Consider the following 114,510-nt stretch of genomic DNA (forward strand, 5'->3'; position numbering starts at 1 on the left):
GCTTTCCTTCAGGAGCCGCTCGTGCCAGTCCGGGGCCCGACGGCGGACCTTCAGCCCGCCGGGCAGCAGCCCCTCACGCTTGAGGGACGTTTCCACGCAGCCTTCCATCACCGCATAGATGTGCAGCAGGCCCGCCCGGATCTCCTCCTCCGTCCGGGACGCGCGTTCGTTCACGAACATGATCTCCCCGATGGACAGGCCCTTGGACTGGCAGTGTCCGAGCAGTTCGGCGGCCGTGCGGAACGGCAGCGGCAGTTCCTTCTTGGACTCATCGAGTTCCTTCAGCGCCGCGTCCTCCTCGCCTTCGCGGACGATGAAGCCGCCGCCCACGGAGAAGAACGTCGCCGCATGCAGGACCTCCCCGGCCGCGTCGGAGACCGTGAACGTCATGCCGTTGGTATGCCGCGGCAGGATGGTCAGCGGCCGCAGCACGATATCCTGCACCCCGTACGGGAGCTGCACGGACCCGGCCAGCTGCAGTTTCCCGGACCCGGCGATGGCGGCCAGCCGCTCCTCCACCTCATCGGGCAGGATCAGTTCCGGGTGGAAGCCCTCCAGTCCCAACAGGATCGCCGTCATGGTGCCGTGGCCGTGCCCGGTCGCGGCCAGGGAACCATACAAATCCACCCGCAGGGACGCCACCTTCTCGAGGGTGCCGGAGCCCTTAAGCTCCTCGGCGAACACCGCGGCAGCCCGCATCGGACCCACCGTATGTGAACTGGACGGTCCTATTCCGATGGAAAAAAGATCAAAGACACCAACAGCCATGATCGGTTCCTAACTAGTCAGTGAAGGTGGGGTGAACAACGGGCTCCAGCAAAGGAGTTTTTGTCCAGATACGAGGACTTGAAGGACGTTTTGGTCCCGTTATCTGGACAAAAACTCCAATGGCTAGGACAGGTTGGCGACCGAGGGGTAGAGCGGGTGGGCGTCGGCGAGGGCTTCGACCCGGGAGCGCAGGCCGGAGAGGTCCGCGCCGGCCTCGGCGGTCAGGGCCTCGGCGATGATGTCCGCGACCTCGGTAAAGGCCGCCGCGCCGAACCCGCGGGTCGCCAGCGCTGGGGTGCCGATCCGCAGCCCGGAGGTGACCATCGGCGGGCGCGGATCGAACGGCACCGCGTTGCGGTTGACCGTGATGTCGATCGCGGCGAGCCGGTCCTCGGCCTGCTGCCCATCCAGCTCGCAGTTGCGCAGGTCCACCAGGACCAGGTGCACGTCGGTGCCGCCGGAGATCACGTTGATCCCCTTGGCCGTGACGTCCGGCTGGACCAGCCGCTCGGCCAGGATCCGGGCACCGGCCAGCACACGTTCCTGGCGTTCCCTGAACTCCGCGGACGCGGCGATCTTGAACGCCACGGCCTTGCCCGCGATAACGTGCTCCAGTGGCCCGCCCTGCTGGCCCGGGAACACCGCGGAGTTGATCTTCTTCGCGATCGCGGCGTCGTTGGTCAGGATGATCCCGCCGCGCGGACCGGCCAGGGTCTTGTGCGTCGTGGACGTCGTGACGTGCGCGTAAGGGACCGGGGACGGGTGCAGCCCGGCTGCCACCAGGCCGGCGAAGTGCGCCATGTCCACCATCAGGTAGGCGCCCACCGAATCGGCGATCCGGCGGAACTCCGCGAAGTCCAGCTGCCGGGCGTACGCCGACCAGCCGGCCACGATCAGCTGCGGCTTGTGCTCCAGGGCCAGGCGCTCCACCTCGGCCATGTCGATCCGGTGGTCCTCTTCGCGGACCTGGTACGGGATCACGTTGTACAGCCGGCCGGAGAAGTTGATCCGCATCCCGTGGGTCAGGTGCCCGCCGTGGGCCAGGTTCAGGCCCATGATCGTATCGCCGGGCTTGATCAGCGCGTGCATCACCGAAGCGTTCGCCTGCGCGCCGGAGTGCGGCTGCACGTTCGCGAACCCGGCGCCGAACAGGGCCTTCACCCGGTCGATGGCCAGCTGCTCGATCACGTCAACGTGCTCGCAGCCGCCGTAGTAGCGCTTGCCCGGGTAGCCCTCGGCGTACTTGTTCGTCAACACCGAACCCTGCGCCTGCATGACAGCCTTGGCGGTGTGGTTCTCCGACGCGATCATTTCCAGGCCGGTGCGCTGGCGGGCCAGCTCGTCGTCGATCTTCGCCGCGATCTCCGGGTCCAGTGCGGACAGGTCCGCATCCAGGGACGGGGAGACTACCTGCTCGAACGCCGCCGTAGCGGTGCCTGCGGCACCAGCCCGGGCGTTCACAGTTCGCCGCCGTTCTTGGAAGCGTATTCCTCGGCCGACATGAGCGGCCCCTCGGATTCAGCAGCCACCTTGAACAGCCAGCCGGCGCCGTACGGGTCACTGTTGATCAGGGCCGGATCGTCGACGACGGCGGGGTTGATCTCCGTGACCTCGCCGGTCACCGGGGAGTACAGGTCCGAGACGGACTTGGTGGACTCCACCTCGCCGCAGGTCTCCCCCGCGGTCACCGCGGCACCAACCTCGGGCAGGTCCACATACACGATATCGCCCAAGGCATCCGCAGCAACCGCGGAGATCCCGATCCCCACAGTCCCAGCCCCATCCGAGGCAACCCACTCATGCTCAGCCGAATACTTCAGTTCGGCAACTACTTTGCTCATCTTTTCAATCCTTAGAGTTTGTGTTTGGTTTCGACAGGCTCAAGAACCGGCAGGCGGCTCACCCTCCAGCACCTTTGGGTCTCGAAGAGCGCAGGCCCCGGGCGGACCCGACGGGCTTAAGGCGAGACGGCGCCGCGCTTGTAGAAAGGCAGTGCGACGACTTCAAAGGGTTCCGGCTTCCCGCGCAGGTCGACGTCGACGATTGTGCCAATTTCGGCGTACTCAACGTCGACATAAGCCAGGGCGACCGGGTACCCCAGCGTCGGACTCGGCTGGCCCGAGGTCACTTCGCCGATGAGCATGCCGTCCTTCAGTACGGGGTAGTGTGCCCGTGCGGCCCGCCGGCCCGTGCCTTTGAGCCCGACCAGCTTTTGGCCGATGGTGGTTCCGACGCCGGCAGCCTTGATGGCCGTCAGAGCCTCCCTGCCGACGAAGCTGCTTTCCTTGGCGAGCGAGACAACCGGGCCCAGACCTGCGGCGTAGGCGTTGACGTAGCGGGAGAGCTCGTTACCGTAGAGCGGCATGCCGGCCTCCAGGCGAAGGGAGTCGCGGGCGGCGAGGCCGGCGGGGATCAGTCCGTGGCTCGAGCCGACTTCCAGCAGCGCTTCCCAGAGTCCTGCCGCATCCACGTTCGGGATGTAGATCTCGAAGCCGTCCTCGCCGGTGTAGCCGGTGCGGGCCAGGAGCAGGTCCTGCACAGTGCCGTTGAAGCTGATGCCTACCTCAACGGCGGCGTAGTACTTCAGGTCAGTGACCAGTGCGTGCTGCCCGGCCGGGACGAGGGGCAACAGGATAGCCTCCGCGTTGGGTCCCTGCACAGCGATCAACGAGGTCTCGGCGGAGGCGTCCTCAACGACGACGTCGAATCCGCCGTCTTGGGCAGAACCAGCCCGCTCGGTCAGTGCCGCCGCCACAACCTTGGCGTTGCCCGCATTGGGGACCACAAGGAACTTGTCCTCAGCGCGGCGGTACGAAATGAGGTCGTCGATGATGCCGCCGTCGGCATTGCAGATCAGCGAGTACTTGGCCTTGCCAACGGCCATCGCCGACATCTTGCCGACCAGTGCGTAGTCAAGGAAAGCTGCAGCGTCCGGACCGCTGACCCAGACCTCGCCCATGTGGGAGAGATCGAACAGGCCAGCAGCGGTGCGGACGGCGTGGTGCTCGGCCAGTTCCGATTCGTACTTCAGGGGCATCTGCCAGCCACCGAAATCCGTGAAGGAGGCGCCGGCCTTCTTGTGCTGCTCGTAGAGAGCGGTGTAATTCTCAGACATAGGAGGCTTCCTTAGTTTTCGAAGTCTGCTGTGTTGTCCTCGAACGCTTCGAGGGGAGGGCAGGAGCACACGAGGTTGCGGTCGCCGGCTGCGCCGTCGATGCGGCCCACGGGCGGGAAGTACTTGTCCTGCTTGAGGTGGTGGACCGGGAAGGCGGCCTGCTCACGCGGGTACGCGCGGTCCCAATCAGGACTCACGACGGCGGCAGCCGTGTGAGGCGCGTTGCGCAGCGGGGAGTTCTCCACGGTGAAGTCGCCATTAGCCACCTGATCGATTTCCTGGCGGATGGTGATCATGGCCTCGACGAACCGGTCGATCTCCGCCAGGTCCTCGGACTCGGTGGGCTCCACCATCAGGGTGCCGGCCACCGGGAAGGCCAGGGTGGGGGCGTGGAAGCCGTAGTCGATCAGGCGCTTGGCCACGTCCTCGGCGGTGACGCCCGTGCGAGCCGTCAGTGCACGCAGGTCCAGGATGCACTCATGCGCCACGAGTCCGCCTTCGCCGGTGTACAGGACGGGGAAGTGCTCATCCAACTGTGAGGCTACATAATTGGCTGCGAGCAGCGCGGACTTGGTGGCTTCGGTCAGTCCCTGGCCGCCCATCAACTTCACGTAGGCCCACGAAATCGGCAGCACACCCGCAGAACCGTAGCGCGACGCGGAGATGGCAACACCCGTCCCCGTCGAAGAAACGCTGTTGGCATCACCGGGCATGAACGGAGCCAGGTGCGCCTTGGCCGCGACCGGGCCCACGCCCGGGCCGCCGCCGCCGTGCGGGATGCAGAAGGTCTTGTGCAGGTTCAGGTGGGACACGTCGCCGCCGAACTTGCCCGGCTGCGCCAGGCCCACCAGGGCGTTCAGGTTGGCGCCATCCACATACACCTGTCCGCCGGCCTCGTGGATGGCGTCGCAGACTTCGCGGACGTCGGCGTCGTACACACCGTGGGTGGACGGGTAGGTGATCATGATGGCGGACAGTGCGTCCTTGTGCAGCTCGATCTTGGCGTTCAGGTCCGCGTGGTCGATGGTGCCGTCGGCGGCCGTGGCCACCACAACAACCTTCATGCCGGCCAGGACGGCGGACGCGGCGTTGGTGCCGTGGGCCGACGCCGGGATCAGGCAGACGTCGCGATGGGAGTCGCCGCGGGACAGGTGGTAGCCGCGGATGGCCAGCAGGCCGGCAAGTTCGCCCTGGGAGCCGGCGTTTGGCTGGATGGAAACCTGGTCGTAGCCGGTGATCTCGGTCAGGTCAGCTTCCAGGCCTTCAATCAATTCGCGCCAGCCCGCTGTTTGGGACTCCGGCGCGAACGGGTGGATCGAGGCGAACTCCGGCCAGGAGATGGCTTCCATCTCCGCCGTGGCGTTCAGCTTCATGGTGCACGAGCCCAGCGGGATCATGGTCCGGTCCAGCGCAAGGTCACGGTCGGACAGCTTGCGGATGTAGCGCAACAGCTGCGTCTCGGAACGGTGCGTATTGAAGACCGGGTGCTGGAGGAAATCGGTCGTGCGGACAACGGCGGCAGGCAGTTCGAACCCGGACGCGGCGCCAACCGGACCGGCGCCGAAGGCGACAGCAACCGCGGAGAGGACCTCCGGCGTCGTCGTCTCATCAACGGAAACCCCGACGGTGTCGGCGTCGATGACGCGCAGGTTGATGCCGCGCGCTTCGGCGGCGGTGATGACCCTGCTGGCCTTGCCGGGGACGCGGACGGTGAGGGTGTCGAAGAAGGACTCGGAAACGAGCTCGCGGCCGGCCGTCTTGAGCGTGGTGGCGAGGGTACGGGCGTGGTCATGAACCGTTTCGGCGATAGCCTTCAGGCCTTCCGGGCCGTGGTAGACCGCGTACATCGAGGAGACAATGGCCAGCAGCGCCTGTGCCGTGCAGATGTTGGACGTAGCCTTCTCGCGGCGGATGTGCTGCTCACGGGTCTGCAGCGCCAGACGGTAGGCGGGCACTCCCGCGTTGTCCTTGGAGACGCCGACGATGCGGCCGGGAAGCGTGCGCTCCATGCCTTCCCGGACAGCCATGTAGGCGGCGTGCGGGCCGCCGAAGAACAGCGGCACGCCCAGGCGCTGCGCTGTTCCGACGGCGATATCGGCACCCTGCTCCCCCGGAGGAGTGATGAGGGTCAGGGCCAGGAGATCGGCCGCGACGGTAATGAGCGCACCGCGGTCCTTGGCTTCTGCAATGACAGCAGACTGGTCCCAGACGCGGCCCGAGACGCCGGGCTGCTGCAGGACGATGCCGTTGATGACGCCGTCGGGCAGGCCCGTGGAAAGGTCGGCAACCTCAACCTCGAAGCCAAGTGCATCAGCGCGGCCCTTGACGATCGCGATGGTCTGCGGGAGGCAGTCGGCATCCAGGACGGTCTTGCCGTCGCGGGCTTCCTTGTTCTTGTTGGCGCGGCGCATCAGCAGCACGGCCTCTGCCACTGCCGTGGCTTCATCGAGCAGGGACGCGTTGGCCACGGGCAGGGCCGTCAGGTCCTGGACCATGGTCTGGAAGTTCAGCAGGGCTTCGAGCCGGCCCTGCGAAATCTCCGGCTGGTAAGGGGTGTAGGCCGTGTACCAGGCAGGGGCTTCGAGGATGTTGCGGCGGATGACCGGCGGCGTGAGGGTGTCGTAGTAGCCCTGGCCGATCATCTGCACTGCAGTCTTGTTCTTGGACGCGAGCCGGCGAAGCTCGGCCAGGACTTCGACCTCGCTGAGCGCCGCCGTGCCGCTCGGCAGCGTCAGGGCAGACTCCTGGCGGATGGAATCGGGGACAGCGACGTCCACCAGGCCGTCGACAGAGTCGTAGCCGATGGCCTTGAGCATGGTGTCAACGTCGGCCTGGCGCCGGGCGCCGATGTGCCGGTCCGCGAAGGCGGTGGGGGTTGATTGAACAGTCAAGAGGAACTCCATGATTCAGGCGCCCTGTGAGCGCCACGACGATGTGGGTTCCTCCCCGCTCTGTATTGGACCTGAGAGATTCCGCGGCATGATTGCCCGCTTGCACCGTCGGTGAGCCCGGTTGCCCGGACTGCTTTCCAGAGTTGCCTCGCCGCGGCGGTACATGGGCCTGAGAGATTCCTGGGGAGGAGTTGCTCCTACGGCGCCTGACTGGATGTACCGGCAGGACTCTCCCGCCGCAGATCAAAAGCGTGTGCGCCACTCGGAAGTGACGCGGTTCACAGAATAGCGGGTTCTCTCCGCCCGCGCAAGAAGGCCCCGTCTAGTTGTGCATGGCCTCATGGATTTGAAGCGCAAACCAAAGCTGGGCCAACGTGGACGTTTCGGTCATGTCCAGGCCCGTCAGCTCGCTGATTTTCCGGATGCGGTAAATGACGGTTTGCCGGTGCGCGAACAGTGCCGCCGCGGTCTTTTGCCACGATCTCTGGGTGTCCAGGTACGTCCTCAACGTCACGATGAGATCACCTTCCTGGCTCTGTTCGTACGCGAAGATCGGGCCCAGCAGCCGTTCCACCAACGCCGTCCCTTCCTCGAAGCTCGTGAGCCCCAGCCAGGAGGGACCTTCCGCGTACCGGGACAGCTTCAGGGCGTTGCCCTTGGCCGTGCCGAGTGCCCACAACGACTCCTGCAACGCACGCTGGATGCCGGGCGCAGAGGCCGGCGAGCTGATGCCGATCCGGACCCCGGGACCGGCACAGTGGACCAGAATATCGTCGGTCACCGCCGCGGACACCGCCACATGAAGAGTGTTGAAGCGCCGCAGGCAGGCAGCCGGAAAGCCGTGGCGCCACAGTTCGACGTGGACGTCAGCCAGCCGCTCGCCGTCGTCGGCCGCTATCGAAACCATCAGGAAATCGTTCGCCGGAACATCAAAGGCCGTGAGCCGGCTTTCCAGTTCCGCCGTTCCCAGGCGACCGTCGACCGCTTGCAACAGGAATTCGCTCGCCAGGCGGTGCAGGCCTTCCAGGGACAGGACTTTTCGTGAAAGTTCCAGACCCAGTACCGTTGCCGCATGCAGCAGCACGACGGCGTCCGGGTGCGGTTCGCCGTTGGGGAGCACCACCAGGAGCGCATTGGCGTGTGTGGGGATATCCATCATCAACACATGCCTGTCCCGAAGCCGATGCCACTGGAACTTCTTCCCGGCCAGGGATATTCGCCCGGTCAGCCGGGCCAATTCCGCCTGCAGGAAGTCCGGCAGCGGCTGGCCGTCCGGATGCCACGGATGAAGGCAGCGCCTGTCCACGACGAACAGCTCTGCATCGAGTTCAGCCGCGAGGCCCACAAGGAGGCCCTGCATGTGGTCTTCGGATGCTCCGGCAGTGCGGAGCAGATCGTAAATCCGGGCGGTCTGTCGCAGCCGCCGCGATTCCTCCAGCAGGGAGGATTCAGCCACCGTTCGCGCGATGGCGATGAACGGGAGCGGGTAGGGCACGTTGATCAGCGGCAGCGGCAGCCGCTCACAAGCGGCCAGGAACTCCGGCACCAGTTCCGGCGCGTGCATCTTCTCTCCGATGGCCAGGGCACTGGCGCCCGCCTCCACCAGCGCTTCGGCGAGCGCAACCTGCCCGGCAGCATCGGCCGGGATGGAGAGGCCGTTGGTCATCATCAGCTCGCCGCCGGTGACCCATTCCCACAGCCTCGGCAAGTCAGACGTGTGGGCCCAGGTGATCCGGTTGCCGCTGCCTGCGGATCCCGCCAGCAGCGTGAGTCCCAGCTGGGGTTCCGCCACGAGCTCGGCCACTGTAATAGCCATGGAATTGCGCTCCCAGATCCTTGGTTTCCGGCCCCGCTACAGGCTTATAGACATATGTATAAGAGCCTCGGCCATTTGTAGTCAATCTAACGCTATACGCCGTGACGCGCGTCACCAAGAATTGGATTACTTACTTCCCGCTCAACCTCCCGCTCAACGGCGAGCAACCCAACACCTCCCCCGAACCGCCGCCGGCGTCACCGCCCGGCTGCACAGCAACCGAAGGATCCAGGCATGACAACGCACAAGCCCATCGGCCCCGTCGACGCAACAAAAGTCCCCCGGTATGCAGGCCTCGGCACGTTCGCCAGGCTTCCCCAGATCGACCGCGTTCCGGACTACGACATTGCCATCGTCGGTGTACCGTTCGACGGCGGGACCTCCTTCCGGCCCGGCGCCCGTTTCGGTCCCGCCGCAGTCCGCGAAGCCTCCCGTCTCCTTCGCCCCGGCTACCACCCCGAACTCGACGTCGAGCCGGTCTACGAAGTCCAGGTTGTAGACGCCGGCGACATCGCCTGCACGCCCTACGACATCACACGGGCGGTCCGCGAAATCGAAGAACAGGCGCTGCCCCTCATCAGCGAAGACAAGAAGCTCATCTCCATCGGTGGCGACCACACCATTGCCCTCCCGATGCTGCGGGCATTGAACACGGTCCACGGACCGGTGGCTTTGCTGCACTTCGACGCCCACCTGGACACGTGGGACACCTATTTCGACCAGCCGGTCACCCACGGGACCATCTTCCGCCGGGCATTCGAGGAAGGACTCCTGGTGGAAGACATGTCCATGCACGTCGGCATCCGCGGGCCGGTCTACGACCGCAACGACTTCCTCCGCGACCACGAGTTCGGCTTCCAGATCATCCGCTGCTCGGACCTGGACGTCATCGGCGTCCCGGCAGCCATCCAACAGGTCAAGGAGAGACTCGGCGACACCCCCGTCTACGTCTCCATCGACATCGACGTCCTGGACCCGGCCTACGCACCGGGCACCGGCACCCCCGAGATGGGCGGGCTCCACTCCCGCGAACTCCTGGCCCTTCTCCGCGGGCTGAACGGCATCAACATCGTGGGCGCCGACGTCGTCGAGGTCGCTCCGGCCTACGACCATGCAGACATCACCACCGTCGCCGCGGCCACCCTCGTCTTCGACCTGCTCGCCCTTATGGTGAACCGCAGCAAGGCCGAATCGAACACCGTCCGTGAACTGCAAGCAGCATCCTGGAACGCATCATGAGCACTCGAACAACTCCCGTCGCCTCGGCCGAAGTACCCCGGCTCGAGGACAAGACCATCCAGCCCATCCCGGCGGACGAACGCCATGGGAAAGCCCGGGACCTCTTCACCATCTGGTTCGGTTCCAACATCATGATCATGACCATCGTGACCGGCGGCCTCGCCACCACGGTGTTCGGCCTCCACTTTGTGCCCGCGATCGTGGGAATCATCATTGGGAACGTCGTCGGTGGCATCTTCATGGCCCTCCATTCCGCCCAAGGCCCGCAACTGGGCGTGGCACAGATGATCCAGACCCGCGGCCAGTTCGGTTCGTACGGGGCACTCCTGATCGTTGTCATTGTGGTGATCATGTACGTCGGGTTTTTCGCGGCGAACCTCGTCTTTGGCGGCGAAGCAATGGCCGCAGTCAACCCGGGAATCAGTGTTGACGCAGGCATCATCATCATCGGCATCGTCAGCGTGATTGCCACGATTTTCGGCTACCGGCTCATTCACGCCTATGCACGCTTCCTGAGCGTCGTGGCCGGTGTGGCGCTGCTGCTGGCCTTCGCCTGGATCCTCTTCGTCCAGGGACTGCCGGCCAGCTTCCTGGACCAGGGAAACTTCAACTGGGTCGGCTTCATGGGCACGATCTCCGTATCAGCCCTGTGGCAGCTCGCCTACGCTCCTTACGTCTCGGACTACTCCCGCTACATGCCCCAAGGCACCGGCTCGGCCCCGGCCTTCTGGGCGTCCTACTCAGGCTGCGTCCTGGGCACCTTGTTCCCCATGGTCCTAGGCGCACTGGTGGGAACGCTCGCCGCGACGTTGAGCAACGACGCCGGCAACGTTGAAATCGTCGGCAGCCTGGGAGCGTTTCTCCAGCCATGGACCATGATTGTCATCGGAATCTTCTGCCTCGGGGTTGCGGCGTCGAACGCCATGAATCTTTACTGCGGCGTCCTGTGCAGCCTCACCATCGGCCAGACGTTCAAGCCGAACTGGTTGCCCCACGCCAAGACCCGAAGCGTTGCGGCCCTGATCCTCTTCACACTTGCCGTCCTGATCGCACTGTTCGCCCGCGACAACTTCATCCTCTTCTACACGAACTTCCTCTCCTTCCTGATGTACGTGTTGGTTCCCTGGACGGCCATCAACCTGGTGGACTACTACCTTCTCCGGCACGGCGACTACAGGGTGGAAGACTTCTTCAAGCGCGACGGCGGAGTGTACGGACGGTTCAATTGGGTCGCCATCGGCTCTTACCTGGCAGGCGCCCTGATTCAGGTGCCGTTCTCCGCAACGGCGATCTACACGGGCCCACTGGCCGCGGCAATGGGCGGCGTGGACATCTCCTGGATCGTCGGACTGGCAGTTGTTGCCCCGCTGTACTACTTCGCGGCCCGTCTGTTCCGAAAGAACTCGGATGCCGCCCCCTTTCAGACCCCCGCATTCGCAACTGAACTGATTTGACGCACCGCGGGCTAACTCCCCGCACCCCCACACACGGGCTTACCCCCGAACCCCACAAACACCCCCGGCGCCGCGACCGGCGCAGAAAGCAAAGGCGAAACACCATGACACTCACCCACACCGAACAGTTCGCTGTCCGACGCTCCCCCGCAGATCACGGCCCCGAGGATCACAGCCCTGCAGGCGTACTTCCGCTCCCTCTGCCGCCCGGCGGGCATTTCATTGGCGGATCGTTTGTCCCAGGGTCCTCCACCCAACTTATCGACGTCGTCGACCCGACCACTGAGCGGGTCATCGCGTCCGTACAGGCAGGCACAGCTGCCGATGTCGATGTTGCGGTTGACGCCGCCGTGGCGGCCCAGAAGTCCTGGGGCGCCACCACCCCGAAGGAACGCTCCGAGGTCCTGAACCTTATCGCCAACATCATCGAAGCCAACCGGGAAGCCTTCGAACTCATCGAGTCAGCCAACACCGGCAAACCGCGAACCGTCGCGGAGGACGACGTCTCGAGCACCATTGATACGTTCCGCTTCATGGCCGGAGCTTCGCGCACGCTGATGTCCATGGCCGGTGGTGACTACACAACCGGGCACACCTCGGTCATACTCCGGGAACCCGTGGGCGTCGTCGGCGTCATCACCCCCTGGAATTACCCGCTGCTGATGGCCGCCTGGAAGATCGCGCCCATCCTTGCTGCAGGGAACAGCATTGTCCTGAAGCCTTCCGAGCAGACACCGCTGTCCACCCTGAAGCTCGCAGAACTCCTGGCTGGACGCATTCCCGATGGAATTCTCAACGTCGTGACGGGGCAGGGCCGGACCGTCGGGCAGCGTCTCGCGGAGCATCCTGACGTTGCCCTCGTTGCCTTGACAGGCAGCGTCGTCAGCGGGCAGGCCGTTGCGGAGACCGCGGCCAGGTCGGTCAAACGCGTCCATCTGGAGCTCGGCGGCAAGGCTCCGGTTGTTGTCTTTCCTGATGCCGACCTCCGTGCGGCCGCGGCCGGGGTGCGCAATGCCGGGTTCTGGAATGCCGGCCAGGACTGCGGCGCGGCCTGCCGCGTGCTCGTGCACGAGTCAGTGGCCGAGGAGTTCACCGAGCACCTGGTGCGCGAAGTCAGCACGCTGGTGGTCGGAGCTCCGCAGGCGGGCGACGACGTGGAAATCGGTCCCATGATTTCGCGCCCGCACTTCGAACGCGTGCAGGAAGCCCTGGCCGCGGCCAAGGCCGCCGGACTGAACGTGGCCATCGGGGGTTCTGCCCTGGAAGGCCCCGGCTACTTCATCGAGCCCACGGTCATCAGCAATGTGCCGGCCGGGGCGCACATTGCCACCCACGAAATCTTCGGTCCCGTCGTCACGGTCGAGACCTTCAGTTCCACGGAAGAGGCCGTCACCCGGGCAAACGAGAGCCCCTACGGCCTGTCCGCCTCGGTGTGGACCCGGGACTCGAGCCTGTCGCTGAAGGTTCCAAAGCAGCTCGATTTCGGCACCGTCTGGGTCAATTCGCACCTGGTGCTGGCCTGCGAGGTACCGTGGGGCGGTTTCAAGGGATCCGGCTACGGCCGCGACCTCTCGCTCTACGCCTTGGACGACTACTCGCGCACCAAGCACGTCATGATCAACCACGGCGCGTAAGCGCGCAGACGAGCATCGGAGATCAGCTATGACCGCCACGAACCTTTCCCGCGATGCTTCCCCGGCACGCGCGGCCACTCCCTCCGCTCCCTTCGGGACGGAGGTCACCTGGACCAACTGGGGCGGGAACCAGAGCGCCACGCCCGCCTTCACCGTCCGGCCGCGGACTGAACAGGAAGCGCTCGACGCCGTTCGTTTCGCCATCCGCGAAGGCCTCCCCGTGCGGGCGGTCGGTTCAGGACATTCATCCTCCCCGCTGGTCCAGACGGGCGGCGTCCTGATGGACATGTCGGCCCTTTCGGCCATCACCGGAACTGACAAGGCCCGGCGTCGTGCCAGGGCCCTGGCGGGCACCACCATCAGCGCCTTCGGCGACCCACTGTGGGAGCAGGGGCTGGCACTGGGCAACCAGGGCGACATCGATAAGCAGCAGATTGCCGGGGCGCTGGCGACCAGCACCCATGGCTCCGGAAAGGAGCTGGGTAGCTTCTCCTCCAACCTGCGCTGGGTGAGGCTGATCAACGGCTACGGCGAAATCGTCGAAATCGGCGAGGGGCAGCTCCGCGAACTCAGGGCCGCCCAGGTCGCCCTGGGTACCCTCGGGATCTTCCTGGAAGTCGAACTGGCGGTCGAAGACAGTTACTACCTGCAGGAACGGATCACGTATCCCACGTGGGCGGAGACTGCAGCCAGTTGGCAGTCCGACCTCGACGCGAACCGTCATTACTCGTACCTCTGGTGCCCGGACGACGATTCCTGCGAACTTCTGGATCTTCCGGGTTCGCCGGGACAGGGCATGGCGGACCGCAGCTACACCAAGCGATACAACGTTGCGCAGATCCACGATGAGAGTGAAATTTCAGGTACGGAAGGCGCCCGGCTGGATCGTTCATATCGGATCTATCCCGGCGGCTTCACCACGCAGTTCCACGAACTCGAGTACTTCGTACGCAGCGAAGATGGCCTGGCCGCCGTGGAGGCCATCCAGGACCTGATCCGCACCAGGCACCCGGACCAGAAATACCCTGTCGAGGTCCGCTGGGTGAAGGCCGACGACGCCTACATGTCACAGTTCCAAGGGCGCGACAGTACCGTCATCACCCTGACTACCAAGCCCGGAACCGACTACTGGCCCTTCTTCCGTGAGGCTGATGCGCTGCTACAGGAATTTGAGCCACGTGCGCACTGGGGCAAGATCCACTTCATGACCAGGAACCGCCTGGAACGTCTCTACCCGGAACTTGACACTTTCATCCAAATACGCCGCGAGTTCGACCCCCGCGGAATCTTCCTCAACGACCACACCCGTGCCCTTGTAGGCTAAATCAGCACTCCCCGCGTATGCCCCCGAGCCGTGCTCGGGGGCATACTCACGGGCCGTCGATCTGACGTGGGACTGTGCACCCAGCCGCCGGCCGCCTTTGGCTCATCTCGTCTGCGGAACCTGTGTCCAGGGTGCGCCCGGGTCGGCTTCTTCGGCGGCAGCGGCGGTGATGGATTCGGCCAGGCTCGTGTCGTTGCGCGAGATGACGTAGTGCACCGTGGCCGCCCCGGTTGCTCCGATGAACCAGGAGAACGCCGAGAAGGCGCCGAATACGGGAACCAGGGCGAAGACCACCGCCGGGACGGCCGAGACGAGAAACGAGATGACCGCTTTCTGGTTCCAGCCTCCTGTATACGTGTAGTACCCCTGTTCCCTGAACAGGTCCCGAACCAGCACGCGCTGCTTCCGGAGCACGTAGTAGTCCACCATAATGATCCCGAACAGCGGCCCGAGCAGCGCTCCCAGTCCTCCAAGGAAAAGGTTGATCACGACGGGGCTGTTGAACAGGTTCCAGGGCGTAATGATCAGTGCGATCATCGCGGCGATCAGGCCGCCGCGCTTGAAATCGATCCGCGACGGCCAGGCGTTCGCGAGGTCGTAGGCCGGCGAGACGAAGTTTGCCACGACGTTGATTCCCAGCGTTGCGACAGCGAAGGTGACTGCGCCCAGCAGGAGCGCCCAGATATTGTCGATCCGCCCAACGATCTCTACCGGGTCGTAGATGTACTCCCCGTACACCTTGAAGGTTCCGGCGGTGACAACGACCGAGACCACGGAGAACGCGATGAAATTGACTGGAAGCCCCCATAGGTTCGCCGTGCGCACTGCTTTGCGGGATGGTGCGAATCGGGAAAAGTCGCAGAAGTTGAGCATCAGGGTGGAGAAGTACGTCACCGTCAGCGCCACGGCGGCGAAAAAGGCGTGCGTGACACCCCATTTGGCCTGCCCGCCGGGCAGGTCGAGGGAAATATTCCAACCCGCGTTGATCAGGATGTAAACGACCAACAGGCCCATCACTGCCCAGACGGCCGGACCGGCCCAGTCCTGGAACCTCCGGATGGTCTCCATACCGTTTCGAAGCAAAAGAAGCTGGAGCGACCACATCAACACGAACGCCAGCCAGCCCAGGGTGGACTCGCCGAGGAAATTGTTCTCAGTCAGGCCTCGAAGGTCAGGCCAGATCTTGAGGGCGATGATGATGACCGCACGGGAGGCCAGCCATGTCTGGATGCCATACCAGGCGATCGCGACGAGGGCACGAAGCAGGGCGGGCAGGTTGGCGCCGAAAGTTCCAAATGAAACCCGGGCCAGCACGGGGTAGGGAACTCCCGTCTTCTGGCCTGCATATCCGGAGAAGTTCATCAGGACAAAAACAATGAGGATCCCCGCCACCAGCGCAAGGAACACCTGCCAAGCACCGAGGCCCAACGCGAAGAGGCCGGCAGCGAAGGTATACCCGCCGAGCGAATGAATGTCCGACATCCACATCGCAAACAGCGAATAAAAACCCCACGTGCGGTGCTCGGCCGGTGCCAGGTCCTCGTTATACAGACGGGGGCTGGCCCCCTGCGGAATTGGGTGGGACATCTGATCCTCATTTCCCAAACGTTCACACGCTGAGCCTAAGCTGGAAGCTCCTGCCGGCATTGGTTCCGCAGGGCATCCATTGGTGCCAATATACTCAGCTTGGCGTTGGGGAAACAGACTACTCGGGCGTTGGCCGCTGTGGTGCAGCGCACGCTGGTCCTACAAAGTGGGGTGTCCGCTTAGATGGTGATCGCGATTTTCCCGCGCGCCTTTCCGGCGTCGAAATAGCGCATGGCGTCGGGCACCCGCTCCAGCGGGTAAGTGCGGTCGATGGCGGGCACAAGGGTTCCCTCCTCCAGGAGTCCGGCGAGGTGTTCGAGGTCAGCTGAACCTTCTGTGCCAAAGACCATGGTCAGCCGCTGACGGATGAACGGGGACAGTGCGAGCGCGCGCAACTGCCTGTCCATGCTGCCCGTCCAGGACCCGCCTTCCTCGCCGCCCGTGATGACGGCCGTGCCGGTGGGGGTGAGCGCCCGGCGGAGGCGTGACAGGGTGGGGTTGCCGGCGATGTCCAGGATCAGGTCGTAGTGCTCGGCCCCGTCGGCGAAGTCCTGCCTGGTGTAGTCGATGACGTGGTCGGCGCCAAGGGTGCGCACCAGGTCCATCTTGGCAGTACTGCAGACGCCGGTGACCACGGCCCCTGCCGCCTTCGCGAGCTGCACGGCGTAACTGCCGACCCCGCCTGAGGCGCCAAGGACCAGCACCTTTTGCCCTGGCGTTATTTGTCCGGCGGTGCGGAGGGCCTGCAGGGCGGTGCACGCGGACACCGGGACCACCGAGGCCTGTTCGAAACTGATGTTCGCCGGTTTGCGGGCGAGCTGGCTTTCGCGGGCACGGGCATACTCGGCGAAGGGGCCCTTCCCGACGCCGAAGACCTGGTCCCCGGCGCCGAACCGGGTGACGGCCGGCCCAACGGCCGTCACGGTGCCGGCCAAATCCAGCCCCGGAACAGGGCCTTTGGGGGCGCGGATGCCGTAGGCCAGACGCAGCGCGTAGGGCAGGCCCGTGGTGACATGCCAGGTCCCCCGGTCCAGTCCTGCCGCGTGGACCCGGACCAGCACTTCGTTATCTGCAATCGTCGGCTTGGGAATCCTGGCCATGTGCAGGACATCAGCCGAGCCATAGGCCTCCTGCACGATGGCCCGCATGAGCACCTCCGGCGCTTCCGGACCGCCCGAACGAGGAGTCTCCTGAGCTTGCTGACCAGAGGTCATGGCCGTTCCTTTCAAACATTTTGGAGTAGGCAGCACACGCATTCGTACGCTGTACCAAAAAGAGTATCGTACAATGTACTAAACCGCTATGGCCAAGGAGTTTCAGTGCCCGCCACTACGCCGCCAGTCCCCCAAAAGCGACTTCCACTCAGCCAGGAGAGAGTGCTCGAATGTGCCTTGGCCCTCGCCGATGAGTCGGGAATCGCCGCGCTCACCATCCGCTCGCTGGCCCAGCGAATGGGCACCAAGCCCATGTCGCTCTACTACTACGTGGCCAACAAGGACGAGATCCTGGACGGCATCGTGGACCTCGTTTTCGGCGAAATCGAACTGCCTTCCCCCGCGGGCGACTGGCGGGAGGAAATGACCCTTAGGGCGCACGGGATGCGCGAAGCGCTCAAACGCCACCCGTGGGCGGTCGGGCTGCTCGAAAGCCGCACCTCCCCCGGCGCGGCGACACTGCGCCATCACGACGCAACCCTGGGCACACTAAGGGCAGCGGGCTTTTCCGTTCAGTTGACAGCCCACGCCTACGCCCTGCTCGACAGCTACATCTACGGATTCGCCCTTCAGGAAGCCGCCCTGCCGTTTGACGGCCGTGACACCGCCGCCGAGATCACGACGCCGATCCTTGAGCGCTTTTCGACCGGCGAATACCCACACATGGTGGAGATTGCCATGGAACACGTGCTCAAGCCCGGCTATGATTTCGGGGATGAGTTCGGCTTCGGGCTCGAGCTCATTCTTGACGGTCTCAGCCGGTCGATTGAAGCCACTGGCTCAGACCCGACGGAATAGCAGCGCTGTTGGCGAACCGGTGGGGGTAGGGAATCCCCGCCATATCGTGCAACGCTGGTGGCATGGATCTGGAAGTCTCGCCTGCCCTCACGATTCCCGCGTCGGAACTCGGCTGGCGGTTCTCGCGTTCGTCCGGGCCTGGCGGTCAACACGTCAATACCTCGGACAGCCGCGTGGAGCTTTCGTGGAACGTTGGCGACTCCGCGGTGCTTTCGGACGGCCAGCGGCTGATGCTGCTCAGGCGTCTGGGACGGCGACTCATCGCCGGGGTAATCACCGTGACCGCCTCCGAGCAGCGCTCGCAGCTGCGCAATCGCGAAATCGCCCTGGCCAAGCTCGCCGTTCTCGTGGCGGAGGGTCTCGCTCCCGAAGCAGCTCCCCGCCGGCCAACGAAACCCACCCGGGGCTCGAACCGCCGTCGCCTGGCCGCAAAAGAACAGCGGGCCGCGACGAAACGGCAACGACAGCGGCCGTCCGCCGAGTAGAACCGTCCGGCGCGCACCGCCTGACTTTCGGCTCAGCTGGTTGGACCAGTAAATTAGAGGCGATGATTCACATAGCCCACGATGACCCCGCACGCAGGGACGTCCACCAACTCCTGAGCGAGCACCTGGCGGACATGTTTGCGACCACGCCGGCCGAAAGTGTGCACGCGCTGGACCATTCAGCGTTGTCCGGACCGTCGATCACTTTTTGGACCGCCCGAGAGGAAGGCGAGCTCCTGGGGTGTGGCGCGCTGAAAATCCCCAATTCTCCGCACAGCTCCGAGACGCACGGCGAAATCAAGTCCATGCGCACCACGGCAAATGCGCGGGGGCGCGGCGTCGCTACCCTCGTGCTCAGGCACATCCTGGACGAAGCCCGGAGCCGGAACTATGGGCGCATCTATCTTGAGACGGGAACCGGGGAGTATTTCGCTCCCGCACGGCGCCTGTATGCCCGCAACGGATTCACCGAATGCCCACCCTTTGCCGGCTACGCCCTCGATCCAAACAGCGTTTTCATGGAACTCCGTCTCGGCGCAAAAGACTGACTTAATAGTCAGCGTCCCGCTGCCGCCGTCCAGAACGGCGGTTAGCCGAGGGCCGACGTCAGTCCAGCAGCTTCACGCGCGAGCCTGGTGATCTGCTGCCAGTCCTCGTTTTCGATGGCCCCACGCGGTGTGAGCCAGCTGCCGCCCACGCAGGAGACGTTCGGCAACGCGAGATATGTGGCTGCTGAGCCAAGGCTGACGCCACCTGTCGGGCAGAACTGGACCTGCGGGATGGGTGCGCCGATCGCGGCGAGGTACTCCGGACCGCCCGCTGGTCCGGCAGGGAAGAACTTCATGGCGGTCAGCCCGCGCTCCAGGACCTGCATGACCTCGCCTACGGTGGCAACACCCGGCAGGAGGGGCACCCTGAGCGTCAGCATATGCTCCAACAGGGAAGGGGTGACGCCGGGGCTGACCAGGAACTGGGCTCCGGCGGCCACGGCGGCATCGGCCTGGGCCGGAGTGAGGACAGTACCGGCACCGACCAGGATGTCCGGCACCTCGTCCGCAATGAGTTTAAGCGAGGTGAGGGCCTTCTCCGTCCGCAGGGTGAGTTCGATGATGCCGACGCCGCCGTCGGCCAGTGCCCGGGCGACGGGAACAGCGTCGCGGGGGTCATCGATGGTCACGACCGGTATGACAGGTGAAACGCGCAGGAGGCCGGTGGCATCAGCCATGGTTGATCTCATTTCTCAGGCCGTCCAGCCCGTGGGTGTCGATGACGCGGTACCAGTGGATGAGGAGGTCGGCGAACCCCCGGTGTGCCGCTAGTCCGCCGTCGAAGATGCTGCGGCAGCCGAGGAGCGCCGGGACCACGGTTGCCGCTGTGCGCGTCGCCGGCAGGAGGTCGTTGAGATCCTGCGCCAGTGGATCGTTCAGCTCCGCTGCGGGGGTGGAGGCAACGCGGTGCATCCAGGCCGCCACAGCCAGGGCGGCCCACCGGGGCTCGCGGCCGGCGTCCAGGCTCCCGCGGACCGTGGTCAACAGCCGCAGCCCGATCTTCTGCGACCCGTCGCTTCCCACTTTGTCCGTGGTGTGTCCCAGCGCGGGATTTGCGAAACGGCTGAGCACCTGCGCGCAGTACGTTGCGCCGTCCATCCCGGCTGGAAGGCTGATCGTGGGGAGGGCGTCCTCCGCCATCATGCGGCTACACGCGGTACGGAACGCGTCCTCCCCCACGGCGTCGCTGATGGTGGCCTTTCCCGTTGCCAGCCCCAGGTACGCCAGCATGGAATGGCTGGCGTTGAGCAGGCGCAGTTTGGCCGCTTCCCAGGCGGCTACCTCGGAGCTGAAGAGCGCCCCGGCGTCTTCCCAGCGGGGGCGGCGCGAAGTGAAGTTGTCCTCGATCACCCACTGCAGGAACGGTTCGGCCACCACGGCAGCCTCGTCCCGGAAGCCCAGTTCGCGTTCGACGGCGTCAAGGTCACCCGCCGTGGTTGCCGGCACCATCCGGTCCACCATCGTGCTCGGGAAGGACACGTTCGCCGTGAGCCATGACAGCAGCGGATCGGCTTCCTTGGCAGGCAGGGCGGCAGCGAAGGCATGCACGAGATTCCGGGTGAGCTCACCGTTGCCTGGAAGGTTGTCGCACGAGACCACGGTGAGGGGTCCGGCGTCGGCACGGGCGCGCCGCTGGATGCCCCGGGCGATCTGTCCGATGGAGGTCTGCGGCGCCCGCCCGGCCAGGTCGGCCTGCACCTGGTCATCGGCGGTGTTGAGCGTCCCGGTGCGCGGATCGATCCGGTAGCCCTTCTCCGTGACGGTCAACGTGACCACCGACGTCGAAGGCGCGGCAATGCGTTCTGTCACCGTGTCAGGGTAGTCCCGCCCGGAAAGAGCCTCAACGATGCTCGACACGACTCTGACCGGCGCAGCGCCGCTTCCGCGTTCGGTGACTGTGAAGAGACCGTCCTGGGGCGCCAGCTGGCGCGCCACCGCGTCGGAACGCTGGGTTACACCGGTGATCCCCCATCCGAAATCACCGGAGGACCGCATGGCGTTTTCGGTCAGCACGGCCGTGTGGGCGCGGGCAAAGGCGCCCAGTCCAAGGTGCACGATTCCGGGACGCAGGTCATCGCGGGGAAACAGGGGCTGGTGGGTTCCGAGCGTCGCAAGTGTGGCGTTGCTTAGGCGTGCGATGTCAGTTCTCCTTCAGCGGCCCGGTGGGCGTGGGCATTGGTTTGTTCGAAGGTAGGGATCAGCCCCGTGCCGCCCTTGCCGCCGACCACCAGCGACGCGGCGGCCGCACCGTACCTGGCCGCTACGGGGAGGCTGTCGCCGAGGACCAGCCTGGCGGTCAGGGTGCCGACGAAGGCGTCGCCCGCTCCGGTCTGGTCCACCACCGAGGGCGCCGGAATGGCCTGGACCCAGGACGAGAGTTGATCGCCTTCGAGCTGGATTCCGTCTGCCCCGCAGGTCACGGCCACGTTCGCCGCCCCGAGGCCGCGGAGCTTGTCGGCCGCTTCCTTTGGCGTGGCGGAGTCCAACAGTGCGGAGGTTTCCCCGGGAAAGGACGGGGTGACCAGGAAGGCCCGCGGGGCCAGTTCAGCGAGCAGGGCAGCCGCCTCCTCTGCGCTCGCCAACCGCGGCCGGAAGTTGGGATCGAAAATGAAGCGGCGGGACAGTGCCGACGCCTTGAGGACCGCGGCCCGGGAAGAAGGTGAGATGGCGCAGGCAATCCCGCCGGCGATCACCGCCTTGGCTGTTGAGAAGACCGCGGCGTCAACGTCCTCCACGGAAAGAGTGGAGCCCACGCTTCCCGTGCGGGCGTAGGAGAACTCGCGCTGACCCTCCGGGTCGGAGTGCACCAGATATACCCCTTGCTGCCCCGTCCTGAACTTCAACAGGTCAGGGGAAATGCCGAGTTCCCGGATCCTGGCGGCGATCGCCTGGCCGAGTTCGTCGTCGGGCAGTACGGACAGCAGCCCAACACGCGCACCGGCCGCCGCGGCGGCAGCGGCGACGTTGAGAGCGTCGCCGGAGATCCCCAGCTGGGCCGGAACACCGTGGCCGAAGGGGAGGTCGGTGGCCACCTCCAGCAGGATTTCACCCATCACGACGACGTCGAACGGCTGGCTGTGGTTCCTTTGCGTTGCGTCGTTCACCAGTCGTGCACCGACCCGTCCAGGCGGCGGTTGATCGGCAGGTATTTGGGTTCGAACGGGAAGGCGGCGGCGGCCTCCTCGTTGAATTCCACGCCGAGCCCGGGAGCTTCCCCGGGGTGCATGTAACCGTCTTTGAAGGTGTAGGAAGCCTTGAAGACCTCGTTGGCGGGATCGCGGTGGCCCATGTACTCCTGGACGCCGAAATTGGGGATGCTCATGTCCACATGCAAGGCCGCGGCGAACGAGACCGGCGAGAGATCACCGGCACCGTGGGAACCGGAGCGGATTCCGTACAGGTCGGCCAGGGAGAAGATCCGCCGCAGGTGGGTGATGCCGCCGGCATGCGATACGGAGGTCCGGATATAGTCGATCAGCCGCTCGGTGATCAGCTGCTGGCAGTCCCAGATTGAGTTGAACACCTCGCCCACGGCGATGGGCGTGGTGGTGTGCTGGCGGATCAGGCGGAACGCGGACTGGTCCTCGGCAGGGGTGGGGTCCTCAATCCAGAACGGGCGGTACTGTTCCAGGGACGCGCCCAGCCGGCCGGCCTCGATCGGCGTCAAACGGTGGTGGACGTCGTGCAGGACGTGCACGCCGTAGCCGAACCGTTCGCGCACGTGCGCCATCATCTTGGGCGCGAAGTCCAGGTACGACGTGGTCTCCCACATGTCCTCCTGTGGCACGTTGCCGCTGGCAGGTTCATACGTTTTGCCGTCCACCGGTGCGATGCCGTAGGTCTTCTCCAGGCCGGGGACCGCTGCCTGGACCCGGATGGCCTTGTAACCGAGGTCCTGGTGGTGCTGGAAGTCGGCGCTGAGGTCCTCCAGGGTGGATCCGCTGGCGTGGCCGTAGACCATCACGCCCTCGCGGGCGGCACCGCCGAGGAGTTCGTAGACCGGCATGCCGGCGGCCTTGCCCTTGATGTCCCAGAGTGCGACGTCGATCGCGGCGATCGCCGTCATGGTCACCGGCCCGCGGCGCCAGTAGGCGCCCTTGTAGAAGTACTGCCACGCGTCCTCGATGCGCCGTGCGTCCCGGCCGATCAGCAGCGGGCAGAGGTGCTCGGAAAGGTAGGACGCGACCGCCAGTTCGCGGCCGTTGAGGGTGGCGTCGCCGATGCCGGTTATCCCGTCCTCGGTTTCGATTACGAGCGTGACGTAGTTCCGTCCTGGCGACGAAACCACTACCCGTGCGTCGGTGATCTTCACTGGCTGGTCCTTCTACTTTTGAGAGGTGTGGCTGTGGTTGGCATCGGCGACGGCCGCAACGCTGTCGTGGGCGTGCCATTCCGCGTATTCCTTGCCGCCGCGCTGTCCCGGCGCCGTTTCCGGCAGGAGCGCCAGGCACACAACGCTCACCAAAATCAGGGCTGAGACGTAGATTGCAACTCCCGTAATCGATCCTCCCCCAGCGACGAGCAACGCAGTAGCGACGACCGTGAACGGCCCGCTGGCGATCATGGCGCCGAACTGCCAGACGATCGAGACGCCGGTGTAACGGCCCCGGACCGGGAAGAGCTCCGGGTAGAAGGATGCCTGCGGAGCGTACGTTCCTGCGTGTCCCAGCGCCAGGCCGGCAACGAGGATGGCCACGATGGGAAGGGTGTCGCCGCTGGCGATGGCAGCGAAGGCCGGCCAGATGAGGACAAGGTTGAGGATTGCAGCGCCAAGGAAGACTTTCTTGCGGCCGATCTTGTCCGTCAGCCAGCCCCAGACCGGGATCATGACCAGCTCTACAAGGATGGCGATGATGATGGCCTGCAGCACGAAGGCGGAGTCATTTCCGAGGTGCTTGGAGTAGGCAACCAGGAAGACGGTGTAGAAGGGGAAAACGGCGGCTTCGACAAACTTGGAGCCCATCCCGAGGAAGACCTCGCGGCGGCTTTCCCGGAAGACAACCTTGACGGGTGCCTGCTGGGACTTTGCGTTCTCCTTCACTTCCTTGAACACTTCGGATTCATCAATCCGGAGCCGGATCCAGAGGCCGATGGCGACGACAACGATGCTCAACAGGAAGGGAATCCGCCACCCCCAGGCGAGGAACTGCTCTTCGGAGAGCTGTGTGGTCAGGAAAGCAAAGAGTGCGGAGGGCACAAGGTAGGCGGCCGGAGAACCCATCTGGACCAGGCTGGCGAAGAATCCGCGCCGGTTCGGCGGAGCAGCCTCCGCCGTCAACAGGACGGCACCACCCTGCTCGCCGCCGACTCCGAACCCCTGGAGGAGTCTGACGAAGACGAGGATGACCGCGGCCCACAAACCGATGGTTTCGTACGTCGGCATGAGTCCGATGGCGAAGGTCCCGAGCCCGGTGATGAGTAGCGTCCAGATGAGAGCCTTCTTGCGGCCGATCCTGTCCCCGATATGTCCCCAGACAATTCCGCCGAGTGGACGGGCGAAGAATCCCACGGCGTATGTCGAGAAGGCGGCGAGTGTACCGAGGAGGGGATCGATCTCCGGGAAGAAGATCTTGTTGAAGACGAGGGCTGAGGCTGTTCCGTAGATGAAGAAGTCGTAATACTCAGCCATTGTCCCGATGAAGGAGGCACCCGCAGTCTTGCGGACCTTCTTCAAATCGTATGTCGGCGCTGCGGTGCTGGCGCTCATCAGTTGCTCCTTTGCAGGCGACGAAAATGAAGGGAAAAGCTAGAACGGAAGATGCCGACCGGTGTTCGTTCGATATAACCGGCGGCCCGCTGACTACTACCATACAAGAACTACCATTCTAGTGTGTCAAGGGAATAGACTGAGGACATGGCCTCCGATAAACATGGCAAGGGACAGTCGCCACGGCTGTCCGTGCGTGACCAGACCTTGGAAACACTGCGGCGTCGCATCATTTCCCTGCAGCTCCCCCCGGGTGAACCGCTCTCGGAGAACGAGCTCGCGCAGGAACTGGGCGTCAGCCGCACCCCCGTGCGCGAGAGCCTGATCCTGCTCAGGGAAGAGGGACTCGTCCAGGTCTACCCGCAGATTGGTTCCTTCGTCTCGCTCGTGGACCTCGGACGGGTCTCAGAAGCGCAGTTCGTTCGCGAGGCCATCGAATGTGCGTCCCTGCGCGACCTCGCTGTCGACAGTGCCGGCATTGCGGGACTTCGCGTGATACTCCACGGCCAAACGGAAGCTGACGCCAACAGCGACGTTGAGGAGTTCTTCCGGCTGGACGAGGATTTCCACCGCGAACTCCTCCGGCTTGCAGGGCATGAATCCGCCTGGGCAGCCGTCAACTCCGCCAAAGCGCACCTCGACCGCGCACGGCGTCTGAGCCTGCTGGAAGCGAGGCCCATCGCAACGCTGATCCAGCAACACACCGCAGTGGTGGACGCCCTTGAAGCCAACAACCTGACGGACGCCGACAGCTCCCTCCGCCTGCACCTGCGAGGCGTTTTTGAGGATGTCCAACGGATCCAGCAGGCCACTCCGGGGCTCTTTTCCGACGGAGCAATCCTGCGGCCCACCCGCCGAAGCGTCGCCCGCTTGACCTGATCAGCGGCCACGTACTTCAGGCCTGGTCAGCCGAGGCTCCGGCTACTCTTCCTCAGTGTCCGCTCATCGCCAAGCAGCCGCCGTCCAGTATCGACCCTCCCGTGGAGATAGTGGCGGTGCCGTCCTGACTGACGACGCCGGTGAGGCATCCGCCATTCGCCGCGGCCCCGAAGCGGATGCCGATGCCGTCATCAACAGCTTGGACTTCTCGTTCATCGAGGCCGACTGACCCCAGGGCCTTCCTGACATCGGACACGGTGGCAGGCTGCTGCAGCGATTCGAGAGCCGTCCGTGCGGGTTCGACGTAGACATCGAGCAGCGCACGGGTCCGCGCGCTGATCGTACGCTGTTCGCGGTAGCGTTCGTTCTCCCTCATTGCGGCGTCAGGGTTGTAGGCGGCGCATTGTTGCGGATCAGGCATTTCGTCGACTCGCGGACACGCCGCGGTGGGACTCTGCGAGGGCGTGCCCGCGCCGGATAGGGGCCCTGTGTCCGGCGCGGCACATCCGGTCAGCGAGATGCCCACCATGGTCAATCCCACAAGCAACACTTTGGCAGCGGCACGGACGCAGACGCCAGGCCGGCTCCGTGCCATTGAAGCTGCAGTTTGTCCCTGCAGTGCTGAATGTGTGAGCATGCTTCGCTTCCTGATCTTGTCGGTCGGGACAGCGTGATACCGATCGCCGCTGCGGTGGCCCCCGTCCCTGGACTCAAGGAACAGGAGCTTTACTCCATCGATTATACAAACATCCCGGTCGGACGGCGCGGCCTCGCTCGGCCGACACTTTCGGCAGCCGCCGTGTTCGGCAGCGACACGGCACCCGGCCTGGCCGATTGCGCACTCGCACCGCCGGGTGCTAGCGTTTTAGCGATCGTGATCTATCCGCAGGAGGTGAGTCCCATGAACGCAGTATCCGCAATGGGTGCTCCCCCGCAGTCCACGATCGCGCGACTGAGCTAGTCGCCACCGGGAGCGCCTCACCAGGCAATTCGCGAAAGGCGACTCCCATGAACACAACACCTTCTTCACCTTTGCACTCCATTTCGACGACGGCCTCCGACCTGCCGGGGGTCGACAAGGATCAGCCGGAGGTCGACGCCACAAAGCCGTTACGCGCCGCGGGCGGGCGAGCGTTGGTCCTCGGTGGCGGCGGCTCGACAGGCAATGCGTGGCTGATCGGCGTCATCGCAGGACTCTTCGATGCCGGGCTGGACGTGACCACAGCCGATCTGACCATCGGGACGTCAGCCGGGTCGACGGCCGCTGCCCAGATAGCTGGAGCCACCACGACTCAGCTGCTTGCCGCCATCGTTGCCGCCGCCCCCCAGCAACTTACGGGTCCGGTCGGATCCGACCGCGGACGCGTTCCGATCAGGCCGGTGACGGACCATCTGGAGAGGATAACCAAAATCATCGCCTCCGCCGAGGATGCGGCTGACATGCGCCGCAGGATGGGCGCGGCGGCACTCGACATGGATGCGGCGTCGGACGGCTCCTGGCAAACACAGTGGCGCGCCACCGTCGCCTCGCGGCTGCCCAGTCAGGGCTGGCCACAACGAACAGTGCTCATCACGGCGGTCAATGCCCATACCGGTGAACCGGTTGTGTTCGACCGCCACAGCGGAATCGACCTGGCGGACGCCGTCGCCGCCAGCTGTGCCAGTGGCCTTCCCTACGCGATTGGGGACAAGCGATACATCGACGGCGGTTACCGGTCCAACGCCGAGAATGCCGATCTGGCAGCCGGATACGGGCGGGTGCTGGTGCTGTCACCCTTCGGCGGCAGATCACTGGCACCGGTGGACTGGGGCACGCATCTCGCAGCGCAGGTCGACGAGCTACGCGCGCGCGGCAGCAGAGTCGAGACGATCTTCCCGGACAGCAACTCCGAGCACCTGTTCGGCGTCAATGCGATGGATCTGTCGCTGCGTCCGCCCGCGGCCCGGGCCGGCTACGAGCAAGGCAGGGCCCTTGCCGGGCAGCTCACGGAGTTCTGGCGCTGACGCCCACGAAACCATTCAAGACCCTAATTCCCCAGCCGAAATTCACTGCCCGATTTCTGGAATTAGGCAATACCGATACCGGATTTGTCTTCCGCAATAAGTGATAACCTGTCGGGCATGGCAAAACGAGTAATAACCACGCTTGAGGATGATCTTGACGGTTCTGAAGCGATTGAAACAATCAATTTCTCTATCGACGGCACGGAATATGAGATTGATCTCAATGATGCCCACGCCAATGAACTGCGCGGGGCAATGAACAAGTACACCTCCGTCGCGCGCAAGACAGCCGGACGCGCCCGACCGGCACGGAACCCCGGCGCCGGCAGCGGCGGCAACGACACCAAGGCTGTCCGTGCCTGGGCGATTGAAAACGGCATAGCAATCAGCAGCCGTGGCCGCGTGCAGGCTGACGTGATGGCGCGCTACGAAGCAGCCCACTAGGGAAAACCTGCAACGACGCGCTCCTCGATAGGAATTGAACAAAGGAATCAGGACCGAATGCTAGTTTACCTCGGTCCTGATTCCTTAAAACCGAACTCCTAATCCATGGTCTAAGACGGGGACTTGCGCCGGCGGATCGTCCGGCTGGGATATCTATTCTTCCGGTGGATTTCCCGGCAAAAAAGGATCGCATAAGTGACAAAAATGGAGAATTCTGCCGCTTGCAGCCGGTCAGGTAATGGAGCGCCGTTCCGCGGGTTCAAGGCCGCCGCACCCCTCAATTGGCGAAGCTCCGGTCAAATAGCGGTTGACCGAAGCTTCGATCCATTATGCCCGGCTGAACCTTGGGGTTTGCTGGGAATGCTGCTTAAGTCCTGGCGCGCCCGCCCCTATTCATCCAGGCAGATCCCGTGTTATGCCGGGGTGGCCGGCCCAATTTGAAGTGTTTCCTGATAGTTCTCGTCGTATCTTTCTTCACGCGGTTCGTCGTATGGGAATCCGCCAGGAAGGCCTCCCTCAGCGAGGCCACGAATGACCAGATGGCGCAGCGTTGGCTGGCTAGCACCTGCTGCCGGGATGGCGGCTGAGGCCGTATTCGCCACTTTTGTATTTGCCATCTGGTCCATCCCGGCAGCGCTGGCCGCAGCCGAGAGAACAACCGCCGCGGCTGCAAGTGCACGAACGACGGTCTTTGTCCAAAGCCTCATGACCCGATCATGACGCCGCACCTTGAGAACAGGTCCATAAACCCCTGTGAGGCGACTATGGAAGGGCGGTGCCTAACGAACGTCGCTAGAAATCCTTCCGGTAGAGGCGGCATCCGTTTGTGCCTTCCTACTAGGCTGAATCCCACACCTAATGGACAGGGGGCTGAGGTGGCCGAAATGACGCGGACCGATACGGTGCTGACCGAGGTGATGGCCGAGCTGGCCGGGCTCGAGGACCCGAAGACACGCGACGTGAACGAGAAACACGGCGACGATCACGGTGTGAACCTCGGCAAGCTGCGTGCGCTGGCGAAGCGGCTGAAAACGCAGCAGGAACTCGCGCGCCAGCTCTGGGAAACGGACTACACCCCGGCGATGCTGCTGGCGCTCCTGATCTGCCGCCCGAAGGCGTTCGAGCGCGACGAGTTGGACGCCATGCTGCGCGCGGCGCGCACCCCCAAGGTGCACGACTGGCTCGTGAACTATGTGGTGAAAAAGACCCCGCACGCGGAAGAGCTGCGCCTGGCCTGGTCCGCCGATCCGGATCCAGTGGTCGCGAGTGCGGGCTGGGCGCTGACCACCGAACGTGTGGCGAAGAACCCGAAGGGCCTCGACCTCGCGGGACTGCTCGACGTCATCGAGGCGGAGATGAAGGATGCCCCTGATCGGCTGCAGTGGGCGATGAACCATTGTCTGGCCCAGATCGGGATCGAACATCACGAGCACCGCGCCCGCGCAATCGACGTCGGTGAGCGCCTGGAGGTGCTCAAGGACTACCCGACTCCCCCGAACTGCACGTCGCCGTTCGCGCCCATCTGGATCAACGAGATGGTGCGCCGACAGAACCTAAAGTAGGAATGTCCGCGCTCACGCTCGCGCCCGTACAGCCCACATCGCCGAGGCTCCCGCTCAAGCGAGTATGACCATGCCTTTGCGGACGTTTACAAGACGCGAGCACCGGCCAACAGCCGGCCGGTGCCCGCGTCTTGGTTATTCGGGGGCTAGGCAGGCTTAGCGTAGGCGGCCGCACTCATGACTTCGTAGCCAACGAACGTCTCATCACCTTCTACCCAGGCATCATGCCCGGCAGGAATTGCATAAGCGTCGCCGGCACGAACCGTGGCACGCGTTCCGTCTTCCATCTCCACTGTTAACGTTCCGCTGGTGCAGAACCCCAGGTGGTTATTCTGGCAGCTGTCGGTGTGAACCACGGTCTTGACGGTCTCAGACCACCGCCAGCCGGGTTCAAATGTGAACCGGCCCAGGGTGGTGTCCCCGACCGTGACCACGTCAACCTCAGTCTTCGGCGGTCGGCGCTTTTCGTCGGGTTCATTGAATGACTTCGACTCAAGGGTCTTGACAGTAACTGCGGGCATTTTTGCCCTCCTCAAGGTGGAGCGATAACAACTGTTCGTCCGGAGGCTCGATCAGATTTTCCGGGAAAGGAGTTCGGCAGGCACTGGCTGGTGTCCGTTCAGCGCCTGCCGGGACGCGCCTAGCGCTATCAGCGTGCTCGCGGCAGTAGGCCATGTCAAGATGCCGCGTTGACTCATCAAAGATGCCCGCGTAGCGGTATTCGAGGAATCATCTGAGGATGCCCGCGTAGCGGCGTGTCCGCCGGGGTGGTATCCGCCCCTTCGGCACTGCGAGCCATGGAGCTTTCGATGAGTGAACGCAGGGCCGTCACCAAGGCGATTGCCACCCGCTATGCCCGCTCGGACCGGGCGGCGAAGAAACTGGTTCTGGACGAGCTGTGCGCGACGACGGGCTGGCACCGGGACCATGCCCGGAAGGCGCTGCGGCTGGCGCTGGTGCTGAAGCCTGTCCGGTCCCGGGCGCCGCGGCCTCCGCTCTACGGGGAGCCGGTGATCGAGGCGTTACGGTTCTGCTGGGCGGTGCAGGGGACCCCGTGCGGGCGGCTGCTCGCGGCCGCCCTGCCGGACCTGGTGCCGCGCCTGCGCCGGCTCAGGGAGCTGCAGATCGAGGACACCACGGCGGCGCAGTTGCTGGCCATCGCGCCGGCGACCATTGACCGCCGGCTCAAGCCGGACCGGGCAAAACTCGATCCCCGGGGCCGGTCCCACACCAAGCCCGGGACACTGCTGAAAGACTCCATCCCGATGCGGACCTGGGCCGAGTGGGACGACGCGGTGCCCGGGTTCGTCGAGATCGATCTGGTCGGCCACGAGGGCGGCAACAGCAGGGGCGAGTTCTGTTTCACCTTGGATATCACTGACATTGCCACCGGCTGGACCGAAACGCGGTCGGTCAGGAACAAAGCCCGGAAATGGGTCTTTGCCGCCATCAAGGACGCGACCAGGGCGTTCCCGTTCCCGATCCTCGGCATCGATTCCGATAACGGCTCGGAGTTCATCAACTGGGAACTGCTGAGCTGGTGCGAGCAGGAGAACCTGACGTTCACCCGGTCCCGCTCCGGGAACAAGAACGACGGGGCGCATGTGGAACAGAAAAACTGGCACATCGTGCGCCAGACCGTCGGCTACCACCGGTACGACACCGCCGCCGAGCTGGAATTGTTGAACCGGATCTGGGCGCTCCAGCGGCTGCTGACGAATCATTTCGCGCCACAGCAGAAGCTCCTGGCGAAGGTCCGGACCGGAGCGAAGATCAGCAAGACCTACGACCGGCCCGCGACTCCGTTCCAACGCGTTCTGGCCGACACCCACACCGTCTCCCGGGACGTGAAGACGCGGCTACGGCGGGAAAACAAGCCCCTGAACCCGGCCGCCATCCAACGTCAGATCCAGGCACTCAGCGCCGAACTCCTGACGCTGACCACCGCGAAACAGGGCACCAAACCCCAACCCGCCATCCGGGCAAAACCAAATGATTCCACGATCCACCCTAGGCGGGCATCTTGACATGATTCCCCGGGGATGCCAGGTTCTGCGACGGCCACGCTGACCCCCTCAGCGCAGCCGTCCACCGGGTTGGGCTACAGGTTCGCTTCCGCGTAGACGCGCAGGGCGTCCCGGACGAAACCGGCCCCGGATTCGCCGCCATAGGTTGCGCTGAACCGCGGATCGGCGACGTACATTTCGCCGAGGCCGATCACGTAACCCTTCACGTCACCGCCCGGCGCCGCCGCCGCCGCCGGCGTCCCTGGGATCCCCCGGAGCCATTCGACCTGCCGTCGCGCAAGGTCCTGGGCCTCGGCGCTGTCTGCCGCGATGCCCGCGCCGGCTGCGGCGATCCAGTCGCTGCCGAGCTGTTGCGAGCGGTGCTTCCAGGCCGCCTTTTCCGCCGCGTCCATTCCCCGCCACCAGGCGTCGCTGCTGGCGTAAGCATCCTTGCCCCAGCGTTGCTCCACTTCGTCCTTGTACTGGGTGTGGTCAAAGCCGTCGAACATGTTCTCTGCCATGAGTTCTCCACCGCCTTTCACTGCCTCGATGGTGCGCTGGACCGACACGATCTGTCGGTTCAGCCTGTCCTGTTCCTGCCAAAGCCACTTCAGATGGCCGTCCAAGGCCTTGCCGGCGTCCGACTCGTTGCCAAGCACTTCGGCGATCACCGGCAGACCAAGTCCCAGCTCGCGCAGCAGCAGGATCCGCTGAAGCTGGACCAGTGCCTCCTGGTCGTAGTGCCGGTAGCCGTTATGGGCAATCCGGCTCGGCTTCAGCAGGCCGATGTCGTCATAGTGCCGCAGCGTCCGGCTTGTGGTGCCGGCGATCCTTGCGATCTGTTGAATCGACCAGTCCATACGTTCCTCCTCCCCGTTCCTCCGGCCTGACAAACCGACTCTAAAGGTTTACGCAACGGGAAGGTCAAGGCCCCGGCGGGCTCCAGGATGGTCGTGCGATCTGGAGGGGCGGGCGCCGTCTGAGTTGGCACAGCCTGAAAAGCGGAATGGTGCCCGAACGTGGCCAGTCAGAAGCTCAGGTATTGACTCACGTCGGGCCGCTGCCCGGCGGACCGCTGAGCACGGTGGGGACGTACTCCAGCAACTGGAGCCGACCATCGAAAGTCCTACTCTCGACCATCTCCAGTTTGACATCCGGATAGCCGTCGTAGATCCGCTCCCGCCCGGTACGGCCCGTGATCACCGGGAAGACGACCACCCGGAACCTGTCCACGAGCCCGGCGGCCAGCAGCGACCGGCAGAGGCTGAGGCTGCCCAGGGTGCTCAAGGGCCCGGTCCCCGTCCGTTTCATCTGCGTCACGGCCTCAACCGCGTCACCGGTGACCAGCTTCGAATTCGGCCACGTCAAGGGCGCCTGCAGGGTGGAGGAGAAGACGACCTTGGGGACGGCGGCAAGACCGGTCAGGCTGGCCCCTTCGTTATCGGAGAATCCCGAGTCTCCGGCCGCGGCCTCCTCGGACATGCTGGACATCAGCCGATACGTGTTCGCCCCGAAAAGGAATGTGTAGCCCTTCTCCCCCTCCTGCCCAAGCCAAGCCAGGTATTCCGGCCCCTCCAGACCCCACCAGCCGGGCCATCCCTCGGCCGAAGCATACCCGTCCAGGGAGATAATCAGGTCGACCATCAGGTCCGCTGATAACGCCGCTGCAGTTGTCTCGCTCATGGCCGTCTCCTCGATTTGATCGACGTCAGTGTCCGCTGGGCCCTTGGCAGGAGACTGCCGGTTACCGGCCGGGTCGGGCCAAGCTACCCCCGAGCCGCTGGCCGGCACCCCGCTGTTCCGGTGCGCCGCCGACGCCCGTGCCGGCAATGCTATCCCTGGAGCGTTCAGACGTTCAAGGGGCTGCGTTGCCCAGGGAAAAGTGCCGCCGAACGATAGTCGTTATCCGGTACCGATCAGGCTGCTGACAGTCGACGGCTGCGACACTATGAGCGACAGGGTGAACCCGCGGAAGCCGCTCGTGGGATCATCCGCGGCTCGCAACGCGCACGTGCGTGCCCAGTCCGAAGGCGGAGGCGTAGAAGGCGGTTGCGGCCGCGGGGTCAGGCGCTTCCAGGGTAACGGATTCGATGGAGGTCATGGCAGGTCCTGCGGTTGCGCGGCCCCTGGACGTGAGGCCATAAGGCGCTGTGAAGTCTCCTGAATCCCGGAGGTACTCAGAACGGCCGTCAGCGAACTGCGTTTACGAAGCCTCATCCGGCGAAGCCGCGGCATGCCTTCCATGCGGCGTTTCCCTGACAACGGGCAATGTTGCCGTGTCGAAGAACTGGTATTCGTCCGCGGCGGGGACGCGGATCGTACCGGCGGCTTCCGCTTTCTCGCGGATGAAATCGTGGTCGGCCCGTGAGAGTACAACCTGCCCGTGCGGGTCACTCGCAAGGTCGCCGTGTGCGTCCTTCTTGATTTTGGCCGACATGGCACTGGGCACGGTGAGGCATCCCGGATTCTCCAGAAGCCATGTCCGTGTCTCTGTGTCGAGTCGGTCCCACTCGTCCCTGAGGCTCACGCCCGCATGTACCGCCTTCCTGTTTCGGCTATTCCTAAACGTGAATTCCGTCCAGATTACGCCTGACGTCCCGCGGATCATAGGACCGGGGGCAGCCCGCGCCAGAGCCCGCGCCAATCGACGGATGACGGCGGAAAAGGAGAGCAAACGCACCCACCCGTTACCGCCGCGCGGTGGAGTTTCGGACGATGAGGCGCGGCGTGCTGCTTTCATCCACTGTGGGGGCGTCCGGGGAGGCCAGTCGATTGAGGGCAGCAGCGCCGGCGGCCCGGCCTAGTTCGCGAGCCTGCAGGTCCACCGAGGTCAGGTCGATGCCGTGGAGTTGGGAGATTCTGGAATTGTCGTAGCCAACGATGGAGAGATCCTCAGGCACGGAGAGACCTGCGGCGTAGGCTGCTTCGCGGACGCCGAGCGCCATTTCGTCATTGTGCGCAAATACCGCCGTGGGGCGGTCCTGCCTGTTCAGCAAAACGGCTGCCGCCCGCTCTGCCGCCTGCTGTGTGTAGTTGTCTGCGGTGACAACCTCGGGAGTAAGTCCGGCTTTGTGCATGGTGGCTCCATATGAACGGCGTCGCTCCTCGTGTCCCTCGTACGCCGTAGCCGTCACGTGGGCAATCCGTGCGTGCCCCAGACCAATCAGGTGATCCGTCGCCGCCGCTGCGCCTGCCCGGTCATCCGAATAGACGCTATCAACGCCGGCGACCCGCCGGGCGACATTAACCACGGGAACGGAGGCTGCCAGCTCCCGCACCCGGGCATCGGTGTCGAGGAAAGTCGCGGCGATGATGATGCCCACACGAGCCTCGATGAGGGAATTGACGGGTTCCCGATCTATCCCGCCGGTGGAGTGCGAAACGCTAAGGATGAGCCGGTTCCGGGCTTCACCGACCGCCTCCCGCACACCTTGGAATATGTCCGTGTAAACCTCGTTTCGGAGGTCGAGGAGGAAGAGCCCGATGGCCGACGCGCGCTTGCTTGCGAGGTCGGCGGCTACTGCATTGTGCCTATACCCAAGTTGTGTGGCGGCCTCAAGGATTGTCTGCCTCATTTCGGCGCTGACGCCAGGGGCGCCACGGAACGCGAACGAAACGAGCGTTCGGGAAACCCCCACAGCCCGGGCAACATCCTCCTGCGTCACCGGCCGGGCGCGGTGCGGAGGGGTTGCGTGATTCACCTTTCCATCCTTGCATGAACACAAAGTTTAGAAAGTTTGACAGTTTGACCTTACATTTAAATCTTTCGCGCGTTAGTATTGCTGAGACGCGGAACACATCGACCGCAAAAACCCTGACAAAGGAGTCCTGATGGCTACTGCAAGTGTGCACAGCGGAACGTCCAGACCGGCCCCGCTCCCGCCTTTGACTGACGGGCCTCACCGTAAGCGCCTTGGCATGGTTGCTCTGGTTGCCACTTTCGGTGGCCTGCTGTTCGGCTATGACACTGGTGTTATCAACGGCGCACTGCGACCGATGACCGCCGAACTCGGCCTGACCGCGCTCACGGAGGGAGTCGTTACAAGCTCCCTGCTCTTTGGCGCCGCAGCGGGCGCAGTGGGAAGCGGCCGCCTTTCCGACACCTGGGGGCGTCGAAAGACGATCATCCTCCTGGCAGTCCTGTTCCTCGTCGGCGCCCTGACCTGCGTGTTCGCACCGAACTTCGAGGTCATGGTCGTCGGCCGCGTCATCCTCGGCCTCGCCGTCGGCGGAGCGTCCTCGGTAGTCCCGGTGTACCTCGCCGAGCTCGCCCCCTACGAGATCCGCGGCTCGCTCGCTGGCCGCAACGAGCTCATGATCGTTATCGGCCAGCTCGCGGCGTTCGTCGTCAACGCGATCATTGGCAACATCTGGGGCGAACACCCCGGGGTCTGGCGCATCATGCTCGCCGTCGCCGCGCTGCCCGCCATTGCCTTGTTCGTCGGCATGCTTCGGATGCCTGAGTCCCCACGCTGGCTCATCTCCAAGCACCGCACCCAGGACGCCCTGGATGTTCTCTCCACAATCCGTTCGCCCGAGCGTGCCGCCGCGGAAATGGCCGACGTCAAGCACCTCACCGAAGAGGAAGAGCAGATGAACCTGTCCGGCTGGGGTGCGCTGAAGAACAAGTGGATCCTGCGCATCCTGCTCGTCGGGATCGGCCTGGGCGTTGCTCAGCAGCTCACCGGAATCAATTCGATCATGTACTACGGCCAGTCCGTACTCATCGAGGCGGGTTTCGACTCGGGCGCCGCGCTTATCGCCAACATCGCCCCGGGCGTCATCGCCGTCGTCGGCGGAGTGATCGGCCTCTCCCTGATGCAGCGCATCAACCGCCGAACCACCCTGATCACCGGCTTTATTCTGACCACGATCTGCCACTTCCTTATCGGCATTGCCTCGATCGCCCTGCCGGTCGGCGACCCCGCCCGGCCGTTCGTGATCCTGTTCCTGGTGGTTGCCTTCGTGGGCTCGATGCAGACGTTCCTCAACGTCGCCGTGTGGGTGATGCTCTCGGAGATCTTCCCGCTTCACATCCGCGGCTTCGCGATCGGTATCTCCATCTTCTGCCTGTGGATCGCCAATGCCCTCCTCGGCCTGTTCTTCCCGTCGCTGGTGGCGGCGGTCGGCATCACGGGGACCTCCTTCCTGTTCGGCATCGTCGGCATCCTGGCGCTGATATTCATCTACACCCAGGTCCCCGAAACCCGGGGCCGGACCCTCGAAGCGCTCGAAGAGGATGTCACGACCGGCGCCATTTACATCGTCCACAAGAAATAGGCCAGTACGCCACCGGCCCGAACAACCGAGCCGTTCACAGAATCCCGAAACTCCGAATTGCCGAGCCCCGCCTGACCGTCACACTGAGTCCGCCAGCGACCCCGTGGGGCGGTCGGGACCAGAGGATGCTGGAAGGTCAACCAGCTGGCACGGACGCTGTCTCCCCTGGACGCCTTCGCCCCTATTGACGCCCGATGTGACGCCCGCTACAGTTGATCCAGTTATACGAATAACCCACGAACGACTACAGGCCCGAGGAGGTGCCCATGGCTGGATCACGGCCAAAGTCAGGACCGACAATGCACGACGTCGCTGCTGCTGCCGGCGTTTCACAGGCCACCGTGTCTTTGGTGCTGAATTCGGCCTCCGGCTCTCGATTCTCCGAGGAAACCCGCAAGCGCGTTCGGGACGCTGTGAACCGACTCGGCTACCGCACCAACGCCCACGCCAAGGTTCTCCGCGAAGGCGTGGCCGGCATGATCGGGTTCATCGGCGATTCCGTCGCCACCTCTCCTTTTGCCGGTGCAATCATTGAAGGTGCGCAGCAGCGGGCATGGGAGGACGGGCTCCTCCTGCTTACGGTGAACACCGGCGGAGATAGGGAGCTCGAGGCCGCATCCCTGGACACCATGCTCTCCTACAAGGTCGCGGGCGTTGTCTACGCCGCCATGTATCACCGGCAGTTGGACGTTCCGGAGGCCCTGGAGGGTGTCCGGGCAGTGGTGCTGAACTCCCAGGACCGCGCCGGCCGCCTCCCAAGCGTTGCCCCCGACGAAGTGAAGGGCGGCTACACCGCTACCCGCCGGCTGCTGGATGCAGGGCACAGCCGGATAGGGCTGATTAACATCGAGACCCTGGAGAGCGGGCTGCCTGCAGCCGTCGGCCGATACCAGGGCTACACGGCGGCCCTTCAAGACGCGGGTCTGGAAGTGGACCCCGCCCTGGTCCGCTTCGGCGGGGGCGGCGAGGAGGATGGCTACAAGTATGCGATGGAGCTGCTGACTGCCACCACGCCACCAACCGCGATTTTCTGTGCGAACGACCGCGGTGCATGGGGTGCCTACCAAGCGGTGTCCGACCTGCGGCTATCAATCCCCGGGGACGTATCCATCGTGGGCTTCGACAACCAGGCAATCCTGGCGCCGCACCTTCGCCCCGGCCTGACCACCCTCGACTTGCCGTTCGTCGCCATGGGCCGGCGCGCGGTTGAACTGATCCTCCAGGACGCGGAACCCGATGGCCGGGTCGAGCTGATGGACTGCCCTCTCGTTGAACGCATGTCAGTGACCCATCCTAAGGAGATGCCATGAGCCGCACCATCCCGGCCCGACGCGGGCGTCCGTCGGCGGCACCGTTGCCGCAACGAAAAATTTCTCTTTCGCTCCGCCTGAAGAGGATTTCTCGGGCGTGGCAGTTATACGTATTACTAGCTCCAGCGATCGTCTACATTCTGGTCTTCAAATATTGGCCCATGTACGGCGTGCAGATCGCCTTCAAGAACTACAACCCGGTGGACGGGTTCACCGACAGCCCCTGGGTGGGCCTGACGCACTTCATCAGGTTTGTGAACTCCTACCAGTTCGGCCAGGTCGTCGGCAACACCCTGTGGATCGCGGTCCTGGGCCTGCTGGTGGCCTTCCCGATCCCGATCATCCTGGCATTGCTGGTCAATCAGCTCCAGAGCGAGAGGTTCAAGAAGTTCACTCAGACGGTGCTCTACTCCCCCGCTTTCATCTCCACCGTTGTGGTGGTCGGCATCATGTTCGTGGTCCTTTCCCCCAGATCGGGTCTGGTGAACAACGCGATCCAGCTGTCCGGGGGCGAGCCGATCTTTTTCATGGGCTCCGCGGAGTGGTTCCGTCCCATCTACGTGATCTCGGATGTCTGGCAGAACGCCGGCTTCTCCATGATCGTGTATCTGGCGGCCCTGGCCGGAATTGACCCGGCCCTGCACGACGCGGCCAAGGTGGACGGCGCCTCGAAGCTCCAGCGGATCCGGCACATCGATCTGCCAGGCATCATGCCGGTGGTGACGGTGCTGTTCATCCTGGCTATCGGCAACCTGCTCAATGTCGGGTTCGAGAAGGCGCTGCTCATGCAGACGCCGCTTAATCTTTCGTCCTCTGAGATCATCCAGACCTACGTCTACCACGCAGGCCTGCAGCAGGCGCAGTTCAGCTACTCGGCCGCCATCGGCCTGTTCAATTCCCTCCTCAACCTGGCGCTGCTGCTCTTCTTCAACACGGTGGCGCGCCGGGCCAACCAAGCGACCCTGTGGTGATGCCGAAATGTCATTGACAACCAACCCCCGCACTATCGACAACCCGAACCGGACCGTCAGCCGGGGAAGCCAGCCCCGGCCGAAACCGACGCTCAGGGACAGGTACGGTGATCGTGCCTTCAACTTCGCCGCAACCGCTGTCCTGCTGCTGTCCATCCTGGCCGTGGTGTACCCGCTGTACTTCATCGTGATCGCCTCGATCAGTGACCCCAACGCCGTCTACGAAGGCAAGGTCTGGCTGTTCCCCTCCGGAGTCACCACTGAAGGCTACGAGCGGATCTTCGCCGACAGCCGGATCTGGAACGGCCTGGGCAACACCGTCGTCTACACCGTCCTCGGCACCGCCATCAGCGTCAGCACCATCCTCTGCGGGGCTTACGCACTGTCACGCAAGGACATGCCCGGCCGCAAGATCCTGATGCTGCTGTTCGTGATCACCATGTTTTTCGACGGCGGACTGATCACCAAGTACCTGGTGGTCCGTGACCTGGGCATGCTGGACACCGTCTGGGCCGTGGTCCTGCCCGGTGCAGTGGGCGTCTGGAACCTGATCATCGCCCGGTCATTTTTCGAACACACCATCCCGAACGAACTGCGGGAAGCCGCCCAGATGGACGGCGCAACCGACTTCAAATTCTTCTTCAGGATGGTGCTTCCCCTCTCCAAGCCACTGATCATGCTCATGATCATGGTCCACGTCGTGGCGCACTGGAACTCGTTCTTCGACGCGCTGATCTTCCTCAACGACGACTCCAAGTACCCACTGCAGCTCGTCCTGCGCAACATCCTCATCCAATCAGACGTCTCCTCCACCGGAACCACCGGCGGAGACATCGAATCCTATGCCGCTGCGCAACGGATCGCAGAGCTCACCAAGTACGCCATGATCGTCGTCTCGAGCCTGCCGCTCATGATTGCCCTGCCATTCATGCAGAAGCACTTCACCAAGGGCGCCATGATCGGCGCCGTCAAATAGCTCCTCCCCCTTATCGACCGCCCGGGCAACCGCCATCGGACGGCAGCAACCCCACCTCAGAATAGGAATGACCATGGCATTCAGCCGTAAATACGCCGCCCTCGGCGCCGTCCTGGCCGGAACATTGACGTTCACCGCCTGCTCCGGCGGCGGCTCCGGCACCACCGAAATTAAGGACGCCTCCGCTGACTTCGGGTTCCAGGAAACAGGCTTCCCGATCGTCAGCAAACAACTCGACCTGACCTTCTCCGGAACTAAAGCGGCACTTGCCCCTGACTACAACACCATGTCCGTGGTCAAGGAATGGGAAAAGGCCACCAACGTCCACATCAACTGGGAGAACCTGCCCGAAACGGTCTTCCAGGAAAAGAAGAACCTCATCCTGGCCAGCGGTGACCTTCCCGACGCCTTCTTCAACACCGGCCTCACCGACGCCGAGATCGCCACCTACTCCGCCAGCGGCACCCTCATCCCCCTCGATGGACTCATTGAGAAGAACGCGCCCAACCTCTCCAAGCTGCTCTCCGCCCGTCCCGATGTCAAGGCAGCCATCACCTCCTCGGACGGGCACATCTACTCCCTGCCGTCCGTGGAAGAGCTCGGCCTGGTCCAGTTCCCCAACGAGCTGGCCATCAACACCGCCTGGCTGAAGAAGCTCAACATCCCGATGCCGAAAACCATCGGTGAGTTCCACGACGCCCTGCTCGCGTTCAAGACCCAGGACGCGTCCGGGACCGGCAAGACCATACCGCTGAGCTTCATGCCAGGTTCCTGGTGCGGGGACATCGTTGACCTGATCGCCGCCCTCGGCGGAGTGCCGGACAACATGGACCACCGGATCGTCCAGGACGACAATGTCATCTTCACCCCCACCCAGGACGGCTACAAGAAGGCCATCCAGACCCTGCACGAGTGGTACCAGGAGGGCCTGATCGATCCGGAATCGTTCTCCCAGGACGACAAGGCGTACCTGGCCAAGGGCAAGGCCGCCACGGAAAACCTCGGCTCCTTCGTCTGGTGGGAAGTCCCTGAAATGGTCGGCGCCGACCGCGCCAGCAACTACGACCTGGTCCCGGTCCTTGAGGGCACGGACGGCAAGCGGATCGCCAGCCAGTCCAACAACCAGGAAATCGCCCGCGGCGCCTTCGCCATCACCCGGAACAACAAATACCCGGCAGCGACCATGCGCTGGGCCGACAACCTCTACGACCCCATCCAGTCAGCCCAGGCCAACTGGGGGCCGATCGGCGAAACCCTGCAAAAGGACGCCAGCGGACTCCTGACCCAGATCCCCGCCCCGGCGGGAACCAGTGAAGGCGAACGCCGTCAGAAGGTCGCCCCCGGCGGCCCGAAGGCCAACACCGCCGAGAACTTCACCACCGTGGTCGCACCCGAACCACGCGCCGCTGAACGCCAAAAAACCGTCAACGAACTCTACAAACCCTTCGCCGGCAACGACGGCTACCCTCCGGTCGCACTGTCCAACGAAGAACTCCAGCAGATCAGCACCATCCAGACGGACACCACCTCACTGGTCAAGCAGAACGTCGCCAAGTGGATCGTCTCCGGTGGCATTGATCAGGAATGGGACGGCTACGTCACCCAGCTCAAGAACGTCGGGGTCGACAAAATGATCGAGGTCTACCAGCAGGCCTACGACCGCTACAAGAAGAACTCCTAGCTCCGACTGACCTACCGGGTGGGCCGGTCCGCGCCGGCCCACCCGGCCCCAAGCTTCCGCATACGCATCCCCCAGACCTGCACAGAAACGAGACTCCGCGTTCATGACTGCCGCGACCGCCACCACGGCCGACACCTTCCGTCCGGCCCTGCACTACGCCGCCCGGAACACCTGGCTCAATGACCCCAACGGCCTGATCTTCCACGACGGCGTCTACCACCTCTATTACCAGAACAACCCGCTGGACAACGTCTGGGGCAACATGTCCTGGGGACACGCCACCTCCCAGGACCTGCTCACCTGGACCGAACACGTCGTCGCCATCGCCTGCGACGACGAAGAAGACATCTTCTCCGGCAGCATCGTCTTCGACCGGGACAACACCAGCGGATTCGGCACCGACTCGGCTCCGCCCCTGGTCGCCGTCTACACCAGTGCGTTCAAACCCGGCTCCGGGCACCCAGGCATCCAGGCGCAGTCCCTGGCCTACAGCCTGGACGGAGGCTACACGTGGACCAAACACACCGCCAACCCCGTCCTGAACCGCGGGTCAGCGGAGTTCCGCGACCCCAAAGTCATCAGCTACGACGGCGACGCCGGCAGCTATTGGGTGATGGTCGCCGTCGAAGCCACAGACTTCCAGGTTGTGCTCTACAAGTCCCACGACCTTAAGAACTGGGAGCCGCTGAGCACCTTTGGCCCGGCCAACGCCACCGGAGGCGTCTGGGAATGCCCTGACCTGTTTTCCCTCCCCGTCGACGGCGACCCCAACAACCTTCAGTGGGTCCTCACCGTGAACCTCAACCCCGGTGGCCCGAACAACGGCTCTGCGGGGCAGTACTTCGTAGGCGATTTCGACGGGACCACTTTCAGCTCTGCCACCACCGTGACCGAAGGCCCCCAGGACCCGGAACGGTTGGGCGAATACCAGTGGCTGGACTGGGGCCGGGACTACTACGCCGCCGTCTCCTTCAGTGACGCACCCGACAACCGCCGTCTGATGATCGCCTGGATGAACAACTGGGAATACGCCAATCACATCCCCACCTCACCCTGGCGCAGCCCCATGACCCTGGCCCGCGAGATTTCCCTGCACACCATCGACGGCAAACCGCGACTTACCCAAAAGGCAGCCGGCAATTTCCCCTCACTTTCCGCCCCGGCCGAAACGTTCAGCCTTGAGGACACCGAAATATCCGACGGCATCCACATCCTGGAGGGTGCAGCGGGCGGCGTCCAGCGCATCGACGTCGCTTTGACGACCGGCAGCGCGAGGGAAGTCGGGCTCATAGTCCGCGGCGAGGGCGACCGCGGTACCCGTATCGGCATCAGGCCCGCTGAAGGGGCCCTCATTGTTGACCGCCGCGACTCCGGGCAGACCGACTTTCATGAAGCCTTCGCCTCCATCGACACCGCCCCGATCCGGACTGCGCACGGCTCCTATGAGCTGACCATCTACGTTGACCACTGCTCCGTGGAAGTCTTCGCCCAGGACGGTCTGGTCACCATGACGGAATTGATTTTCCCGGCACCCGGTAGTACCGATCTGGCTGTGTACGCCAGCGGTGGCACGGCAACGATCAACAGCTTGCACGTCACCCAATACGCCTAACGCTGACCGTCAGCCACCGGCCCTGCGGAGCCTCGGCGATCAGCGCGGCAGGATAACTCTGACCTGGTCCCTGATCTCACTGACGATGTCGTCGACGGTGGCGGCAGCATTAATCGTGGCCGCCATGCTGAGGAACATTATCGCGGAGATGACGTGCGCGAGCGCGGCTGCGTCGCCGGGCTCGACACGTGGGTCCCGTCGCAGCACGACGGTGATCGCTTCTTCGGTCTGAACAGTCAGGTCGAGGGCGTCGCGGTGGTGGGGTTCCTCGGGATCGCCGAAGACCATCTCCCGCAGGTACGTCCGACCGTTTTCGATCTGGCCGCGATTGCAGTCGACAACCGGGCGGACGATTGCCATGACCCCTTCGAGCGGGTCGGGTACCGTCTCCGCTGCAGCTTTGCCCCTAACGAGGGCGTCAGCGTAGCTGGAGTTCTGTACGAGCAGGAGCAATTCGCCTTTTGACTTGGCGTATAGGAACAGTGTGCCGGCACCAATATCGGCCTTGTCCGCGATCTGCTGAGTGGTGACCTCATCCACGCCGTGCATTGCGAAGAGCTCGCGGGCAGCGGCTGTTATGCGCTCGAGTTTGGCCTGTTTGTTCCGCTCACGTCGGCCGACCGGCTGAGGGGCGACTGGCATAACACGTCCTCCGGAATAGAATCTGACCTAACTCAGTTATGAGTGTAGTCACTACTGTGTGGGCCCGAATGTGCCTGCGTTCATCATCCCACGGCCGCCGGAAGCACCCAGCTCGCTCGTCGGCAGCGGTGACACTCAGGAAAATCTTCGACCTGCTGCACCGCCAGGTGCGGCGACCCAACAATGGAAAGACCGTGAATTCATCCTGGAGGTAGCCGACGCCCCAGGGGACGTGACAGTGTTGATCAACAATGCCGGCACGTCCGCGTCCAGCCTGGGCATCCTTACGCACTCCGACGAAGAAATCCGCGCCAACGTCGAGACGAACTTCCTCAAGGCGCGACTCAGCGCACCCATCGAGGCGGTTTTTCCCCAGCTGACGGGCACGAAAGCCTAAGCCGCTCTCGGATGGCGCCGTGATCCTGTCACACGCATGATCATGGCGCCATCAGCCGCTACGTCCGGTGAGGGTTAGTCGGTGAGGAACCTGACGGCCACGGGTGCGAACTCCTCGTGGAACTGGAAGATGCCACCGTGGCCAGCGTCAGAATAGATGATGAGCTCGGATCCGCTAATACGACGGTGCAGGTCCTTCGAAAGGATTGAGGGCACCATGCGGTCGTTGTCGCCGTTCGCGATCAAAGTGGGCTGGGTGACCCCGGACAGGTCTGCCGCCGCCCCGCGCCCCCACTTCTTGATGGCCTTCAGCTGGGTCTGGAATGCCTTGACCTTGATCGGGGCGTCACGATCGACGGTGCGCTCCTCGAGTCGCTTCACGAATGTTTCTGCGGCTCGCTTGCCGGTCGGGTTGCGGTTGAAGAAGAGGAACTCTTTCGGGTCCGATCGCGTAAGGGCCGCCCGCAGCATGTCGTAATAAGTGGTACCGGCGACCTTGTCCATATCCTTTCCGCCTCTCGGCCCCGTGCCCGTGAGGACGAGTCTGCGGACCAGGTCGGGATGTTTCATCACAAGCGCCTGAGCGACCATTCCGCCGAGCGAGAAACCGAAAATGTCGACCTTGCCGAAACCGAGCGCTTTGATGAAGGACACGGCATCGTCGGCCATTGCCTCGATGCTGTCGGGCACCCGTCCGGTAGATCCACCCACCCCGCGGTTGTCGAAGGCGATGACATGGCGGTTCTTGGCGATGGGGTCGATGATTCGGGGGTCCCAGTTGTCCAGGGTCGCAGCGAGGTGTACGAAGAAGATGACCGGGATGCCGTGCGTAGGCCCCAGCTCGCGATAGGCGAAGGTGACGCCGCCATCAGCCGTGACGGTGCGGGTACGTGCCTTCGCATAGGACGTGATGACAGGCCCGCTCGAAGTGTCGTGAGTGCCCATAATGGCGCTCCCCTCAATTGTTGTGGATTTATTGGGAATGGCTTGTGTTCTGCTCAGCGGTGGCTGATGACGGCTTTGCCGCGAATGCCGCCCTTTTCCAGTCCTTGGAGGGCCTGAGCGGTTTCATCGAAGGGGAAGACCCGTCCAACGACGGGTCGGAGGACTCCGTTGTCGATGAGAGCGGTGATCTGGCGTAACTGGTCGCCGCTGGCGCGCATGAAGAGGAACTCGTAGGTCACGCCGAGCTTCTTGGCCTGGCGCCGGATGCCGCTGCTCAGTCCTGCAATCACAAGACGCAGCACAGGGTTCAGGCCGGCTTCGCGCGCGAAGCTTGGATCCGGGGGCCCGGCGATTCCGATCGCTTTGCCGCCGGGCTTCAAGACGCGCAGTGACTTCTCGAGGTTCTTGCCGCCGAGGCCGTCCAGCACGAGATCATAGCTGTCCAGTAGCTGCTCGAAATCCTGCCCGCGGTAGTCGACGACGGTGTCAGCTCCGAGCTCGCGAACGAAGTCCGCGTTGGAATTACTCGTCGTGGTGGCGACGGTCGCACCGAGGTGCTTGGCGAGTTGGATCGCGATTGATCCCACTCCCCCGGCGCCGGAATGGATGAGAACCTTCTGGCCCGGCTGCAGGTTGCCGCGCTCCACCAGGGCCTGCCACGCGGTGAGCGCTACCAGCGGCAACGCTCCCGCCTCCTCCAGGCTGATCGATGCGGGCTTGAGGGCCAAGTCTGCTTCGGCGATGGCGATGCGCTCGGCGAACGTGCCGATGCGGTCCTTGCCTGGCCTGGCGTAGACCTCGTCACCCGGCTTGAACCCGAGCACCTTCGACCCGGTTCGAAGGACGGTGCCGGCGACGTCGTTGCCGAGAATTATCGGAAGCTTGTATGGCAGGATCTGCTTGAATTCGCCTTCCCGGATTTTTTCATCAAGCTGGTTTAGGCCTGCAGCCATCACCTGGACGAGCACATCGCGATCCCCCACGGATGGCTCCGGGACGTCCGCTTCCTGCAGCGGTCCCTTGTACTCACTGATAACGAACGCTCTCATGTCGGCTGGTTCCACTTTCTTGGCGCTTTCGGCAAAAAATCCGAGTCACCTCAATTATGAGCAGACTCAGTAACCGTGTCAAGGGAGGACACGTGCCAGGCGGCATATGTGATCCTTGGTCGCCTACGGGTCCCGGAAAGGCCTGTATTCCGGTTCGTGAAGCGCGGATACTCGGTGTTGTACACAAAGCGTTGATCGGCGGGGGCGGGCCTTCGTGTGGAATAGCGGGAAGCGGCGTCGGGGTGTTAAGGATTGCTGGGTGATGATGGTGGCACGTGTGGCCGTGGCCCTGGTGGTCGCCGCTACGCTCCTGCTGTGCGGGTGCGCTGACATGTCCGGACGGGTGCAGGGCCATTCGGGACTGGTCACGGGCTACGTCCTGACGGCACCGGTCTGTCCGGTCGAACGCGTTGGCCAGGAGTGTCCGCCGCGCCCCGTACCCAGCGCAACGGTCGTGGCCCTGGACATGGACGACGGCGTCCGGGGCTCCACGCTCACGGATACGACAGGTGCCTTCCGCCTGGCGCTGCCAGACGGCCGTTATATCATCAAGGCGACCAACGTCGGCGGCTATGCTTCAACAGCTTCCGAGGCCGTGCTCGTCTCGGACAACCCTGTTCGAATCACCCTGATTGTTGACAGTGGGATTCGCTGAGCCGTCGGGGCAGCGCCCAATGCCGGGCCGCCGTCCGGCGGCTGCATGGTGTGGCTATGCAGTGGACGGCGTGCCCGGCCCGAGCGCGGTACGCTGAACGCAGGCCAATTCAGGGGGACATATGGACGGCAAGGCCAAAGATGGCATCCGCGAATCAAACGCTATCCGCCGAAGGGGTTACGCGGCCGAAACAGGCGGCGAATAGCCATGCGGTCAATTCTTATCTGTGCCGCGTGTGGATCAGCCGTGGTTTTGGAAAGGTTGAAATACGAGGGGCCGGGCGCTAAAGGGCCGCAGGACGAAATCCCGTCGCACTGCAGTAACCGGAATTGTGCCAACAGCAGCAAGCTCACGAAGCCAACCACGGGGTGGTACCGCCGCACGTCACTGGGCCGAGAACGGCCCAACTGACAAAGACGCCCTGACATAACCCCGGCCTGATGGCCCACTGAACTAACGGGAGTGCCCGCCCAGGGTTTTCCCCGGGCGGGCACTCAGTTCGGCTCGGAGAGTCAGTTCGCGTCTGCGCCTACCGCTGCCCCGACGTCGGCTACACCTGCTGCCCCGGCGAGCCGGAGCCAGGTATCCACCACGGTGTCCGGGTTCAAGGAGACTGAATCGATGCCTTCCTCGACCAGCCACTGGGCAAAGTCCGCGTGGTCGCTGGGCCCCTGCCCGCAGATGCCGACATACTTACCGCGCGCCTTGCAGGCCTTGATGGCCATGCTTAGGAGCTTCTTGACGGCGGGGTCGCGTTCGTCGAAGCTGCCCGAGACAATCGCGGAATCCCGGTCCAGGCCCAGGGCCAGCTGGGTCATGTCATTGGAACCGATGGAGAATCCGTCGAAGTAGTCCAGGAATTCGTCGGCGAGCAGGGCGTTGGACGGGATCTCACACATCATGATCACCTCGAGGCCGTTCTCGCCGCGGGTGAGGCCGTTCTCGGCCAGCAGCTCGATGACGCCGCGGGCCTCATCCAGGGTCCGCACAAACGGGATCATCAGCTTGACGTTGGTGAGCCCCATCTCGTTGCGGACGAAGGACAGGGCCTCGCACTCGAGGTCGAAGCAATCGCGGAAGGACGGCTCCAAGTACCGGGAGGCGCCGCGGAAACCGATCATCGGGTTCTCTTCGTGCGGCTCGTAGGCCGGCCCGCCGATGAGGTTGGCGTACTCGTTCGACTTGAAGTCGGACATCCGCACAATCACCGGTTCAGGCGCGAAGGCCGCGGCGATGGTCGCCACGCCTTCGGCCAGGCGCTTGATGTAGTAGTCGCGCGGGCTGCCGTACGCGGCGATCCGTTCCCTGATTTCCGTGGCAACGTCGGCGGGCTGTCCGTCCAGGTTCAGCAGCGCCTTGGGGTGGATGCCGATCTGCCGGTTGATGATGAATTCCAGCCGGGCCAGGCCCACACCGTGGTTGGGAAGCTGCGCGAACGTGAACGCTTGCTCGGGCGTGCCGACGTTCATCATGACCTTGACCGGGGCCTCGGGCAGCTGCGTGATCTCGGTTTCCTCGACGCTGAACTCCAGGAGGCCCTCGTAGATGACGCCGGTCTCACCGTCGGCGCAGGAGACAGTCACCTCGAGTCCGTCGGAGAGCACGTCGGTGGCGGCGCCGGTGCCGACGACGGCGGGAATCCCCAATTCGCGGGCGATGATGGCCGCGTGGCAGGTGCGTCCGCCGCGGTTGGTCACAATGGCGGAGGCGCGCTTCATGATCGGTTCCCAGTCCGGGTCGGTCATGTCCGCGACGAGAACGTCGCCGGTCTTGAAGGCGGCCATCTGGTCAATGGAGGTGAGGATGCGGACGCTGCCGGCACCGATGCGCTGGCCGATGGCACGGCCCTCGACCAGGACCCGGCCGGACCCGTTGAGGCGGAAACGGCTCAGGCTTCCGGAGGCGCGCCGGGACTGCACCGTCTCCGGACGTGCCTGCAGGATGTACAGGCCGCCGTCGATCCCGTCCTTGCCCCACTCGATGTCCATGGGCCGCCCGTAGTGGTTCTCGATGGCGACGGCATGGCGGGCGAGCTGCTCGACGTCGTCGTCCGTGAGGCTGAAGCGGTTCCGCAGGGAAGCCTCCACCGGCACGAAGTCAATGGTGTGGCCGATTTCGCGGTTGCTCGTGTAGGTCATCTGGAGCGCCTTCTCGCCCAGTCCACGCTTGAGGATGGCCGGACGGCCGGCCTCAAGCGCGGGCTTGTAAACGTAGAACTCGTCCGGGTTGACGGCGCCCTGGACGACGGCCTCGCCGAGGCCATAGGAGGAGGTGACAAAGACGGCGTCCTGGAACCCGGATTCCGTATCCATGGTGAACATGACGCCGGAGGCGCCGACGTCGGAACGAACCATGCGCTGGACACCCGCCGAGAGCGCCACTTCAGCATGCTCGAACTTGTGATGCACCCGGTAGGCGATGGCCCGGTCGTTGTAGAGGGACGCGAAGACGTCTTTGATGGCCACCAGGATGTTCTCGATCCCGCGGACGTTCAGGAAGGTTTCCTGCTGCCCGGCGAAGGAGGCATCGGGCAGGTCTTCCGCCGTCGCGCTGGAACGGACGGCCCAGGAGAGGTCCTCGGAGCCCCCGTGCTTGTCCACCAGTTGCTGGTAGGAGTTCCGGATCTGCGCTTCGAAGTCCGGCAGGAAGGGCGTCTCGCGCATCAGGGCGCGGATCTCCTTGCCCGCGGCAGCCAGGGCCGTCACGTCGTCGGTGTCCAGGCCGACCAGCCGGTCGGCGATCTTCTGGTCCAGGCCGGAGTCTGCAAGGAAGGTCCGGTAGGCGTCCGCTGTCGTGGCAAAGCCGTCAGGGACCTGGACGCCGGCAGAGGTCAGGTTCTGCACCATCTCTCCGAGGGAGGCGTTCTTTCCGCCCACCCGGTCCAGGTCCTTGAGTCCGAGTTCTGAGAACCACAGGATGTCTGTCGTCATAGTTACTGCTCCTTTGCAGATGATGGCATGCAGATGTGCCGCCCCGCTCGCGGCGATGGCCGGTTGGTGGGCGCGAATCCTGTCCACACTGACAGGTCTGGACCGCTCTTTCCACATGATGTGCGCCACACCGGGTTTGTGAAAATTTTCCCTAATGCTTGAGGTTCATGCGCTGCAGGATAGTGGCCGCCATTTCCTCCACGGACACCGTGGCTGAATTCAGGTACGGAATCCGGTGGGAAACATACAGCTGCTCGGCGCTGCGGAGCTCAAAGCCGCACTGCCGCAGCGACGCGTAGGGCGAGCCGCGGCGCCTTTCGGTGCGAATTTGGCTTAGGCGCAGGGGGTTCGAGGAGAGGCCGAAACATTTCTCAACGAAAGGCCGCAGCGGCTTGGGCAGCCCCTCCCGCTCAAAGTCCTCGTCCACCAGCGGGAAGTTCGCGGCGAAGATTCCGTGTTGCAGCGCAAGATACATGGTTGTGGGTGTTTTTCCGCAGCGGGACGGCGCTACCAGGATGACCTGCGCCTTTTCCAGCGCGCGCAGGCTCTGGCCGTCGTCGTGTTCCATGGCGTACTCGACCGCGGCCATCCGCGACTGATAGCGTTCGGCGTTGCCCAGTCCATGGGCCCTGCCCGGTTCGCCGCTGGCAGTTGAGCCGAGGGCCTCTTCCAGCTGTCCGACGTGCGTCCCGATAAGATCCACGACGATCCCCTGGCACGTGGCCAGCGCCTGGCGGATCTCGCTGCTGACAGCGGTGGAAAAGACGATCGGCCGCGGGCCGGTGGCGGCCAGTTTGTCGATAGTGCCGACCACCGTCCTGGCCTGTTCGACGGTGGTGATGAAGGGGACGGTGATGCGGTCAAAGTTGTTAGCGGGGAACTGCGTCAACAAGGTGTTGCCGAGTGTTTCCGCTGTGATGCCGGTGCTGTCCGAAAGGAAGTAGACAGGCCGAAGATCGTCATTGGTCATGAACGCATTCTCCACCACGGGGATCCGGCAAGACTAACCTGCGCAGTGGAGCCCATACTTGACCCGCGGATCGAGGACGTGATGTCCGGGAGCGACGGGAACCGATGCCCAGATCGAAAATTTCTATGCGCCTCGTGTGGCCGCAAGCTGCGACTCCAGATAGCGGGCAGCGACGTAGCCGAGTCTGCTTATGGTCCCGTACAGCGCGCGGGGTTTGTTCCCCGGGCACGTGCCTCCGTCAGGAGCCGCGAGACGCTGGGGCGCGAGAGATGTTCAGCCGCCGCGATGTCGTTCTGCAGCAGGCCCACGACAAAGTAGCTGCGTGCCACCCGTTCCAGGAGCTCGTCGTGAAGGTCCTCCTCCGCCCTGCCCAACGCCTAGCCCACACCCATGGTCACGCCAGGCTGAGGTTTGCGATGGCCTGCCGCACAACGGCAAGGTCCAGGTCCCCCAGGCCTTGGTCCGTGAGTGTGCCGTACAGCCCGGCGCTGGCGGCTGCCATCGGCACGGCGGCCCCCACGGCGGCGGCGCTCTCCAGCACGAAGGAAAGGTCCTTGCCCATGAATTTCGCCGGACCGGTAGGGGCGTAGTTCCTGGCCGCCAGCCGTGGTCCGACGAACTCCAACACACGGCTGCCGGCCAGCCCGCCGGACAGCACCTCATACAGCGCCCCGACGTCCATGCCGGAGCGCTCGGCGAGCTCGGTCGCCTCCGCGAGGGCCGCCGTCGTGGTTCCCACGATCAGCTGGTTGCAGGCCTTGGCCAGGGACCCCGCCCCGAGTTCGCCCAGACGCCTGACGGTGGTGCCCATCACCTCGAGGACCGGCAGCAGCGGACCGAAGTGCTCCTCGGGTCCGCCGGCCATAATGGCAAGGGTTCCCCGCTGTGCGCCTTCAGTTCCCCCGCTGACCGGAGCATCCAGCACCACGGCGTTTCCGCCGCTGGCTTCGGCAACGGCACGGCCAAAGGACTGGACGGCCGCCGGGGAAACGCTGCTCATGACGACCAGCAGGGTCCCCGGCCGGGGCGGCGTCGTCCGCCACTCGGCCAGGAGCCCGGCGGCTGCGTCCTCGATGAAGGAGAGGTCCGGCAGCATAAAGATGATCACCGGCTCGTTCCGAAGGTCCGCGACGTTTAGGGCACGGGATCCACCCAGCGCCACAAAGTCGTCAGCCGCGTCACTCGACCGGTTCCATGCAGTGACCGACCACCCTGCTTTGAGCAGGTTGGCGGCCATGGGTGCACCCATCAGCCCCAGCCCGACGAAACCGGCCCTACGCGTTATGACCGGGCGATTCGTCGGACCGGGGGTCTGGGGTTTGTGATCGTTGTTCAATGTCAACCTTGGGTCGTGGGCGAATGCCCGGGTGTACGTAAGCGGGATCTTGCGGCCGGACTATTTGCCCCAGATTTTGCGGTACGCGTCCTGGTAGCCTTCCGGGTCCCAGGCTTCGGTGGCTGTCGTGTTTTCCTTGGTGGAGACGTGGACCTGCGGGATGTAGCCGCTGGCGGGCTGGTTGTTGAAGGCCCGGTTGAGCTCGTCCACGAGTTGCCATCCTTCCGATTTCAGCGGCGAAGGGACTGTAGCGGTCTGGTATTCGCCGGCCTTGATCCGCTGCAGTGCGGAGGAATCGCCGTCGCCGGCACCCACATTGAACGGAGCCCCGCCCGCTTTCACACCGCCTGCACGCAATGCTGCAGTCGCGTTTTCGTAGTAGACGTCGTTGATGGCCACGGAGTAGGTCCAGGCTTCGTTGTGCTTGCTGAGCAGCGAGGACACTTCCTGCGGCATTCTTGCGCTGACGTCGGACAGGGGAACGTTGTCGTAATCAAGGACCTTGACGCCGGAGCAGGTTTCCAGTTCCTTTTTGATCATCTGCGATTTGCCTTCGGCAAAAGGGATGGAGGAGTCGGTGAAGATGACGACGCCGGCCTTGCCGTTGGATTTGGCGATGACGAAGTCGGCGCTGATTTTCGCAACGTCCTCGACCTTGGTGGTGATGTTGGTGAACAGCAGCGGATCGGTGCTGGGACCGGGCGTGGAGAGCGCCTGCCACGCTACCAGCGGGATCTTGGCCGAGTTGGCCTCGGCAACCTGGGCGGCTGTGGTCTTGGGGTCGAAGCCGCCGATGACAATGCCGTCCGGTTTCGTGGTCAGCGCCTGGCTGAAGGCACTTTGGATGCCGGCGGGAGTTCCCAGGCCGTCGATGACTTTGACATTCCAGCCTATGGACGCCGCTGCCTCCTGAAGTCCCTTGGCCACTCCGGCGACACCGGGATTGGTCATGGACTGGGCCACGTAGACGAGGGTTTTCCCCGCTGCCGCCTTGGGTCCTGAGGCGGGCCCATCCCACGGACTGTCCGTTTTGGATGCGGCGTCAATGGCCTTTTGTGCGGTGGCGACGACGTCGGCGCAGCCGCTGTCCCCGCCAGCGGTTGCGCCGGCGGCGGCTGATTCAGCGGAACCGCTGGTGCAGGCCGTCAGTCCAAGCGCCATGATGGCGCCGGCAGCGAGCAGCAGTCTTGGGGCGGAGTTGTTCATCGTGAAGCCTTTCGGTCATGGAAAATTGCCTGATGTGGTGCCTGATGTGGGGGTCTAATCCTGGGTAGGGTGCACCCGGGGATGCTCCGGTGCTAGACGGAGGTGGTGGCCGGGGCGGCCGGTAGCCCCGCGCCCGTGGAAGGCCTTCCAGGAGTTGGAGGGCCGGTGTCGCCTGCGGCGGGGAGGTTGGGCGGCGCGGCCACCGCACCGGCACGCAGTTTGCGCCGGGCGGAGTAGCCGGCAAGACCGACGGCGATCAGCAGGGTAACGCCGTTGAAGAGCGGGGTGACCCAGAACTGGGCGCCCAACTGGGAGATGCCGGCCAGGCCGATGGCCAGAGTAATGACTGCAACCAGAGTTCCGATCACGTTCGCGCGTCCGGGCTTGATGGCTGTAGCCCCCAGGAGCGCCCCCACGAAGGCCGGCAGCAGGTAGTCCATGCCGACGCTGGGGTTTCCGATCTGCTGCTGGGAGGCAAGGAGCACTCCTGCGACCCCGGTGACCACTGCGGAGCAGGCGAAGGCGTAAATGGAGTACCTCTTGGTGGGGATGCCGATCAGCGCTGCGGCGCGGGGGTTTGAACCCAGCACGTAGAAGTAGCGTCCCAGCGGGAGCCGCTCGAACAGGACCCATAGGATTACGGCCACGACCAGGAGGTACACGGCAACGATCGGCACCCCGGCGATCTTGGAGTCGTAGAGGTCCTTGAAGGACACGGGCAGCCCGCCGTCTCCCGGTACCACGCGGGCACCGTTCGTGATGGCTCCTGTGATCGCGTACAGCACGGTTCCGGTGCCCAGCGTTGCTACGAAGGAGTCGATCTGGCCGAATTCGACCAGCAGGCCGTTGATCACGCCCACCAGGGCCATGACGGCGATGGCCACGAGAGCAGCGACGCCCCACGGCATATTCCCGTCGACGATGAGCTTGAGGACAATCACGTGGGAGAGTCCGAGCCCGTAGCCGATGGACAGATCAAATTTTCCGGTGGCAATAGGGATCATTGCCCCCAGCGCCAGCAGGGCCGGGATGGCCTGGTTGCTGAGAATGGCGTTGAAGTTGCGGCCGGAGAGGAATGTTTGCGGAAGGATCAGGGCGAATACCGCGAACAGCACCACCAGGATCACGACGAGTCCGTAGGGTCCTAGGAGGTGTGCGGCGCCGCCCCGCTGGCGGTTGGTCTTCATCTGGTTCATGTGAGGATTACTCCGTAGTGAGAGCAGCACCGGAGGCGGCCGCCGTAAGGTTTGCAATGGACAGGTCAGCGCCGGACAACTCTGCGGTGACGGTTCCCTGGACAAAAACGAGTGCCCGGTGGCAGACGTTCGCGACTTCCTCGAAATCGGTTGAGATCATCAGGACGCCGAGGCCGTCGGCGAGGGACTCTTCGAGCAGCGTGTAGATGTCCGCCTTGGCGCCAACGTCGACCCCGGCAGTGGGCTCCTCGAGGATGATGAGCTTCCGGCGCGTGCTGAGCCAGCGGCCGATCATGATTTTCTGCTGGTTGCCGCCGGAGAGGGTGGCGATGGCCACCTCGGTGAGCGCCGGTCTGACCCCGTACCGCTCCACGAGTTCCCCGGCAAGCTTTCGTTCGGCCCGCGGGCTTGTCCAGGCAAAGGGGTTCCTGGTGCGGATGCCGGGATTCGGCAGGAAGTTTTCCCGGAGTGTCAGCTCCGGGGCGCAGCCCTCTTCCATTCTGTTACTGGTGACGAAGCCGACGCCTGAGTCGACAGCTTCCGACGGAGTCCGGGGGTTGTAGTTCGTCGAATCGAGCAGGACGCTGCCTGAGGTGATCCTGCGCGCTCCGGCCAGAGCCCTCCCGAGTTCCATATGCCCCGCTCCCGTGAGCCCGACCATCCCAACAACTTCGCCCGCATGGACACAGAACGAGACGGCCCTTGTCTGGGAAGTGGTCAGCTCATGGACTTCCAGCCGTTGCACGTCCTTCCGGACGCTGCTGCCGGAGCTGTAGCTGACGGGTTTGTGGCCCACGATGTCCACCACCAGCTCGCGCGGGGATTTTAGGGCGATGGGACCGCTGTGGATGAGCCGGCCGTCCCTCAATACCGTCACGGTGTCCGAGATGGCGAAGACTTCATCGAGGCGGTGGCTCACGTACAGCAGGCCATGCCCTTGGCTGCGCAGCTTTTCCAGCACGTCGAACAGCCTGCGGGAATCCGCTGCGGGAAGACTCGCCGTCGGCTCGTCGAGGACGATGACCGAAGCGTTTGAGGCCAGTGCCCGGGCGATGGCCACCAGCGACTTGTCCGCCCTGGTCAATTCCGAGACGTACCGGTCGGGTTCGAGGTGGGAGGCCACCGTCTGAAGCGCCTGGGCGGCATCATCGCGGACCTGGCGCCAGGAGATGAATCCGCCGGATCGGCCAAAGCCTGTGCTCAGCGCAATGTTCTCCGCGATGGTCATGGAGTCCACCAGGCCGAGGTCCTGGTGGATGAACGCCATGTTCGCGCTGGCTTCGGCCGATCCCAGCGGGTGCCCGCCGACTGTGATGCGGCCGCTGGTGGGCGTGTGCAGTCCGGACAGGATCTTGATCAGTGTGGACTTGCCGGCCCCGTTTTGGCCGAGCAAGGCATGGATGCTGCCTGATTCCAGCGTGAGGTTGACGTCCTGTAGCGCCGCGTTGACACCAAAGCGCTTGGATAATTCTTCGATCTGAATCAGCGGCATCGCGGGAGGGTTGAGTCCCATGTTCGCTCCTTGCAGCCCCAGTGCTGCCTAAATTCTGGGTGGTCACCAATGACCTGCGTGACCAATATCTTGTACTACGAACAACATGTTGGTCAATAGCAAGTCGCGTGCCAGGACTCTGCCCGCGGCATCCGGCGTCTTAAAACAAACAGGGCCACCCTTATGGGTGGCCCTGTTTGTTGGAGGTTAGAGGGAATGCGCACTCAGCGGATTGGCGAGGGCGCGGGCGATTTGCTGCAGTTCCTCCACGATTTCCTCATGGTTCAACTCATCGGCACGCGCCTTAAGCAACGTGGCACTGATGGCAAACTGGGCGGGTTCGCCCGGGATGTCCACCACGGGAACCGCGAAGCACACCACTCCAATGTTGGTCTCTTCGTCATCCATGAAATAACCGCGGTGACGGGACTTCTGGAGGTCGGACATGAGCTCGGAGATGCTGGTCAGCGAGCGCGGCGTGAAGGGCACAAAGGCCTTGCCGCGGTACCGGTCCTCCACGACGGCGTCGGGCAATGTGGAGAGGACGGCCTTGCCGGTAGCTGTGACGTGGGCCGGGAAGCGGTCCCCGATGTTGGCGGTGAGCCGAATGGGGTTGGTTCCCTCATAGCGTGCCAGGTAGAGCACATCGGTTCCATCCAGCAGGGCCAGTCGGGCCGCTTCGCGGGAAATCAGGCGGGAGTGGCGGCACAAGGCGTAGAACTCGGAGAGCTGGTCGGCTGAGCGGAGGTAATCGCCGGCAAGCGACAGGATCCGCCGCCCCAGTATCAGCCGGCCATCGGAACGGCGGAGCATGCCCTCGCCCTCCAGCGCCGCGCAGATGTTGGCCGTGGAAGATTTGGCCAGCTCCATCGACTTCGCAATTTCGGGCACGCTGATGCCGGCCTGGCCAGCGGCTGCGACCAGGTCGAGAATGGCCATTGCCCTAGTGATGGCCGGAACGGAGCTCTGAGAGCCCGAGAGTGCTTCTGTCGTCATTTCTTTCTTCCCCTTATCCAAGATATTGACTTTCGACCAGTATATTGGCTTATCATTACCGAGTCACCCCTCCTCGTTCCCGCTCAGGACCGGTGGCTTCTCATGTCCGCCCGGTCCTCCGCCGCGAAGTTGCCGGCCCCGGATTCCAGGGCGGTCCCCAAAATTTCAAGGAGTAAACCGTGTGCGCGGAAGACATCAGGGCAAGCTCACTCTATCCAGCCCCAACCGATCCAGGCTTCACTGTCCCGCAGGACCGCTTCGAGGAGATGTTCGAACAAGTCAAAACCTGGGGCCGGTATGGCAACCCCTCCGCCGGAGCCTGGCAGGCCGTGACCCCCGCAACGGTGGTGGATGCGGCCTCCCTCGTCAGCAGCGGACGCGTGGTGCAGACTGCGCTGCCATGGAACACCGTAAGCGGACCGTCCAACACCAACCCCGCCCTGCACTACATGACGGACCTTGGGGTCCGCGAAGCCCCGGAACCATCCTGTAACAAGGACTTCATCGGCGTCGACTACCACGGAAAAGCCGTCAGCCACCTGGATGCCCTTAGCCATATTGCCTACAAGGGACTCCTGTATGAGGGACAGACCTCAAAAGACGTTGTGACTGCAACCGGCGCCGACTTCGGGTCCGTCAGCGCACTCGGCTCACTGGTGGCCCCTGCCGTACTGCTCGACTTCACGATCCTCTTCGACGTGCCGTGGCTCGAGCCGGGAACAGCCATCCATGCCGAGGACATCCTGGCCGCGGAAGAGCGTCTCGGCTTGGACATCAGGCAGGGCGACGCCGTTCTGGTCCGCACCGGCCACTTCCGCCGCGCCCGCGAACTCGGGATCTGGGACTCTTCGAACCTGAGCGCCGGGCTGCACGTTGACTGCATGCCGCTGCTGGCAGAGCGTGGAATCGTCCTTCTGGGTGGCGACGGCGATTCCGATGCTCGCCCCTCCCCCACCCCCGGCATCCACTCGCCCATCCACATACTGGCGATCACGGCGATGGGCTTGCCCCTGCTTGACAACCTGGACCTCGAAGATCTCGGCGCTGCGTGCGCCGAAGAGAACCGCTACCGGTTCATGTTCGTCGTCGCTCCCCTCAACATTCCGCGCGGCACTGGTTCGCCCGTAAACCCTTTGGCGGTCTTCTAAATGACATTCACAGTGGGGATCTCCCCCGATTTCCTGGACTCCGACGGTAACAACGTGTGGGGCGACATCGGACTTGGTGGACTCGACGACGCGGGCCTGAAGTGGGAGTACATGGAGGAGGACGGGGCCGGGGTCCTTAGTCCCGCGCAAATGGAACGCTACGACGCCATCCTCTACGCCGCCCCCGCCGTCACGGCAGCGTCCTTTGCAGGGGTGGAAAATCCGCCGCTCATTCTGGCCCGGTTCGGTGTCGGGTTCGACGCGGTGGACCTCAGGGCATGCACCCGTGCGGGAACGGTAGCCACCATCACTCCCGACGGCGCCCGCGGCCCGGTCGCCACAGCCACCCTGTCCATGCTCCTGTCCGTACTGCATAACACCGTGATGAAGGACCGCCTGGTCCGTGAAAAGTCCTGGGACCTCCGCGAACGATTCATGGGCACCGGCCTGACCGGCAAGACCGTTGGCCTGCTCGGCGTTGGAAACACCGGGGGCGAGCTGATCCGCCTGCTGCAGCCCTTCGGCGTCCGGTGTGTGGGCTACGATCCCTTCTGTCCGCCCGAGCGCGCCAGCGAACTGGGTGTGGAACTGATGGAGTTGGAAGATGTTGCGTCCAGTTGCGACGCCCTCATTGTGATGGCAGTGCTGACCGAGCAGACCCACCACATCGTCAACGCCGCAATCCTGGACCGGATGAAATCCACTGCAGTGGTCATCAACATGGCACGCGGCCCGATCATCAATGAACCGGATCTTATTTCGGCCCTGGCCAACGGAAGCATCGCGGCAGCCGGACTGGACGTGTTTGAAACGGAACCCGTGACCAACGGGCTTGTCGGTATGGACAACGTAACGCTGTCCCCGCACTGTCTCTCCTGGACCGATGAAATGTCCCTCGGCAACGGCAGCAGCTGCGTGCGCGCCATCGTAGCCGTGGCCAACGGCCGCACCCCCGACTTCGTGATCAACCGGGAAGTGCTCGAAACGGCTGCATTCAATGACCGGCTCAGCCTCAGAGCCGGCTAAGTCCCCTCCCCAAGCAGAAAGCGACTCTGATGACTGAGACAGCCTTTGAAAAAACGGAAGTTATTGTTCGAGAAGCCCGCGAGTTGGCCCACGCCCTGGAGGCCGGGATTCGCAGCCTCCAGGAGAAGGCACTCGCGCATGGGACCGCGGGAATTCTCGTTACGAAGCTCGCGCCCGGGCGGTTCACCCTCGAATTGAGCCACGACGTTCCCTTCGGCTACACGTACGAGAAATCCTGACTACCGGCTCACGGCCACGTTCATATGGTGTCGCCGCGTGGCTGCGGAGGGGCACCGACTTTGTGAAGGAATCCAGACAGTGAAACGCGCCATGAGTGAAATTGACGGCAGGGATTGGGATGCCTCGGAATTCGCAGCGAGGGAGGAAGCCTGGCGGAGTCCCCGCCGCCAGCGCCTCAGTTGTTTGGGTTGCGGGGAGCCTGCATTCTTCCGGGCGGAATCCACCCACCGCCGCCCCAGCTTCGGAGCGAGGCATAGCCGCAACTGCGACTTCGTAGCCCAGTCCCCCTGGAGCGTTTTCAAGTTTCTCCAATAGCACGTACGGCCGCCGCACCAGATGCACAACCACCACCAAGGAGCGCAATGCGCATTGCAAGACTACAGACTGCCGCAGGCCCACAATATGCCGTGGAACGAAACGGTAGCTGGGATCACATTATCGACCCGTTCGTGGAACCACTCACCTGCACCGGGGACACAACCCCTGACGCCGAAGCGGTTTTCCTTGCTCCCGTCCGGCCCGCGGTGGTGCTCGGCATTGCCCACAACCGCACGCTCAACAGTCATCCCCTGCCGATCCAGGCGTGGCACAAGTCTGTCCACACGGTGGCCGCCCCGGGGGATCAGGTATCGGCGGCCCGCGGGCGCGGTACCGTCAACGTCGAAGGTGAGCTCGCCGTCGTCATCGGAAAAAGTGCGAGGGAACTGACAGCCGGGAACGCGCTGGAGCACGTCCTCGGCTTTACCTGCGTTAACGACGTCACCAACGTGGACCAGGGTGCCGTGGACGAGCGGAATTTCCAAGGCAAGGCCGGCACCAACTACACGCCTCTGGGTCCATGGATTGAAACGGAGATCCCGGACCCCGACCTCGTGGGGATCGACGTGTTCGTCAACGGCGTGGTCAGGGCGAAATCAGGTTCCTTCAACCTGCCCTCCTCCGTGTCGGAGTGCCTTGTCTACGTCACGTCCTGGTTGACGCTTGAACCGGGGGACGTCGTGATGACAGGGGCTCCCGGGACAGCAGTTGCCGTACAGCCCGGTGATTGTGTGGACGTTGTCCTCGGCGGCATCGGAACCCTCACGAACGCGATTGTCTAGTGGTGCCATCAGGGAGCGCTCCACATGGCGGGGATGGACACCAGGGCTGCAGACTAGGCCAATTGTCCGGTCCCGCGATCCCGTCGGCGGGGGCTGGTCGCCGTCGGCCTGAGGCTGACCTGCTCGTCGGTGTCCCGTGAGGCGTCCTCGATCAGGGTCAGGTCGCGGCCGCGTGTTTCCGGCACCAGAAACGTTGTGATGAAGGTGATAACGGACAGCGCAAACACATAGGTGGCAACCGGCCACCAGGCTCCGCTGCTTATGCTGATCAACCACGCACCGGCCACCGGGGCGAGTCCGCCCGCGAGCACCGCGCTGAACTCCCGCGCCGTGGCCACACCAATGTAGCGGTGGCGGTTGCCGAAAAGTTCGGGCAACAGGGCGCACTGCGAACCCAGCATCGTATTCACCCCGAAGCCGATGGCAACGGCGATCACGAGGATAATGACGATGGGGTTCCCCAGGGAGAGCAGCCACCAGCCGGGGTAAGCCAGCACCAGCAGAACGCCGGCTCCGAACCGGTAGACAGGGATCCGCCCGAAGCGGTCCGACAACGCTCCGGCCCACGGGACTGAGATCATGCCCACGAGTGATCCGACCGCGACGGCCAGCGGACCGATCCAGGCGCCGACGCCAACAGTAGTGACAACAAAGCTGACGGCCAGCGTATTGAAGAGGTAGGAACCGCCGTTCTCGGCCAGGCGGAGGCCGATGCCGCGGAGCACGTTTGGGAGCGACCGGCTGAAGACCTCGCGCAGCGGACTCTGGGCAATCTGGTCCTGCTCTTCGAGCACGATGAAGGTAGGACTCTCCCGCAGGCGGAGCCTGATGAAGAGGGCGATCGCGATCAGCAGGATCGAGGCCAGGAACGGAATCCGCCAGATCCCGGACAGCAGCACTTCGCTCGGCAGCGTGCCCAGGTAGATGAATACGCCGGCGGCCAGCAGCGTACCGGCCTGGATGCCAATAAACGGCAAGGCGGCAAAGAAGCCCCGGCGCCGGACGGGCGCGTATTCCGCCATCAGCACTGTTGCACCGGCCTGCTCGGCTCCCGCACCGAAGCCTTGGAGCAGGCGCATGAGGACCAGCAACGCCGGAGCCAGAATGCCCGCCTGGTCATACGTCGGCAGCGCGCCGACCAGCGTGGAGGCGCCGCCCATCAGCAGGATGGTGGCCACCAGAACCCATTTCCGGCCAAGCCGGTCGCCAACAGTGCCGAAGAAAAGGCCGCCCAGTGGCCGCGCCGCAAAGGCCACACCGAACGTGGCGAAGCTGGCCACGGTGCCGGTGGCGGGGTCAAGGTTGGAAAAGAAGACCTTGCTGAAGATCAGGGCTGACGCCAGCCCGTAAAGAGCAAAGTCGTAGTACTCCAGGGCGCTGCCCACGCTCGAGGCGAGGGTGGCCCGACGAAGGTTGGCTGCGTACTCGGGATCGGTGGAACCCCTGCCGACGTGTGGTCCGGCGCCGGAACTCATAATGACTGCCTCCGTTGTACGGCCCCGGGGCGGCGGCTGTGCAGTGAAGCCACCGTTGGCTCGGGGCGTCGGCCCCCCCACGCGGGCGTTGCCCGCTAGCGGCAATCTAACACCGTACCGAACCAAGTCAATAGCCTGAACGTATGCAGGGCGTTGGACCTTCCAGCCCCATGGCGGCCCGTCCCGGCCACCGCACTACAGCCGGACGACGGCGGGACCTCCCGCCGTCGTCCGTGCTGTTGCCGTTGCCAGTCACCAGGGTATTAGTACGAACAGTGCCCAGCTTGACAGCGGTGCCACCAGGATCAGGGCGAAACCCCACATGAGCAGTGCCTTGTACGTGCTGGCGCGCTGGTCCTCAGGGACGTTGGCGACCAGCAGCGCGCCGTTCGTGGAGAAGGGGCTGGCGTCAACCACGGAGGCTGAAACGGACAGGGCGGCCAGCAAAGCTGTCGCACTGATTTGGCCGCTCTGAAGAAACGGGATGGACAGCGGCACCAGCGCACCGAGAATACCGGTCGTGGAAGCGAAGGCCGAGACGACTCCCCCGATGACGCAGATGAGAAGGGCCGCAAGAAGAGGTGCGCCGATGGTCACGATGGAATCGCCCAGGGACTGAACCACGCCAAGGCGTTCCAAGACAGCTATATATGTGACGATGCCGCAGACCAGTAGCACCACGGACCACGCGATATGCGTGGAAGCCTGCTTCGCGGTCCTGGGGAAGAGTAATGCGAGGGCCACCGCAACGGTGAGCGCCGTGAGGCCAGCATCGGCTCCGAACACCGAGACCGCCACCACCATGGTGACGAGTCCAGCGATGGTAACCAACTGCTCGCTCGTGAGCGTAGGGACCAAGGTCCGCTGCTGTGTGGCCACTTGCACACCGCCGGCACCGGCGACTCCGCGGTCGGGGCCCACCGGACCGGCTGCCCCGTTGCCGGCTCCTTCGGTGCCGGCTTCGGCTGGGTGGATTCCGCGGCGCCGGAAGATAAACACGGTGGCCCCGGCAACAAGAGTGTTGAAGCCAAACGTCGCCAGGAAGAGGAACGTAGGGTCAATCACCAGGCCGTTGTGATTTGCTGTGGTGACGACGATTCCGCCAAGGATCCCTACGGGGGAGAAACTGCCGGCGGCCGCGCCGTTGACGGCCATCAGCCCGTTCATCAGCGGACTCGTACGGTATTTGAGTGCAAAGGCTATGCCAATGGGTGCGACTATCGCGACGGCGGCCGGTGACGCCGCCCCGATTGCCGCCAGCATGGCAGCGGACGCGAAAAGCACCCACGGGATGACTTCCTTTCGGCCGCGGACGGCGCGGACGGCTGCCGTCACCAGCCACACCACCGTGCCGTTGGTGCTGGCAAGGCCGAAGAGGTACGTGACGCCGACCAGGATGATGAGCAGGCTGACGGGAAATCCGCCCAGCAGGTCCTTGGTCGGTTCCCCGCTGATGGCAACACTGAGGATGAAGGCCACAACGAGGGCGATGGCTCCCATGTTCACCGGCCTGAGCGATCCGAGTAGGAAGATCACTACGAGGCCGGCTAAAGCGAGAATGAGTAGCATGGTGGTTCCTTCCGGCGCCTGCATCATTGCAGGGCCTTGGTTTTCGACGCCCGCATCATTGCGGGGCGGCTATGTGGTCAGGCTTCGCTGAGCCAGGAAAGAATTGAGTCGGTGTGCTGGCCCAGGGCGGGCACGGCCCCCATCTGCACTTGCCTGCCCGCAACGGTCACCGGCGGGATTAGCGCTTGAATGGACCCGGCGGGAGTGGAAACCGCCCGCCACCGGCCGCGTTCCTTCAGTTGCGGATGCTCGGCGAACTGGGCCACGCTGCGTTGTTGGGCGCACGCTATCTGGGCTTCCTCCAGCCGCTGCATGAGCTGGGCTTCGCTCAACTCGGAGAACGCCTCCGTGATGAGCCCGTCCAGTTCCCGCCGGTGGGCAACCCTGTTGGCATTGCCGGCGAACCGCGGATCGCGGGCCGTCTCAGGCTGTCGCAGAACTATGGAACAGAACTTTTCCCATTCCCGCTCGTTCTGTAGGCCAAGATTTACTGTGAATCCGTCGCCTGCCTGGAACGGCCCGTACGGGGCAATCGTGGAATGGCTTGCGCCGCTGCGCGCTGGCGCGGTTCCGCCATACATGGTGTACAGCAACGGATAGCCCATCCATTCCCCGAGGGCTTCCAACATCGAGACCTCAATATTGGACCCCTCCCCCGTCTGCTGGCGATGCAACAAGGCGGTCAGAAGTCCCGTGTAGGCGTACATTCCTGTGGCGATGTCCGCAATGGACAACCCGACCTTGGATGGCACGTCCGGCGTGCCCGTGATGGAGACCAAGCCGCTTTCGCACTGGATCAGCAGATCGTAGGCCTTCTTTTGCTCGTATGACCCGCCTGACCCATAGCCGGAGATGTCGCAGGTGATCAGGTCCGGGCGGGTCGCCTTGAGCTGCTGCGCGCCGATCCCCAGGCGGTCTGCGGCGCCGGGGGCCAGGTTCTGGACCAGGATGTCAGCTTTGGCAATCAGCTCCAGCAATACGCGGCGGCCGTCATCGCTCTTGGCGTCCAGTTCGATGGACTCCTTGCCCCGGTTGAGCCAGACAAAATGGCTCGCGAGTCCGTTCACTGTGGTGTCGTAGCCGCGGGCGAGGTCGCCGACGCCAGGCCGTTCCACTTTGATGACCCGTGCCCCGAGGTCCGCCAGCTGACGGGTTGCGAACGGTGCGGCCACAGCCTGCTCGAGCGAGACGACGACGATGCCGTCCAGCGGTCCACGGGAGATTGCCTTCGGGCTGGTTGCTTGTTTGTCCATGCCATCAGTCTTGTGCCGGCCATCACAGCCGTCCAATGATGGTTGGTAGTGCAATCGATACGTCGCGTGCATAATGGCTGGATGGATCTACGGGAATTGGAATGGTTTGTGGCGCTCGCGGAATCGGAGCATGTGACCGAGACATCCGAGGCACTGAGCATTTCCCAACCGACCCTTTCCCGGGCAGTCGGCAGGCTTGAAAAGCATTTCGGAGTACAGCTCTTCGAACGCTCCGGTAACCGGATCAGGCTCAACCGGTATGGAGAAGTACTGCGTGCCCACGCGCTCCGGTCGCTCGGCGAAATCAGTACCGCCGAGCAGCGGATTTCATCCATGATCGACCCGGGCAAGGGCATCATCTCGCTCGCGTTCGTCACATCGTATGGTTCGTGGCTGGTGCCGCAGCTCATCCAGGAATACCGGAGGGATGCCCCGGAGGCCCGGTTCATCCTGGAGGGAGCGGCGGCTGGCCACGCGCTGGAAATGTTGCGGAACCAGGCGGTGGACGTGGCGATTATCAGCCCGGAGCCGCGTGACGACGCCGTTGATTGGCATCCCATTGCCCAGGAACCGCTGCGCCTTGTGGTCCCGGACGGACACAGGTTTGCGGGGCGCAAAGCGATTGACCTTGGCGAAGCCGCTTCCGAATCCTTCTTGGCGCTCCGTCCGGAGTTCGGTTTGCGTCAGATTTCTGACGCACTCTGCACAGCCTCCGGCTTTGTTCCCAGCATCAGCGTGGAGGCCACGGAAATACCCACACTGTGGGGCTTGGTCCGGGCCGGCATGGGCGTCAGCATCCTGCCGGCATCCATCCGCGGCCCCTTATCCAAAGGCACCCAACAGGTGCCTCTCACCGATGACGGCGCCGTCCGCGTGGCGGGCGCCGCAGTTATGGCGAACCGTCGGCAGCCACCTCCCGTAGCTCTCTTCATCGACTTCCTCCGGGCGCATCCCGTACTCAGGCCGTGACGATTCAGTATGCACTGCATGCATCAACATGAGACGAAAAGGCTATTGGTCAGAAGCGGGGAGCCGCGGTCAGACTGGGTGGCATGACTACCTCAGCAACTACTCCGCACACCGTTGAAAAGAATTACGTCGCCGGCTGGACGGGCAGGTATTTTGAAGACTTTTGTGTCGGCGATACCTACCGGCATCCCCTGGGCCGCACCATCACCAGGACTGACAACATCTGGACTACTCTTCTGACGCAGAACTCATCACCCATCCATTTTGACGCCCATTACGCCGCGCAGACCGAGTTCAAGCAGCCGCTTGTTGACTCGACGTTTACGTTGGCGCTTGTCACAGGCCAGTCTGTTGTTGACCTGTCGCAGCATGTATTCGCCAACCTCGGATGGGACAGCGTCAGGCTCCCGCACCCCGTTTTTGAGGGCGACACAATCTATTCCGAGTCCGAGGTGCTCTCCACCCGGGAGTCCGCATCGCGCCCGGACATCGGAATCGTGAAAGTCCGCACCCTCGGCTTCAATCAGGAGTCCCGGATTGTGATTGTTTTCGAACGCACCATGATGATCTACAAACGTGGCCACGGACCGGACTTCACCGGAGTGCAGCCGGCCTGGGATGAACAGTCGCTGAAGGCCCTCAAGTAGATGGATATCCGGCTCGCGTCCACCTTCCTTTTCGTTCCGGGGTCACGTCCGGACCGATTTGCCAAGGCTGTGGCTTCCGGCGCGGATGCCGTGATCATCGATCTGGAGGACGCCGTGGCACCAGAGGAGAAGCACAACGCGCGGTCTGCTGCTGCTGAGTTTGTGGACGCCACCCCGGCCGTGGTCCGGATCAACAGCCTCGACTCCCCCTGGCTGGAACCTGATCTGGCGGCCTTGACGGGTCGGCGCTACCTCAAAGGGGTGGTGGTCCCCAAGGGGTCTTCGCCGGAGGAACTTACGGCGGTGGCCCAGGTGTTGGGTCCGGTGCCGCTCGTGGCGCTGGTGGAGTCGGCCGCAGGAGTACTGCGCGCCGCCGAGCTGGCACGCGTACCTGGTGTTGTCCGGCTGGCCTTCGGAAATCTCGACTTTGCGGCAGATACCGGAATTTCCACCTCCCAGCCGGATGAGCCGGAGCTGCTGTACGCATGTTCCCTGCTGGTCATCGCCTCCAGGGCAGCAGGATTGGCGGGTCCCGTTGCCGGTGTCACGCAGAGCGTCACCGATCCCGCTGCTGTGGCACGTGATGCCGAAAGGCAGCGGCGGCTGGGCTTCACCGGAAAGTTGCTGATTCACCCCGGGCAGGTGGCCGGCGCAAGGCGGGCATTCCAAGCACTTGAGCAGGACGTGGAGTGGGCGAACCGGGTCCTGGCGGCAGTCAGGTCCTCGCGCGACGCCGTCGTGCTGGTCAATGGTGAGATGGTGGACAAACCGGTGATTCTGCGTGCCGAGCGAATCCTTGCCGCGGCAGGCGCACCCTCCGGTGCTACGTTCCCTTCGATGCGTGGATCCCACGGGACCTTTTGAGGATGACCCCAACTGTTCGACTCCTTTGTGACTGGTTCCCTACCGGGCGGCACCATGTCCGCGCCCGTCAGTTGTCAGTAAACTGGGACGCATGACAGAGCAGGAACCGGCCCCGCCCGGGGCCGCTGCGGACGCGGCTGTCACCTCAGCGCAGGTTGAGGACGGCGAGGCCCCTCGCGCGGCGGATCCCGGCGGCGTCGACACCTCCTTACGCACTTCGGCACAGCGGTCCCGCACGTTTGCCGGGATCCTGGTGAACACCGCCCTGGCCAACATCACCACCAGCTACCTGTGGTTCGCCCTGACGTTCTGGGTCTACCTGGAAACGCGGAACGTGATCGCCACCGGAGTGATCGGCGGCGCGTACATGCTGTTGATCGCCCTTTCCAGCATCAGCTTCGGCACCTTCGTGGACCGCTACCGCAAGCTGGCGGTGATGCGCTTCGCCGCCGGCTTCACCCTGGTGATGTTCGTGCTGTCCGGAGTCATGTTCCTGCTGACACCCTTCGCCTCGATGCTGGACCTGACACAGCCGTGGTTCTGGATCTTCGCCGTGATCATCCTGGTCGGTGCGGTGGTGGAAAATATGCGGAACATCGCCCTGTCCACCACGGTCACCATCCTCATCGAGCCGGACCGGCGGGTAAATGCCAACGGGCTGGTGGGCATGGTGCAGGGACTGATGTTGATCGTCACCTCGGTGCTGTCAGGGTTGTCGGTCGGGCTGCTGGGCATGGGCTGGACGGTCGTCGTCGCCCTGGTGCTCACGGCGCTGGCCTTCGCGCACCTGCTCACCTTGCGCATGCCCGAGGAGGTGCGCGCGGCGGCGACGGACGCACACGGCGGCTTCGACCTGCGCGGTTCGCTCGCCGCCGTGTTGGCCATTGGCGGACTGTTCGCGCTGATCCTGTTCTCCACGTTCAACAATTTCATCGGTGGCGTCTATATGGCGTTGATGGACCCGTATGGCCTGGAGATGTTCCCCGTGGAGTTGTGGGGCACCTTCTTCGCTGTTGCTTCCACCGGGTTCCTCGTGGGCGGTGCGTTGATCGGCAAGTTCGGACTCGGGTCCAACCCACTGCGCACCATGCTCATCGCGGTGATCGTCATGGGCGTCCTCGGTGCGGTTTTCACGCTGCGGGAGTTGGCATGGCTGTACATCGCCGGCATCTGGCTGTACCTGGTCCTGGTCCCCTTCGTCGAGGCAGCCGAGCAGACGGTCATCCAGCAGGTGGTGCCCCTGCCGCGGCAGGGCCGGGTGTTCGGATTCGCCATGGCGTTCGAGTCCGCGGCAGCGCCGATCACCGCGTTCCTCATTGCGCCGATCGCCCAGGTCTGGATCATCCCGTACGCGCGGTCCGCGGAGGGAGCCGCCCAGCTGGCCCCGCTGCTGGGCCAAGGCACCTCCCGCGGCATCGCCCTGGTGTTCCTCATCGCCGGGATCATAATGATCGCGGCAGCGCTGCTGGCCTTCCTGACCCCGGTCTACCGCCGGGTCTCGGCGTCGTACAAGCGGGCGGCAGAGTACGAGTAAGAAACCTCAGCGGGACCGCCCTCGCCGCGGCCGGCGCGGATGACGCCGTCGTCAGGCTGCCAGCACCAGACCCTCACCGCGGACTCCGGCTCCTTGGGGGGCGAGGATGCTGAACTGGTAATCGGACTGGAGCGGATCCACGTGAGCGGGCAAGTGGTGAGAGCGCGAACAGTCGCGAAGCCGTTCCAGGGCGTCCGGTTCTACAAGGGCACCGGTCACATCGATCTCGATGCGTAGGCCGGCTGTGATCGAGTTGGCGCGTTTCATCACCGCATACAGGCCGCGAACGTTCTCCATCGTCACGTGGCCCTCGGCGGCAACTTGTGCCTGGGCGCAGTCAAGGTCCACTCGGACCATCACTCTGAGCTTGTCTATCACGTGCTTCTTCCTACAGGGTGGGCCGCGACGCTGCGGCCCTCGACAACACTAAGCCCCGAATGTGACCTATGCAACATTTGATGCGGCTTATCAATCTGCCCGCGAAGAGCTGCCGGGCTCGCGGTCGTTCTGTACGGCTTCGTCACTACGAGGGGAAGCCGTCGATGCGATCGCGAAGCCCGGCCGCGTTGCCGGGGGTCAGGCCCGGCTCCTGCGCGTGACGGCGCCGAAGATCCCCAGCACGATCACGGCGCCGAGAATGGACAGCAGCCAGGTCCGGAGGTCGAAGAAGTCACCGAGGCCCCCGCCGAAGATCAGGGAACCAATCCAGCCGCCGAGGATCGCTCCGACGACGCCCAGAACCAGCGTGACTACCCAGCCCCCGCCTTGCCTGCCGGGAAGTACAGCTTTGGCGATGGCTCCCGCAATCAGGCCGAGCAGGAGAAATCCGAGAATTCCCATGACGCACTTCCTTCCGGTTGGAACATCAGCGTCGTAATGGCGCTATGTGCATGATTTAATCAGCACGCTTAGCATCTGGCAAGGGCCCGCTTATGAAGACCAACCCTGAGGTGACCCAAAGCGAACGCGTTGGTTGGCAGCGGGCAGCCACTGACCGGGCAGGGGTGATCGCGGCCCGCCCGGGGTCAGCTCTTGCGCCGTGCCTTGGCTGCGGCGAGTTCGCGTTCCAGGTGCCGGTTGGCGGATTCCAGTTCGAGGACTGCCCGGACGCCGGCAAGGTTTAGCCCCTCCTGGAGGAGCGTGCTGATCCGGCGCAGCGTCACCAGGTCCTGTTCACTGTACAGGCGGGTCCCGCCAACGGTCCGCCCCGGTTCCAGCAGCCCTTTGCGCTCGTAGAGGCGCAGGTTCTGCTGCCCCATCCCCACCAGTTCAGCCGCCACGGAGATGGCATAAACTCCCGTGACCCTGCTGCTGTCCTGCGCCATCGGCCCCTCCTTGAAACCCAAAATACCCTCTTGCAACAGTCTCACACGGGTGCTATAAAAAATCTATCTCAGCCATGACAGATAATCCGGCTGTGAATAGGAGTCATACACGATCTGTAAGGAGTGAGGAAGACATGCTGATGCGAACCGACCCGTTCCGTGAGCTCGACCGGCTCACCCAGCAGGTCCTCGGGACGACGGCCAGGCCGGCCGCGATGCCCATGGACGCCTGGCAGGACGGGGAAGAATTCGTTGTTGCGTTCGACCTGCCCGGAGTTGACGTCGATTCGGTGGACATCGACGTCGAACGAAATGTCCTGACGGTCAGGGCCGAACGCAAAGGCCCGACGGGCGAGAATACGGAGTTCGTTGCCGCAGAGCGTCCCCGCGGAGTCTTTAGCCGCCAGCTCATCCTCGGCGACGACCTCAACGCCGGCGCTGTGAAAGCCGGCTACGACGCCGGAGTGCTGACATTGCGGATCCCGATGGCCGAAAAGGCAAAACCCCGCCGGATTGAGATCGAAACAAACAAGAACCAGCGCCAGGAAATCAACGCCTGACCGGCCCCGCTTCCCCACTCAGCCGCCCTATCCGGGCCATCCGATGACAGGCAGGAAAGGAACTGACATGACCTCAACCCACTTTGACCGGTTCCTCCGCGAATCCCTCATCACGGAGCGGGAGACCGATGCCGGACTGGGCAAAGACGAACTTTACGGCCTCTACACCAGCTGGTGCCTGCTAAATCAGGCCACGCCAGAACCGGCCCGCTCGCTCTGGGCGGCCCTCAAACAACACCGCATCAACCCCAGGCACAACCACTTGACCATGACCGGTCCCGCCGCCACCGACTACATCCTCGCCAGCACCGGTCACTGGTGAACGGACGCCGGACCCGCGATCAATTCAGGCCGGTCAGCCGAAGGCATACTGGACATGGGCACGGATGGCGCCGATTACCGGCGCCGATCCCCGAACGCGGTAGACATCGATGGGTCTGGAGCCCAGCTGCACGTTCGGGCTGCACATCCAGTGCATGGCCTGGGCCGGCGTGAAAGCACTGTGGAGGTGCCCTACAAGGGCGTCCAGGTCCGCAAGCCGGAGCCGGCCGTCTGCATCCGGCGCATCCTGGCCCGATATCCAGCGATCCAGAACGTCCACGCTGACGCCCAGCAGGGGTGCGGCAGCATCCGAGCCCAGCGAGTTTGTCAGCCGTTCGGCTATTGCCTTTGGGCTATAGCCGGGGGCGTCCCTCAATTCCGCGAGGCTGGCGAAAACCGTGGTGGCAGACAAGACCGGTTCGTCCGGGCTCGTCTCTTGCAGCTGTTCCATGATGCAATGCTATTTGTTGGCGTCACTTTGGAGTAGGGTCACAGGACCTCTCGGGTGTTCGTCAACCACGGGGTCCGGCTTCAATGCCGGTCCGCGGTCAACGCACTGAGGTCCCGGCCTACGCGTTCCGGTTCGGCTTCAGCGGCATGTTCGCCTGGTCCCTGACGCCGTCGAACGAACCGGCCGCAATGACGCCGTCCGCGGAGCTTCCCGCGTGGCGGGTGTCGCCCTGCAGCGGTGCGATTGCCACCTGGTCATCGTCGTTATAGTCGAACCAGCCGGGACGAACGATCGTGTAGGCGTTGCCGCTGGCGTCGATGTCGGCGACAGCGTCGGCGAGGGTTTTGGTCCGGGTCAGTTCGCCCACAACCTTCTCTGCGGCTGAGTCGAGGCGGCGTGCGCGCGACGTGTCGCGCACGAGGGCCCGCGGCTTGTAACCCTGGTGTACCGCTTCTGCCACGACGCGGCGGCCGACGCTTCCGGTCGCGCCGACCACGAGGACGGTGCCGCGCTTGGTGCTCCGATCCATCTTGAATTCATTTCTGTGAGAGCCGGGCCAAACTCCCTGCCAGCGCTCGTTGTCCGTCATGCTGGTGTCCGGCTTATCGCGGCACCAGATGCTTTTGTGCGGCTCGTGTCCAGCGTTAGCTGGACGGGCGGTCTTGCTGCCGTGCCGAGCAGTACCGCGGTTTCGGCCGCGCCCTCCATGCCTTCAGGCTATGGCCGGCGAAGCAGCGGTGGGAGGGCCGCACGCCGCATCTCCCGAACCATGCCCTGGCAGTACCTGTTCACCTGAACGGTTCTGCTGTTACCTGATGAGTGGAGGTGGAACCTTTCGATCCACCGACCGAAGAACGGAGAGGCATGCGGATGCGAGCAACTTTTATGTACGGCGCCGGCGATGTGCGGGTGCAAACGGTGCCCGACCCGATCCTGCAGGACCCGACCGACACGCTGGTGCGCATTGTGCCGTCCTGAGTCAACGCCGGCATCCGAACGTAACGCGCCACCACCCGTTCCAACGAAAGGAATACACAAATGGCTACATGGCTCATCACAGGATGCTCCACCGGACTTGGCCGGGCACTCGCCCAGGCTGTCCTCGCCCACGGACACAACGCCGTCGTCACCGCCCGGAACGCTGCCACGCTGGAAGACATCGCGTCCGGCTTCCCCGACACGGCGCTGGCCCTGCCCCTCGATGTCACCGACAAAGTGCAGATCAGCTCGGCCGTCGAGCAGGCGCAGACGCGCTTCGGTGGCGTCGACGTGCTGGTCAACAATGCCGGCTACGGTTACCGCAGTGCGGTTGAGGAAGCGGACGACGCCGACATCCGGCAATTGTTCGACACCAACGTTTTCGGCGCGGTGGACATGATCAAGGCAGTCCTCCCAGGCATGCGTGCGAACAGGTCAGGGTCCATCCTGAACATCTCCTCAATCGCAGCACGCATCTCACCGGCCGGCTCCGGCTACTACTCGGCAACCAAGGCCGCCCTGGAGGGCCTGTCCGGATCCCTCCACAAGGAGCTGCAGCCGCTGGGAATCAACGTCACCGTCATCGAGCCGGGCGCGTTCCGCACGGACTTCGCCGGCCGCTCACTGACCCAGTCGGCGACGCCGATCGGGGATTACGCGGAGACGGCCGGGAAACGGCGCAAGGAGAACGACACGACGCACGGCACCCAGCCCGGCGACCCGGCGAAGGCCGCCGAAGCCATCCTGGCGGTCGTCGAAAGTCCCAACCCGCCGTCGCTCCTGGTGCTCGGACAGGACGCGTTTGGCGCCTTCGCCGCCGTCGCTGAGGCACAGCGCGCGGAGCTGGAGCAATGGCGGGACCTCAGCCTCAGCACCGGGATCGAGGGCTGAGACGTGGAATACACACGCCTGGGCCAGTCCGGCCTGAGAGTCAGCCGCATCTTGCCCACCGGCTACTGAACGGGACAGCTGCATCAGCGGGAGAGGGCCACCAGGTCGGAACGTCGGTCGGCGTTCTCTGCGTCTCTGAAGAACCGTTCCCCGTGGTCGTGCTGATTGTCGGTTTCATCATGGGTGACGCCAGTGGCGTGGGCAACCACATCTGCGAGGCTGCCGCGGCGTTTGTAAGCCTCCCGCTGCCGTGTGGCGCCGGTGCCCTGAATGAGGAGTCGGTGCAGGGACTCCTCCACGTAGGCAGTGTCCCCGGTCCCGTCGAGGGCGTCCCGGACGTGGTCATAAAGTGCATCAACAACGTTTCTGGCGGTGTCTGGCTTGTGCACGAGTGGATGGAGCAGGTTCCCGTCGATACCGAACCGGCTTGCCAGCCAGGCTCCCTGTCGCAGGATCGCCGTAGGAACCGTGTCTGCCGGCTGTCCGGCCTCCCATTCCCTCGCCGCGGTCTCCACCAGTGCCCGTACCAGAGCCGCGATAAGGGCGGCATCCCGGATATCAAGGCACACATCGGACACACGGATCTCCACAGTTGGATATCGGGCAGACAGCCTGGCGTCAAAATCCGGGCTGGCGACCACTCCGGTACCCGACAGACGCTCCACCAGCGAGTGGTAGGCATCTGCCGACCCGAACACGTCGGTCGGACCGGCCGTGGACCACCGATTCCAGGCCTGCGTGCGGAAACTGGCGTAACCGCTGTCAGTGCCATTCCAGAACGGGGAATTCGAACTCAGTGCGATCAGCGACGGGAGCCAGGACCGGATCCGGTCCAGGACGGCGACGCCTTCCTCGTCCGATCCGACGGAAACATGGACGTGGTACCCGCACGTCAGCTGCTCCCGTGCCGTCAGCGCAAACTTTGCCAGAAGGGCGTCGTACCGGTCGTTGCGGGTGTACCGGGGCGTGACCGGCACCGGGGACGTGGCAAGTGCAGAGATCCTCGCGCCTGCTTTTCGGGCCAGCGCGTCCGCGTAGGAGCGTCCGGCGCGTATTTCGTCGACCAGCCCGCCCAGGCGGCTGTGCGGTCCCGTAATTACTTCGAGTTGTTCCTGCTGGAGCTCAACAGCCAGCATCGGGTACGAGGGAGGAGCCTCGGCCGCACGCCCCAAATCATGAAGGCGCAGGACCTCGCCTGCTATCGGCAGCGGACCGCCATCGCGGGGATCAACAATCAAAAATTCTTCCTCAACACCAAAAGTACGCACGTGCTAAGTGTGGACCACGAAACCACGGGCAAATGACCACCCTCCCACGTCCACAAAAGCTTTTGTCGCAGAGACCTCCGATGCGGGCCGACGGGTTTCCCATCCCAGGTTGCCAATCGCGTGGCGGACCTAGCCGCGTGTGCAGATGTGCGGTGCAGACAGGGGAAATCTGCGGGCTCCCACCCCGCGTTCTCCGCCAGCATGTTCACGGAATGTTCATGGGAGCAAAGTACGTAATCTCGATGAACGTGCTTGTCCTGGCCCATGACACCGGCCCGCGGGACTGTCGGCGGCGCTATTCGATCGTTTGATCAAAGTGCGCCGATGTACCGTTGAGCGTGTGAAGGTCCCGCCGGTCCCCCATCGACGGGCTTCGTCACGTCCACTTTGGCTGCACCACACGAGAGGCCCCACCATGCAGACCCGCCGGGTTCTATACTGCGCCTATGCCTGATATCAGAATCTGGCCCACAGGCCGCCTGTTGTCGACCGCCGCGCGGCTCGTCGAACACGCGTGGAACGAGAAGCTGGGCGATATCGGGTTGACCCATGCCGGGGTGATCGCACTGGACGTCTTGGCGGCTAACGGCCCCATGACCCAGGCTTCACTTGCGCAGATCGTCCGGGTGCAGGCCCAGACTATCGGCAAGACCCTCATGCGCCTCGAGGCGTACGGGTACGTCGTTCGCCAGCGCAGCCAGTCCGACCGCCGCAGCCAGGTCGTGTCCATCACCGCGGCCGGGACGTCCGCACGCGAAGAAGCACGCGACCTGGAGCGCTCAGTCCTGGCAAACGCGGACGTCGACACCGACACACTGCGTACAGAACTGCAGGCGATCGTGCGCGGCCTCGCAGCCCAGGCGGAAGAGACAACCCATCCCGCTGAACCAAGGGATCCCGGAAGCTAGACGCTGGTCGTTGACCGGCGCTCCCATGGTGGGGCTCGAGACGGGCCCCGTAGGGTTGGACCGTGAGCAAGACTCGGGTGGTCCCAACGCGGCTAGGTCCTGTTGAAGTCATGTACCGGCCCGGGGACAAGCCAGCCGTGCTGTTCTTCCCCGGTGGACATTGCTCTGCCGCCAGCGATTGCGGTTGGAGCCTTTACACCTCAGAAGGGCACGGGGTGCTGGCGTTCTCGCGCCCCGGCTATGGGAACACGGATGTGGGACCCCTGAATGCCGCCGAGTTTGTTCCCGCGGTGGCTGAGTGTTGCCAGGAGCTGGGCATCGGCCAGACCGCAGCGGCCGTTGGTGTCTCCTTCGGTGGCATGCAGGCCCTTCACGCCGCATACTCCCTGCCGGAATTGGTGCCTCGACTGGTGCTGCACAGCTGCGCCCCTTCGACGCTCGCGTACCCGGACACCCGCCTCGAATCACTCTTCGGCCCGTTGGCTTTCTCGCCGACACTGCAGGGCCCCACCTGGGCGATGGTGGCATGTTTCGTCAGGTCCGATGCCGGGCTGCGTCGGATGGTTGGCGCACTGTCAAAGACGCCAGTGGATAATTGGTGGCACACCTGGTCCATGGAGGACAAGCGCCGGGCACGGGAACTGTTCAGCACGATGCGCTCCGGCAGCGGGTTCGTCAACGACCTGCAGCAGGCCCGAGCCGATCGTGCCCCATACCGCCGGCTGGTCCAAACCCGGACCAGCTGCCCGACTTTGGTGACCGGCTCACGCCAGGATGCCGGTGTCGCCTTCGCCCACGCCGAGGACTATGCGGACACCATCCCCGGTGCCGTGCTCGTCGAGCTGTCGGCGCCCAGCCACCTGTTCTGGCTCGGACCGGCGGGCCAAGAAGCCCAAGCCGCCGTCAGTGCCTTCATGGCCACCCGTGCCTAAACATCTCCTTTGGAACTGCAGAGGTCTTTGATCCGGCGGGTCGGAGACCTCCAGGGCCGGGTCGTAGCATTGGGCGTATGAAAGTTCGTAAAGTCCAGGGACGCTCAGGGCGGAAACTGCAATGACCCGTGACAGGGATCGGGACGCTTCAAGGCGTCCGCGCCAGGCCCGGCCCCGTGACGCGCTGGGGCGGCCGCTGCCGTACGGAAGCGCCGGCGTCGAACCGGTCTCGGAAGAGCCGCTGCCGCCGGCGCAGACTTTGGTCTCAGCCCGGAGCCTGGTGGAAGCCGGCCGGCCCTTCGCCGCCCATGAGGTACTCGAAGCCCGCTGGAAAGCCGGGCCAGCCGAAGAACGCAACCTCTGGCAAGGGCTCGCCCAAATCTGCGTCGGGCTGACCCACGCCGCCCGTGGTAACAGCGTCGGCGCGCTCCGGCTTTTCGAACGCGGTGCGGCCCGACTCGAGGAGTACGGTTCCGGCGAAGGGCCGACCTACGGGCTCGATTTGTCCGCCGTTGTGAATTGCGCACGCGATCGGATGCACACCGGCCACTGAGCTGCCGGGCAACGCCCTCGCGTCCGGAGGCTGCATCAGCAGGCCGGGACCCCCGAATCCACGGGCCCGTCGGACGGGCGGATCCAGAGGTTGTTGATCACCTTGTACCAAACATTGCCGGTGGCCCCGGTGGGCTTGCCGGTGGCTCCGTCGTAGATGGTGTACGCGGCACCGGTGGTCACGCATTGGACCTGCACCCGGGAGCCCTGGGCCACGAACGTTCCTCCTCCGGCGGCGCAGTTCGCCGGCGTGTCTGATGCTGAAGTGCCGTTTGTGGGCCATTCGCAGGTGCCGGGGCTGGCTGAACCGTTATCCACCGTAAGGTACTTCGCGGGAGCTGTCCTTCCGGTCGCCGACACAGCCGTGCGCTGTCCGAGGTCGTCTACGACAGTGACTGTGATGGAGATGGACTGGTCGTACCCGTTCCCCGTGGTGACAGATCCTCCTCCTGCCCCCAACGTGCCCGACTTCCCGTCGGACGACTGGTATTCCAGTGCCACGACCTGACGCCCGTTGTTGACCACGGCGCCGACATCGAACCTTACCGTCGTGGTGACCGTAACGGGGTTGATGCTCGCGGCGTGCGGCTGGCCGTACGGCGCCACCGGATTGGAGTTGGTGACCGGGCCTTCGTAGGTTGCGCCATCCATGCTGTTCACGGCCCGCACGCCAATGGTGTAGTTGCCGTTATTGGGCACGCCTGTGCGGATGACCCTGTCCGAGGGCACGGTTTGGAAGGCGCTTCCGTTGACCTGGTACTGGTAGCTCGGGGTTGCGCCGTTGCCGGCGGCCGCCCCAAAGGAAAGCTGCACCGCGTTGTCGAGCGGATCAGCACGGACACTGGGAACGGCGCCGGGCGTGCCGAAGGCGCGGCGGGGGTCCGACGGCGGACTGGCCGCCGAAGTGCCTGCCTTGTTCTCGGCCACCACCGTGAAGGAGTAATCGCTGGTGGAGTTGCTGACCGTCACGGGCACGCTCAGCTGGCTGCCGGACACCGTTCTGCTTGTAACGGTGGATCCGCCCTGAACGGCATTCACGGTGTACGTGTCGATGGAGGCTCCGTTGTCCGCCGCGGGAGCCCATGACACCACCATGATCGATTCCGAGCCGCCCGAGGTGGAGCGGGTGACGGTCGGCTTGCCCGGGGCGCCGGGTACACCGGCCGGGATGACCGTCTCTGAATAGGGGCTCCATTCCGAGGGATCCGGCGCTTTGTTGGAGGCTTGGATCCTGATTTGGTAGGGCGTCCCGTTCTCCAGGCCGGACCAATGGTAGGACGTGCCGGTGAGGTTGCTTGCCCGGATGTTCCCGGCGGGTGGCGCCGGTGAGATCTCCAGGTTGTAGCTCTCCACCGGTGAGCCGGGGCTGTTTGGCGGAACCCAGTTCACCGTGAGGGACCGATCGCCAAATACGAGCGTCGGAGCTGCCGGGGTGTCCGGCTTGGCATCCGGGCGGGCAGGGGCGGAAGCAGGAGACGGTGCGGAGTCGCCCACCTCGTTCGTGGCCACCACCGTGAAGGTGTATTCGACATTGTTGGTCAGGCCCGTGAGGGTGCAGGTGGTGGCGGGGCACTGCTGGGAGAACCCTCCGCTGCCGCTGACCTTGTATCCCGTGATTGCTGCACCGTTGTTGGCGGGAGGGGACCAGTTGAGGACAACAGTGCGGTCACGCACCTCGCCGACCGTCGGCGTCGACGGAGCATCCGGTTTGTCCTTGACCGTGAGCCGGATGCGGCCATCGATTTCGCGTTCGGCGTCCTGGGTCTTGTCCTGGACCCGGTAGCGGACCACCATGGTGCCCACGAACTTCTCGGCGGGCGTGACGATGACTGCCTCACCGTCCACAGCGGCCGTACCGGTTCCGGTTTCGACGGCGGCGCTGAGGATTTTCAGCGGCGCCTCCGGGAACGGGTTGAGGTCGTTGTCCAGCACCTGTACCCGCTGGGACTGTCCCGCCCGGGCACCGGCGATGACGTCGTCGTTGGCCGACGCCAGAGGACGTTTGGACGCAACCACACGGACGTCCACGGCACCCGCAACAGGGGCGCTGCGCCCGTCCGAGACGGTGACCGGGACCGAGAGTGTGCTGCCCTTGGCTGCGCCATCGACGGTGGCTTTGAAGAGGCTGCCGTCCAGGGTGGCCTTGATCCCGGCAGGCGGCGTACCTTGCAGCGCGAACGTGAGCTTGTCCTTGTCTCTTTCATCGATGTCGGAGGCAACGTCGCGCAGCTCCAGGCTGGAGTCCTCGCCCACCGCTGCCTCAAGGGTGCTCGAGGGGAACGTTGGAGGATGGTTGCGGGTGGGGTCGGGCAGGACCGTGATGCCGATCGTGAGTACCGACGTGCGCCCGTCAGGGTCGTCGACGCTGGCGCCGTCGGTGACCTCGAGGGAAACGGCCGCCGGGCCGGTGTAGTCGTCAGCGGAGGTGAACACGATGGTGGTCGCGTCCTTCACCAGCGGCGCTCCGTCGGAAGCCACGGCCTGTACCTTCGAGTCCTGGGTGATGCGGGGACTCTTGCCGGCCCGGACAACCACCAGGTCCTGCAGGTTCAGGGTCAGCTGCCGGCCGCTGAGGACTTCCAGCGGGGCAGTGCTCCGCAGCGCGGGTGCCTGCCCTTCGAGGCCGGGAACCAGGATGAACGCCGTCGAACTGAGATTGTCGATGTCGGTGACGGTATACGCGATGATTTGCGGCTGGTCCGCGAGCCGCACGGAAACTTTGCCCGGGGCTGGGATGCCGGCCGTAGGTGCGCCCTCCGGGAAGGTTATCCGCAGTTCGCTTGCCACCCCGTCCGGGTCTTCGTCGTTCTTCAGAATGGGAACTTCGATGACCGTCTTGCCCAGGGTCTCGGCGAACGTCACGCGGTCGTCCCGGGCGATGGGCGCCAGGGCGGCGGCATCGCTGCGCACCTGAACCTTAAGGGTGCCGACGGCGGTGCCGCCCCGGCCATCGCTGATCTCGTACCTGACGATCGCCGTCGCGGAGGTCCCCGCAGTCGACGGGGCAGTGAGCTGCACCCGCCCGTCGATGACGTCGGCCTTCAATTCCGCGGCAGCTTCGAGCCGGTTGGCTGTGAGGGTGACGTTGTCGCCGTCGGGATCAGAGTCGTTGGCCAGCACGTCCACTGCGACGTGGCGGCCCGGGAGAACGGTGATGCTGTCCTCAACGGCCGTCGGACTCTGGTTGGATCCGGGAGCGGGAGCAATGCCTACCGCCACCAGCGCTGTGGATCGTGCCCCGTAACGGTCCTCAACAACATAGGAGAAGCTGTCTTGCCCGGAGGCGTTCGCAGGCGCCGTGTATTCCACGTAGCTGGCACCGACGACAGCTGTTCCCTTGCGCGGCGCCTGCTCCAGTCCCACCAAGGTGACCGAGTCGCCGTCGGGATCAATGCCGTCCAAGGGAATGGCGATCCTCGTCGTGTTGCCGGCAACCACCCGACCGGTGACATGCTGGGGAAGCGGCCTGGAGTTCGTGCCCTCTCCCCGAATGTGGATGGTGACCTGCGCCGAGTCTTCCTGCCCATCCGGGCCGGTGACTGCGTAGATGGCGTGTACCGTTCCGCCTGCTCCGCCTGCCTTGAACCGCAGCACGTCCCCCGATACGGCAAGGAGGCCCTGGGCGGGGTCGATTCCCTGCACGAGGACCGGCTTGAGCTGAAGCTTGGCGCCATTGGGGTGGGAGTCATTGGCGAGGACTGCGATGGTGGAGACGTCGTTCGCCCGGACGGTGATTTCGTCGGGGGCCGCCACGGGCGGGACCAGTTTGGCGGGCGCCGGAATGGGCAGGATGGTGACTTCGCCGGTGGCGGACGCAACGCCGTTGGACACTGTATAGGTCAGGCTGGTGGGAGCGCTGAGGCCGCGGACGTCGGTGATGCGCAGGATGTGGTGGTCCAGGACGGCAACCGAGACCGCTGAGTTCCCGGGCAGGCCCACGGATTGGATGACGAGGACGCCGCCGGCCGGGTCGGAGTCGTTGGCAAGAGCGTCCAGCAGTACTTCGCCGCCCACCGGCAGCAGCGCCAGATCCGCGACGGCCACCGGCTCGCCCTCTCCTCCGGCGGCGTTGACGTCGATCCTGACGAGCCCTTCAGAGCTGTCCGGTCCGTTCGTTACCAGGTACGTCACGTAGTACGTTCCAGGGTTTGTCGCACGGAAAGTGAAGGTCCCGGCCTGGTAATCAGGGGTGACGGCCTGCTCCGGAGGTCCTGCCACGCGGGTCAGCCGGAGTCCTTCTCCGGTCGGATCCGTGTCATTTTTCAACGGGGAGACCAGGATGTCCTGCCCCGCTACACCCGAAACGTGGTCTGCGTTGGCCTTCGGCGGAAGGTTGCCCTTGGCACGGACGTCCACAACCACCGTGCCCTCGGACTGGTCACGGCCGTCGGAGACAGTGACTGCCACTTCCTTCTTGCCCAGGCTTGCCCCCACGTCCTGGAATGTCAGGAGGCCATCGGCCCGGGTCCGCACCTGGTCGCCGTCGCTCGTGGCGCGGGCCCCCAGCAGCAGCAGGTCGTCGCCGTCGGGGTCCATCCAGTCCGTGAGGACGTTCTGGGAGATGCTCTTGCCCTGTTCCAGGATGATTGTGGGCACCCGTTTTTGCTTCGGTGCCTCGTTGCTGGCAGGGTCCTTGACGGTCAAGGTGACCTTGGCGCCGGCGGTGCCGCCGCGGCCGTCACTGGCTTGGTATTGGAACTGCGACGTTCCGGCGGCATCGGCCGGAACCTTCACTTGCAGGCCGGTTCCGTTATAGACAGCCTGCACGGTTCCGACGGCGGGGTTGTTGCCTTGGACCTGCGCGGTGAGGACGTCGCCGTCGGGGTCGGAGTCGTTGTCCAGCACCGGCAGGAGGGTGGTCCGGCCGGGGCGGACTCCGAACTGGTCGTCAACGGCGGAGGGCGGCCGGTTTTCTTTGGTGCGGTCCGGGAGGGTGTTCACCGGGTTGTCGTCAGCCGCTGGTTCGTCCTGGTCCTCGGTCTTGTCCGGCGGCGGAATGATGTCGTCCCAGTTCGCTACAAGCCTCATGTTCTCGGTGACCAGCCAGATGTTGCCCGTGGTGACATCGTTGAGGACCACGAGGTCCCGGTTTACCCGGAAGACGAGGTTGGACCGGGCACTTGCGCCCGGGATGTCGGCGCTGCTGTTATCGGCGGGGTCCGTGCATTCGCGGAGGTATTTGCCTGCGCCGGACCAGGCCGCATAGACGCAATCGTTGACGTGGACCGGAGTGGCAGGGGTTCCGGAGGTTCCGAGTTCCACAACGGTTGCGGCTGAGCCGTCCAGAGGCTGCTTGATCAGGCCCGTCTTGGTGGCGACGGCGACGAAATCGGCGGAAGGCCCGCTTTGCTGCAGTTTTGCGTCCTTGGCGTCGGGCAACTGCGCCTGGCGACCGCCGGGAAGGTGGAGTGTTCCGCTCCCCGGGTCGAATATGACTGGCTTGTCCCCCACTGCGGCGATCTGCAGGTCCTCGACGTTGCGGATGGCCCCGTATTGGGCGGAGTCCCGGGAGTCCTCTCCACCGGTTGCATTCACCCTGAGGGAGGTCACCTCCCCGCGTGCGGGATCCGCGGCGTGGACGACGTCGTCAGTTCCTACCGTCGCGACGATTCCCCGGGCGTCGGTAATCACGGGTTCCTGCGTGTCGTAGTCGATGGAACCCAGCATGTTGCTCTGGGTCACCCAGAGACGGCCCGAGCTCGGATCAGCCACGGCAACCGCTTTTTCCCCGAAGGCCGGGACCGCGGTTCCCGGAAGCTGCTGGGGTTGTTCAAGAGTAACGCTGGAGACCTTGACCCTGCCCAAGGAGGCATTGCCGCGATCCGAGACGAGCACACTGCTGCCGTGCTGGAGGACATCGAAGTCGCCACTGGCTGCCATGAGGCCGCCGTCCAGGGTCTTCGACTGGAAGTTCAGGTGGCCCACAAGGTTCTTGCCGGAATTGGTCACCCACACACCGCCGTCGTTCAGGTCTACGTGCGTGGTGGTGAACCCTGGGTGGATAACTGCCGTTGCCACAAGCAGTCCAACTGCGGAAAACGTTGTTGCCGCCGCCAGTGCCCGTTGTTTTGCGCGCACCCATGAACGAAGCCGCATCTGTCCCCCAGTCTTATGAATAGCCCGAAGCCAATATACGCGGGTCGGACGCCAACTAAGTTCTGCTGGGGCATTAGACCGTTGGCCGTTATGGCGCCACCGCTTACGGTGACGGTAGCTTTGGATTACTTTTCCTAGGAAGCAGCCGAGGTGCCGGAGGTACCGCTGATGCAGGGCTTGTCCACTTCATTGGTTCTGATCGCCTTGCTGGCTGTCGCAGCGCCCCTTGCGGCCCGCTTTCTTGATCGTGTGGTCAAAGTGCCGATCATGGTGTTCGAGATTGTCCTCGGAATCCTGCTCGGCCCCAGCCTGTTGGGGTGGATACAATCCACCGGATTCACGGATACGCTGGCCGAATTCGGGCTGGCCATGCTCTTCTTCGTTGCAGGCAACGAGATTGATTTCGCCATGATCCGCGGCCGGCCCGCCAACCGTGCGTCTGCTGGCTGGGTGATTTCCTTGGCGGCAGGCATTGGTGCCGGCCTCGTCCTGGCCCCCACACCGGAGGCTGCCGTAATCATCGGCGTCGCCTTGTGTTCCACAGCTTTGGGCGCGCTGCTGCCTATCCTTCGCGACGCCGGCGAATCGAAATCCCCGATCGGCATCGCGGTCACCGCGCTGGGTGCGGCCGGTGAGTTTGGTCCTCTGGTTGCGATCTCACTGTTCTTTAGTGGCAGGCAGTTGGGACCGGCAACAGCAGTACTTCTCGGTTTTGTTCTCCTGACCGGCCTCGCGATTTATCTCGCCTCCCGCGCCCGCCACTCACTGCTCCACTCCCAAGTCACCAGGACTCTCCACACCAGCGGCCAGTTCGCTGTCCGGTCCATCATGTTTATCCTCAGCGTGCTCGTTGTGCTGAGCATGGTTCTGGGACTCGACATGCTGCTGGGTGCATTCGCCGCCGGAGTCCTCTGGAAGGTTGCCATCGCGCGCGCTCCCGAACCGGACCGGAAGGTCATCGAGACGAAAATCGACGCCATCGCGTTCGGATTCCTGGTGCCGATCTTCTTTATCGACACCGGCATAGATTTCGACCTACGCGCGCTCACTGCAAGCCCGGCCGCTCTCGCACTGGTCCCCCTGTTCCTACTCCTCCTGCTCATCATCCGTGGCCTGCCGTCGCTGCTCGCGGCTCCCCCCCAACTCCACCTCTGCCAATAAACGGGCCGTCATGCTGTTTGGAGCAACGGGATTGCCGATTATCGTGGCGGTAACAGGCATCGGCCGGGACGAGGGGCTGATCTCAGGCGGAATCGCATCGGCACTCGTTGGGGCAGGAATGCTCTCCGTGCTCCTGTTTCCGCTGCTCGCACTCCGCCAGCAGCAACGCCGACCATCGGGACGACGCCAACGCGGCACCAGGAAATCCCCCAGGAGACCGGACCAGGCCGACGTCGCTGGTGGTGCACCAAAGTGAGCCTCAGGTCCCAAAACCGCCGGCGCCGTCACTAAACCTGCCGAGCTCATGGACCGGAGCTCATAGAACCCTGCCCTCGTCAGGCAGCGGCCGATTCAGCGTCCGGGGCCTTCGGTGCGGTGACGCCGCTGCACACAAGGACGATCTCAAGGTCGGCCATGTCCAGCAATCGCCGCCCGCCGGTCAGCTCGTCCAGGATCCAGAACAGGCCGTGGTCCGGGACCCGCTCGGTCACGCGCCCCCGGTGAACGAGGGAACCCTTGTGCCGGGCGACGATAAAATCCCCGGCAGCGAGTTCATGGCAGGCACCCACAACAGTTTCTTCACTCATGGTCATGAGTCGCATCCTTTCCGAAGCGTTCCGCTCTCACAGAGTGCACGTTCAAGGTTGCACGAAAGTTTCCGCCGCATGATTTCTTCGCGCCCGTGCCAGGGCCGCGCAAACCCTAAGGAAGCTGATGGACGCCTGCGGCCCCGGGCATCAAACTTGTCGGATGGACGACACGGAAAAGCACGACACCATCGCCAAAGTCACTGACCGGCTCGCCGCACGCTATCCCGACGCCCCCCGCTCCCTCGTGGCCCGGGTCGTCGCGGAGGAATACGAATCATTGGACGCCAGCAGGATCCGGACCTACATCCCGACCCTGGTCGAACACGGAGCCAAGAACAGGCTCAAACGCGAGTTCGCCGCCGAATCCGCGGAAATCTGACGTCCCAGGCTTCTTCTCGGAACGAGGACTGGGCAGTTTTTGGGCGTCAAGGGTTTCATTGAATCGTTACATTCCTTGACTCGTCCTCATCCTTGGTCCAGAGTTGGGTCGGAGAAAGCGTTTTCTTGTGCATCGCAGATCCACTGCGCTCTGGTCATAGCGGGCAGAAACGGAGATCCCTTGAGAACACCATCCGGCACCGCCGACGCGCCGGTTCGCTCATCGTACGGAACCGCTTCCTGATGGGCGTCTTCCCCGCCGAAGCAATCCCACCCATTGCGTGCCAGGGCGAACTCCAGGCTGCCGGCCTGCTGACCGACGGGCTCTCGCCCTGCCTCACTGCGTCGCCGCATCCGGTGTTTGGCTGGCAGCTGAGCCAGCCGGAGGGTGCGGATCCCGCCGCTGCCCGGCAGACCGGCTTCGAAATCGCCGTCGAGGATTCCGGCGGAGCTGAGGTCTGGTACTCCGGTCCCGTTCCGTCCCCGGTGCAGTCCGGGATTCCTTACGGTGGACCTGGCCTGGCCGGGGATGAGGATTACAGCTGGCGGGTCCGGGTGCGTGACGCCGTCGGGAACCCCGGCCCCTGGTCCGACGCGGCGGTATTCAGTACCGGGCTTTTGGACACCGGGTGGGGTGCCGACTGGATCCACCGGGCCCCGGGCGGCCGGGCTCCGCTGGACCTCCTGGACGGCGCCCTGCGTGTTGCGGGCTCGCCGTTCCTTCCCGTCCCTTGCACGCGCGTCCGGCAGTTCACTCTGGAGGCCCGCCTCCGGCCGGTGATGGGGTGGGCCGGCCTGCTCCTCCGCAGCAACGGCCCAGGCACTGGATTGTTGCTGGAACTGAATACGGCGGGCAGCGTTGTGCTCCGCCGTGCCCCGGCCTGGCAAATCCCTGCCGCTGCTACTCCTGACACCGACGTCCTGGCCAGCGCACAGCTGGAACGGGGCGCCGTGGCCAGCCAGGAGCGGCTCCCCGGCAAGGACCCGGTCCCGGGCACGTGGCAGGACCTGACGGTCACCGACAACGGCGTCACCATCACCGTGAGCCTCGACGGGGTTGAACTGCTTGCCGTGGCTGAAGCCTCCCCTGCCGGAGTGGAGGGATCGCTGGCACTCCACCAGGGACCCCGCAGCCAAGCCGAGTACGCCTCCTTGCGGGTCACCGTCGCCGGGCCCACACCTGACGCTGCTCCCACACGCACCGCGGATGCCATCAGCTGCAGGGTGCTCCTGGACCACAGGTTCGATGCCGGACCGGAGGAAGCCCGTGCCTTCCTGAGCCACTGGGCGCGCACCACGGTTCACCGGCAGCCCGATGAATGGACGCTCTTCCGCACCACCATCCGGCTCACGGGTTCCGTTGCCCGTGCGCGCCTTTTCGCCGCAGCCAGCCATCACGCCCAGCTCGCCGTGAATGGCACGCCCTGCCTCAGCACCACCTCCTTCAGCTACCCCGGCGAGGGATATTACGACGCCGCCGACGTCACTGCGCTCCTCGCTGCCCGCACACCGGAAGACTCACCTTCGCGGCCCGGCCAGGCGGCAGAGCCCCGCCAGGCGGCAGAGCCGGTCCAGCAGCAGCCCGCGGAGGTTTCGCTCACGGCCCTCCTGCACTGGTACGGCCCCGGCCAGGGCAGGGCGGCCAGCCTTCCCGGCCTGCTGGTCCGCCTCAGCGTTGACTACACCGACGGCCGCCGCGAGACCTTTGGCTCCGGCCCGGACTGGACAGCCACCGAGGCCCCGTACCGCCAGGCGGGCTACCGGAACGACGAAGGCGATGCCGTCGAGCACCTCGACGGCCAGGCCGCGGCAGCCCCCGACGCCTGCCAGGACAGGCCGCAGGCCCTGAGCTACGGCCCCCACCCTGTCCCGGAATTTCCGGCGCTGCACCCCCGGCGCACTTTCCTGTCCGAGACTTTTGTCGCCCCGGCCGCCTTCGTGACGGCGGCCGACGGAACGCTGGCGGCTGACTTCGGCAAGGTCATCCCGGCGCGCCCGGAACTGGACTTCCGCGCCGGCGTGGCCGGGCGGACCCTGATGATCAGGGCCGGCTACTCCCTGGACGCGGACGGCCGCGTGGACAGCGCTAAAACGGCCAGCCAGAACACCGACATGTCCTTCCCCTATACCCAGGCCGAGGGCCCGCAACACTTCCTCGCCAGCGTGCACCTGGGCTTCCGGTACCTGGAACTCCCCGGCGTGGAGGCAGCCGACCTGTCCCGGGTGGGCGCCGTCGTTGTCCATGGCCGGCACCCGCACGAGGGGAGCTTCAGCAGCTCGGACGCTACCTTGGATGCCGTGTTCGGGCTGCTGCGCGATTCGGCGCTGTACGGGGTCCAGGAGCAGTTCGTGGATACGCCCACGCGGGAGAAGGGCCAGTTCCTGGCCGACGCCGTCAACATCTCCTACGCCACCATGGCCCTGTTTGGCGAGCACGCCTACACGGCCCAGGCACTGCGGGAGTTCGGCTGGTCCGCGGCGCGCTACTGGACCGCCGCCGAGGACCTCGGCCGCTACAACGCGGTCTACCCCAACGGCGACGGGAAAAGGGACATCCCCGACTTCTCGCTCATGATGCCCGAATGGGCCGAGGAATACCACCACCGCACCGGAGACCTCGCACTCGTGACGGAACTGCTCCCGCACCTCCGGAACACCGCCGACTACGCGCTGCGGCATCTGGCCACGGACGGTCCGACGGCGGGACTGGTCATCGAACTCGGCGGCGGCTCCGGCCCCTACCTTCACGGCATCGTGGACTGGCCCGCCCCCGGCCGGTTCGGCTACGACATGGACTGCGCTGCGAAGACCACCGTCAACGCGCAGGCCTACTCGGCCCTCATATCCACGGCCCGGCTGTGCGGCGTCGCCGGCCAGGAAGACGCAGCCGTGCACTACGCCGGGCATGCCGGGGCCCTCGCAGAAACCATCCGCACCCGCCTGCGGGTGGACGGCGTGATGGTCGACGGACTGCACGCCGACGGAACCCCCAGCACCCACGCATCCCAACACGCCACGTCCTTCCCGCTGTCCCTCGGAATCACCGATCCTGCGCACTCCTCTGCTGACGCGGACAGGATCGCGGCCCAGGGTATGCGGCAGGGACCCATGACCGTGCACCGGCTGGTGCGGGCGCTGCTGTCCGAAGGCCGCACGGATGCCGTCCTTGACCTGCTCACCAACCCAGGCCAGCCCGGCTGGGCCCGGCTCCTCAACCAAGGTGCCAGCTTCACCTGGGAAGCCTGGGAACTGGAGGACGGCACCGACTACAGCCAGTCCCACGCCTGGTCCGCCTCCGTCGTCAAGGAAATCCTGGAGTTCCTGCTCGGCGTGCGCGTGACTGTTCCCGGAGGCAGCGAACTGCTGATCGAACCGCCGCTCTGCCGGCTCGGGCACGCCAAGGGAAGTCTGCCCCTGCCCAACGGCACCATCAACGTCGCATGGCGGCGGACGGCCGCAGGAACCCAGCTGGAATGCACGGTACCCGCCGGCGTCACGGCGACCGTCCGGCTCTCCGCCGGCACATACGGAATCAAGGGACCGACGGCGGGACCCGCCGTCGTGCGTAACAGCACCGCGCCGTTCGACAGACCTGCAACGCGTGACTTCCGGATCCATGCAGGAACCTGGACCTTCACGCCGACCGAGAAATCCTGAGAGCGGCCCGGTTGGCGGCCAAAAACCACAACGAAGCCGTGTCGTCGAGGACCCTGCCGCGGTGTCAACAAGGGTGCAGAACATCCCTATGAGCGATGGCGCGGGTCTCCCTGCTCTCGACGCGACCGACCTGGATCAGGCAGCGGACCGACTCCCGGAGGCCGGCGTCCGGCTGTGGCGCAACGCGATCACAGCCATCTTCGGCCGGTGGATTGACGAACACGGGTGGTCGGAGGCCGATACCCGCCGCGTTGTGCAGCTTGTCGCGCGGGACAACGCCCGAAGGGTCTACGGGCTGCCAGAAGACGCTGTCACCAACCACCGCGCGTCGGCGTATGTCCCTTTCGTGCATCGTCGGGCATTGCCATTTCGGCCCGCAGGCCCAGGAGTCGGATCGGACGGTCCGCTTCGATTGAGGCTGCGAGGTCCAGGGCCCGCGCCAAAATTTCGTTCCGGTCGAATGTCTCGGGAATCTTCTTTGCGTGGGTCTTGGTGAAGAACGGTGCGTACCGGACCTTCAGGGTCAGCCCAACGACAGGCCGTCCTTCGGCCACGACATCCTCAAGGACGCGCGCAGCCAGTTCCCTCACGGCGTCGACCACCTGGGCGGGCTCTGTCAGGTCCCGCTGGAAGGTGGTCTCCCGGCTATGCCCGCGGGCAACCCACGGGGTGTCGTCCACAACGCTTGCGCCGTCCCCGCGTCCGAGCTCCGCGTACCAAGGACCCATCCTGGGGCCGAACTCCGGGACCAGGTCCTGGGGGTCGGACGCGGCGAGTTCGGCGACCGTGTTGATGCCGAGCTTGGCCAGCCGGCCCGACACTTTGGTTCCGACGCCCCACAGGTCCTTGGTGGGCCGGCTGCCCATGACCTCGAGCCAGTTCCCGGCAGTGAGACGGAAGACGCCGGCAGGCTTGCCGAAACCGGTGGCGACCTTGGCCCGGACCAAGGTGTCGCCGATGCCCACGCTGCAATGCAGCTGCGTTCGTTCAAGGACAGCGGCCTGCACCTGCCGGGCGTAGGCTTCCGGATTCTCTGTCTCAATACCGACAAAGGCTTCATCCCAACCCAGCACCTGCAAGGTGGCGCCGGGCTGCGCGCGCAGGGTAGCCATCACCGTTTCAGACGCCGCAAGGTATGCTTCGTGATCCACTGGCAGGATCACTGCGTCGGGCACTTTCCGGGCCGCAATGCGTAATGGCATTCCGGAACCCACACCGAACGCCCTGGCTTCATAGGATGCGGTCGAAACGACAGCCCGTTCCGTTGGGTCGCCGCGACCGCCGACAATGATTGGCTTGCCCGCAAGCTCCGGCCGCCGGAGCACTTCGACCGCCGCGATGAACTGGTCGAGATCGACGTGCAACACCCACCGGATTCCGTTCACGCCACCAGTCTGCCCTAAACATCCCCGGCAGGCATCGGCTCCTCCCCGAGCTTGGCGTGATGCCTCAAAGGATCTCTCTTCCGAGGAGACTTTGGCATGCCATAGCATGGGCACGCCAGACTGCGGCCGAAGGTGAAAAGGGTAGGAAAGCGGCCACAAGACGCTTGGAAGGGACCAACCATGCTGATCTGCGCAACCTGCGCCGTCGAACGCGACGAACCTGCCCCGGGGCTCTGCCCGATCTGCACCGATGAGCGGCAGTACGTACCCGAGGACGGACAGAAGTGGCTCACACTGGACGCGCTCGCACAGCAGGGCCAGCAGACCTTGCTGAAGGAGAACGAGCCGGGACTTATCGGGATCAGGACGGAGCCGAAAGTCGGGATCGGCCAGACCGCTCAGCTTGTGGTGACACCCGCGGGTTCGCTGCTGTGGGATCCGGTCGGATATGTCGATGACAGCGCCGTGAACGCAGTGCTCGAGCGGGGCCCGGTCCTGGCGATCGCCGCTAGCCATCCACACATGTTTGGGGTGCAGGTCGAATGGTCGCATCGGCTCGGTGGCATCCCTGTACTCGTAGCGGACGCAGACCAGCGATGGCTCGGGCGCAACGATCCGGTCATCGAATACTGGTCCGGCAATCAAACCATCGCCGAAGGACTGACACTGCACCAGACCGGGGGGCACTTTCCAGGCAGCGCAGTGGTGCACTGGGCTGCCGGAGCGGCCGGCAGAGGAGTTCTGCTCACCGGCGACAGCGTGTTCCCGAATCCAGACCGTCGCTCCATCGCCTTCATGCGCAGCTACCCGAATCATTTGCCGCTATCCGGCGCGGTGGCGTTGCGAATCGCCGCGCAGCTCGGAGAGCTCAAGTTCGACCGGATCTACGGCAACTTCAACAATGTAATCGCGTCCGGAGCCCAGGCCGTTCTCCACGATTCCGCCCAACGGCACGCTGCTTGGGCGCAAGGAGACTTCGACCATTTGACCTGAACCGTCCCTTGCTTCTTCACTCATCGGTCTGTGGGGCGCGGATGCCCTGATGCTTGGCCTGGGCCGAACGCCGAACTGAAGAACGGTAGGAAGATCAGCGGGTAGGAGAATCCGCTAGTTGTCGGCGTCTGTCTTGATTGCGCTGCCGAACACATAGGCAAACAGCAGCATGAGGGCGACCTGCGTGTCCCGGTGGTGATGATGGTGTCCACGCTACGGAAGATGTGACGCATGGAGCGGCCCAGCAACACGGCCGTGTCTCCGAAGAAGTGTGCCCTCATGACCTGCCCCTACCTGATTCGACCTTGCCGTCGTTCCCCACAAGTGCGAGGAAGATGGCGTTCGCGACCCTGCATCGGCGAGGTTGAACTGTGCGAGAAGATCATCCGCCACCTGGCCGTGGTTCTTCTGGTGCCGCAGCCTGTTTTTCGCGGATCAGGGCTGGAACCGGTAGCCGATGCCGGCTTCGGTGAGGAGGTGGCGGGGGTTGCCGGTATCGGATTCGAGTTTGCGACGGAGCTGGGCCATGTAGACGCGCAGGTAGTTGGAATCGGTGGCGTACGCGGGCCCCCAGACTTCGGTCAGCAGCTGGCGCTGCGTGATGAGTTTGTCCGGGTTACGGACCAGGAGCTCCAGGATGTTCCACTCGGTGGGCGTCAGACGCACGTCCTTGCCTTCGCGAGTGACACGGTGTTTGCCGAGGTCCACGGTAAACGCGCCGGTTGTGACGACGGAGTCATTGCTATGGTCCGCCGCGCGGCGCAGCAGGGCGCGGAGCCTTGCCAGGAGTTCGTCCGGCCCGAACGGTTTGGTGATGTAGTCGTCTGCGCCGGCGTCCAACGCCTCCACTTTGTCCTCGGAGCCGTGCCGCGCGGAGAGCACGAGGATGGGGACCGGGTTCCACCTCCTGAGTTCCGTGATCACCGTTGTCCCGTCGATGTCAGGCAGGCCCAGGTCCAGGACGATGAGCCGCAGCGGATGCTGCGTGGCGGCCAGGAGGGCGGATTTACCATCCGTGGCGGTAGTGACGGAGTAACCGTTGGCTTGGAGGGTGATTTTCAGGACCTTCAGCAGGAGCGGATCGTCGTCGACGACCAGGACAGCGGTCATGGGTTCTCCTTAGTGGATGGCTGGTAGGGCCGCGAGTCGGTGCGCCTGGCCAGCAAGGACTGCGGCTGCACGGGCGCTTGCCGGTCACCATCATCGATGGCCGCACCCGTCGAGAGAGGAAGCCGGATGACCATGGTCAATCCCCCGCCCGGGGTCTCCTCTGCACTGAGTGTCCCATCCATGGCTTCGGTGAACCCCTTTGCGACAGCCAGTCCGAGCCCCACCCCGTTGGTTTGCGGGATATCGTCCAGGCGCTGGAACGGACGGAACATTTCAACAACGCGTTCCGCCGGTACGCCCTGGCCGTGGTCGATGACCCGCAGCTCGCTGGCCGGCCGCCCGGCGATGGTGGCGGACCTGAAGCCGCCGACTGCTCCCACGAGGATAATCTCGGAATCGGGGGCGTATTTGACCGCGTTCTCGACGATGTTTGCGATTACGCGCTCGAGCATCCCTGGGTCGGCGTCGATTTCGGGCATGTTTGCGGGCAATTCCACCCGGACACGTCCCGGGGGCGTGCCGTGCAGGGCGGCCGGGACGACTTCGGACCAGCGCACAGGACGGAGCAGGGGGTTGACGGAGTCGGCGCTGATGCGGGACATGTCCAGGAGGTTCCCGACCAGCAGGTCCAGCCTGTCTGCGGAGGCGTCGATGGTCTGCAGCAGGTCCTGTTCTTCTTCAGGAGTGTATTTGATGCCGTGCTGGAGGAGGCCGCCGACGGCGAGTTTGATTCCGGCAAGAGGCGTCCGCAGGTCGTGGGACACGGCACGGAGGATGGAGGTGCGCATCGTGTTGCTTTCGGCGAGTCGGAGGACCTCACGGCGGCTTGCCGCCAGTTGCTGGCGTTCCAGTTGAGCGGCCAGGTGCACACCGAACGCGCCGAGCAGCCGTCTATCGCTGGCCGGAAGGGTCCGGCCAGTGAGGACCAGCCGGGTCGTGGGGTCGATCTGTTCGGTGTTGTCCGCAGTATCCGGCCCGGCGGGAGGGACTGCGCCGGCTTCTGCAACGGACCGCCAGCCGGTTCCGCCGGGCGCTGCTGTCCCCGTATCCCCGGCGGATGTGTAGAGGGCTGCGCCGCTGACCTGGAATACGTCCAATGCCTGTTCAAGGAGTCCTTTCAGCGTGTCTTCGGCGCGAGCTGCGCTTCGGGTAAGGTCTCCCAGCGTCGTGGCTTCGGCGCGGGCACGGGAGGCTTCCTTGGATCGGCGGGCCGAGATGTCGACGACGACGGCGACGGCTGCCGAGACTCCGACGAAGACCAGCAGGGCCAGGAGATTCTGTGGGTCGCTGATGGTCAGAGTACGGACCGGGGGGGTGGAGTAGTAGTTGACCAGCAGGCTGCTCCAGAGGGCGGCAAGGATGGCCGGCCAAAGGCCGCCGATGAGTGCGACGAGCACCGAGCCGCTGAGTTGGATGAGCACCGCCGTGGCGATGTTCGGTTCAGAATTCGCGGACAGCAGGAGCTGCAGGAGAGCGGGCAGCACGACGGCCAGTACGAAGCCGGCGGTGACCCTGACCCTGCCGAGGTCGCGTTGCCGGACCGGACCGGTCCCACGCCCGCCGAGGGGGTGGGAGACCATGTGCACGTCGATGTCACCGGAGTCGCGGACCACCCTGGTGCCGATGCCTCCGCCGAGCAGTGCACCGAACAGGCCGGCTACTTTCTTGTGGCGGGAGATGCCAACAACGATCTGGGTGGCGTTGACGCTGCGGGCGAAGTCCAGGAGGGCTTTGGCCGGGTCTTCGCCGGCCACGACATGGTAGCTGCCGCCAAGGTCCTGGATCAGGCGGCGCTGTGCCTCCAGGGCACGCGGGGACTCCTCGGCCACGCCGTCAGCCGCGCGGACGTGGACCGCCAACAGGTCCCCGCCGTTGACGCGGTTGAGGATCCGGGCGCCGCGGCGGATAAGGACTTCACCTTCGGGGCTGCCGGTGAGTCCGACCACGATGCGTTCGCGGGCTGGCCAGGTGGCCTGAATGTCGTTTTCTTCCCGGTACCGTGCGAGTCCCTCATCGACCCGATCGGCGAGCCACAGAAGTGCGAGTTCGCGCAGGGCGGTGAGGTTGCCGAGGCGGAAGTAGTTTGAGAGGGCGGCGTCGATCTTATCGGCGGAGTAGATTTTCCCGTCGCCCAGGCGCTGGCGGAGGAGTTCCGGTGAGATGTCGACCAGGTGGATCTGGTCGGCCCTGCGGACGATCTCGTCCGGCACGGTTTCGGCCTGGCGGACGTCGGTGATGGCGTTGACTACGTCGCCAAGGGAGGCCAGGTGCTGGATGTTGACGGTGGAGAGGACGTTGATGCCGGCGTTGAGGAGTTCGTCGATGTCCTCCCAGCGTTTGGTGTGACGGCTGCCGGGGATGTTGGTGTGGGCATATTCGTCGACGATGGCGGTCGCTGGTGCCCGGGCGAGAACGGCGTCAAGGTCCACCTCCTCGAAGTCGGTGCCCCGGTAGGGCAGGCGCCGGGGCGGGATGACGTGCAGCCCGTCCAGCAGCGCGCGGGTGTCGCTGCGCCCGTGGTCCATCGCGAACGCGACGACGACGTCCTCTCCGCGTTTGCTCAGGCGGTGGGCTTCCTCGAGCATTTCGTATGTCTTGCCGACTCCTGGTGCGGCCCCCAGGAAGATCCGCAGCGTTCCGCGTGCCATGGGGTCAGTCTTTCACCTGGGAGGGACCGGTAGTCACGGTTTCGAGCCGTTCTGCGCGGCGGCGGCCACGTCCAGGTTTAGGACGGTGACGTTGACGGAGGGCTGGCCCAGGAACGCCTCAGGCCCGCTGCTGGTATGGCTCGCCACGAGGGCCGTGACTGCCTCGGGGCTCAGCCCGTGAGCCGCGGCGACACGCGGTATCTGAAGCCGGGCGTACTCCGGGGAGATGTCCGGATCCAGTCCGGAGCCACTGGATGTAACCGCGTCCGCGGGCACGTCCCTTTCGTTGATGCCTTCGGATTCGGCGACGGTGGAGCGGTTGGCGGTGACGGCGTCGAAGAATTTTGGATCGTTGGGTCCAAGGTTGCTGGCGGAGGATGATGCCGGGTCCCATTTCACGGCGGAAGGCCGGGCGTGGAACCAGCGCGGGTCCTGGGCGCCGGTGTCGTCCGCTGCTGACTGGGCGATCAGGGCGGACGCGGCGGGTGCGCCGCCGCTGTCCTTGAGGATTGAGCCGTTGGCCTGGTGCGGGGCGATCAGCTGCCCGGCGCCGAAGACGGCGAGGGGGTAGGCCACGCCGAGGACCAGCGTGGCCAGGAGGAGGAACCGCAGGGCGGTCAGCCCCTGGCGGAGGTAACCGGTGAGAGTGTTCATGGGAAGGCTCCTAGCCGATTCCGGGGATTAGGGAGATCATCAGGTCGATGATTTTGATGCCGATAAACGGTGCGATCAGCCCGCCCAGCCCGTAGACCAGCAGGTTCCGCGCCAGTGCCTGGTTTGCTGAGACGGCACGGTATTTCACCCCACGGAGCGCGAGCGGCACCAGGGCGATGATGATCAGGGCGTTGAAGATCACGGCGGAGAGGATGGCCGAGGATGGGGTTGAGAGTCCCATGATGTTCAGCAGGCCCAGCCCGGGGAAGGCTGCGGTGAACAGGGCCGGGACGATCGCGAAGTACTTGGCGACGTCGTTCGCGACCGAGAACGTGGTCAGCGCCCCGCGGGTGATGAGCAGCTGTTTGCCAATGCCGACGATATTGATGAGCTTCGTCGGATCGGAGTCGAGGTCCACCATGTTCGCGGCGTCCTTCGCTGCCGGGGTGCCGGAGTTCATCGCGACGCCGACGTCCGCGGCAGCCAGGGCGGGGGCGTCGTTGGTGCCGTCCCCGGTCATGGCCACCAGCCTCCCTTCGGACTGTTCCTTTTTGATGACGGCGAGTTTGTCCTCGGGGGTGGCTTCGGCGACGAAGTCATCGACGCCGGCCTCGGCAGCGATCGCCTTGGCGGTGATGGGGTTGTCGCCGGTGATCATCACGGTCCGGATGCCCATCTTTCGCAGTTCGGCGAAGCGGGCGTGCATGCCGGGCTTGACGACGTCGGCGAGGTGGATGGTGCCCAGGATGTCCGCGGCGCGGTCCTTTCCCACCCGGGCGACCAGCAGCGGCGTTCCGCCCTGGGCCGAGATTTCTTTGACCCGGTTTTCTACCTCGGCCGGGGTGTGTCCGCCTAGCTCGGCGACGAATGCCCCCACCGCGGAGGCGGCACCTTTGCGGATCTGCAGCCCGTCAAGGTCCAGCCCGCTCATACGGGTGCTGGCGCTGAACGGGACCACCGCGAACTCCCTGGAACGGTGTTCCAGGCTGGCCAGATCCGGACCTGTCATGCCTTTGTCGGCGGCGAGGTCCACGATGGACCGTCCCTCGGGTGTGTCGTCGGCCAGGCTGCAGACCCGGGCCGCTTCGATCAGTTCGGTGCGCTCCACCTGGTTGGCGGGGTAGAAGTTGACGGCGCGGCGGTTGCCGTAGGTGATGGTGCCGGTCTTATCCAGCAGCAGCGTGGTGATATCCCCGGCGGTTTCCACGGCACGGCCCGAGGTGGCCAGCACATTGTGCTGGACCAGCCGGTCCATCCCGGCGATGCCGATGGCCGGGACCAGGGCTCCGATGGTGGTGGGGATCAGACAGACCAGCAGCGCCACCAGCACGATCGGCGACGGTGTCGCTCCGGCGAGGGACGCGAACGGGGCCAGGGACATGGTGACAGCGAGGAACACGATGGTCAGGGACACCAGGAGCACGTGCAGTGCGATCTCGTTGGGAGTTTTCAGCCGGACTGCGCCTTCGACGAGTCTGATCATCCGGTCAATGAAGGTCTGGCCCGGTTCGGCGGTGATGCGGATGATGATCCGGTCCGAGAGGACCTTCGTGCCGCCGGTGACCGAGGAGCGGTCTCCACCGGATTCACGGATGACAGGCGCTGACTCACCGGTGATGGTGGATTCGTCGACGCTGGCCAGGCCGTCGATGATTTCGCCGTCCGACGGGATGACGTCTCCGGCCTCGCAGATGACGGTGTCGTTGAGTCGCAGCTCCGTACCCGGAACTTCTTTGGTGGTGCCGTCGGGCTGACGGAGTCTGGCCACTGCGCCCTTTCGGCTTGCGCGGAGGCTGTCGGCTTGGGCTTTGCCCCGGCCCTCGGCGATGGATTCCGAGAGGGTCCCGAACAGCACGGTGAGCCAGAGCCAAGCGGTGACGGCAATGCCGAAGACCGAGGGCCGGTACAGCGAGATCGCGGTGCATAGGGCAGCCCCGACGAGCACGGTGAACATCACCGGGGAGTGGATCATCTGGCCCGGCGACAGCTTGCGGACAGCGAGGGGCAAGGCCGCTGCGACGGAGGAGAGCGTCAGCTTCGCGGGTGCCTTGGTGTGGTGTTTGTGTTCGCCGGGGGTGCCGAGGGGGTTTCCGTCGGCGTAGGTCTGGGCGGTGTCCGTGGATAGTGCCGTGCCTGACCGGGTCATTTCAGGAGTCCTTCTGCGAGGGGGCCCAGGGCAAGGGCCGGGAAGTAGCTGAGGGCGGTCAGGATGACTGTCACGCCAATCAGCAGCGAACCAAACAGCGGACCGTGGGTGGGAACGGTCCCTGCGGAGGCGGGGACCTTGGCCTGCCGGGCGAGGGAGCCGGCCAATGCGAGGACCAGGACGATGGGCAGGAAGCGTCCCAGCAGCATGGCAATGCCCATCATGACCGAGAGGTAGGGCCCGGAGGTGGTGATGCCGCCGAACGCAGAGCCGTTGTTGTTCGCGCCGGAGGTGAAGGCGTAGAGCACTTCGCTGAACTGGTGCGGGCCGGTCGCGGGTGCGTTGGCCATGATGTCCGGCAGCAGGACGGTGATGCCGGACAGTGCCAAGACCAGGACCGGGGTGACAAGGATGTACAGGGCGGAGAGTTTCATTTCCTTCGGACCGATCTTCTTGCCCAGGTACTCGGGCGTGCGACCGACCATGAGTCCGGCGATGAAGACGGAGATGATGGACAGGATCAGCATGCCGTAGAGCCCGGAGCCGGTTCCGCCCGGGGCGACCTCGCCAAGCATCATGTTCACCATCGCAACGCCGCCGGCCAGCGGCGGCAGGGAGTCGTGGGCGACATTGACGGCGCCGGTTGAGGTGAGCGTGGTGGACGCGGCGAAGATTGCGCTCGGAGCTGCGCCGAAGCGTTGCTCGAATCCTTCGCCCAGTCCGCCCGCGGCCGCGGTGGCGGTGCCCTGGGCTGTGGCAACGGCCCATCCCATCAACGAAACCGAAGCCAGCCACAAGGCGCCCATCACGGCCGCCACCGTGTAGCCCTGTTTCCGATCCCCCACCATCCGCCCGTAGGCGTACGGCAGGGCCGAGGGGACCAGGAGGAGCAGGAAGACCTGGAACAGGCTGATGAAGACATTGGGGTTCTCAAACGGGTGGGCGGAGTTGGCGTTGAAATAGCCGCCGCCGTTAGTGCCCAGGATCTTGATCGACTCCTGCGAGGCGACCGGCCCGCCCGGGATGCTCTGGCTGATCCCGGACGCCTGGTTGGTGACGTCGGTGGACGAGAAGTTCTGGACTACCCCGCCGATCACCATCACGACGGCGGCGACTGCTGCCAGCGGCAGCAGGACACGGAAGCTTGTCCGGGCCAGGTCGACCCAAAAGTTGCCCAGCCTGTCAGTCCGGGTGCGGGCGATGCCCCGGATCAGTGCGACGGCCACGACGATGCCTACGGCGGCGGACAGGAAGTTCTGCACAGCCAGCAGACACATCTGCACGAAGATACCCACCGTGGTTTCCGGGACGTAGGTCTGCCAGTTGGTGTTGGTGACGAAGGAAATGGCGGTGTTCATCGCCACCCAGGGATCAACCCCGGGAAGCGAGCCGGCACCAGGGAGCACTCCCTGGAGCCGCTGAAGGCCGAACACGGCCAGAATGGAGACGGCCGAGAACGCCAGGACACTGCGGAGGTACACCGGCCAGGTCTGTTCGGTGCCGGCGTCGACTCCGGCGAGCCGGTAGAACAGCCTCTCGGCGCGGGTCGACGTCGTGCCGTCGAAAACGCGGGCGAGGTAGACGCCCAGCGGTTTATGGGCGGCCGTCAGGGCCACGACCAGAACGACAACCTGGGTGAGGAAGGATGCGGTATTGAACGTCACTGGGCGCTCACCACTTTTCCGGATGAATCAGCACTGCGAGCAGGTAACCGAACAGGGCGATGCCGGCGATGAGCAGGACCAGCCACATGATCGCGTCGGCGCTCATTGCCCGTCCTCCGGCCGGTCCTCGGCCCCGCCGACCATTCCGGCCAGGAGGTGGCCGATCCACATCACGAAGCCCATGGAAACCATGAGGATTCCGATCACAGCCATGTCGGCCATTACAGGTTCCTTTCATCTGCGCCCCGTTTGCGGGGCTGATCCCAGTCAAACCCCTGCACAGCAGGGAAATCGGGTTCCTGACGATTTCCTAATGGCCCGGGCCGAATCTTGACGCCGTCTTAACGCGCACGGCACATCAGGCACCCGTCGGCCGGCAGGGAATCAACGGACAGGCTTCAGGAATGCCCGCGCTCAAGTGCGGTCAGGGCGCTTCAGTGCGGGATAGTCAGCCGACGTGGACCCAGGGCCGTTTGGTGACGTCCGGTTCGGCTTCGCGGAGCACTTCGCGGGTCACCGGAGCGATTTCACCTTCGCCAAGGAACAGGAATTTGAGCAGGTTGATGATCGGGTTGCCCTCGGTCCAGCGGAAGTAGATGTGCGGCATCAGGCCCGTCACGTCACGGATGTGCAGCAGGACCGAGGCGATGGTATTGGGGACCACCGGCGCATGGACCTCCAGGATGGGGTAGCCGTGCCTGGTCACGCCGCGGACCTCCAGCTCCGTTTCGAAATCAGAGGAATCGTCCACAACCACCTCCAGGAACAGCGCCTGATAATCCACCGGCAGGTGGCTGACTTCAATTGCGGACGTCAGCTTGTCCCGGTAGGCTTCGGCGGTCAGCCGGAGCGGCTCGTGGGCGATGATGCCGATAGGGCCGGACAGGGTGTTGGACATGAACTCGAGTGCCTCACGGTCCATGTGGACGTGGGTGGCGTGGAGTTCAAAGGACCGCCGGATCCGGGAGAGCAACGAGATCACGATGATGCCTGCGATGAAGAACGAAGCGATCCGGATGCCCTCGGGCCGTTCAAAAATGTTGGCCACCGTCGTGTAAATAAAGACCACGGCGATGACACCGAACCCGAGGGTGCGTTTGAGCTGTTGCCGGCGCCGGGCCGAGAGGGTCACGGCCACCGCGGCGGAGGTCATCAACACCAGCACACCGGTAGCGTAGGCGCCGCCCTGGGCGTCGACGCCGGCGTCGAAGAGCCAGGTGATCAGGAAACCGACTGCAGTGAACACGAGCACCAGCGGTCGTACGGCCCGCGCCCACCCGGGGGCCATACCGTAGCGGGGCAGGTACCGCGGGACCAGGTTCAGCAGCCCCGCCATCGCGGAGGCGCCGGCGAACCAGAGAATGGCGATGGTGCTCATGTCATAGACGGTCCCGAAACCCGGGCCAAGGTATTCGTGGGCCAGGAACGCCAGGGCACGGCCGTTGGCCTGACCACCGGGCTGGAACTCCTGCTCCGGGATCAGAATCACCGTGGTGAAGCTGGTGGTGATCAGGAAGGCACTCATGGTAACTGCCGCGGTTGTCAGGAGCTGGCGGGCCCCCTCGATCCGGCCGACCGGTTTGTCCTCGGTATCCCCTGGCCGGCCCTTGATCTGCGGCATCACGGCGACCCCGGTCTCGAAACCGGACAGGCCTAGCGCCAGCTTCGGGAAGACCAGCAGCGCGATCCCGACCACCATGAACGGATTCCCGTGCGAGGTGGTCAGCGCATGCCACCAGTCGCCCACAGCGACCGGATGGGTAAAAGCCTCGAAAACGGTCGCGGCCACCACCACCACATTCAGGCCCAGGTAAACACCGACCAGAACGACCGCCACGCGGATGGCCTCCTTGAAGCCGCGCAGGAACACAGCCCCCAGCAGGGCCAGCAAAAACAATGTGACCAGCACGTTTTGTCCCTGCAACCAGGCCGGCGCGAAGGGGTTCTGGATCGCGTGAGCCGTGGCATCGGCTGCCGAGAGCGTCATGGTGATCATGAAGTCCGTCGCCGCGAACCCCAGCAGCACCAGCACCAAGAGCTTCCCGCCCCAGCGCGGCATCAACCTCTCCAGCATGGCGATGGACCCCTCCCCCCGGTGGCTCTCCCCCGCAACCCGCCGGTAGACGGGCAAGGCGCCGAACAGCGTAACAGCCACCAGCACCAACGTTGCCAGCGGGGAGATGACCCCTGCAGCGAGCGCGGCAATGGCCGGCTGGTAGCCCAGTGTCGAGAAATAGTCCACGCCCGTCAGGCACATCACCTGCCACCACGAGTGCTTCTTCAGCTGGGAGTCGCTCACCGCACCGGGGCCCTGATGGATGCCCTTGCTGTCCTGCAGCCCGAACAGCAGCCAGCCCCTGAACCTGGCCTTCGCCCTGGGGCGCGGTGCCGAAGGGTCCGCCGGGGGCCTGCTCAGCGTTGTCATCGATGCCTCTCCACGCGATGCGCACCACCGCGGTCTCTGCCGACGCTAACACCGGCCGGGCCGGCCGCTTCCTGCATGGCCTGAATCCTTGCGGAACCTTAACGGCGCCGCGGCTGTGCTGCCAGCCGGTCAGCCCGCCGCCTACCGGACAGCGGGGACGGCAACGGCAGTCGCGAGTTCTGCACGCACAAGCGCCGGCGTTAAGAAACCGTAAAGAAAATGCCGAAACACGGATTTGTGCCCTGCCCGGGGACTAGGTTGAATCGCCGAGGTGTCGGACGTTTTGGAAGAGCTGCGCCCCCGGCAACAGAGGAGACGCGCATGAGCGATACGGGCCACCAGACCATTCCGGCAGAAGTCAGACGGCCGGGGCCGCAGACCGGCACCGAAAACGGGCTGGTGCGGTGGCTGCTGAAACACCGGGTCCAGCCGGTGATAGGACCGGAAAGCCCTGAAGACCACGCCCGGCCGCAGGCATGGTGGAAGGTCATGTGCCTGACCGGAGTCGACTACTTCTCCACGCTGTCCTACCTGCCGGCGATTGCAGCCCTCGCCGCCGGAGCCCTGTCCCCGCTGGCTACGCTCCTGATCGTTGCCCTCACACTCCTGGGAATGCTGCCGATGTACCGCAGGGTCGCCCACGAGAGCCCGCACGGACAGGGGTCCGTGGCCATGCTGGAAAGCCTCCTGCCGTTCTGGCGGGGGAAGCTGTTCGTCCTGATCCTGCTCGGATTTGTGGCGACATCCTGGATCATCACCATCACACTCTCGTCGGCAGATGCCACCGTGCACATGCTGGAGAACCCTTACCTCCCCGAGTTTCTCGACGGACAGTCCGTGCTCATCACCGTGGTCTTGCTGCTGATACTGGGCGGCGTGTTCCTGCTCGGCTTCAGCGAAGCCGTCGTCGTGGCCATTCCGCTGGTGGCCGTCTTCCTGCTCCTAAACGCTGTGGTCATCCTCGCCGGAGTCGCCAGGGTCATCAGCGACCCCGCAGCGCTGGCCGCCTGGACCGGGGACCTCACGGCACGCGGCGGCATCGGGGACATTGTGGGGCCCGCCGTGATTGCATTCCCGCTGCTGGTCCTCGGCTTGTCCGGATTCGAAACCGGCGTCAGCATGATGCCGCTGGTGGCCTCCGCCGGCAGGACGACAGAGGAACGCCTTGCCTCCAGGGTGCGGAACACCCGCAAGCTGCTCACCGCGGCCGCCGCTATCATGAGCGTCTACCTCCTGGGCAGTAGCTTCGTCACCACGGTCCTGATCCCGGCCGAGGAGTTCAAGGCCGGGGGTGAGGCCAGCGGACGGGCCCTGGCCTACCTGGCGCACCAGCAAATGGGAGACACCTTCGGCACGGTCTACGACGTCAGCAGCATCCTGATTCTGTGGTTTGCCGGCGCCTCGGCCATGGCCGGGTTGATCAACATCGTCCCGCGCTACCTCCCGGCCTACGGCATGGCCCCGGAGTGGGGACGCGCCGTGCGACCTGTGGTCCTCGTGTATACGGCTGTCAGCATCCTGATCACCATCGGCTTCAATGCCGACGTCAACGCCCAGGCCGGCGCCTACGCCACCGGCATCCTGGCCATGATGGTCTCCGGATCCATCGCCGTCACGATCTCCTCCCTCCGGCACCGCCAACGGTTGGCAGGAATGGGTTTCACGCTGCTGTCCCTGATCCTGCTCTACGCACTGGCCGCAAACGTCATCGAGAAGCCCGACGGGCTGACCATCTCTGCCTTCTTTATCCTCGGCATCATCACCATCTCGCTGGTTTCCCGCGTGGCACGGACCACGGAACTGCGCGCGGACGTGATCAGGTTTGACGGGAACGCCCGCCGTTTCATCGCTGACTCCCTGGATTACGACGGCGCACTGAACCTGATCGCCAACCGCCGCCAGGCAGGCGACAACCAGGAGTACTCCGAAAAGGAATACGAGCAACGGGGCCAGAACGCCGTCCCCGGGACCGCCGACGTCATCTTCCTCGAAATCGACATCATCGACCCCTCCAACTTCGGCGGGACCCTGGAGGTGTACGGTGTCGACGTCGATGGCCACCGTGTCCTGCGGGTCGAAAGCCCGGCCGCCCCCAACGCCATCGCGGCGGTCCTTTTGGCCCTCCGGGACACCGCAGGCGTCATACCGCACGCGTACTTCGAATGGTCCGAAGGCAACCCGATCGCCCACCTGATGCGCTATCTCCTCCTGGGCCGCGGCGACACGCCACCGGTTGTGCGGGAGATCCTTCGGAAGCACGAATCGGATCCCGCCCGGCGTCCACGCATCCACGTAGGATGACGGCGTTCCCGTGAACATTGGTCTTGCAGGTAAATCCCCGCGCGGGCGGCGTCAGGGGCTCGCGTTCCCGCCGAGGAACGGTTTGAGACGGCCGGACGGGCGCTTCAAGCGGTTGCTGCTGCACCCGGTCCGGTCCCTTCCCGTCGGCTTCCTGGCGGTCATCCTGCTGGGTGCAGGCCTGTTGCTGCTGCCACAGGCAAGGACCGACGGCGACGTGGATGCGCTGATGCCGGCGCTCTTCACGTCCGTCTCGGCCGTCTGCGTCACGGGTTTGATTACGGTGGACACCCCGACATTCTGGACGCCTTTCGGCCAGGCGGTCATCCTCGGACTCATCCAGGTGGGCGGGTTCGGCATCATGACGCTGGCAACGCTGCTCGCGCTGCTCGTCCGCAAGAACCTGGGCCTCCGCGGCCAGTTGGTGGCCCAGTCCGAAACCCAAACCCTGAATTTTGGTGATGTCCGCACAGTGCTCGTCCGGGTAGCGCGAATCATGGGCATCTTCGAGGTGACGACAGCCGTCTTCCTCTCCGTCCGGTTTTGGATCGCCTACGACAGCAGCCCGGCAACTGCCCTCTGGCACGGCATTTTCCACGCCGTCTCGGCTTTCAACAATGCCGGGTTCTCCCTCTACAGCGACAACCTGATCGGTGTAGCCCAAGACCCCTGGATCATCGTTCCCATCTGCGCGGCCGTGATCGGCGGCGGACTCGGGTTCCCCGTGATTATCGCCCTGATGCGCGACGGCTTCCGGTTCAAGGTCTGGAACGTCCATGTCCGGCTCACCGTCTACGGAACGCTCGCACTCCTGGTGATGGGTTTCACGCTCTTCGCAGCCTTCGAGTGGAACCGGCCCGAAACTCTCGGCGGGCTAAGTACAGGCGGGAAATTCCTCGCTGCCCTGGCAGGCACTGTCTTTCCCCGCACCGCAGGCTTCAACAGTATCGACTACGGCGCCGCAACGCCCGAAACCCTCATGGTCACCAACGTCCTCATGTTCATCGGCGGCGGAAGCGCGGGCACAGCCGGTGGCATCAAAATCACCACCTTCCTGATCCTGGGATTCGCAATCTGGAACGAGGTCCGCGGCCGCGAACAAGTCACCATCGCACACCGGTCCATCAGCTCATCAGCCCAGCGACAGGCCCTCTCCGTCGCACTGCTTGGCGTCGCCGCCGTCATCGGCGGAACGCTGCTGCTCCTCATGCTCACCGACTACAGCCTGGAAAAGGTCCTCTTCGAATCCATCTCCGCGTTCGCCACGGTGGGAGTGAGCACAGGAATCACCTATCACCTGCCGCCCGGTGCCCAATGGGTGCTGATGGCCCTGATGTTCATCGGCCGCATCGGAACCATCACCGTGGCCTCCTCCCTGGCCCTGTCCGCGAAGCCCAGGCTCTACCACTTGCCGGAGGAGCGGCCGATCATCGGGTGAGCTTCCAGCCTCAGGCAAGCGTCGGGCAGTACTAGGCTTCACCTTGTGATCTCGAACTCTGCCCCCGGCCGGGAGGCGCGTGGACGTCGTTGTGTCAGGCTGGCCGCCGCGGCGGGCATGATCGGGCCGGCCCTTTTCGTGTCCGTCTTCACAATCTACGGGTGGCTGTCCCCCGGATACTCCCCGACCGGCATGTTCGTCAGCGAACTGTCCCTTGGCCCCTTCGGCTGGGTGCAGATCCTCAACTTTGTCCTCACCGGCGCGTTGATTCTGATGTTCGGCGTCGGGCTCTCCGCACAGTTCAGCACCGGCGCGGCATCCCGGTCCGGCCCCGCGCTGATAGAGATTATCGGAGTCAGCCTGATCGCCTCCGGACCATTCACCACCGACCCGTCCGTGATGGTCGACCAACACACCGTCCACGGCATCGTGCACGGCATCTCCGGTGCCTTGGTATTCACATTCGCGCCGATCAGTTGTTTCGTGTTCTACAGGCGGTTCCGCCGTGACCCGGCCTGGCGCCCGCTGGCAGGATGGACACTGAGCAGCGGTATCGTCCTCACCCTCGGAGTAGGCGTGCTCAGAATCAGCCAGCAGCCCGGGAACGGACTGTTTGAATGGAAAGGCCTCGTCCAACGGATCATTCTGGTCACGTTCATGACGTGGATCTTCGCGGTCGCATTCCGCCTGGGCAACCGCTACCCGGGCCGGGCATGACCAGCGCCGAAAATCCCACGACGGCGACCGTCGCTTTCGCTTTTCGTGTACACGTTGACGTAATGCGTATCACCTCATATGCTAAATGAATCGATTCAACGGAAAGGGCTTTCCAGCCGTTTCGATGATCTCGATCGCGAAGCACACCTGCAGAATGGAATTGCGGTTCCTTGCCAAAGACGACGAAGGATCTTATCGAATGAGCACCCCCGGAGACATCCGCGCAAGCCTGAAGGCCAACATCGGCCGGAGGGACCCGAAGAAGGCCGCGATGAGCGGCTGGATCGGAAGCGCACTTGAGTACTACGATTTCGCGTTGTACTCATTGGCCGCGACGCTCATCTTCCCCGCCATCTTCTTCCCGTCTGAAAACCCGACCGTAGCGATCATCGCCTCGCTAGCGACCTACGCGGTGGGTTACCTCTCTCGTCCGGTTGGCGCTGTTGTCCTGGGCGCGTATGGCGACAGGCGCGGCCGCAAGCAGGTGCTGGTCTTCGCGATGCTTTTAATGGGATTCGCGACCTTCGCCGTCGGACTCTTGCCCACGTACGGACAGGTCGGCATCCTGGCACCCGTCCTGCTGGTCATCCTCCGGCTGATCCAGGGTTTCGCGGTCGCAGGCGAGCTCGGCGGTGCCAGCGCGATGATCGTTGAGCACTCCCCCGATGCCAAGCGCGGCTTCTTCGCCAGCTTCAGTCTTCAGGGCACGCAGGTCGGCTCCATCTTGGCCACCGCTGTTCTCCTTCCGCTCGCCGCTTTTCTTCCCGACGACCAGTTCGAAACCTGGGGCTGGCGCATCCCGTTCCTTCTTAGCGCCATCGTAATCCTGGCCGGCTACCTGATCCGTCGTCGGGTACAGGAGCCGCCGGCGTACCTGGCGCAGTCCGACAGGAGTAAGGCGAAGCCCCGGTTCCCGCTCGTTGACCTCCTGCGCACCCACCCATGGGTCTTTGTCCGCTGTGTCATCATGACGTTCACGAACGTGATCGGCATGGCGACCCTCATCTTTGGCGTGTCCTACGCGACCCAAAAGGGCTACGGCATCGGATATTCCAGCAGCGAGTTCCTCTGGGTAACCCTCGTGGCTAACGTGGCTGCTGTAGTGACGATCCCACTTTTCGGCGCTCTGTCCGACAGGATCGGCCGGCGAGGGCTCATGGTGGCTGGCGGAATCGGTGGCGGTCTGTTGGCAGGGGGATACTTGTGGGCAATCGACCAGAGGAGCCTGCCGCTGGTCTTCGTGTGCATCGTAATTGTGCAAGGAATCTTCTTCCAGATGTGGAACGCGACGTTCGCCACGTTCTTCCAGGAGCAGTTCCCTATGCGGATCCGAGTGACCGGGTTCGCGGTGTCGCAAAACGTCGGCCTCATGATCGCGTCGTTCTTCCCGAGCATCTTCACGGCGGTCGCTCCCCCCGGGTCAACCAACGTTCCTCTGGTCATCGGGCTCACCACGTTCGGCATTTGCCTCGTCGCGGCGCTGGCCACCCTGCTTTCCCCCGACACCAAGGGCAAGTCCCTCGAGGACCTCGAAGCTCACAACGCCAAGGCGCAACAGCTTAGGAGCGCCCGCGCATGAAGTGAACTCCTTTGAGCAAATGAAGGGGGCTGCCGTTCCATATGTCGCACAGGCGGGCGACCATCACGGTCTGGCCGTGTTCCGGGCGGGCTGGTTGGCGGCTTGCCGGTGTCAGGCGACTGCATCGGTGTTTCCGCGCCGGGCGCTGCAGTGGCGCTGCCTGCCGACCTTGGAGTTGTCGATGAACGCCCTGACGCAGGCCGGCCGGGCGCAGGTGCCGATCCGGAGCCCGCCGCTCCAGGGCGATGAACAGTGCAAGGCCGCCGGCCGTGACGGCCTTGACCCGGGACACAACATCATCGCCCCCAGGGAAGAGATGCACATGGGGGCGGGAAGCATCATGCGTCGTCAGCGAGATCCTCCCAGCGGAGCGGTCAAGAAGCGGGTTGATGGAACGGCATCGCCCATCAACGCCCTGGGCCGCGAATGCAGACGCCAGTTCACCTGCCCAACCGCGCAGACCCCGCTCCACCGCAAATCCTCTCCGGGCACTCCACATCCACCGGAACCGTCACCTACTGCCACTGCCCCTGCGGCGCCCACACCATATGGCTGTAAAGAACCCATGATCAGGCCCAGGCCACAACCAACCGAGCAGCCTGAACCGGCACCGTCAGATCAATTCCGGTCAACTCCTGAAAACGATTGAGCCTGTTTTGGACGGTATTTCGATGACAGAAAATGCGGTCTGCAGTGACCGTGAAACTGCCCGACTGAAGAAAATGCCGAGCCGCCTCTGTCAGTCTTTCTCGTTCGACACCACGACAGCGCTCCAGCGCAACATCAAGCTGTTCGAGAAGATCGAGCCCGGCCTCCTGGAGTTGTCGCTTGGCCAGTCTGGGCCACGCGAGATCCGCCGAAAGCGGGCCGGTGTCGACGGGATGTAGGAGGGCAGCCAAACTTGAGGCAGTTCGCGCCGCCGAGGGCAATGCCCGCAGTCCGTTCGCCTCGGCTACGCCGCAGGGGATGTCCTTAAGTACCTCTGGCACCGTAAGGGCAGGAATGACGTCTTCGCCCGTCCGCGGCGCCACTACGGGCCAGAACAGGTAGGCCATGTCGCCCGATTCACGGAGGAAGAGTCTTTGGCTGCGCCTTGCCGAGGCGTTTCCCTTCGCGGCCCGCAATAGAGCAGCTGAACTTCCGCTGGCCGCTACAACACCAAACCGCGCAGTGGCCGACACTCCCAGCGCCTCGGCAACCTGGGCGGCCGTTTCTGCGGAAGGATTCACGACACTGAACAGCCTCGCAATGAACTCGTTCTGGATGCTTGACTCCTCCTGAGCCATGCGCACACGCTCGTTGAGGTAACTTGATCTCGTTCGTGTCAACGGCGGATTCCCGATATTCCGGGATCTCCCGCACTTGGGTAATGAACTAACCAGCCAAGATATCCACCCTGTCGTGAAGCAACTCCACGAGCTCGGACCATCTGCGAGTGACGGCACTGTGGTGTGGTTCAGCCTGACCGCCCCCACGGGCGGTGTTTCGTCGGCCGTGTAACGTTCGCGGCCGGTGACAAAGTCCACTTGAGTTAGGTTAGCTTTCCCTTCTACTGTGCAGGGCGTGGATGTACAGCCAGAACTGGCCGGCGTCTCGTTCGCCGCCAAGCTGGCCGGCTTCGGAGACCGCCCCGCCATCAGGACCAATAACCAATCAGTGAGCTACAGCGAACTGGCACGACGCGTGGAGGACACTGCCCGTACCTTCGGCCCCAGCCGGCGGCTGATTGCCCTCGAGGCCGAGAACTCCCTGCCGTCCCTGGTGGTCTACCTCGCCGCCCTCTCTTCCGGCAATCCGTTGCTCATCCTGCCCACAGGCGGCGGGACGGCCACCGAGGCGCTCGTTGCCGCTTACGATCCGGATGTCGTGGTCCGTGCGTCCGACGGTGAGGCGGTCCTGGACGTACGGCGGGAAGAAACCCGGCATGAGCTGCACCCGGAGCTGGCGCTTCTGGTGAGCACCTCCGGATCCACCGGTTCGCCCAAACTCGTTCGCCTGTCCGGGGACTCCGTCCAGGCCAATGCGTCCGCGATCGCCCAGTACCTGCACCTGCGTCCCAGCGACACCGCGGCCACCACACTCCCCCTCTCCTACTGCTACGGGATGAGTGTGGTCAACAGCCACCTCCTGGTGGGCGCGTCCCTGGCGCTGACAGACCTCTCAGTGGTGGACCCGTGCTTCTGGGAACTGGCCCGCACCGAAAAAGTGACCTCCTTCGCCGCCGTGCCCTACACCTTCGATCTCCTCGACCGGGTGGGATTTGAGCACATGGACCTACCCAGCCTGCGCTACATCACCCAGGCCGGAGGGCGGCTGGATCCGGACCGCGTACGTTCCTACGCAGAACTGGGCCGGCGGAAGGGCTGGGATCTGTTCGTCATGTACGGCCAGACCGAGGCCACCGCCCGCATGGCCTACCTGCCCCCTGACCTGGCAGCGGAGTACCCCCACGCCATTGGAGTGGCCGTGCCCGGCGGATCCTTCCGGCTGGAGCCCGTCCCCGGCTTGGACGCGGGCGAGCTCATCTACTCAGGTTCCAACGTCATGCTGGGGTACGCCGAACGGCCGGAAGACCTTGCATTGGGAAGGGTCGTCACAGAGCTTCACACCGGTGACCTGGCCAGTTGCGGGTCCAACGGCCTCTACGAAATCGTTGGCAGACGCAGCCGTTTCGTCAAAATCGTTGGCCTGCGCGTAGACCTGGGCCGGGTCGAACGGTTATTGGCGGACCTTGGCCTGACCACCGCGGCCACAGGCTCGGACGATGCAGTGGTCGCCGCGGTGGAAGGCAGCCACGACCTTGCCCTGGTGGCGAAGACGCTTGCCCAGGACCTCGGCCTGCCACGCTCGGCAGTGCAGCTCCATTCCGTGGACTCCGTACCGCGGCTCGCCAACGGGAAGCCGGACTACCCCGCCGTCCTGGCCCTGGCGGCCCAAAATGGTGACGGCGGCAGCGGCACTGTTACTGGACCCTCAGCACACCCGGCTGACGTCCGGACGATCTTCGCCGAAGTCCTTGAACAGGAAGACATCGCCGATACGGACACATTCGTTTCCTTGGGCGGTGACTCACTATCCTACGTGGCAGCGTCGGTCCGGCTGGAACGTGCACTCGGATACATCCCCCAAGGCTGGCACCTGATGCCTGTCTCCGAACTCGTGCCTGCCCCGCAGAGCCCGGCGGCCGCGACCACAGACGTGTCTGCAGGACAGCCGGGCGGCCGGGCCGCGCGCACTTCGCGGGCCTGGCACCGGCGGATGCTTGCCCCCATGGAAACAGGGATTGTGCTCCGCGCCGTGGCCATCATCTTCATCGTCTCGACACATATTGGCTTCTTCCACTGGGAAGGTACCGCTCACGTACTCATCGCGGTCGCCGGCTATAACTTTGCGCGCTTCCAGCTGACCGGCACCCGACGTGCCCGGCTCCGACGGCAATTGCGCAGCATTGGACGGATCGTCGCGCCCAGCGTTGTGGTTATCGGCTTCGCCTTCGCCGTGACGGATACCTATACCTGGGCCAATGTCTTCCTGCTCAATCCCCTGCTGGGTCCGGAAGGATGGACGGACTATTCCCGGTTCTGGTTTATCGAGATCCTGGTCCACATAATGCTTGGTCTCGCCGCCTTGCTGGCGATCCCTGCCGCCGATCGCGGCCAGCGCAGATGGCCGTGGGCCTTCGCCCTGGCATTGATAGCCGTTGACCTGCCGTTGCTCTTCGACCTTGTCGACACCCGCTATCCGGGCCAGGGCCCAGTCCTATGGCTGTTCGGTCTGGGGTGGGCAGCTGCCGCGTCGCGGACGCTGTGGCAGCAGGCAGCCGTCACAGCCATTGCCCTGCTCACTATCCCTGAATCCTTCGACGACCAGTACCGTAGCGCAACGGTCCTTGCGGGCTTCCTCATCCTGCTCTGGCTTCCCACCCTGGCCGTCCCGCGCGGACTCCACCGGCTGACCGCCCTGCTGGCCAGCGCATCCCTGTACATTTACGTCACTCATTGGCTGGTGTACCCGCTCGTGGATCCGGCGCACAAGGGCATGGCCGTCATGGCTTCCCTGGCAGCAGGCACCCTCTACTGGGCCGTAGCCACCCGGTCCATGGGTCTGGCGGAAAAGTGGCTCAGGAGACGCCAAGTACCACAGCTGGAAATACGGGCGGGAACCAGCCTGCGCGTATGAGCACCCTGACGTCGGGATGCTGGAGAGCAACGGCGGTCTTTGGCACCATGGCCACGCCCATACCGACGCTCACCATGGCCTGGGCTTCCTGGTAGTCGTTGGCCAGGAAACCAATGGTTGGTTCGAACCCGGCGGCGTGGGCGGAACGCTGCAGCACCTCCACTACCGGATGGGTCTCAGCGCGCACGATCCACGATTCGTGACGCAGATCCTCCATGCTTACCTGTTCCCGATCGGCCAGCGGATGACTGCCGGCTACCAGTATCACGGTGCTCTCGCGGAATACTTCTGTCACCCGGATGGACTCGTCATGGAAGCGATTCCAGGGGTAGTCCCACAGCAGGCACAACCCGGTGACCCCGGACTCAAGGTCCGCCACGAGTTCGTCGAACCGGGCGCTGCGCAGCGAGAGGCTGATGGCCGGGTAGCGCTTCTTGAAGGTCCTGATGACGAGCGGCAGGAAGGACCCGGCGAGGGTGGGGAAGGTGCCGACGGTCAGTGACCCGCGGTTGAGGCCCGCAATCTGGTTCAGATCCGATTGGGCCGCCCGCATTTGGCGCACGATCTTGCGGGCATGTCCCGCCAGGACCTGGCCGGCTTCGGTAGGCACCACCCCGCGTGACCGGCGATTGAGCAAAGGCTGCCCCACCTCTTGTTCGAGCTTGCGCAGCTGCTGGGACACCGCCGACGGCGTATACATCATTAGCTCGGCCGCGGCCGTGATCGATCCCTGCTCCACAACCTCCAGCAGCAAGGCCAGCCGTCGCATGTCGTACAAAGATTGATTTTCTTCGTGAAGCAACGCTTTACCCTTCCGAAAATTTGGTTCATTTCCCGCAATAGGAACGGCATCCGCATGATGGCGCGCCCGTTCTGTAGGTCATCAGCCCAATCTCTTCTCAGGCCCTTGGACGACTTTCAGGCAAACGAGGAGATACGAGAAGCAATGAAGATCGAAGCGGAGTCGATGCGCGGAGGCACCAGCAAATGCTGGGTCTTTGTAAGCGGACAGTTCGGTGAGGCTGAAACAAGTCCGGACGCCAGGTCATCATCCAGCGGGTGTCCACGCCCTCCGGTGCCCTGCCAATCGTCCCGCAGGCACAGATGCCCGGTGTCCCGTTTCCCGGATACCGGGTGGGGCTCGGCTTCCAGGACCCTGCCGGCAAAACCACCGGCAGCCTGCTGCCCACCGGGTCAGCCTCAGACTGGATCACCGCCGGCGGAACCCGCTGGACCGTTTCCATGGTCGATGCCGGAGCGCCGGTAGTGATTCTCCGTGCCGTGGACCTTGGCCTTGACCCGGAGCGCTACGACAGCTGGCTCGCCGGGGTGGAGCTGCAACTGCAAACCCTGGAACACATCCGTCGTCAGGCCGCCGTGCGTATGGGGCTGGCAGCGACCACGGGCGAAGCGGCCCGCGCCGTCCCTAAGGTCGCCATCGTGGCTCCGCCGGCCCAGTCCGATCCGGACAGCGACGTCAGCGTCATGATGCTCTCGATGGGCAAGCCGCACCCGGCATTGGCCATCACCGGCAGCATCGCACTGACCCTGGCCGCCCGCACCCCGGGCACCGTACTCAACGACATCACCGGGGACACCCGTCAACCCACCCTTCGGCTGCGCACCCCGGCCGGGGTCATCGAAACCTGGAGCGAGGAACGGGACGGGACGCTGCTCGTCGGCGTCGACCGGACAGCCCGCACCCTCGCGACCACCGTCATCCACGTCCCCGAGGCCCTCGGCAGCGCCGTCGAGGCCTCCCTTGCCAGCGCCACTCAATGAGGAGACAGCATCATGACTAAGACCGTAGAACAAGAAGCACCCCTGCAAAGCGACACAAACGCGCCCAGCACCCAGCGTCCCAACCGTCGCCGCCGTATCCTGCTGATAACGGTAGCCGCCGCCACTATCCTGGCCCTGGCCGCCCTCCTGTTCGGGGGTGTCCTCTTGAACCCCGCGGACACCTCGGGATCGGAGCCGACCATGACCGCCACGCAGATCATCCCGCTGGTCATCCTCGTCGTGATGTTCGTCGTCGCCACGAAATGGCCGCTGAACATCGGTGTCATGGGGCTGGTGGCGTCCTTCGGCGTCGGCTACTTCATCCTCGGAATGAGCGACAAGGAAATCCTTGAGGAGTTCCCGGCCAGCATCGTCCTGACGATCATCGGCGTCACCTACTTCTTCAGCATGGCCCAAAGGAACGGGACCATCGACATCATCGTCCAGAGGTGCGTGCGCCTGGTCCGGGGCAAGACGGCGC

Annotated in this window: 97 protein-coding genes, 1 pseudogene and 1 riboswitch; of the genes and pseudogenes, 45 read left to right on the top strand and 53 right to left on the bottom strand. The window is 64.5% G+C overall.

Going from position 1 to position 114,510, the window contains the following annotated elements:
• The 6 genes from AC1DRE_RS17965 to AC1DRE_RS17990 all read right to left on the bottom strand — a co-directional run.
• Window positions 1-768, bottom strand: a 768-nt coding sequence (locus tag AC1DRE_RS17965; RefSeq protein WP_476985877.1) for a serine dehydratase beta chain, incomplete at its 3' end; no start/stop codon positions are given.
• A 123-nt stretch (window positions 769-891) separates the two neighbouring features.
• Complete coding sequence (glyA, locus tag AC1DRE_RS17970; RefSeq protein ID WP_476985878.1) at window positions 892-2,229, bottom strand: serine hydroxymethyltransferase; 1,338 nt, start codon at window positions 2,227-2,229, stop codon at window positions 892-894.
• Entirely contained in the window at window positions 2,226-2,609 is a 384-nt protein-coding gene (gene gcvH / locus AC1DRE_RS17975; RefSeq protein WP_476985879.1) for a glycine cleavage system protein GcvH, read from the bottom strand. The genes glyA and gcvH overlap by 4 nt, the downstream gene beginning before the upstream one ends.
• Before the next feature lie 116 nt (window positions 2,610-2,725).
• Entirely contained in the window at window positions 2,726-3,883 is a 1,158-nt protein-coding gene (gene gcvT, locus AC1DRE_RS17980; RefSeq protein WP_476985880.1) for a glycine cleavage system aminomethyltransferase GcvT, read from the bottom strand.
• Between the two features lie 11 nt (window positions 3,884-3,894).
• The gene (gene gcvP, locus AC1DRE_RS17985) at window positions 3,895-6,786 is read right to left on the bottom strand and encodes an aminomethyl-transferring glycine dehydrogenase (protein ID WP_476985881.1); all 2,892 of its coding nucleotides are present in this window, start codon (window positions 6,784-6,786) and stop codon (window positions 3,895-3,897) included.
• Window positions 6,787-6,921: 135 nt separating this feature from the next.
• Window positions 6,922-7,020, bottom strand: a riboswitch (glycine riboswitch).
• Window positions 7,021-7,096: 76 nt separating this feature from the next.
• A complete protein-coding gene (locus AC1DRE_RS17990; RefSeq protein WP_476985882.1) occupies window positions 7,097-8,590 on the bottom strand; it encodes a PucR family transcriptional regulator in 1,494 nt (497 codons plus the stop codon).
• 234 nt (window positions 8,591-8,824) lie between these two features.
• On the opposite strand from AC1DRE_RS17990, the gene speB reads away from it, so the two are divergent.
• From speB to AC1DRE_RS18010, 4 genes are all read left to right on the top strand, one after another.
• Window positions 8,825-9,829: an agmatinase gene (speB, locus tag AC1DRE_RS17995; protein ID WP_476985883.1), complete on the top strand. Its 1,005-nt coding sequence runs from the start codon at window positions 8,825-8,827 to the stop codon at window positions 9,827-9,829.
• Window positions 9,826-11,283 carry a purine-cytosine permease family protein gene (locus AC1DRE_RS18000; protein ID WP_476985884.1) on the top strand — a complete coding sequence of 486 codons (1,458 nt, stop codon included), beginning with the start codon at window positions 9,826-9,828 and terminating at the stop codon, window positions 11,281-11,283. The genes speB and AC1DRE_RS18000 overlap by 4 nt, the downstream gene beginning before the upstream one ends.
• Window positions 11,284-11,387: 104 nt before the next feature.
• Window positions 11,388-12,917, top strand: coding sequence for an aminobutyraldehyde dehydrogenase (locus AC1DRE_RS18005; protein ID WP_476985885.1), 1,530 nt, complete (start codon window positions 11,388-11,390; stop codon window positions 12,915-12,917).
• Window positions 12,918-12,945: 28 nt separating this feature from the next.
• Entirely contained in the window at window positions 12,946-14,241 is a 1,296-nt protein-coding gene (locus AC1DRE_RS18010; RefSeq protein ID WP_476985886.1) for a D-arabinono-1,4-lactone oxidase, read from the top strand.
• Window positions 14,242-14,343: 102 nt separating this feature from the next.
• On the opposite strand, the gene AC1DRE_RS18015 is transcribed toward AC1DRE_RS18010, so the two are convergent.
• Window positions 14,344-15,828 (bottom strand): NCS1 family nucleobase:cation symporter-1, encoded by a 1,485-nt coding sequence (locus tag AC1DRE_RS18015; RefSeq protein WP_476985887.1) that lies wholly within the window; start codon window positions 15,826-15,828, stop codon window positions 14,344-14,346.
• Between the two features lie 179 nt (window positions 15,829-16,007).
• Complete coding sequence (locus AC1DRE_RS18020; RefSeq protein ID WP_476985888.1) at window positions 16,008-17,042, bottom strand: NAD(P)-dependent alcohol dehydrogenase; 1,035 nt, start codon at window positions 17,040-17,042, stop codon at window positions 16,008-16,010.
• 162 nt (window positions 17,043-17,204) lie between these two features.
• Between AC1DRE_RS18020 and AC1DRE_RS18025 the strand changes: the two genes are divergently transcribed.
• From AC1DRE_RS18025 to AC1DRE_RS18035, 3 genes are all read left to right on the top strand, one after another.
• The gene (locus AC1DRE_RS18025; protein ID WP_476985889.1) at window positions 17,205-17,840 is read left to right on the top strand and encodes a TetR/AcrR family transcriptional regulator C-terminal domain-containing protein; all 636 of its coding nucleotides are present in this window, start codon (window positions 17,205-17,207) and stop codon (window positions 17,838-17,840) included.
• A gap of 62 nt (window positions 17,841-17,902) precedes the next feature.
• Window positions 17,903-18,325: an alternative ribosome rescue aminoacyl-tRNA hydrolase ArfB gene (arfB, locus tag AC1DRE_RS18030; protein WP_476985890.1), complete on the top strand. Its 423-nt coding sequence runs from the start codon at window positions 17,903-17,905 to the stop codon at window positions 18,323-18,325.
• Between the two features lie 62 nt (window positions 18,326-18,387).
• Window positions 18,388-18,873 (top strand): GNAT family N-acetyltransferase, encoded by a 486-nt coding sequence (locus AC1DRE_RS18035; protein ID WP_476985891.1) that lies wholly within the window; start codon window positions 18,388-18,390, stop codon window positions 18,871-18,873.
• A 41-nt stretch (window positions 18,874-18,914) separates the two neighbouring features.
• On the opposite strand, the gene eda is transcribed toward AC1DRE_RS18035, so the two are convergent.
• From eda to AC1DRE_RS18060, 5 genes are all read right to left on the bottom strand, one after another.
• Window positions 18,915-19,550, bottom strand: a complete 636-nt coding sequence (gene eda / locus AC1DRE_RS18040; RefSeq protein ID WP_476985892.1) for a bifunctional 4-hydroxy-2-oxoglutarate aldolase/2-dehydro-3-deoxy-phosphogluconate aldolase — start codon at window positions 19,548-19,550, stop codon at window positions 18,915-18,917.
• A complete protein-coding gene (locus AC1DRE_RS18045) occupies window positions 19,543-20,928 on the bottom strand; it encodes a mannitol dehydrogenase family protein (RefSeq protein ID WP_476985893.1) in 1,386 nt (461 codons plus the stop codon). The genes eda and AC1DRE_RS18045 overlap by 8 nt, the downstream gene beginning before the upstream one ends.
• 71 nt (window positions 20,929-20,999) lie before the next feature.
• Window positions 21,000-21,926 carry a PfkB family carbohydrate kinase gene (locus AC1DRE_RS18050; protein WP_476985968.1) on the bottom strand — a complete coding sequence of 309 codons (927 nt, stop codon included), beginning with the start codon at window positions 21,924-21,926 and terminating at the stop codon, window positions 21,000-21,002.
• 47 nt (window positions 21,927-21,973) lie between these two features.
• Entirely contained in the window at window positions 21,974-23,185 is a 1,212-nt protein-coding gene (manD, locus tag AC1DRE_RS18055; RefSeq protein WP_476985894.1) for a D-mannonate dehydratase ManD, read from the bottom strand.
• Between the two features lie 12 nt (window positions 23,186-23,197).
• Window positions 23,198-24,580, bottom strand: a complete 1,383-nt coding sequence (locus tag AC1DRE_RS18060; protein WP_476985895.1) for an MFS transporter — start codon at window positions 24,578-24,580, stop codon at window positions 23,198-23,200.
• A 147-nt stretch (window positions 24,581-24,727) separates the two neighbouring features.
• Here AC1DRE_RS18060 and AC1DRE_RS18065 point away from each other — a divergent pair, with 147 nt between their 5' ends.
• Window positions 24,728-25,459 (top strand): GntR family transcriptional regulator, encoded by a 732-nt coding sequence (locus AC1DRE_RS18065; RefSeq protein ID WP_476985896.1) that lies wholly within the window; start codon window positions 24,728-24,730, stop codon window positions 25,457-25,459.
• Window positions 25,460-25,511: 52 nt separating this feature from the next.
• Here AC1DRE_RS18065 and AC1DRE_RS18070 read toward each other — a convergent pair whose 3' ends face one another.
• Window positions 25,512-25,880, bottom strand: coding sequence for a hypothetical protein (locus AC1DRE_RS18070; protein WP_476985897.1), 369 nt, complete (start codon window positions 25,878-25,880; stop codon window positions 25,512-25,514).
• A 587-nt stretch (window positions 25,881-26,467) separates the two neighbouring features.
• Here AC1DRE_RS18070 and AC1DRE_RS18075 point away from each other — a divergent pair.
• The 3 genes from AC1DRE_RS18075 (at window position 26,468) to AC1DRE_RS18085 (ending at window position 29,469) form a co-directional block, all read left to right on the top strand.
• Entirely contained in the window at window positions 26,468-27,463 is a 996-nt protein-coding gene (locus tag AC1DRE_RS18075; RefSeq protein WP_476985898.1) for a patatin-like phospholipase family protein, read from the top strand.
• 117 nt (window positions 27,464-27,580) lie between these two features.
• Window positions 27,581-27,907, top strand: a complete 327-nt coding sequence (locus AC1DRE_RS18080; protein ID WP_476985899.1) for a histone-like nucleoid-structuring protein Lsr2 — start codon at window positions 27,581-27,583, stop codon at window positions 27,905-27,907.
• 884 nt (window positions 27,908-28,791) lie between these two features.
• Window positions 28,792-29,469: a DNA alkylation repair protein gene (locus AC1DRE_RS18085; RefSeq protein ID WP_476985900.1), complete on the top strand. Its 678-nt coding sequence runs from the start codon at window positions 28,792-28,794 to the stop codon at window positions 29,467-29,469.
• Between the two features lie 146 nt (window positions 29,470-29,615).
• Here the strand turns inward: AC1DRE_RS18085 and AC1DRE_RS18090 are convergent, their stop codons facing one another.
• A complete protein-coding gene (locus AC1DRE_RS18090) occupies window positions 29,616-29,990 on the bottom strand; it encodes a cupin domain-containing protein (protein WP_476985901.1) in 375 nt (124 codons plus the stop codon).
• 288 nt (window positions 29,991-30,278) lie between these two features.
• Between AC1DRE_RS18090 and AC1DRE_RS18095 the strand changes: the two genes are divergently transcribed.
• Window positions 30,279-31,496 (top strand): DDE-type integrase/transposase/recombinase, encoded by a 1,218-nt coding sequence (locus AC1DRE_RS18095; protein WP_476985902.1) that lies wholly within the window; start codon window positions 30,279-30,281, stop codon window positions 31,494-31,496.
• A gap of 74 nt (window positions 31,497-31,570) precedes the next feature.
• On the opposite strand, the gene AC1DRE_RS18100 is transcribed toward AC1DRE_RS18095, so the two are convergent.
• The 4 genes from AC1DRE_RS18100 to AC1DRE_RS18115 all read right to left on the bottom strand — a co-directional run bounded on the left by AC1DRE_RS18100 (window position 31,571) and on the right by AC1DRE_RS18115 (window position 35,176).
• The gene (locus tag AC1DRE_RS18100; protein WP_476985903.1) at window positions 31,571-32,335 is read right to left on the bottom strand and encodes a MerR family transcriptional regulator; all 765 of its coding nucleotides are present in this window, start codon (window positions 32,333-32,335) and stop codon (window positions 31,571-31,573) included.
• Window positions 32,336-32,522: 187 nt separating this feature from the next.
• Entirely contained in the window at window positions 32,523-33,158 is a 636-nt protein-coding gene (locus AC1DRE_RS18105; RefSeq protein WP_476985904.1) for a dihydrofolate reductase family protein, read from the bottom strand.
• Between the two features lie 520 nt (window positions 33,159-33,678).
• Entirely contained in the window at window positions 33,679-33,912 is a 234-nt protein-coding gene (locus AC1DRE_RS18110; RefSeq protein ID WP_476985905.1) for a hypothetical protein, read from the bottom strand.
• 250 nt (window positions 33,913-34,162) lie between these two features.
• The gene (locus AC1DRE_RS18115) at window positions 34,163-35,176 is read right to left on the bottom strand and encodes a LacI family DNA-binding transcriptional regulator (RefSeq protein ID WP_476985906.1); all 1,014 of its coding nucleotides are present in this window, start codon (window positions 35,174-35,176) and stop codon (window positions 34,163-34,165) included.
• Window positions 35,177-35,306: 130 nt separating this feature from the next.
• On the opposite strand from AC1DRE_RS18115, the gene AC1DRE_RS18120 reads away from it, so the two are divergent.
• The 6 genes from AC1DRE_RS18120 (at window position 35,307) to AC1DRE_RS18145 (ending at window position 43,305) form a co-directional block, all read left to right on the top strand.
• Window positions 35,307-36,755: a sugar porter family MFS transporter gene (locus AC1DRE_RS18120; protein ID WP_476985907.1), complete on the top strand. Its 1,449-nt coding sequence runs from the start codon at window positions 35,307-35,309 to the stop codon at window positions 36,753-36,755.
• Between the two features lie 266 nt (window positions 36,756-37,021).
• Entirely contained in the window at window positions 37,022-38,065 is a 1,044-nt protein-coding gene (locus AC1DRE_RS18125) for a LacI family DNA-binding transcriptional regulator (protein ID WP_476985908.1), read from the top strand.
• Between the two features lie 161 nt (window positions 38,066-38,226).
• Window positions 38,227-39,036, top strand: coding sequence for an ABC transporter permease (locus tag AC1DRE_RS18130; RefSeq protein WP_476985909.1), 810 nt, complete (start codon window positions 38,227-38,229; stop codon window positions 39,034-39,036).
• Window positions 39,037-39,043: 7 nt separating this feature from the next.
• On the top strand, window positions 39,044-40,012 hold the full coding sequence (locus AC1DRE_RS18135) for a carbohydrate ABC transporter permease (protein WP_476985910.1): 969 nt from the start codon (window positions 39,044-39,046) through the stop codon (window positions 40,010-40,012).
• A 73-nt stretch (window positions 40,013-40,085) separates the two neighbouring features.
• On the top strand, window positions 40,086-41,693 hold the full coding sequence (locus AC1DRE_RS18140) for an ABC transporter substrate-binding protein (protein ID WP_476985911.1): 1,608 nt from the start codon (window positions 40,086-40,088) through the stop codon (window positions 41,691-41,693).
• Between the two features lie 103 nt (window positions 41,694-41,796).
• Window positions 41,797-43,305: a glycoside hydrolase family 32 protein gene (locus AC1DRE_RS18145; RefSeq protein WP_476985912.1), complete on the top strand. Its 1,509-nt coding sequence runs from the start codon at window positions 41,797-41,799 to the stop codon at window positions 43,303-43,305.
• A 39-nt stretch (window positions 43,306-43,344) separates the two neighbouring features.
• On the opposite strand, the gene AC1DRE_RS18150 is transcribed toward AC1DRE_RS18145, so the two are convergent.
• Entirely contained in the window at window positions 43,345-43,947 is a 603-nt protein-coding gene (locus tag AC1DRE_RS18150) for a TetR/AcrR family transcriptional regulator (protein ID WP_476985913.1), read from the bottom strand.
• A 232-nt stretch (window positions 43,948-44,179) separates the two neighbouring features.
• On the opposite strand from AC1DRE_RS18150, the gene AC1DRE_RS18155 reads away from it, so the two are divergent.
• Window positions 44,180-44,344: a hypothetical protein gene (locus AC1DRE_RS18155; RefSeq protein WP_476985914.1), complete on the top strand. Its 165-nt coding sequence runs from the start codon at window positions 44,180-44,182 to the stop codon at window positions 44,342-44,344.
• A gap of 74 nt (window positions 44,345-44,418) precedes the next feature.
• On the opposite strand, the gene AC1DRE_RS18160 is transcribed toward AC1DRE_RS18155, so the two are convergent.
• On the bottom strand, window positions 44,419-45,288 hold the full coding sequence (locus AC1DRE_RS18160) for an alpha/beta fold hydrolase (RefSeq protein ID WP_476985915.1): 870 nt from the start codon (window positions 45,286-45,288) through the stop codon (window positions 44,419-44,421).
• A 53-nt stretch (window positions 45,289-45,341) separates the two neighbouring features.
• Complete coding sequence (locus tag AC1DRE_RS18165; protein ID WP_476985916.1) at window positions 45,342-46,337, bottom strand: NADP-dependent oxidoreductase; 996 nt, start codon at window positions 46,335-46,337, stop codon at window positions 45,342-45,344.
• A 262-nt stretch (window positions 46,338-46,599) separates the two neighbouring features.
• Here AC1DRE_RS18165 and AC1DRE_RS18170 point away from each other — a divergent pair, with 262 nt between their 5' ends.
• Window positions 46,600-46,992, top strand: a complete 393-nt coding sequence (locus tag AC1DRE_RS18170) for a carboxypeptidase-like regulatory domain-containing protein (RefSeq protein WP_476985917.1) — start codon at window positions 46,600-46,602, stop codon at window positions 46,990-46,992.
• Between the two features lie 512 nt (window positions 46,993-47,504).
• Here the strand turns inward: AC1DRE_RS18170 and ppsA are convergent.
• The 8 genes from ppsA to AC1DRE_RS18210 form a co-directional block, all read right to left on the bottom strand.
• Window positions 47,505-49,922, bottom strand: coding sequence for a phosphoenolpyruvate synthase (ppsA, locus tag AC1DRE_RS18175; RefSeq protein WP_476985918.1), 2,418 nt, complete (start codon window positions 49,920-49,922; stop codon window positions 47,505-47,507).
• Between the two features lie 151 nt (window positions 49,923-50,073).
• The gene (locus AC1DRE_RS18180; protein ID WP_476985919.1) at window positions 50,074-50,892 is read right to left on the bottom strand and encodes a pyruvate, water dikinase regulatory protein; all 819 of its coding nucleotides are present in this window, start codon (window positions 50,890-50,892) and stop codon (window positions 50,074-50,076) included.
• 188 nt (window positions 50,893-51,080) lie between these two features.
• On the bottom strand, window positions 51,081-51,266 hold the full coding sequence (locus tag AC1DRE_RS18185; protein WP_476985920.1) for a hypothetical protein: 186 nt from the start codon (window positions 51,264-51,266) through the stop codon (window positions 51,081-51,083).
• A gap of 20 nt (window positions 51,267-51,286) precedes the next feature.
• Window positions 51,287-52,177, bottom strand: a complete 891-nt coding sequence (locus AC1DRE_RS18190; protein WP_476985969.1) for an NAD(P)-dependent oxidoreductase — start codon at window positions 52,175-52,177, stop codon at window positions 51,287-51,289.
• Window positions 52,178-52,288: 111 nt separating this feature from the next.
• Complete coding sequence (locus AC1DRE_RS18195; protein ID WP_476985921.1) at window positions 52,289-53,434, bottom strand: substrate-binding domain-containing protein; 1,146 nt, start codon at window positions 53,432-53,434, stop codon at window positions 52,289-52,291.
• A 92-nt stretch (window positions 53,435-53,526) separates the two neighbouring features.
• Window positions 53,527-54,630: an ABC transporter permease gene (locus AC1DRE_RS18200; RefSeq protein WP_476985922.1), complete on the bottom strand. Its 1,104-nt coding sequence runs from the start codon at window positions 54,628-54,630 to the stop codon at window positions 53,527-53,529.
• A 7-nt stretch (window positions 54,631-54,637) separates the two neighbouring features.
• A complete protein-coding gene (locus AC1DRE_RS18205) occupies window positions 54,638-56,143 on the bottom strand; it encodes a sugar ABC transporter ATP-binding protein (RefSeq protein ID WP_476985923.1) in 1,506 nt (501 codons plus the stop codon).
• Window positions 56,144-56,329: 186 nt separating this feature from the next.
• Window positions 56,330-57,118, bottom strand: a complete 789-nt coding sequence (locus AC1DRE_RS18210) for an IclR family transcriptional regulator (protein WP_476985924.1) — start codon at window positions 57,116-57,118, stop codon at window positions 56,330-56,332.
• Between the two features lie 179 nt (window positions 57,119-57,297).
• Here AC1DRE_RS18210 and AC1DRE_RS18215 point away from each other — a divergent pair, with 179 nt between their 5' ends.
• The 4 genes from AC1DRE_RS18215 (at window position 57,298) to AC1DRE_RS18230 (ending at window position 60,632) form a co-directional block, all read left to right on the top strand.
• A complete protein-coding gene (locus AC1DRE_RS18215; RefSeq protein WP_476985925.1) occupies window positions 57,298-58,266 on the top strand; it encodes a cyclase family protein in 969 nt (322 codons plus the stop codon).
• On the top strand, window positions 58,267-59,292 hold the full coding sequence (locus AC1DRE_RS18220; RefSeq protein ID WP_476985926.1) for an NAD(P)-dependent oxidoreductase: 1,026 nt from the start codon (window positions 58,267-58,269) through the stop codon (window positions 59,290-59,292).
• A 29-nt stretch (window positions 59,293-59,321) separates the two neighbouring features.
• Window positions 59,322-59,531 carry a hypothetical protein gene (locus AC1DRE_RS18225; protein WP_476985927.1) on the top strand — a complete coding sequence of 70 codons (210 nt, stop codon included), beginning with the start codon at window positions 59,322-59,324 and terminating at the stop codon, window positions 59,529-59,531.
• A 408-nt stretch (window positions 59,532-59,939) separates the two neighbouring features.
• Entirely contained in the window at window positions 59,940-60,632 is a 693-nt protein-coding gene (locus tag AC1DRE_RS18230) for a fumarylacetoacetate hydrolase family protein (protein WP_476985928.1), read from the top strand.
• A 53-nt stretch (window positions 60,633-60,685) separates the two neighbouring features.
• On the opposite strand, the gene AC1DRE_RS18235 is transcribed toward AC1DRE_RS18230, so the two are convergent.
• From AC1DRE_RS18235 to AC1DRE_RS18245, 3 genes are all read right to left on the bottom strand, one after another.
• Complete coding sequence (locus tag AC1DRE_RS18235; protein ID WP_476985929.1) at window positions 60,686-62,107, bottom strand: MFS transporter; 1,422 nt, start codon at window positions 62,105-62,107, stop codon at window positions 60,686-60,688.
• 252 nt (window positions 62,108-62,359) lie between these two features.
• On the bottom strand, window positions 62,360-63,676 hold the full coding sequence (locus tag AC1DRE_RS18240) for an SLC13 family permease (RefSeq protein ID WP_476985930.1): 1,317 nt from the start codon (window positions 63,674-63,676) through the stop codon (window positions 62,360-62,362).
• A gap of 77 nt (window positions 63,677-63,753) precedes the next feature.
• A complete protein-coding gene (locus tag AC1DRE_RS18245; protein ID WP_476985931.1) occupies window positions 63,754-64,929 on the bottom strand; it encodes a CaiB/BaiF CoA transferase family protein in 1,176 nt (391 codons plus the stop codon).
• 81 nt (window positions 64,930-65,010) lie between these two features.
• On the opposite strand from AC1DRE_RS18245, the gene AC1DRE_RS18250 reads away from it, so the two are divergent.
• The 4 genes from AC1DRE_RS18250 to AC1DRE_RS18265 all read left to right on the top strand — a co-directional run bounded on the left by AC1DRE_RS18250 (window position 65,011) and on the right by AC1DRE_RS18265 (window position 68,943).
• Entirely contained in the window at window positions 65,011-65,898 is an 888-nt protein-coding gene (locus AC1DRE_RS18250; RefSeq protein ID WP_476985932.1) for a LysR family transcriptional regulator, read from the top strand.
• 83 nt (window positions 65,899-65,981) lie between these two features.
• Window positions 65,982-66,545 (top strand): MaoC family dehydratase, encoded by a 564-nt coding sequence (locus AC1DRE_RS18255; protein ID WP_476985933.1) that lies wholly within the window; start codon window positions 65,982-65,984, stop codon window positions 66,543-66,545.
• Complete coding sequence (locus AC1DRE_RS18260; RefSeq protein ID WP_476985934.1) at window positions 66,546-67,409, top strand: HpcH/HpaI aldolase/citrate lyase family protein; 864 nt, start codon at window positions 66,546-66,548, stop codon at window positions 67,407-67,409.
• 91 nt (window positions 67,410-67,500) lie between these two features.
• On the top strand, window positions 67,501-68,943 hold the full coding sequence (locus AC1DRE_RS18265) for an MFS transporter (protein ID WP_476985935.1): 1,443 nt from the start codon (window positions 67,501-67,503) through the stop codon (window positions 68,941-68,943).
• A 51-nt stretch (window positions 68,944-68,994) separates the two neighbouring features.
• On the opposite strand, the gene AC1DRE_RS18270 is transcribed toward AC1DRE_RS18265, so the two are convergent.
• From AC1DRE_RS18270 to AC1DRE_RS18280, 3 genes are all read right to left on the bottom strand, one after another.
• Window positions 68,995-69,321 carry a hypothetical protein gene (locus tag AC1DRE_RS18270; RefSeq protein ID WP_476985936.1) on the bottom strand — a complete coding sequence of 109 codons (327 nt, stop codon included), beginning with the start codon at window positions 69,319-69,321 and terminating at the stop codon, window positions 68,995-68,997.
• A 198-nt stretch (window positions 69,322-69,519) separates the two neighbouring features.
• A complete protein-coding gene (locus tag AC1DRE_RS18275; protein WP_214957452.1) occupies window positions 69,520-69,783 on the bottom strand; it encodes a GlsB/YeaQ/YmgE family stress response membrane protein in 264 nt (87 codons plus the stop codon).
• Between the two features lie 185 nt (window positions 69,784-69,968).
• A complete protein-coding gene (locus AC1DRE_RS18280) occupies window positions 69,969-70,268 on the bottom strand; it encodes a MerR family transcriptional regulator (protein WP_476985937.1) in 300 nt (99 codons plus the stop codon).
• Between the two features lie 134 nt (window positions 70,269-70,402).
• Between AC1DRE_RS18280 and AC1DRE_RS18285 the strand changes: the two genes are divergently transcribed.
• Entirely contained in the window at window positions 70,403-70,828 is a 426-nt protein-coding gene (locus AC1DRE_RS18285) for an Hsp20/alpha crystallin family protein (RefSeq protein WP_476985938.1), read from the top strand.
• A gap of 67 nt (window positions 70,829-70,895) precedes the next feature.
• A complete protein-coding gene (locus AC1DRE_RS18290) occupies window positions 70,896-71,150 on the top strand; it encodes a hypothetical protein (RefSeq protein ID WP_476985939.1) in 255 nt (84 codons plus the stop codon).
• Window positions 71,151-71,183: 33 nt separating this feature from the next.
• Here AC1DRE_RS18290 and AC1DRE_RS18295 read toward each other — a convergent pair whose 3' ends face one another.
• Window positions 71,184-71,600: a helix-turn-helix domain-containing protein gene (locus AC1DRE_RS18295; RefSeq protein ID WP_476985940.1), complete on the bottom strand. Its 417-nt coding sequence runs from the start codon at window positions 71,598-71,600 to the stop codon at window positions 71,184-71,186.
• Window positions 71,601-71,718: 118 nt separating this feature from the next.
• Window positions 71,719-72,129, bottom strand: a complete 411-nt coding sequence (locus AC1DRE_RS18300; RefSeq protein ID WP_476985941.1) for an NAD(P)H-binding protein — start codon at window positions 72,127-72,129, stop codon at window positions 71,719-71,721.
• A gap of 509 nt (window positions 72,130-72,638) precedes the next feature.
• Between AC1DRE_RS18300 and AC1DRE_RS18305 the strand changes: the two genes are divergently transcribed.
• Complete coding sequence (locus AC1DRE_RS18305; RefSeq protein ID WP_476985942.1) at window positions 72,639-73,469, top strand: oxidoreductase; 831 nt, start codon at window positions 72,639-72,641, stop codon at window positions 73,467-73,469.
• 83 nt (window positions 73,470-73,552) lie between these two features.
• On the opposite strand, the gene AC1DRE_RS18310 is transcribed toward AC1DRE_RS18305, so the two are convergent.
• Entirely contained in the window at window positions 73,553-74,737 is a 1,185-nt protein-coding gene (locus AC1DRE_RS18310; protein WP_476985943.1) for a carboxylate-amine ligase, read from the bottom strand.
• Window positions 74,738-75,183: 446 nt separating this feature from the next.
• Here AC1DRE_RS18310 and AC1DRE_RS18315 point away from each other — a divergent pair, with 446 nt between their 5' ends.
• The 3 genes from AC1DRE_RS18315 to AC1DRE_RS18325 all read left to right on the top strand — a co-directional run bounded on the left by AC1DRE_RS18315 (window position 75,184) and on the right by AC1DRE_RS18325 (window position 77,130).
• The gene (locus tag AC1DRE_RS18315; RefSeq protein ID WP_476985944.1) at window positions 75,184-75,645 is read left to right on the top strand and encodes a MarR family winged helix-turn-helix transcriptional regulator; all 462 of its coding nucleotides are present in this window, start codon (window positions 75,184-75,186) and stop codon (window positions 75,643-75,645) included.
• Window positions 75,646-75,707: 62 nt separating this feature from the next.
• Window positions 75,708-76,577, top strand: coding sequence for an alpha/beta fold hydrolase (locus AC1DRE_RS18320; RefSeq protein ID WP_476985945.1), 870 nt, complete (start codon window positions 75,708-75,710; stop codon window positions 76,575-76,577).
• 121 nt (window positions 76,578-76,698) lie between these two features.
• A complete protein-coding gene (locus AC1DRE_RS18325; protein ID WP_476985946.1) occupies window positions 76,699-77,130 on the top strand; it encodes a DUF309 domain-containing protein in 432 nt (143 codons plus the stop codon).
• 35 nt (window positions 77,131-77,165) lie between these two features.
• On the opposite strand, the gene AC1DRE_RS18330 is transcribed toward AC1DRE_RS18325, so the two are convergent.
• Entirely contained in the window at window positions 77,166-83,147 is a 5,982-nt protein-coding gene (locus tag AC1DRE_RS18330) for an Ig-like domain-containing protein (RefSeq protein ID WP_476985947.1), read from the bottom strand.
• Between the two features lie 246 nt (window positions 83,148-83,393).
• Between AC1DRE_RS18330 and AC1DRE_RS18335 the strand changes: the two genes are divergently transcribed.
• Entirely contained in the window at window positions 83,394-84,386 is a 993-nt protein-coding gene (locus tag AC1DRE_RS18335) for a cation:proton antiporter (protein WP_476985948.1), read from the top strand.
• Window positions 84,387-84,721: 335 nt separating this feature from the next.
• On the opposite strand, the gene AC1DRE_RS18340 is transcribed toward AC1DRE_RS18335, so the two are convergent.
• A complete protein-coding gene (locus tag AC1DRE_RS18340) occupies window positions 84,722-84,973 on the bottom strand; it encodes a hypothetical protein (RefSeq protein WP_476985949.1) in 252 nt (83 codons plus the stop codon).
• A gap of 163 nt (window positions 84,974-85,136) precedes the next feature.
• Between AC1DRE_RS18340 and AC1DRE_RS18345 the strand changes: the two genes are divergently transcribed.
• Together AC1DRE_RS18345 and AC1DRE_RS18350 are read left to right on the top strand one after the other, a co-directional pair.
• Window positions 85,137-85,355 carry a three-helix bundle dimerization domain-containing protein gene (locus tag AC1DRE_RS18345; protein WP_476985950.1) on the top strand — a complete coding sequence of 73 codons (219 nt, stop codon included), beginning with the start codon at window positions 85,137-85,139 and terminating at the stop codon, window positions 85,353-85,355.
• Window positions 85,356-85,597: 242 nt separating this feature from the next.
• Window positions 85,598-89,011 carry an alpha-L-rhamnosidase-related protein gene (locus AC1DRE_RS18350; protein WP_476985951.1) on the top strand — a complete coding sequence of 1,138 codons (3,414 nt, stop codon included), beginning with the start codon at window positions 85,598-85,600 and terminating at the stop codon, window positions 89,009-89,011.
• Between the two features lie 311 nt (window positions 89,012-89,322).
• Here AC1DRE_RS18350 and AC1DRE_RS18355 read toward each other — a convergent pair whose 3' ends face one another.
• Window positions 89,323-90,396, bottom strand: coding sequence for a DNA polymerase IV (locus AC1DRE_RS18355; protein WP_476985952.1), 1,074 nt, complete (start codon window positions 90,394-90,396; stop codon window positions 89,323-89,325).
• Between the two features lie 180 nt (window positions 90,397-90,576).
• Here AC1DRE_RS18355 and AC1DRE_RS18360 point away from each other — a divergent pair, with 180 nt between their 5' ends.
• Entirely contained in the window at window positions 90,577-91,389 is an 813-nt protein-coding gene (locus AC1DRE_RS18360) for an MBL fold metallo-hydrolase (RefSeq protein ID WP_476985953.1), read from the top strand.
• 117 nt (window positions 91,390-91,506) lie between these two features.
• On the opposite strand, the pseudogene AC1DRE_RS18365 reads toward AC1DRE_RS18360, so the two are convergent.
• The 8 genes and pseudogenes from AC1DRE_RS18365 to AC1DRE_RS18400 form a co-directional block, all read right to left on the bottom strand.
• Window positions 91,507-91,670: pseudogene (locus AC1DRE_RS18365) on the bottom strand (ABC transporter permease); the annotation flags it as partial.
• 154 nt (window positions 91,671-91,824) lie between these two features.
• Window positions 91,825-92,499, bottom strand: a complete 675-nt coding sequence (locus AC1DRE_RS18370; protein ID WP_476985954.1) for a response regulator — start codon at window positions 92,497-92,499, stop codon at window positions 91,825-91,827.
• A complete protein-coding gene (locus AC1DRE_RS18375; protein ID WP_476985955.1) occupies window positions 92,496-95,147 on the bottom strand; it encodes a DUF4118 domain-containing protein in 2,652 nt (883 codons plus the stop codon). Before AC1DRE_RS18375 ends, AC1DRE_RS18370 begins: the two co-directional genes overlap by 4 nt.
• Window positions 95,148-95,180: 33 nt before the next feature.
• The gene (gene kdpC / locus AC1DRE_RS18380) at window positions 95,181-95,801 is read right to left on the bottom strand and encodes a K(+)-transporting ATPase subunit C (RefSeq protein ID WP_476985956.1); all 621 of its coding nucleotides are present in this window, start codon (window positions 95,799-95,801) and stop codon (window positions 95,181-95,183) included.
• Window positions 95,802-95,811: 10 nt separating this feature from the next.
• Entirely contained in the window at window positions 95,812-97,947 is a 2,136-nt protein-coding gene (kdpB, locus tag AC1DRE_RS18385) for a potassium-transporting ATPase subunit KdpB (RefSeq protein WP_476985957.1), read from the bottom strand.
• The gene (kdpA, locus tag AC1DRE_RS18390) at window positions 97,944-99,611 is read right to left on the bottom strand and encodes a potassium-transporting ATPase subunit KdpA (protein WP_476985958.1); all 1,668 of its coding nucleotides are present in this window, start codon (window positions 99,609-99,611) and stop codon (window positions 97,944-97,946) included. The genes kdpB and kdpA overlap by 4 nt, the downstream gene beginning before the upstream one ends.
• A 7-nt stretch (window positions 99,612-99,618) precedes the next feature.
• Window positions 99,619-99,717, bottom strand: a complete 99-nt coding sequence (locus AC1DRE_RS18395; RefSeq protein WP_082492620.1) for a potassium-transporting ATPase subunit F — start codon at window positions 99,715-99,717, stop codon at window positions 99,619-99,621.
• 342 nt (window positions 99,718-100,059) lie between these two features.
• The gene (locus AC1DRE_RS18400) at window positions 100,060-102,036 is read right to left on the bottom strand and encodes an APC family permease (protein ID WP_476985959.1); all 1,977 of its coding nucleotides are present in this window, start codon (window positions 102,034-102,036) and stop codon (window positions 100,060-100,062) included.
• A gap of 321 nt (window positions 102,037-102,357) precedes the next feature.
• Between AC1DRE_RS18400 and AC1DRE_RS18405 the strand changes: the two genes are divergently transcribed.
• The 4 genes from AC1DRE_RS18405 to AC1DRE_RS18420 all read left to right on the top strand — a co-directional run bounded on the left by AC1DRE_RS18405 (window position 102,358) and on the right by AC1DRE_RS18420 (window position 108,068).
• The gene (locus AC1DRE_RS18405; RefSeq protein WP_476985960.1) at window positions 102,358-104,337 is read left to right on the top strand and encodes an APC family permease; all 1,980 of its coding nucleotides are present in this window, start codon (window positions 102,358-102,360) and stop codon (window positions 104,335-104,337) included.
• Between the two features lie 82 nt (window positions 104,338-104,419).
• On the top strand, window positions 104,420-105,772 hold the full coding sequence (locus tag AC1DRE_RS18410) for a TrkH family potassium uptake protein (RefSeq protein ID WP_476985961.1): 1,353 nt from the start codon (window positions 104,420-104,422) through the stop codon (window positions 105,770-105,772).
• A 45-nt stretch (window positions 105,773-105,817) separates the two neighbouring features.
• Window positions 105,818-106,489: a DUF998 domain-containing protein gene (locus AC1DRE_RS18415; RefSeq protein WP_476985962.1), complete on the top strand. Its 672-nt coding sequence runs from the start codon at window positions 105,818-105,820 to the stop codon at window positions 106,487-106,489.
• Between the two features lie 199 nt (window positions 106,490-106,688).
• Window positions 106,689-108,068, top strand: a complete 1,380-nt coding sequence (locus AC1DRE_RS18420; RefSeq protein ID WP_476985963.1) for an MFS transporter — start codon at window positions 106,689-106,691, stop codon at window positions 108,066-108,068.
• A gap of 111 nt (window positions 108,069-108,179) precedes the next feature.
• Here the strand turns inward: AC1DRE_RS18420 and AC1DRE_RS18425 are convergent, their stop codons facing one another.
• Complete coding sequence (locus tag AC1DRE_RS18425) at window positions 108,180-108,410, bottom strand: CGNR zinc finger domain-containing protein (protein ID WP_476985964.1); 231 nt, start codon at window positions 108,408-108,410, stop codon at window positions 108,180-108,182.
• A gap of 227 nt (window positions 108,411-108,637) precedes the next feature.
• Window positions 108,638-109,354, bottom strand: a complete 717-nt coding sequence (locus tag AC1DRE_RS18430) for a PucR family transcriptional regulator (protein WP_476985965.1) — start codon at window positions 109,352-109,354, stop codon at window positions 108,638-108,640.
• 277 nt (window positions 109,355-109,631) lie between these two features.
• Between AC1DRE_RS18430 and AC1DRE_RS18435 the strand changes: the two genes are divergently transcribed.
• The gene (locus tag AC1DRE_RS18435) at window positions 109,632-112,247 is read left to right on the top strand and encodes an AMP-binding protein (protein WP_476985966.1); all 2,616 of its coding nucleotides are present in this window, start codon (window positions 109,632-109,634) and stop codon (window positions 112,245-112,247) included.
• Here AC1DRE_RS18435 and AC1DRE_RS18440 read toward each other — a convergent pair.
• Entirely contained in the window at window positions 112,189-113,016 is an 828-nt protein-coding gene (locus AC1DRE_RS18440) for a LysR substrate-binding domain-containing protein (RefSeq protein ID WP_476985970.1), read from the bottom strand. The two genes, AC1DRE_RS18435 and AC1DRE_RS18440, sit on opposite strands and share 59 nt — an antisense overlap.
• Window positions 113,017-113,297: 281 nt before the next feature.
• On the opposite strand from AC1DRE_RS18440, the gene AC1DRE_RS18445 reads away from it, so the two are divergent.
• On the top strand, window positions 113,298-114,029 hold the full coding sequence (locus AC1DRE_RS18445; RefSeq protein WP_476985971.1) for a PrpF domain-containing protein: 732 nt from the start codon (window positions 113,298-113,300) through the stop codon (window positions 114,027-114,029).
• Between the two features lie 12 nt (window positions 114,030-114,041).
• Window positions 114,042-114,510: transporter permease (locus AC1DRE_RS18450; RefSeq protein ID WP_476985967.1), on the top strand; the 469-nt coding region annotated here is incomplete at its 3' end.

It is taken from the genome of Arthrobacter sp. P4_H3 (assembly GCF_056400885.1).

Coding starts and splice junctions, on each gene's coding strand:
- gcvH (WP_476985879.1), bottom strand. CDS start 2,609: ATGAGCAAAGTAGTTGCCGAACTGAAGTATTCGGCTGAGCATGAGTGG.
- gcvT (WP_476985880.1), bottom strand. CDS start 3,883: ATGTCTGAGAATTACACCGCTCTCTACGAGCAGCACAAGAAGGCCGGC.
- gcvP (WP_476985881.1), bottom strand. CDS start 6,786: ATGGAGTTCCTCTTGACTGTTCAATCAACCCCCACCGCCTTCGCGGAC.
- AC1DRE_RS17990 (WP_476985882.1), bottom strand. CDS start 8,590: ATGGCTATTACAGTGGCCGAGCTCGTGGCGGAACCCCAGCTGGGACTC.
- speB (WP_476985883.1), top strand. CDS start 8,825: ATGACAACGCACAAGCCCATCGGCCCCGTCGACGCAACAAAAGTCCCC.
- AC1DRE_RS18000 (WP_476985884.1), top strand. CDS start 9,826: ATGAGCACTCGAACAACTCCCGTCGCCTCGGCCGAAGTACCCCGGCTC.
- AC1DRE_RS18005 (WP_476985885.1), top strand. CDS start 11,388: ATGACACTCACCCACACCGAACAGTTCGCTGTCCGACGCTCCCCCGCA.
- AC1DRE_RS18010 (WP_476985886.1), top strand. CDS start 12,946: ATGACCGCCACGAACCTTTCCCGCGATGCTTCCCCGGCACGCGCGGCC.
- AC1DRE_RS18015 (WP_476985887.1), bottom strand. CDS start 15,828: ATGTCCCACCCAATTCCGCAGGGGGCCAGCCCCCGTCTGTATAACGAG.
- AC1DRE_RS18020 (WP_476985888.1), bottom strand. CDS start 17,042: ATGACCTCTGGTCAGCAAGCTCAGGAGACTCCTCGTTCGGGCGGTCCG.
- arfB (WP_476985890.1), top strand. CDS start 17,903: ATGGATCTGGAAGTCTCGCCTGCCCTCACGATTCCCGCGTCGGAACTC.
- AC1DRE_RS18035 (WP_476985891.1), top strand. CDS start 18,388: ATGATTCACATAGCCCACGATGACCCCGCACGCAGGGACGTCCACCAA.
- eda (WP_476985892.1), bottom strand. CDS start 19,550: ATGGCTGATGCCACCGGCCTCCTGCGCGTTTCACCTGTCATACCGGTC.
- AC1DRE_RS18050 (WP_476985968.1), bottom strand. CDS start 21,926: ATGGGTGAAATCCTGCTGGAGGTGGCCACCGACCTCCCCTTCGGCCAC.
- AC1DRE_RS18060 (WP_476985895.1), bottom strand. CDS start 24,580: ATGAGCGCCAGCACCGCAGCGCCGACATACGATTTGAAGAAGGTCCGC.
- AC1DRE_RS18065 (WP_476985896.1), top strand. CDS start 24,728: ATGGCCTCCGATAAACATGGCAAGGGACAGTCGCCACGGCTGTCCGTG.
- AC1DRE_RS18070 (WP_476985897.1), bottom strand. CDS start 25,880: ATGCCTGATCCGCAACAATGCGCCGCCTACAACCCTGACGCCGCAATG.
- AC1DRE_RS18075 (WP_476985898.1), top strand. CDS start 26,468: ATGAACACAACACCTTCTTCACCTTTGCACTCCATTTCGACGACGGCC.
- AC1DRE_RS18080 (WP_476985899.1), top strand. CDS start 27,581: ATGGCAAAACGAGTAATAACCACGCTTGAGGATGATCTTGACGGTTCT.
- AC1DRE_RS18085 (WP_476985900.1), top strand. CDS start 28,792: ATGACGCGGACCGATACGGTGCTGACCGAGGTGATGGCCGAGCTGGCC.
- AC1DRE_RS18090 (WP_476985901.1), bottom strand. CDS start 29,990: ATGCCCGCAGTTACTGTCAAGACCCTTGAGTCGAAGTCATTCAATGAA.
- AC1DRE_RS18095 (WP_476985902.1), top strand. CDS start 30,279: ATGAGTGAACGCAGGGCCGTCACCAAGGCGATTGCCACCCGCTATGCC.
- AC1DRE_RS18100 (WP_476985903.1), bottom strand. CDS start 32,335: ATGGACTGGTCGATTCAACAGATCGCAAGGATCGCCGGCACCACAAGC.
- AC1DRE_RS18105 (WP_476985904.1), bottom strand. CDS start 33,158: ATGAGCGAGACAACTGCAGCGGCGTTATCAGCGGACCTGATGGTCGAC.
- AC1DRE_RS18110 (WP_476985905.1), bottom strand. CDS start 33,912: ATGTCGGCCAAAATCAAGAAGGACGCACACGGCGACCTTGCGAGTGAC.
- AC1DRE_RS18120 (WP_476985907.1), top strand. CDS start 35,307: ATGGCTACTGCAAGTGTGCACAGCGGAACGTCCAGACCGGCCCCGCTC.
- AC1DRE_RS18125 (WP_476985908.1), top strand. CDS start 37,022: ATGGCTGGATCACGGCCAAAGTCAGGACCGACAATGCACGACGTCGCT.
- AC1DRE_RS18130 (WP_476985909.1), top strand. CDS start 38,227: ATGTACGGCGTGCAGATCGCCTTCAAGAACTACAACCCGGTGGACGGG.
- AC1DRE_RS18135 (WP_476985910.1), top strand. CDS start 39,044: ATGTCATTGACAACCAACCCCCGCACTATCGACAACCCGAACCGGACC.
- AC1DRE_RS18140 (WP_476985911.1), top strand. CDS start 40,086: ATGGCATTCAGCCGTAAATACGCCGCCCTCGGCGCCGTCCTGGCCGGA.
- AC1DRE_RS18145 (WP_476985912.1), top strand. CDS start 41,797: ATGACTGCCGCGACCGCCACCACGGCCGACACCTTCCGTCCGGCCCTG.
- AC1DRE_RS18150 (WP_476985913.1), bottom strand. CDS start 43,947: ATGCCAGTCGCCCCTCAGCCGGTCGGCCGACGTGAGCGGAACAAACAG.
- AC1DRE_RS18160 (WP_476985915.1), bottom strand. CDS start 45,288: ATGGGCACTCACGACACTTCGAGCGGGCCTGTCATCACGTCCTATGCG.
- AC1DRE_RS18165 (WP_476985916.1), bottom strand. CDS start 46,337: ATGAGAGCGTTCGTTATCAGTGAGTACAAGGGACCGCTGCAGGAAGCG.
- AC1DRE_RS18170 (WP_476985917.1), top strand. CDS start 46,600: ATGATGGTGGCACGTGTGGCCGTGGCCCTGGTGGTCGCCGCTACGCTC.
- ppsA (WP_476985918.1), bottom strand. CDS start 49,922: ATGACGACAGACATCCTGTGGTTCTCAGAACTCGGACTCAAGGACCTG.
- AC1DRE_RS18180 (WP_476985919.1), bottom strand. CDS start 50,892: ATGACCAATGACGATCTTCGGCCTGTCTACTTCCTTTCGGACAGCACC.
- AC1DRE_RS18195 (WP_476985921.1), bottom strand. CDS start 53,434: ATGAACAACTCCGCCCCAAGACTGCTGCTCGCTGCCGGCGCCATCATG.
- AC1DRE_RS18200 (WP_476985922.1), bottom strand. CDS start 54,630: ATGAACCAGATGAAGACCAACCGCCAGCGGGGCGGCGCCGCACACCTC.
- AC1DRE_RS18205 (WP_476985923.1), bottom strand. CDS start 56,143: ATGGGACTCAACCCTCCCGCGATGCCGCTGATTCAGATCGAAGAATTA.
- AC1DRE_RS18210 (WP_476985924.1), bottom strand. CDS start 57,118: ATGACGACAGAAGCACTCTCGGGCTCTCAGAGCTCCGTTCCGGCCATC.
- AC1DRE_RS18220 (WP_476985926.1), top strand. CDS start 58,267: ATGACATTCACAGTGGGGATCTCCCCCGATTTCCTGGACTCCGACGGT.
- AC1DRE_RS18225 (WP_476985927.1), top strand. CDS start 59,322: ATGACTGAGACAGCCTTTGAAAAAACGGAAGTTATTGTTCGAGAAGCC.
- AC1DRE_RS18235 (WP_476985929.1), bottom strand. CDS start 62,107: ATGAGTTCCGGCGCCGGACCACACGTCGGCAGGGGTTCCACCGATCCC.
- AC1DRE_RS18240 (WP_476985930.1), bottom strand. CDS start 63,676: ATGCTACTCATTCTCGCTTTAGCCGGCCTCGTAGTGATCTTCCTACTC.
- AC1DRE_RS18245 (WP_476985931.1), bottom strand. CDS start 64,929: ATGGACAAACAAGCAACCAGCCCGAAGGCAATCTCCCGTGGACCGCTG.
- AC1DRE_RS18250 (WP_476985932.1), top strand. CDS start 65,011: ATGGATCTACGGGAATTGGAATGGTTTGTGGCGCTCGCGGAATCGGAG.
- AC1DRE_RS18255 (WP_476985933.1), top strand. CDS start 65,982: ATGACTACCTCAGCAACTACTCCGCACACCGTTGAAAAGAATTACGTC.
- AC1DRE_RS18260 (WP_476985934.1), top strand. CDS start 66,546: ATGGATATCCGGCTCGCGTCCACCTTCCTTTTCGTTCCGGGGTCACGT.
- AC1DRE_RS18265 (WP_476985935.1), top strand. CDS start 67,501: ATGACAGAGCAGGAACCGGCCCCGCCCGGGGCCGCTGCGGACGCGGCT.
- AC1DRE_RS18275 (WP_214957452.1), bottom strand. CDS start 69,783: ATGGGAATTCTCGGATTTCTCCTGCTCGGCCTGATTGCGGGAGCCATC.
- AC1DRE_RS18280 (WP_476985937.1), bottom strand. CDS start 70,268: ATGGCGCAGGACAGCAGCAGGGTCACGGGAGTTTATGCCATCTCCGTG.
- AC1DRE_RS18285 (WP_476985938.1), top strand. CDS start 70,403: ATGCTGATGCGAACCGACCCGTTCCGTGAGCTCGACCGGCTCACCCAG.
- AC1DRE_RS18290 (WP_476985939.1), top strand. CDS start 70,896: ATGACCTCAACCCACTTTGACCGGTTCCTCCGCGAATCCCTCATCACG.
- AC1DRE_RS18295 (WP_476985940.1), bottom strand. CDS start 71,600: ATGGAACAGCTGCAAGAGACGAGCCCGGACGAACCGGTCTTGTCTGCC.
- AC1DRE_RS18300 (WP_476985941.1), bottom strand. CDS start 72,129: ATGGATCGGAGCACCAAGCGCGGCACCGTCCTCGTGGTCGGCGCGACC.
- AC1DRE_RS18305 (WP_476985942.1), top strand. CDS start 72,639: ATGGCTACATGGCTCATCACAGGATGCTCCACCGGACTTGGCCGGGCA.
- AC1DRE_RS18315 (WP_476985944.1), top strand. CDS start 75,184: ATGCCTGATATCAGAATCTGGCCCACAGGCCGCCTGTTGTCGACCGCC.
- AC1DRE_RS18325 (WP_476985946.1), top strand. CDS start 76,699: ATGACCCGTGACAGGGATCGGGACGCTTCAAGGCGTCCGCGCCAGGCC.
- AC1DRE_RS18335 (WP_476985948.1), top strand. CDS start 83,394: ATGCAGGGCTTGTCCACTTCATTGGTTCTGATCGCCTTGCTGGCTGTC.
- AC1DRE_RS18340 (WP_476985949.1), bottom strand. CDS start 84,973: ATGAGTGAAGAAACTGTTGTGGGTGCCTGCCATGAACTCGCTGCCGGG.
- AC1DRE_RS18345 (WP_476985950.1), top strand. CDS start 85,137: ATGGACGACACGGAAAAGCACGACACCATCGCCAAAGTCACTGACCGG.
- AC1DRE_RS18350 (WP_476985951.1), top strand. CDS start 85,598: ATGGGCGTCTTCCCCGCCGAAGCAATCCCACCCATTGCGTGCCAGGGC.
- AC1DRE_RS18360 (WP_476985953.1), top strand. CDS start 90,577: ATGCTGATCTGCGCAACCTGCGCCGTCGAACGCGACGAACCTGCCCCG.
- AC1DRE_RS18370 (WP_476985954.1), bottom strand. CDS start 92,499: ATGACCGCTGTCCTGGTCGTCGACGACGATCCGCTCCTGCTGAAGGTC.
- AC1DRE_RS18375 (WP_476985955.1), bottom strand. CDS start 95,147: ATGGCACGCGGAACGCTGCGGATCTTCCTGGGGGCCGCACCAGGAGTC.
- kdpC (WP_476985956.1), bottom strand. CDS start 95,801: ATGAACACTCTCACCGGTTACCTCCGCCAGGGGCTGACCGCCCTGCGG.
- kdpB (WP_476985957.1), bottom strand. CDS start 97,947: ATGACCCGGTCAGGCACGGCACTATCCACGGACACCGCCCAGACCTAC.
- AC1DRE_RS18395 (WP_082492620.1), bottom strand. CDS start 99,717: ATGAGCGCCGACGCGATCATGTGGCTGGTCCTGCTCATCGCCGGCATC.
- AC1DRE_RS18400 (WP_476985959.1), bottom strand. CDS start 102,036: ATGACAACGCTGAGCAGGCCCCCGGCGGACCCTTCGGCACCGCGCCCC.
- AC1DRE_RS18405 (WP_476985960.1), top strand. CDS start 102,358: ATGAGCGATACGGGCCACCAGACCATTCCGGCAGAAGTCAGACGGCCG.
- AC1DRE_RS18420 (WP_476985963.1), top strand. CDS start 106,689: ATGAGCACCCCCGGAGACATCCGCGCAAGCCTGAAGGCCAACATCGGC.
- AC1DRE_RS18425 (WP_476985964.1), bottom strand. CDS start 108,410: ATGATGCTTCCCGCCCCCATGTGCATCTCTTCCCTGGGGGCGATGATG.
- AC1DRE_RS18430 (WP_476985965.1), bottom strand. CDS start 109,354: ATGGCTCAGGAGGAGTCAAGCATCCAGAACGAGTTCATTGCGAGGCTG.
- AC1DRE_RS18440 (WP_476985970.1), bottom strand. CDS start 113,016: ATGCGACGGCTGGCCTTGCTGCTGGAGGTTGTGGAGCAGGGATCGATC.